This window comes from Bacillus salacetis, assembly GCF_049177075.1.
Taxonomy (GTDB): Bacteria; Bacillota; Bacilli; order Bacillales; family Bacillaceae_B; genus Rossellomorea; species Rossellomorea salacetis_A.
Genome location: NZ_CP185377.1, coordinates 2,108,460 through 2,222,387, shown reverse-complemented (window position 1 = coordinate 2,222,387; position 113,928 = coordinate 2,108,460). Strand labels below are relative to the sequence as shown.

The following is a 113,928-nucleotide window of genomic DNA, read 5'->3' as shown; positions in this document are numbered from 1 at the left end:
TTTATTTGCGGTTATTTGTTCTGTTGTTGGAATGATTGTTGCTTTGTTCGCTGATGGAGGAAGTTATAGAAAGTTCGCCTTGTTTGGGAATGGAGCGATTATATTACTTTCTCTTGTTATTCCATTTGTAGTAACTACATTTTTTTGGAATTCTCCTTAATAAATGTTGTAGCTTTCTTCAACAAACGGGGGCTTATCCAGAATAGGATAAGCTTCTTCTTTGTTTAAAATTTCCTTGAGTATGCTGCACTGTTTTGAAATAATTGGTATTAGGTTGAAGAAGCAGGTTATCGAAGAAACGAATTAATATCTAAGAGGTGTTCTAGGTGGGGAAGTTATTTTTTTACAGTGATCAAGTAGTTGAATCTCCGGGGAATAGAAGGTTGGATGAAAAACTTTTGGCAGGTATGAACACTGACAACGTTAAGGTTGGATACATTCCTTCCACGGAAGACAAAGAAAAAACTTTTTTCAGATCTAAAGCAGACTATTATCAAAAATATGGCATCCAAGACATTTTGTTTTTTGATCTTTACAGTGAATTTAATCCGTTAATAATAGAAGATCTACTTAATTGTGACATTATTCACCTTTCTGCTGGGAACCCAATTGAGTTTAGAAAGGCAATCAAACATCGTAATATGGAAAAGGTTCTAATTGATTATTTTAATAACGGTGGAACTATTGTAGGTGTGAGTGGTGGGGCAGTCCAACTTGGAAGGACAACAACATTATTTCAGATGTTCACAGGGGATATAGATGAAAATTCAGAAGCCTTACAACTTGTGGACTTTGAATTTTTACCTCATTACAATCGTTGGAATGAGGATTATAAAAGAGATGTTCTTGATTATGTTAAAACCACTGGAACTACTGTTTACGCGGGAAATGATGGAGATGGAATTATAGTGGATAATGACAAAATCGAGATGATAGGTGACATTGTTGTGATAAGTGAACAGGTATAGAGTGGTTTGGTTAATGAGGTTAGCAATAACGGAACTGTAAGCTAATTGTTCCGGCTATTGCTCTTGTTCAATTATTGTGGCAGGTTAATTGAATATCCAGGGAACCATCAGTAATGAGAATGGGAATAATGAAATCTAACAGGATTCAATCTCGCCTAATCTAGGAGGGTCTTACTATTAAAAAAATTACAATCGGGTTAGCTATAACAGCTTTATGTTGGGGTTTAATTGCTTGCTCACCTTTAACTGAAGAGAGTGCTGAATCAGGAGAAGAAGTCGGTGAAAATGATGAAGGAACTGAGAAATAGCAATCTGAAATTAGGGTTGCGTGGGAATTCGTTAAGAAAAAAGGGTGGGATGAACTTGCCAAAGGGGAATGGAGAGATGCCTCAGTAGAAGTTACAGATACCAGTGATGGAATTATGTTGGACGGCGAACCTGAGAGGGATGGGGTGTTAATGGTTTCTTTTAATTCTAAAGATAACCTTATGAGAAGTGTGCCTCCAATTTTTGTCGACCTTCAGGAAAAAGAAGTGGTAGGATATGCCCCAACAGAATAAGGATTCTTCAATTAAAGGGGGCTTTTGCTGAACGTTGGTATAGAGTTATCACACCTAATAAGGTGGATTTCCTATCCATTTGATACTTTGCCATAATAGTAAACCAAACCCAACGGCTAGGAAGATGATATTTGCAACCATTGACTTCTTATCACCTTGTCTTTTATCTTCAAATAAATCAAACATTCCCTTAAAAATCCAAAAGAATAACATCGCAAACCAACCAATATGGTCATTAAAGGGATTTTCATCAAATAAATACCTTATAGAAATTAAGATGATGGTAACAAGAGTGATGTTTCTGGAAATTTTCCATTTCTTTGGTGAAGCTTCATTCTTCAAATTAACCCTCCTAGACGTTCAAGGAACGCTTTTTTACATTCCCTAAAATTATCTTATCATAACTTCTCCATTTGCCTTGGTTTTCAGAATTCAATATTACAGGGGTGGAACTTGTGACGACTATTAATTGCCATATTGTTAACATACTTATCCTTATAGGGAGTTTAGTAGAAAAAGATACGATGAAAAATGATGGTTGTTCTAGAACAGGGAAGCAGTTTAACAGAATAATAAACTGTTAAGCATTATAGTGAAAATTGTATTTCGATCAGGTGGGGATTAGCTTGAAATATAAAATAATAATAGGAAGTACTGTCGTTGCCTTAATAGGCTGCTTTTTTCTAATAAAAGCAATGAATAAGGAAATATGGGAAGAAAATTACGATTTACTGAGGAAGGAAGTAATATCACTTGACCCATCGGTGGAAACAATAAATTTGATTGATATAACGCCGTTTGAATGGGAGGTGGTTCATTTCTTTGAACCATACACCCCGGTAGAGGTAATTTATGAAACAGTCGGTTATGAATGGGATAGTATTTCTGCAACAGTAAGCGAAGGAATGAATCAAATAGTTTTCTTGAATAATGGGGAAGTCGTTTGTTATGTATACGGTTATCCTTCGAATAATGGATTTGGGATATCATATACGGGTTCTTCGCTTAAATTAGGCAATGATTTGAATTTTCGTGTGACTAAAGATAAAGGTGTAATAACTTTGAACAAGTAGTAATTTTCTTATTCAACAAACTTGTGCATTAGGGTAAGGGGGGGCGTCATTAATGAAGAAACTACTTTTATTTGTATTACTAATTTTATTGATGGCTGCTTGTTCGAATAAACCAAACTCATCAAGTCGGGCAATTGAAGTTTCAAGAAGCAGTGGAGACTATAAAGTTTATGAATCACTTGAAGAGTTAGAGACGGATTCCGGCCTAATCATAAAAGGGCAATTGCACGGAGAACCTTCTATTCAAAAAGAGTATCAAAATGAAGTCCATATCTATTCTGTCAGAAGATCTGAAGTGATGATTGAAGAGGTATTTAAAGGGCAAGTAAGTGAAGGAGAAACCATTATTATGTATGAACCAGGATACGTTCAAAATGATATCTTAGAAACTATAGAAGGTTATGTTCCTATGAGCAAAAGCGGCAACTATATTCTCTTTTTACGAAAGAACCCTAATGGAGAATTCGTGGTGATGGGTGCTGACCAAGGGAAATACAACTTAAAAATCAAAGAAAAGGCCAAGAGAAATAATGAGGTTACAATAGAACAACTAGAGAAAGTTGATTACATAGGGGATAATCCGAAGCGATTCAACAAACTTAAAGATGAAGTGATTGAGAAATACAACTAGATAACATCATGGGGGAGAACTGAATGATAAAAGGAATATATGATTTTATAAGTGAAGCACAGTTGAAAAAGTATGCAGAACTTGCTGTTAGAGCTGGTGTAAATCTGCAAAAAAATCAATTATTGATTATACATAGTGATATTCAAAATGCTGCGTTTGCACGTCTAATCCAAACGGCAGCCTACGAGGCAGGAGCTTCCAATGTATTTATAGATTGGACAGATGAGCAGTCTACCAAAGAATTTTACTTAAATGCAGCAGACAGTGTCATCGATGACTACCCTGATTGGCAGGCTGCCCGTTACAAGGAGTGGGACGATGCAGGTGCTGCTTACATCCATATAATTTCTGAAAACGTAGATATCTTTAAGGGTGTTTCTAAAGAAAGGATAAGCCGTTTCCAAAAAGCTTCAAGGACCAAATTGAGGGATTATCATGCGAAAATTAGATCCCACGAAGTACGCTGGTGTCTTCTGGCAGTTCCATCCGTTGTATGGGCAACTAAGGTATTTCCAAATCTAAGTAAAGAAGAAGCTTTACAATCATTATGGAAGTTAATTTTAAAAGGGTCGCGGGCAGATGGGGAAAATCCTGTAAAGGAATGGGAGAGTCACAATAGAGCCTTTGAATCTCGAATAGAATTCCTGAACAAAAGCCAGTTTGAAGCCCTGCATTTTACCAATAGCCGTGGAACTGATTTATTAATTGGCTTACCTGACAATCATCTCTATATCGGTGGGGGTGTCATTGATAAAAACGGAATACACTTCTTCCCGAACATTCCTACGGAAGAAATATTTACTGCTCCCCATAAAAATAAGGTGAATGGCAAATTGACAGGAACCAAACCTCTTATCTATGAGGGAAGTGTCATCGATGAATTTTATCTGATTTTTAAAGATGGACGGATTACCAACTATTATGCCGCACAGGGACAGGAAGTTTTACAAAGTTTGATCGAAACAGATGAAGGATCGCATTATCTGGGTGAAATTGCCCTGGTCTCTAATACATCCCCTCTTGCTCAGGCAGACACTCTTTTTTACAATACATTGTTTGATGAAAATACGGCCTGTCATATTGGAATCGGAAATGCTTCTCCCTCCAATATTCATAATGGCATTGACCAATCTGAGGAAGAGTTGAAGGCAGCTGGTCTTAATACTTCCCTTTTGTTAGTCAATGTTACCTTTGGTACCGAAGATATGAAAGTGGTGGGCATTAAAAAAAGTGGAACTGAAGTCATGCTAATGAAGGATGGGGAATTCCAATTCTAAATCGTCTACAACAAAACAACAGAGAAAATAACTTTCTGCTGGATTATACTTAGTCCTCGTTATAGTAAGAGCAAACATATAATTAAAATTGATTGGAGTATTATATGGTAATCTTAATAAGTGCAGTAAGTAGTACCGGTAAAACCTTGATGGCTCAAAAGTTACTAGAAAAATACCATATTTCCTATCTCTCTATGGACCATTTAAAAATGGGATTGTACAGGGGAGTTGAGAATTGTGGATTCACACCACTCGATAGTACTGAAGTCATTGGGGATAAACTCTGGCCAATAGTAAAAGGGATTATGATGACAAGTATCGAGAACAAACAGGGAATCATTATTGAAGGATGCTATATACTGCCGCACTATTTACAGGATCTAGGCAGCAACTATTCAAAAAAAATCATTCCAGTATTCTTTGGTTTTTCACCGAACTATATCCAGGAAAACTTCGAAACAAGAATAGTGAAGCATAGGAATGCTATTGAAAGCCGAAATTGGCCTGAAGAAAGAACAATAAAAGAACTTATAAAGGAACATAAAGAATTTAAAGCACAGTGTTTACAAGCAGGTGTTAGGTATTTTGAAATCGAAAAAGACTATGATAAAGAAATCTTGAAAGTTTATGACTATATAGAGGCTGAGAAACAGAGAATCGATCTTATTTAAAAACGGACTCTCAATTATATATGTCATTGAAAACTTATTTGTTATATGATAACATTATTGGAAATTAGAGGTGAGTATTAATGCAATCATTTAAAAAGGCAATTATCTCGTTCTCACAACTACATCATCATATCAAGTAGCCTTGCTATCCGATTTATTAAAAATCGTTAATAGGAAGGCTATTTATCATTAAACCGTATTTGATTAAGTTCACCACTTAAATCAAGTGCGGTTTTTTATTTTATTAAAAAATTGGAGGCAATGAAAATGAAGAAAATGGATTATCAAAATGTAAAGGGTACTCAAGATTACTTACCGAATGCAGAGGTAATAAGAAGAGACATAAGAAGAACATTAGAAGATGTATTTATCCAATATGGATGTAAACCACTGGAAACACCTATATTAAATTACACCGAATTAATGGCTTCTAAGTATGTGTGACCGTCAAGTAGAATGACACAATTTTTGCTGATTAATTTGAAACACTTTGTTCACCAAAAATCGTTTTTCGATGTTTCATTCTCCAACTATCTTTATTTAAATGAACTATTTCCACTCGATGTAAGATCCGGTCAAGAATAGCTGTAGTAATGGCTTGGTCGCCCAAAAGTTCACCCCATTCTTTGGGTCCTTTATTGGACGTAAGTATAATCGAGGATTGATTATAGAGGTTATTAATGAGATGGAAGAACATATTGGCTTCCTGTTTATCCATAGCCATAAACATCAAATCATCTATGATGACCAGATCTGCTTCTCTAATTCGCTTCATTCTTGTTTTGGATTTCCTTGTTATTTCCTCTGTCTTTAATGCCTGAATTAGATCTCCCATAGTGGTAAAGATCACTTTATATCCCTGGTTTAACGCTTCGATCCCTAGACCTATCGAAAGATGGGTTTTACCTACACCTGGCGGTCCAAGAAATATGATATTATACAGCTGTTCAATCCAGGTTAAGTCCTTTAACTGGTTTAGCTTCTTGCTACTTAAGGATTTTTGCTCATTTACGTCATATTCATCAACGGTACTATGGAACGGAAACGTTGCCCACTTAAAACGCTTTTCCAATTGTTTTTCGTCTCTCCGTTTTTGTTCATATGCTGCTACATCTAGTAGAAACTGAGTGAAGGACAAGTCCTTTTTCTCAGCTTCTCTAATCAATTCAGGTAATCGATCAGCTGTCTCAGCTAACCGAAGGGACCTCAATAAGTTTTGGACCTCCTGAAGCTGATTCAACTTTGATCACCATCTTCCAAAATGACAGTATAGGCATCTACATTTCTTTTTTGTGCTTCTGTGTCCATAATCCAGCCAGATATGCTGTTTAAAGGCGAAACTGAAACAGTCTCAGCGCTATCATTTGTTGTCTCATAATCCTGTCGTTGTCGCTTGAGGTATAGAATGATATCGCTGAAATCTGTCGCACTGTATAAGTTTCTCTTGATACATTCCATGAGCGCTGCTGATAGAAGCTGGCCGTTATGTTGCTTAGTTTCCTTTAATATCATTTGTAACTGATCACGAATGTACCGTGGGTACTTCTCGCGAAGTTTATCCAGATAACCATAAGCAGTTTCTGTTTCTTCAAACCGTTTCGCTACGGTATCAATGAATGCATCAATGCCTTTTGTACGATCTCTGGTATGTTTTCTGTCTTTTATTAATTGCCCTATACCGTCTGGAATCTGATGTTTGGCCAGTAGTTCTCCTGTCTGAGAATTATAGATTAATAGTTCTCTGTCTTTTGTTTCTTTTATTGAGACAGTTTCATGCTTATGAAAAGTTCCAAGTGGAAGGGAGTACCTATTAGATAAATACCGTATGGTATTGTCCTTGTGGACGCTTCTTGTTATACTGTTTTCATAGTTGTTTAGGAAATTAATGTTTCCTGTGACTGGTCTTAAGTGTTGCTTTTCCAAGGAGAACACTTCGACCGGTCTTTTTTTTGTTGTATTATGAACTTTTCTATTACCTGTACGATTCAACCATTCCCAACCTTGTTCGTTCCATGAGTCAATATTATCGAACACTCTATACTTGGCGAAATTGTACTTAATAAAGCCTACGACATTCTCAATTTTTCCTTTGCTTTCAGGATCAGCTTTCCGACAAACTCGGAGGTTTAATTTCCTCGTTTGTTTATATTGCTGGAACTCTTTAGTCAAAATGAGATCACCACCATTTTCACTCACCACAATTAAGCTATCCTGGTCATACACGAGTTCACTTGGAATCCCACTAAACCATTGAAAGGCATTTTCATGAGCCTGAATGACATCTTGAGTTGTAAATGGACGATCTAACCATTCTTTATATTTGTATCTGGAGTTAGATAACACAAAGGCAATAAAATTCAGCTTTACCTCTTTGTTATTAGATGTTTTTTGCTTTGTGTGTCCAAAGTCAACTTGGATCTGTTCTCCCATTGGAGAATCAGGTATTGCTTCGTAGTCCCTTGGTGAAGATTCCTTAGCTATTTTATATTCAGCTCTTAACTCTCTAACGTAAGCACGGACAGTGCTCTCACCAACCTCAAGCTCCTTATATCTTTCCATCAACCAATCTTCCACTTGTGCTGCTGAAAGATCAGGATGTTCCCTTAACCAGGACAAGATTAGCTCTTTATAAGGATCCAACTTTTTCGTTCTTGTTTGTAAGGACTCTACCCATTCTGCCATCTCCGAAGGAGATTTCTTAAGGTGACGATATACAGTCGCCCTAGACACCCTCAGCTTATCTGCTACTTTCGTTTTACTGAATCCTTTCTTGATTAACTGCTGAATTTCCATATACATTTCCCACTTATCCACCTTTACTCAGCCCTCCAATGATTTATAAATCAAACCATCATCATATAACGGAAGGACCCTATATTTTACTGGTATATTCGGGTAAATAAGTGTTTCATCTTATCTAGCAAAAACTGTCTACTTTAGTTTAGCAGTCACAGTATGGCGGCGGAGCAGAAATATTAGAAGAAATGTATACATTATCCGATAGAGGAGAAAGAGAATTAGCACTTCGCTATGACCTCACTATACCTTTTGCTAAGGTTGTTGCGATGAACCCAACATTGAAGATGCCTTTTAAACGATATGAAATTGGTAAGGTATTCAGGGATGGACCAATTAAAACGGGAAGGTTTCGTGAATTCACACAATGTGATGTCGATATAGTAGGTGTGGATTCGCAAATCGCTGAAGCTGAATTAATGGTTATGGCATTGTATGCTTTCAAGAAACTTGATTTGAAGGTAACGATTCAATATAACAACCGAAAATTATTAACCGGAATGCTCAATGTATTTGGTACACCGTATGAAAAAATCAATAAAGTAGTCTTAATTCTAGATAAGCTTGAAAAGGTTGGAATAGAATCTGTGGTTTCTGAGCTTAATGAACAAGGGTTATCAAGTTCAACGATTGCTCTAATTAAACAGTTTTTAACTGATGATGGAAATTCAAGCTTTGGTTATTTTAAGCCATTTGCCGAACAAAACGAAGAGGTAAGACAAGGCTTAAATGAAATAAAAGAGTTAGAATCCTATCTTGAATTTCTGGGAGTAAAAGAACAGTGCGTATTTAATCCATTTTTAGCAAGAGGTTTAGAGATATATACTGGTACTATTTATGAAATGTTCTTGGATGACCAATCAATAAAATCAAGTATTGGGAGTGGCGGAAGATACGATAATGCAATCGGTGGGTTGATAGGTACAAATCAAGATTTTTCAACAGTAGGAATTTCATTCGGTTTAGATGTGATCTATACTGCAATGAGCTCGACAGTTAAGGAATTAAAAGAAAATCCAAATGTGGATTATTATATAGTCCCCTTAGGTACACAAAAGGAATCTTTATTGGTAGCGAATTATTTAAGGAGCAAAGGCTATAAAGTAGAATATGAAATGAGTAACAAAAAGGTAGGAAAAGCTCTTGATAAAGCTAATAAAGAGAAGATTCGCAACGTTATTATTATCGGAGAGGATGAAGTTAGAAATAACCAGTTCAAAGTAAAAGATATGTTTTCAGGTGATGAACGGACTGAATCTTATCAATTTAGGGTTTGAGGCTCTCTCTTCTTGTATCTGTCCATTAAATTGAATGTCGACCCTGTGTTTAAGTTTCACAGGGTCGATAGATAGATGGAGGTTCTCTTGTTTGTCATCATTCATGGTTATTCTTTATCCCCAATAATGGCAATTGTGTGGTACCCTCTGGAAACAGGGCCTCTCAATAATCTAACATTGGTAAAGTTTAATTGCTTCATAATTGGGAGTGCCTGAATGTTAACCAAGCTGTTAATTGTATCCCAAATTTCCTCGTTTTTTCCATTACATAATGTTAAATGGACTGTGCCTCCAGGTTTTAGAACTCTATGTATCTCCCGTAAAGCTTTAGATAGGTTTTCCCAAAAATAAATTGAATGAATACTAAACACAGTTGAAAATTGCTCATCATTAAATGGTAGTCTTTCAACGCTGCCATATACTATCTTCATTCGCTTTTGTCTTAATGATCTATTGTTACGTATTCTTGCAGAATGCAGAAGGGTCTTTGATAAATCCAATCCAGTGATTTTGATGTCACGATATTCATTGGAAATAATTTTTAAGGCATAGCCGGCTCCACAACCTATCTCAAGAATACGCTCATCCTTCTGTAGATTTAGGTTTTCTAATGTCCAGAGCGTCTCAGATTTATGCTGTCTGATCATCTTTTCCCCTATAAGCCATCCTAGTACTCCTTTTGGTTTACTATATTGGTGATCAACTAGGCTATTGAATTTATTTAGAAAACTCATTACAACACTCCTAACGTGTGATAAATTGCTCTAATCAAACTATAATTTGTTAACAACCATTAAACAATATAATATTAATTATAGTTATTATTAAAATTTTTTATGGGTAGGAGAAGGATATGGAAATTAACCAGCTTAAAGCATTTGAACTTGTTGCCCGCCTGGGATCATTCAGCAAAGCTGCGGGTACTTAGATGTATCACAGCCTACTATTACTTTGCGAATTAAAGAATTAGAAAAAGGTATTGGAGGATATCTATTTATTAGAGTAGGAAAACAAATGGAGTTAACAGATATAGGCAAAGGGTTTCTTCCTTATGCAAGACAAGCATTAGAAATTCTAAATAAAGGTAAAGAAAGAGCTCAATCTATTAAAGAGGGTATAAGAGGAGAAATAACGATAGGTACATTGCCCACTTTTACAACCGGTCTCTTTTCAACAGTAATTATCGATATGCACAAACGCTTTCCGGAAATTGACTTAACGATACATACCGGACATAATCAACAGATTATTGAAATGCTTTATGATGGGTTTGTTAAGCTGGGTTGTATTACTTCCCCCTTCTTTAATAGGGATTTAAAGAAACTTGATCTAATAAAAGAGCCTTTAATATTAGTCGCTCATCGTAATCATCTTTTAAGTAAGAAAAAAGGTGGAACTTATACTGTAGAAGAGGTTTTTGCTAATAGCAGCCCCTATATCTTAACGGATTGGAGTGAAGAGGCCAAACACTGGCAAAGATCTAATATGAACTTCGGTTTAGATACTCTTGAATTGCCGCCAGCAACGGCTCTAGAATATGTTCTAAATGGACAAGGCATAACACTGCTCACCGAGTCAATGGTGTCTAAACACATTGAGGATGGAACCTTGGTGAAAATTAATCCAAAAAACCTACCAGCTTTATATAGAGAAATAGCATTAGTTAGTTTAGAACATAAAAATTCCTTACCCTCTGCAGCACAAAACTTCTTAAGAACTTTGAGGACAAATCATAGTAACTTTATTAACTATCACCCTGAAGAGAGTTGTTAATTAAGTTACTGTTTTTGCAGCTCTGCAATCTGGAAGCATCTGGAGTGCAAAAAGGAAATCATCAAATTAATCAGTCAATTTCCCTTATGCTATTAAAGGGAAGTTAAATGAATATTTGATTAATTAGAATGAGAACGAGTAGCGTGAAATATATATTTGGAAAACCCTTTTGTGGGGAGGTAGGTATATTGCTATTCTCAAGACCCTTAACACCAGAAGCACCTTCCATTTGTGTCAAAATAATGGGTTGTGCTAATGTGGAAAATTTGGTTGTAACTTTTATAACTATATTGATTATATATTTTGGTTATCGATTCATTTATAAAATGAAATGACTTTGTGCTATCAATTAATGGAGTTTGATATTTAGATAGGATTAGTTTAATTCCATATTGACCAAGCAGACAGGTTAGTTGATAGAGCAATATGAAGCGTGATTTGTTGTGTACTCGTCTAATTTGTGAAGGGGTGTTTCTTCGTGAAAAAATATATATTAGTTTTATCACTTCTGCTAACAATAGGTTCCTTAGTTGCTTGTACTTTTGACCAAAACGCTATGAAAACAAAAGAAGTGAACAATCAACAGGAAGGAACTTGGGAAGAAAGTGCAATTTTCAAATCAGGCCGATATAAAATGATTGGGGTTGAAGAGGAATTAGGTTTTATCTACGACGATTCAGAAGTTACTCGCTTCTACCCCCACAAAGAACAGAAATATATGTGGCATCTTTGGGGGGAACCAGAAAAGTTAAAGGGGAATTTAAAGGTCACTGCTACTCATAATTTCTCTAATGAAAAGGTTACAGTTATTGAGAGTTTACCACTGGGAGGAGCCCATAACGGGGCTGATGCCCATACCCCTTCATTGATGTCCCTGCCCGAAAGTGGTATGTGGAAATTGGATGCGTATGTTGATGACAGGCTGCACGGATCTATATTTGTTAAAGTTTATGAGTGAAAATAGTCCCAGTGGATGCAATAGTAAAGAAGGGAGTTGCTGTGGCAACTTCTTTTTTTATTGAAGTAACGAGGCAGGTTAACGGAAAAAGCGAAACACTGATGAACTATAAATCGTCTAACTCAAGAGGAGGGGTATTTCTTTGAATGGTATACTACCTGTATTTTTGTCAGGCTTTGTACCTTGGTAGTACTGGTTGTAATGTATTTCAAAAATATAATTCCCAGATATTCAATGATGGGGGCAAGAACCGAAGATCAGCAAATGGATTCAGCCATTACTCTTCTTTTGTATTAGACAGAGATTAATGGAAGATGAAAAAAATGAAACTTTTTCCTTTCCGTTTTCGTAAAAATAAGTAATTGAGAGGAGTGTATTTATGAAAAAATTATCTATTATATCCGTATTGTTATTAGCCATTTTTGCTTTGTTCGGTTGTGGAAATAATGAGGCAGAAGAAATAACTAAGGAACAAGCTGAAGAAATTGCTATGGATGAGTTTGAGAAAGACTTAGCTCAATTCAATGAAAAGGGCAATGAAGATATAAAAGTGGATACCGTAGAATTATTATCAAATGAAACACACCTCAGCAGTTCTTCAAAGGCCTGGGAAGTAACTTTTAACTTGAAGGACGGGTTAACGAAAGATGGAGAAGCAACAAATTCTATCGCGCAGTACAGTATTAGTCCTGAAGGAGATATTAAAAGTAAATCAACCTCTTTTGAGTAAAAGTAATGCCTTCCTTCAATGAGCGGTGGGGTTTGCTGAATAAGCAGCTGCCAATTGTACACGAAGAAAAAGGTGGTGTAATTAGCAATGGCCGATATTGAAAGATGTCCTGAATGTGGTCTCGAGTTGAAACAAGGATATATTTTCTCTCCTCGAAGAATTTGCTGGTCAGACTCTCCTGATTCAATCTTTGCTGATTTTGGAAGTGAAGTATTAATTGGCGATGCATTGTTAAAAGTCAAAAAAACTCCAGCATTAAGGTGTGAAGAGTGTAATCTAGTCATTTTTAGACACAAGGAAAATAAGGATATGAAATAGCAGTAGCTTTGAATATCCTGCTTCTTTTTTTATTACCCCTAGCGGGAAAGTAAACAGGATATATCAAGGTTACTTGTATGACGAAGACTACTGGCTGTTAATAGAACCTGCAAGGGTGGGGGTATTTCTAATGGAAAATGTAAGAGACCTAATTCCTACAAGGAAAGGTGGGGTAGACGAATCAGCTATAAAAGCAGCAGAGGATAAGTTAGGTGCTGTTTTTCCAGAACAATATAAAGAACTTTTCAAGTTAGTTAACAATGCAGAAATAGGAGAATGGATACTTTATCCTATCAAAGACAATAGAAATCCTAGAAAGACCTGGGATGATATTGTTAGACAAAATAATGAAGTCAGAGATGAATTTATGTCCGAAAATTTAATTGCAATAGGTGATGATGGTTCAGGAGACAAGTTATGTCTAAAAGTAAATGAAGGAATCATGGGGGAAGAGATTTATATTTGGTATCACGAAGATGGAGAAATTGAAGAATATGCTCCTGATCTAAGAGAATTTATAATTTCTTTATCAGAAGAAGAAAATGAGGATGCTGAAGGCGAATAGGCTGCATTAACTGAATACTTTAAAGGAGTGGATAGTGGTGTCGGGTCAATTTATAGTGACTCTTTTGTATTTAACAGTTTCAGTTGTTTGGTTAGCTACAAAAGGAAGATCATTGATAAAAAGGAATAACGGCTATTATCTTCCTATCATTGCCTTTGGCATAGGCTCAGCAATGTTGGTCCTTGGAACAAATTATACAAGTGGCTGGGAAGCAATGGGATTGATGCTCTGGGGATTCATTTTTACAGCAGCAAGCCTCATTATATTTCTTGTTGTCTTCATTTATGAAGAAAAAAATGCCCGCAAAGGCTAGTATAGAGTACTTTTTCTAATAAGGGCGTTTACTGAACAAGCATTTGCCTACTTCTTATTTAAATTAGCATTTATAGCAGATAGAGAGGTTTTACAGTGAAAGGATTCATCTCTGTGTTTATTTTAACGGTGATACTGCTGTGCGGTTGTACCAAAGAATTTTCTTTTAGCTTTCCTCAAAAGCTGGATGTTCCGGATAAAGGCAAATATACGGTTTTTTATATTGATGACAGTAAAGATTTGACTGACATCAAGTTACCTGAATTTCTTGAACCTGAAACACCTCATAATATGCAAACCCTGTATCCTTATGAGATAGAACAATTTAACAAACTATATGGCAATATTGAAATTAATGATTCACCTTACTATATCTTTGTGGACTCTGAAGAAAAAATATTTAAGACTGGTAATTTAGATAAGGCTGCAGATTTTTTTGAGAAGAATATTTTAAAGTGACTATTAAACTGCAGGTATTAACCAAAACTACATTGCTGTTAAAATTGAACCCACGTTCTTTTTATACAATTTAGCTTAGGAGAGAAAAATGAATAATAGTAATAAAATAGATTTATACATAATATTGATGCTGACTATCGGTGTACCATCGAGTACTATCATTCCACTATTAGATCTACCACCTTTCATTAGTTATCTCGTTCAAGCTATTGGAATACTTCTTATTATATTGGGCTTATCTGCATCTTTTAAGAAGTTAAAGACTTCTAAAGGTAAACAATCTAGTCCTCAAGAATAGTAAAAAAGAGATACTAGAAGCTAAGGAAACAACAGAAAATTCATTTCCGGGGAGAGACCTAATTCATGCACAATCAGTTTGTTACTATAAGGAAGGCAGTTTTATCTGATAAAAAAGGAATAGCAAAGGTGCACGTTGATAGCTGGAAGACTACATATGCCAATATTGTTACCGACGAATATTTGAATAATTTAAGTTATGAGCAGCGGGAGAAGCTCTGGATCAATATCATCCCCAAAGGCGGTGTGTATGTAGCTGAAAACAGCGAAGGGGAAATTGTTGGTTTTTCTTCTGGAGGAAAAGAAAGAAGTGGAGAATATAGTGGGTTTGATGGGGAGTTATATGCCATTTATATCTTAAAAGAGTATCAAGGTCAAGGAATCGGTAAATTACTTATCAACCCAATAATAGATGAAATAAAAGCAATGGGATTTAACTCAATGCTTGTTTTTGTTATAGAAGATAATAGCTCCAGGCATTTTTATGAAGCACTAGGCGGCGAAAAAATAGATACCGTCGAGGTTGAAATTGGCGGAAAGAAATTGTCAGAACTTGTGTATGGTTGGAAAGATATTAATCAATGTTATTCGATCTTTTAGGAGGGTGATTTAAGTGAACAGTTCCCCGAATGAAATGAGGATTATCGTTCCAAAAGGGTGTGACAATGCACCAAGGAAACGAATTGTAATTAATTTTACAATAGCTTTATTGAAGCGGCAAAATGAAGTCATTATGGAATACGCAGATGAATCTATTATATGGTATCAATTGAAAGATAAAATCAAATTAGACGGTCAAAGTTCATTGTTTGAATCCTTGCAGGAGGAAAATAAAAATATCATTGATTACCTGGAAATTTACCAAGTGATAACTCACGGGAAATACGCTTCAATAAATGGTGTGATTTCATTAGCAAAGGGTTCAAAAATTGATTTCTGCGATGTATATACTTTTAGTAGTAACGCTAAGACCGGAAAGGTAAAGGAAATAAAGTCGTATAGACTATAGTTTTTAAACTAACGATCTCATGCTTGAAAGTGATTTATTTGTACAATCAATGGTTTTTTACATATTATTACGGGGGTACTTATGAAAACTCACTATTACTTAGGTTGGTTTAACAATTTCTTTCCAGATAAATTGACCAGTCTTTTACAGGAAGATATAACAGATAGGAAATCGCTTGTTATGATTAGCTCGAATCCTTCTATATATGAAGATGAAGGTGTCACTGAACGCTCGTGGTTTGATCAGGCTGGCATTATGTTTGATGAATATCATGTAGTTAACTACCGCATACATAAGGAAGATGCCCAAACGAAAATTCAAAATGCTTCAGTGATTTTCCTGCTGGGTGGAAATGTTCTTGAACAAAATGGTTTCTTGAAGGAATATGATCTTTCGGATTCAATTAAAAAAAGCAGCGCCGTTGTGATGGGAGCAAGTGCTGGTGCCATCAACATGTCCGCCAAATGGTTATGCTCCAAAAACCTTGGATTTAAAGTTGGAATGAGCTCTGTATACGAAGGAATCGGTCTAGATAATTTTTCGGTCCTCTCACATTTTGATCTTGAAAATAATTTTGCTATGGTCCAAAGCGAACTTTCTCTATTATCGGAAGAAATAGATATTTATGCGTCAAACAAAGATTGCGCTGTACGTGTAAAGGGAGAAAAAATCGACGTTCTTGGCAATGTTTTTTTAATCTCCCATTCAAAAATTCAAAAGTTGGATGAGACTCTCTAAAAGTAATGAATGTGAAAGAGGTACTACTTATGGAAAATAAAACTTCAAGGAATGGTCAGAACACCAAGCCCATATAAAGGGTGTTGCAGTTGTGGGTTCCTTTGCAAGAGGAGATTTTCATGCTGATTCTGATGTGGATTTAACGATTATTACCACTAATAAATCTCTTACTTTAGAGATGATTAAAAATGAGTTTAGGTACAGTCGTATTGAGCGTTTTACCCTTGAAGAATGGGGGATTTTGACTTCCCTAAGGATATTCTATGAAAATGGATTAGAGGTAGAATTTGGTGTGGTGACAGACCAATGGGTAAGTGAACCATTAGATGAAGGAACAAAGAATGTCGTTCGAAACGGGTTTCTGGTCATTACTGAAAAAGAAAATCTATTCTCCAGTGTAAGAATGTTTGTTAATGGATTATGATCCGCTTTGGAACAAGGCGTCTGTTGAATAAGCACCTGGATTGCGTAAGATACTAGATTTAAAACGCCTTGAAAGGATCTCTCATGAAAACCAATAAGCCAATCAAAGTGGGTTCGTATAAAACAAGTCCGGATGAAAAATTAACCTCTGCTGAAATGGGGAAGCTGTGGGCTACCTATATGGGGAACAGTATGTCAAAACAAATCTTGAGGTATTTTCTTCAACATGTAGACGACGCTGATATTCAAATACTGGTGGAAAATGCGCTATCCCTGTGTGAAGAATTTTTAATCAAAACAACTAAAATTTTAGAAAAAGAAAACTTTCCTCTTCCAAAGGGTTTTAGTGATGAGGATGTAAATCTCGGTGCACCGCGTCTATTCCAGGATGAATATTACGTCCATTATTTGAAATATACTGCAAAAGCAGGGATGAGTATCTATCAAGTCGGCATTCCCCTTGTTTATCGGGAGGACGTTAAAGAATTTTTCATGTATGCCATGAATTCAGTTATGGAATTGATCGGCGAGATAAACAAGATTTTGATGGGGAAGGGGCTCATCATTAAACCGCCTTTAATCCCTGTTCCGGAAAAGCCATATTTCGCTGATAAAGATTATTTGAATGGTTTCTTCGGGGATATCCGGCCGCTGCATGCACTCGAAATAGGCCATTTTTATGATAACATTGAAAACAATGTAACAAGCAAGGCGTTAATCATGGCCTTCGCACAAGTTGTAAAAGACGAAAAAATTCGGGCGGTTTTTGAGTCGGGAAGAGACATGACCACTAAGAATATTGAACAATATATGAAGATGCTTCACCGGGATAACTTACCGGCACCTTCTTTTCTTGATGATCTCGTTACAGATTCAACGTTCTCGCCTTTTTCAGATAAGCTGATGCTGTTCCATAAAATGGACATGTTTTCGATGAAAATCAGAGCTTTTGGGAATTCAGTGGCTGTGAACGGAAGGCATGATGTAGCGCTCCTTTACTCTAAGTCGTTTATGAAAATCACAAAGTTTGTAGATTCAGCTGCGAAAATCATGATTGAGAAGGGCTGGATGGAGATGCCGCCTGGCGCGGCTGATCGGAATAAATTATCTTCTGGGGAGTAGGAGTATCTATACGGGCCAAAGAGAAGCTTGGATCCGAGGTATATTGGCCCGTTAACTGGCTAAACGACCCAATGAGATACGGAAGTTCGAGAGATATTGGGTCGTAAACTGGCTAAACGGGCCAATGAGATACGAAAATTTGAGAGATGCTGGCCCGTAAATCAAGTAATCGGGCCAATGAGAGACAAAAATTCAGAAGATGTTGGACCGTAAATCAAATAGACGCCCAATGAGATAAGAAAATCAGAGCCATGCTGGCCCATAAAAAATTATCAAAATAAAAAACAGCAATCTGCTGTCTTTGAATTAAAAATATTTCTCCGCCAGCTTGCTAATCGCATCTGCCAATTCATCTGTATTCCCTTCAAAAAGATGAAAATTCAGTGAGGATCGTAGTTTGTCTGTTTGAAACTGAAGATCTTCCTTTTGATTGAATTCAGCCGACCAATGAATGGTGGGAATGGAGACGATAAATCGTTTATCGGGAGTAAGGTGAAGAAAAACTTCCGCTGTTTTATTCCCGGATATCGTGATCTTTTCATAAGAGGTTATCATTTTCATCACTCTTTTCCTACTATATATTGTTAATTATAGCACATTAACACTAAAAATCTTCTTATTAAGGTTCAACCCATTTCTGTTTAAACCTATATTTGTGTACTTGCTGCTTATATCGAACATTTCTCCTTATAGGAAATGTTCTTTTTTATAGTTGCACAATTAAAATTTGATAATTATTTATTGAATTTCAATAAATAATATGCTAAATTCAATATGACAATAAATCAGTGAGGTGCTTTTGGATGAATCGTGGAACACTCTTTTTAAAGACTGCTGTTATTCTTTTAGGGATTCCAGTACTTGCCTTGTGTATATTTCTATTGCCTAAGATAGCCATTGAAGCTCTCGGACATGCAAAAGAGGGAGCGGAGCTTGGTTATATGGTACTTGGCATACTGGGTGTCATGTATGTTTCGGCAATCCCTTTTTACTACGTCCTGTATCAGGCGTTCAAACTTCTTCATTATATCGACAAGAACGAGGCTTTTTCGGAACTATCAGTGAGATCTTTGAGGTCTATTAAAATTTCTGCAATCATAATCAGCGGCCTGTATTTGGTCATCCTGCCATTTGTTTTTATGATTGCCGAATGGGATGATGCGCCGGGTCTGGTCCTGATTGGAATGGTCATCGTCGGTGCATCGATGGTGGTTGCCGTATTCGCAGCGGTGCTCAAGAGACTTTTAGAACAAGCTATCCAAATCAAATCAGAAAATGATTTAACGGTCTGAGGTGAAGAATATTGGCGATTATCATAAATATCGATGTGATGTTGGCAAAAAGAAAAATGAGTGTAACTGAACTTTCAGAAAGGGTCGGAATTACCATGGCGAACCTCTCCATATTGAAAAATGGGAAGGCCAAAGCAGTCCGGCTATCGACTTTGGAAGCCATTTGCAAGGCCCTGGATTGCCAGCCGGGCGACCTATTGGAATACAGAAGTGACGAGGATAATGGATAAAAGAAAGACTATATGCATGGAGGCGAATCGTGTATGAACATTCCTTTTCTAAAGAACAAACAACCGGAAGAAGCCTTGCAATATCCAGTAGATCATACCCTGGATCATGTGGCGATCATTATGGATGGAAACGGCCGGTGGGCACAAAAGCGTGGCCTGCCGAGAGCAGCCGGGCACAAAGAAGGGCTTTCCACTGTGTTCAAGATTGTGAAGGCAGCAGTCAAATGCAAGGTGAACGTCCTGACACTTTATACTTTTTCCACGGAGAACTGGAAACGTCCAAAGTCCGAAGTAGATGTGATATTAAGGCTTCCTAAAGAGTTCTTATCGGTTTACCTGCCGGATCTTATTTCAAATAATGTGCGGATTGAGTCAATCGGTGATTTAGAAAAGCTTCCCGCTCATACTAGAGAAGCCATCGAGTATGCGATAGCAAGAACCAGAGATAACGATGGCCTTCAGCTGAATCTGGCACTCAATTATGGAAGCAGACATGAAATTCTGCACTCCATGAAAGAATTGATTACGGATATCAATGCTGGAAAATTGTCATTGGATGAACTGAATGAAGAACAGTTCTCTACATACCTATATACAAAGGATGTAAAAGATCCCGACCTGCTCATCCGGACCGGCGGTGAAAAACGGCTGAGCAATTTCCTGCTCTGGCAGCTCGCTTACACAGAATTTTGGTTTTCAGACGTGCTGTGGCCGGACTTCACCGAGGTGGAATTTCTGCGTGCGTTGGAACAGTTCCGTCAGCGGAATAGAAGGTATGGCGGGGTTTAATTTTAATATCACTACTGTTTCAAGGACTTCTGTCAAACCCCTGGCAGAGGTTCTTTTTATTTTCCTGAAGAATTGCGACAGCTTTATGAGAGGAGCGGTCCAACGAGTCGCAATTAAAGCGTAATCGCGACAGGAGAGGGCCGAATTCAATGGAAGCTGTCGCAAAAAGAGAGGAATCGCGACAGGAGAGGACCACAATCAATGGAAGCTGTCGCGATAAGAAAGGAATCGCGACAAGAAGTGGAGAAAGGGGGCTCCCTTAGTCGCGATTGTAAAGATAGTATTTTTCTTACCAGCCAAACAAATAGCAAAATAAAGGGTATCATCTGCATAAAGCGAATAATAGTAAAAAGCATCCACCGAGTGTAAATGCTAAGAGCGTTAAAAAAATAAATTGAAGCTGGACGAAAATTCGCCGTCAATTCGAGAATGAGGCAGGGGAAGAGATATGAAGCAGGCAACCATTTATAAAAGCAAAAAAGGAAAGAAAGTGATTTTACAGCACTATGAAGAGTATATAAATTCTCTTGAGTTCGAGGTGGAAAGGGTTCATGTAGATACTAGTTACGGCAAGACCCATGTACTTGTAGCGGGTCCAAAAGACGGAAATCCTGTTTTCATCTTTCAGGGTGGAAATTGCATCAATCCAATGACCCTGTCATGGTTTTCTTCATTGGCCGATACTTATAGAATTTATGCACCTGATACCAACGGTCATCCGGGATACAGCGATGAAAACAGAATTTCTGCCAAGGATCATAGTTTTGCTCACTGGATTAAAGAACTCATGCATCATTTTGAAATTAAGCGGAGTGCATTCATTGGTCCCTCATATGGCGGGGGAATCATTTTACGGCTGGCTGCTTTCATGCCGGACAAAATTGAATGTGCCGTATTAGTATCGCCGGCGGGAATCAAGCTTGGCTCAAAGGTGAAAATGATTCAAGAAATCTTGGTACCCATGGTTATTTACAATCGTACCTCTTCAGAGAAATACCTCAAGAAAATCGCTGATGCCATGTCTGATCAGTCCATGAAAGAGAAGGACCAAGAAATAATTGGCGATATATTTAAGTACGTTAAACTCGAACAGGATATGCCCAAGTTGACTACGAAGAAAGAGCTGGAAAACTATCAAGCTCCCACTCTCGTCATAGCGGGGAAGAAGGACGTTTTCTTTCCTGAAAAGAATTTGAATCAAGCGGCAAAAGAAATCCTCCCTAATTTACCGGCTTTTAAATCATATGATATGGGTCATTTCCCTTCAGATGAGTGGCTTCAGAAAATCAATAAGGAGATAAGAGAATTTTTATCAGGACATTATCAACCCAATCTTGATTAACCATTTATGGGAATATCCTAACAAGGATGTTCCCTTTAAACATTCAAAAGATGAAACAATATTCAAGCGGGAATCGTCATTATTAAAGGGAACATTTTTAGAAGGTTGTGGTATTTTGCAGGCATTGTTTTTAATCATTTTAGGAATATGGAATTTAGGTGTATTTAACTTTATTGCGTTTAAGGTTTCCAGTAATAATAGAAAGAAAATGATCTGGTCAGGCTGCGGATTTATCCTGCTATCTCCTGTCATTTTCTATGTGGCCGCAGTTACGGTAAGCTACTTTGTAAAACATGAGAATTCTGCTGGTATTATTTCTATGATATATGCCTCTTTGTACTTACTAAACGGGATTATCTTGATTCTCATTGGTCTACTTTCTCATAAATTTCACAAAGTCGGTTAGAATAAACCCCCATAAAGTAGTAGACTAAATGAATAGGAACCTACTAGAAAAGGATGAGTATTATGAATGGAAAGAGGAAGGAAATTAGAATTGGTGCACTCATTTTGTTCCTGACTTTTTCAGCTGTTTTTATCGGTTTATTTTCACGGTTTACTTATATAGCAGTGTCTGGGGAAGTTGAAGGAGTCAATTTAGCAGCACAGGCATCGGAAAAATATTTAAAGAGTAAAATCTTAGAGGCAGACAGGGGGACTATTTTTGATAAAAATGGAGAAATTCTGGCGGAGGATTCATCGACGTTTAAGTTGATTGCAGTTCTCTCGGATACAGTGACTACAGATCCGGATTCTCCCAATCATGTGGTGGACAAAGAGAAAACTGCTTCGGTCCTATCTCAATACATAGAAATGGATGAGTCGGAAATCCTTAGCCGGTTAAACAAGAAGGACCAGTTTCAGGTGGAGTTCGGTACAGCAGGCCGGAATATCTCGCCTGTCACGAAAGAAAGCATTGAAAAAGAGAAATTGCCGGGAATTCTTTTTGAAACGGTAGCCAAGCGGACCTATCCTAACGGGAATTTTGCCACCCATCTCGTCGGTATTTCCCAGCAGAAAGTGGCAGATGATGGAGACGTAAAAAGCAAGGGGATATTGGGCATAGAAAAAAGCTTCAATGAAATGTTGGAAGGCCAAGACGGGGAAGTTGATTTTGAAAGTGATAAGTGGGGTTATCTTCTTCCTGATTCTGATACACATGTAAAAGAACCGAAGGACGGCAAAGATATCTATTTGACCATTGATGAAAAAATCCAGTCATTTGTGGAAGAAGCTTTGAATCATGTCACGGACGTGTACCACCCAGTAAAGGCTTTTGCGATCGTTTCAGATCCCACTACCGGAGAAATCCTGGCAGTGGCACAAAGGCCTTCCTTCAACCGGAATGTAACAGAAGGAGTGGAGAGCAGCTGGACGAACTTTACCATGCAGACTGCCTACGAACCAGGTTCGACGATGAAGACTTTTTCTCTGGCATCGGCAGTGGATGCGGGAGTTTTCAATCCCAATGCCACTTATAAATCCGGTGAATTTTATGTAGAAGGAAATCCTCTTCCGATCAAAGACTGGAATGCAGGTGCCGGGTGGGGCAGCATCACTTATCTGCAGGGGGTGCAGCGCTCATCCAACGTCGCTTTCGCCGAACTGCTTGATCAAATCGGGCAGGATAAGTATCGCGATTATTTGAATGCTTTTGGATTCGGCAAAAAAGTCGGGCTGGAATTAGAGAATGAATCAAGCGGCAGGATTCTATATGACTACCCGATTGAACGATATACGACGATATTCGGGCAGGGAACGACGGTCACCGCCATGCAGATGATCCAGGCAGCATCCGCGGTTGCAAATGACGGCAAGATGATGAAACCCTATATGGTCGATAAAATTGTGGACGGGAATAGTGGAAAAGTGGTTAAGCAGTTCAGCCCGACTTCCAGCGGAAATCCGATAAGCAAGGAAGCTGCACAGAAGACAAGGGAGTATCTGGCGACCACAGTGACATCTGATATCGGTACCGGAAAGCCATTTGCCATTCCGGGCTATTCGGTCGCAGGGAAATCCGGAACCGCCCAAATTCCGAACCATAATGGGGCCGGATATATGATCGGCCATGACAATTATCTCTTTTCATTTTTGGGAATGGCGCCGGCAGAGGACCCCAAGCTCGTGGTATATGTAGGAATTCAACAACCTGATTTGGGAGGCAAACTGGGCTCGATTCCTGTAGCGGAAGTCTTTAACCCAGTCATGCAAAACAGTTTGAAGTACTTGAATATCGAGACGACAACAACCTCTCAAAAGCTGCAATCAGTAAAGGTTCCTGACGTAGAAGGAGTACCGGCTTCCAAAGCAGCGGAAACCCTCAAAGAATCCGGCCTGAATCCTGTTGTCATCGGCAACGGAGGAAAAATCATTGCTCAATCCTCAAACGACGTTCTGTTGGAAAAAGAAAAGATCCTTCTGCTAACAGATGGACCTGTAACAGTTCCCGACATGAATGGCTGGTCACTGAGGGATGTTCAGAAGTTTGTTTCCTTGAGTGACATTTCCATCGAAATGAAGGGCGCTGGCTATTTGATAAAACAAAACCTCAAACCAGGCTCGGTCCTCGAAGGAGAGCAAACCCTTATTGTTGAATTCGCTCCGTTTGGTTCAGACTGAGTAACTCGTGATAGAAAAATAAGGGAAGAATTTACTGTTAAATGCAGATTAGTAGTGGTTTTGAACAAAATAAGAGAAGATTTTTCCTCTATACTAAGCAAAGCTATCTATCTTCACGTTTTTTGAGTCAAATAAGAGGAATTTTTTCCTCTATTTAAGCTGTTTTCAGTACGATTTGCTAATTAAGGGAAGATTTTTCCTCTATTTTTTAAGGCGTTGATTGAATAAAGAATAATAGAAAAGAGGAGCTGCAATATCGTTTTGCAACTCCTCTTTTTTGTAATTTTTCATTCATCTTTCACTTTTTCAAAAACACCAGCAAGTATAATTTTCTCACTCTTAAAAGATGTCTAGAGTTCAGGATAATCGAAACTTAATCAATTGTATATCCGTCTAATTAATAGTAAGAATGCTTTATGTGGCAGAGGGGGAGTTGAATTGAAAACCAAGTTAAGAAAATCGCGAACAGATAAGTCCATAAGCGGTGTCTGTGGAGGTATAGCGGAATATTTAGGTATTTCCTCTTTAGGTGTGAGACTGATATTTCTTTTATTACCTGCTAATTTACTAATTTATTTAATTCTTGTTAATACCATGCCTGATAGTCCCCGGTCATTATAAAAGCTTTATAAAAAGGAGGGATCTAATGAACAAAAAATTGAATTTTTATTCGTTATTCATTTGTCTGTTTTGTTGGCTGTTTTTTCTACTTTTAGCGTTTAGTAATATTGGAACTAATATAATTCATAAATTGTCACCTTCAGTAACATGGTACACCTTGCTCGGATTAACAGTAGCTTCATTAATAGTAAGCGTTATAGGTTTTAAAGGAATTAGGAATAAAATTTCCATGATTAGAAGTTTTGTGAGTGTTTCCATGACTGTGGTTCTAATTTTAATTGAACTGTTCATTATCATTATGGGAACGATGCTTGGTTGAAGTATTCTCGTTTTTAAGTGCATGTCTTTTTCACCCAAACTGGCATCAAATCCCTTGTGATTTCTTATACATAATAAAAAGGAATCAAGAGGTGAACTCAATTTGAACTTCAATATGGAAAGAGCCAAACTCCTGACAATGAATTTGCAGGGATTCATCGATTTGGTAAATAGGACGTATGAACAGCATTCCTATATTGTCTTGAATCAGGATCTCTTGTATCGGCTGAAGCTGCTGGTGGAGGAGTACAGATTCCAACTCTTGGCGGATGAGTTGAAAAGATTGACCAGATACGAGGGGGAAGAGAAACAGACCTTGATGAACATTGAGAAAGTAAAAGAAAAAATCAGCATTATCGATGATTTCATTCAGGTCAACTATGATGATTTGTTTATCTTTTCCGGAAGGGTACATAGCATTCGCTCGATTATTGACATGTTTGAGGAGAAGGAGGACGTAAAAGTCTAGGCGTGCAGGTATGGGGGACGAAGAATGTCCCCCTTTAAATTATTTTAACGGTGAGAAATCAAGTTTGAAAAAGTCAGCGTAGTCCTGCAGCTGATAATCAGCGATTTCACATTCAGCCTGAAAAATACAGGTCGCTATCCCCAATTTTTTGGCCGGAAGTAAGTCCAGTTCCCTGTCCCCAATGGCCAGGTCGATATGATGTTTGTTATGTAGGTAAACATAGGATTCCGGATCAGGTTTCCGTGCATAGCCATCATCAATGGTTACTATGTCAGAAAAATAATCCCGCCAGCCATAGTGATCCAAGATGGCCAAGACTCCGTCCCTCGATTTGTGTGTCATGATCACATTTTTATCAGCCCATTTAAGAATCTCTTCCACATGTTCAAACGGTTTCATATCCTCAGGAGAAAGTTTCTCCCTTAACTGCATCATCTCTTCCTGTTTGTCCTCAGGAACCTTGTAATAATCGATGGCATGTGAATAGGAAACTTTCAGCTTGCCATAGATCTCCTTTTCATCCACAGTCTCACCCAGCACAGTAGAGAGCACTTTCGTGTATGCGGGGTAGGTGTCAAATAAAGTTCCGTCGAAATCCCATAGAATATTCATTAACATCACTCCTTTCCATCTATTATAGTCGTATAAGTTCGTTCAACCAATCAAAGCTTCTTTATGAGGTGATATAACGGTGTCATCACTAAGTTGTTATAGAACTAACATTGATTAAATTCTAACTATTTGAAATAATTGATTAGGTTAATACAGATTTGCGGCAAAAGATCCTGCATTTATCTATAATCACCTGTGCCGCTCAATGAAAATCCATAAATTAAAGGGGAATCACTATGGCTACTTGGGTAACTCATTTTCGAATCACTGAAGAATTACTGAAAACGGATCTTCCTGTTTCAAAAACGGAATTCTTGGTAGGCAATATCGGACCGGATTGCGGGCTTATTGGAGAAGACGGAAAGCCGGTACCACCAAAGGAAACCACTCATTTCTACACTGACGGGAAGATTAGCTCCGATTCATTTTACAATGAATATCTTGGTGAAATAACTGAGAGTTTATCTGGCGAAATATCCTATAAGTTGGGCTACTACATTCATTTGGTGACGGATGAGGAATGGCTTAAAGTCCTTGCTAAAAAGAAGCAGGAAACAGTTTATCAGGAAATCCTGAATCACCCGGATTATGCCCGCCTTGTTAAGAAAGATTGGTATGGACAGGATTTCTTATATCTTAAATATCATAATGACAATATCTTCTGGACAGACTTCCAACACATAACCGAATTTCCTGAGTATCTAGATTTCTTTCCAGAGGGTCAGACTCTGACACAAATCAGAAATATAACGGAATTTTACCGGACAAGTACGATAGCCGATGACCATAAATTCATTTATCTAACAGAGGTTGAAATGGATGAGTTTGTAGAAAGCACTGTCGAAAAAGTTAAAGGCATATTGGAAAAGATGAAGCTGCAGCAGGCTTAACTTTTATCTCAGTAATATGAGGAATTAAGGAGGACTCACTTTTGGATTTCATTTTTATTAGACACGGACAAGGTGAACATACCCTCAACTTACCAGATAGTTTGCAAATTCAAGACCCCGCTTTAACCAAAAAGGGGATTAAACAGGCCGAATCTCTGCAATCTCAAATTACTATAACTGACAAAGACATAGTAGTTATCAGCCCTATTAGAAGGACTTTGGAGACAGCTAACATTTTAACAAGAAACATAGGCTGTAGAAAAGTTGTGAGCCCACTGGTATCACCAAGAATGTTTCCTCAAAATCCAGAATGGGAAACACTTCCTTGCGATAGGATGTTAGATAAGAAATTGATTAGAGAAGAATTTCCAAGCTTTACGATTTACGAGGGCCTTCCCGAGGAGTTTTGGATTTCCGGAATCAATACAATGCCAGAACAAGAATTTAGTGCAGTAGCAGCTCGTTTTCTTGAATGGTGCAGAGAGCAAAATGCTGAACGGATCTATGTGGTGTCACACGATGGCACGATCAATTCCTACAGACAATTCATCAGAGGGGAAAACCTGACAAGAGAAGACTTTCTAAAAGACGCTGGATGGATTACACAGAGTTGTTAATTCTTTTGGTTTGCCAAGTCAGAAGACTCATTATTTGATGAGTCTTTTTTGCTTTGAATTATTTTACTACCTTCGCTTATTCCAAGTATGTACGTTGAAGTCCGTATAAAGTCTATATTTTATAGGCAAATTAGTCTTAGCATTTAAACAAACAATCAATGTTACCTCTTTGCTAAGGCTTGGTGATTTGAATGGATATTAAAATGAAGAATGCCTTTCATTCCAGAGAGTTACAGGATATTTATACCCAAACTGATTTTCAATATTGGCTTGAGTATGAACTGTTCTCTTGGAATTGGTGGATCCTTGTGGCTTTCGTGATAGTGCCGTGGGCTCTATGGGTTAAAGTGTTGGACAGGAAACGCGTGATGGAAATAATATTATTCGGTTCGTTAGTGGTTATCCCCACAACATATCTCGATGCTATTGGGAGCGATTTGCGTTTCTGGATGTATCCAACCGAATTGATTCCTGTAACTCCAAGAGCAATTGCCTTTGACATGTCTATGGTAGTAGTAGCTTATATGTTGATTTACCAATACTTTAGTTCTTGGAAGTCGTTTATTATCGCTTTAGTTTGTATGGCTCTGTTATTTGCATTTATCGGTGAACCATTAAGTCATGTATTACACTTGGTCTATTATTTCAAATGGAAGTATATTTATTCTTTTGTTTATTACATATTGCTCGGCTTATTAAATAAGGCAATATTAGAAAAAGTAAAAAGGTTGTATCAATAACTAAATGGAAGCTTATCCAAAAGAGGGTAAGTTTTTTTTTGAAAATCTTCATGGGATTATCACCTTGAATTTGGCAAAACTGGTACTAACATAGGATCATAATGTGGACACTACAGAAAAGAGAAGTTGTGAAAATGAGGACACTTATTAGGTACTCACAGAACAAAATTTGACAATATTCATGAAAATTTTCCTCAAGATAGGGATCCTTGATATTTTTAGTGTGAATCAGGGCTTGTTAAGCATTTTGAGGATTCTGACAATTGCTTTCTCCTGTGATTTTTCTTTGCTAGAATACTGAGCAAGGAGGGAGAAACATATGAAAACTAATAAAAAGTTTACTAGAGTACTGGCTTCCGCAGCCATCACAACAGCATTATTGACTTCAGCAGGTGCAGCTTCTGCCCAAGGGATTGACCCATTATGGAAAATGAAACCCAACGTAGAAATGAACTGGAAGGAAAATGTACATAAGGGTGCTCCATCCTTTATCACAGGGAAATTGACGGAGAAGAAGGTCAAAACAGAAAAGGATGTTCAATCATTCTTTAAGGCGAACAGCAGCGTATTTAACATCAATCCTGAGAAAGACCTGAAGTTAATCGATACCAAGGAAGATGAATTAGGGATGACACATTTTATTTACCAGCCGGTCATTCAAAATGTACCGATTGCGAAGGCAAAAGTCATGGTGCATACCGATCGTGAAGGGAATATTGAGGCAGTCAATGGGGAGTTTCACTCTGATGCGCCATCTACCATCCGACAAACCAAAAAGCTGAACAAGCAGCAAGCGATTGATGCTGCCTGGAAGCATATTGATACTGATCGCTCGGCCGCTGACGAGACCATTGAAACAATCAAAGGAAATAAAAGTATGTTGTCCGAAAAATCGGATTTGGTCGTTTACAATGAAGATAAGGAATATACGTTAGCCTATCATGTTCAGTTACAATTTGCCTCTCCATACCCAGCAAACTGGCAGCTTTACATCAATGCTGAAAACGGTGAAGTTCTAAAAGCAGTGAATGAGGTCCACGAAGCAACTGGTTCAGGATATGGTGTCCTGGGCGACTACAAGACGGTTAATACGTACTATTATAATAGTACTTACTATTTGTTCGATACGACTAAACCGATGAATGGTGTCATCCAGACATTTGATAACTATAATGGAGGCGACAGCAGTCTTCCAGGTTATTATGTGACGGACACAGGCAATACGTTCTATAGTGAAAGACAAAAAGCCGCTGTCGATGCACATTATTATGCCGGTGAAGTGTATGATTATTACTACAATAAATTTGGCCGGAACAGCTATGACAATCAAGGTTCTGATGTAACTTCCACCGTCCACTATGGAAGCAATTACAACAATGCAGCATGGATCGGAAATCAAATGATTTACGGTGACGGAGATGGTTCAACATTCGCTCCACTCTCAGGCGCAGATGATATCGTGGCCCATGAGTTGACGCATGCCGTAACGGATACTTCGGCGGATTTGGTTTATGAATCCCAGTCTGGCGCGTTGAACGAGTCATTTTCTGACGTGTTTGGTTTCTTTGTGGATTCTGAGGATTGGTTGATGGGAGAAGATGTGTACACTCCTGGAGTCAGCGGGGATGCTCTTCGCAGTATGTCCAATCCGGAGCAGTATAACCAGCCAGCCCATATGAATGATTACCAGAACCTTCCTGTCACGCGAGAGGGAGACTGGGGAGGAGTTCATACTAACAGCGGTATCCCGAACAAAGCTGCTTATTACACAATCAACAGCATAGGGAAAACCAAAGCGGAAAATATTTATTACCGTGCTCTGACTGTTTATTTGACTCCTTACAGTGATTTCTCTGATGCTAGGCAGGCACTTGTTCAGTCAGCTAATGACTTATATGGTTCTTCAACGGCATCTTCTGTTGCAAGTGCATGGAGTAATGTCGGCGTCTATTAATCTTTCTTTTTAAATCCTTGAGCGAGTTTTGCTCAAGGGTTTTTTGTGTACGAAAGGGAAGAGGATTATAAACTCTCCCTTTCTAACATCCATTTGATTAATTTCTTTGCTTGAATTAGTGTTAATTCTTCCTTATCCAATCCTTTTAATATGGATCTCCAAGAAGAGATAATTAGTATTTCAAAGGGAATGTCGGCTTCCTTTCTAAAACCTCTAATAAAGTCTTCAACCTTGTCTATATCCCTCGACTGTGGTTCTTCACTGAATATCTTATAGGCCTTTTGCTTCTCAACAAAGTCTAATCCAGTGAGAAGGGCGGCTTTTAAAGATTCTTCTGGAACCTCAAATAATGAAGCAGCTCCCTCCATTCTATCTACAATTCTCTGTTCCATTTCCTTTCTGATTACTTGGTAAAGCTTTAATTTTGAGCCAAAGTGGTGATAAACTGCACCGGTTGTCATGTCAGCCTTGGCTGCAAGTGTTGAAATTTTTACATCTTTGAAGTTGTTTTGACTAAAGGCTTCTAGGGCTGCTTGAATTAACTTATCTTTATTACTTCCTGGTATCGGTATCCATTCTTTCATAAAGTAAGATTATCATATTGACAGGATTTAGTAAAATGGTTACGATATACATAACCTAATTATGTAAAACATAACTTAATTATGTGATAAAGAGAGGAGATGGCTAAAATGAAATTAGTGTTTTTGTATCATCCCGTAGCAAATTTAAAAGAATCACTTAAGTATTACAGGGAGACCCTTGGGTTTGAGGAAGCCTGGAGAGAGGGGGAACATACTGTTGCATTAAGTTTGCCTGACTCGGATGTTCGTCTTTTGATTGAAGAAGATGAAAAGGACCTCGCAGCAGGAGGAGTTTTTTTAGTAGACAGTGTAGATCAGTTTTTTAAGGAAAATAAGGAAGTTCTAACTTTTGTCACAGAACCAGTTGATATTCCTCCTGGCCGCTACGCTATTTTCAAAGATCCTGCAGGTAACTACATAAGGATCCTCGATTTCACAAAAGAAAAGTAATTTATGATTACAGGCAAATTCTTTGGGATCTGTCTGTTTTTTTAAATACCAAATAATTGTTGGTTTAAAATGCTCATGATGGAATATTTAGTAAATAAGTTATTGACATATAGTTTGAGAAAATATAGAATATTTAAAAATAAATAACCTAAACGCTAAGATTAGGAGTAGTAAGGATAGATTAATTGTTCAGAGAGCTGTCGGATGGTGCAAGACAGTCAATTGGTTCCCGAAGTCGCCTGTGAGTGGATAGATTGATATGTAAATCTATACGGTTAACTTCCGTAAAAGAGTCCTGAGATGTTTCGCTTTAACAGAAGTGAAACAAGAAGAGTGGTACCACGATAAAATCCTATCGTCTCTTTAAGAGATGATAGGATTTTTTATATTTCTTTAAGGGGGATTTTGAATGGGGGAAAGTTGTTTTATCTGTCATAAGCACGCTGGAAAAATTGAAACTTCAGGAGTCATGATCTATGAAGATGATCATGTGTATGTTGGCCATATCGATCGAAAGGGGAAGGCAAACTACTTAGGTCATATCATGATTGATTTAAAAAGACATACTCCTTCACTTGCCGATTTAACGGAAGAAGAAGCCGCAGCATTTGGAGTAATGATGGCAAGAGTCAGTAAGGCCCTGAAGGAATCTGAAAATGCCGAACATATCTATTCATTAGTTTCAGGAAACTCTGTTCCGCATCTTCATATGCACATCGTTGCCCGTTATCCAAATACTCCAAAAGAACACTGGGGTCCTATGGAAGTATATGATTGGCAGGATGCTCCGATGGGAGACAACGATCAAGTTGTGCAGCTATGCAATCGGATTAAGAACCATTTGGAGAATTCTCATGAACAATGAATTTGATAATAAAACGAAAGAATATGCATTAGGAAGGCCGTCGTATCCAGTGGATATATTAAGGATTCTTAGAGAGTTAGGGGTTAATAACCAATCTGTCATTGCCGATATTGGAGCTGGCACGGGAATTCTTACACACATGCTAGGCAGTTTGGAGTGCAGCGTCCTGGCAATTGAGCCAAACCAACACATGCTTGATGAGTGTAGAACTTATTGTAAAGGATATAAAAATATACAATTTATTGATGCACCAGCGGAAGAGACAACTTTAAAAGAAAATAGTGTAGATATCATCACGATTGCACAAGCTTTTCATTGGTTTGACAAGCAATTATGTAAGAGAGAATTCAAAAAAATCCTAAAAGAAGATGGATATGTCCTTATTTTATGGAATGAGATGCAGACAGACAGCCAATTGGCCCAAGAATATACATCTCTTTTACGTAAATATAGAGTCAAGTCAACTGCTGGAATATCCAATATTGATCCCGATAAAGAGAAACTTGATTTCTTCGGACAAGATTACACCAAGGTGTATTTTGACAACTGGCAAACAGTGACAGAGGAAGGTTTTATAGGTGGGGCCATGTCATTATCCTACACGCCATCAAAGAAAGATGAAATTTACGCAGACTTTGCTTCAGAACTTCGATTTCTTTTTTCAACATATCAACAAAACGATAAGGTTACATTCCAATATAAAACAGAGGTTTGTATCTGTAGGTTTTCCAGGTAATTGTATTAATGTTACCCAGCCAGCAAATCTGAGAAATGAGGTAAGATCCAATGAAAAATCACGAAGAAATCTATGCCAATATACCAACTTTAGAGACTGAGAGATTAATTTTAAGAAAGCTCTCAATGAATGATAAAGAAGATCTATTTGAATATGCTTCAGAACCAATGGTTTCACGTTTTGTTCCTTGGGAAGTACATAAAACACTATCAGACAGCGAGGAATTCCTTGCAACAATCACAAATGCCTATGAAGAGAAAAGAAAATTAACTTGGGCTATTGAACTAAAAGAAGAGAAAAAAATGATAGGCACTATTGATTTCGTAAACTGGGTTCCTAAACATTACAGGGCTGAACTCGCATATGTATTGTCCCATAAGCATTGGGGGCGAGGTTACATGATGGAGGCGGCAAGAGAATTAATTAAATACGGTTTTCAAAATATGAACCTGAATAGAGTGGAAGCTTCCATTATTATTGAAAATAAACAATCCCAGAGAGTGTTAGAGAAATTAGGATTGAAGTATGAAGGAGTTGCAAGAGAAGTATTTTTAATGAAGGGTGAGTTTACAGACTTGGCGATGTATTCAATACTTAGAAAAGAGTTCTTGCAATAAATTGCTGCTTAATAAAAAAGGGGTGGGTTGGTTTGTTGATGTTCACACATGGTAAATTAACCGTTCGAAAATTAGAAAGAAAAGATGCTGCATTGTTAGCAAAGTGGCTGTCAGATCCGAGAGTACTTGAGTTTTATGAAGGCAGGGATAATCCATTCGATATAAACAAAGTGAATGAAAAATTTTTCGCTCCAGAAGATGATGAAATGAGATGCATTATAGAGTTTGGCGGTATAGAAATTGGCTATATCCAATTTTACCAACTAGATGATGAAACGAAAAAGGTATATGGATACACCAAGGAATTTGTTTATGGAATAGACCAGTTCATCGGAGAAAAAGCGTATTGGAACAAAGGAATTGGAACGCTGCTTGTCTCATCCATGGTTGAATTCTTAATCGAAAACAAAAAAGCAGAAAGGGTTGTTTTGGACCCTCAAGCTAGAAATACAAGAGCTATAAAGTGTTATGAGAAATGTGGATTTACAAAAGTGAAAATACTTCCGCAGCGAGAACTTCACGAAGGCATATATCAAGACTGCTGGTTGATGGAGTATCGTAAATGAAATAATTCTCAAACGAAAAATGGGGTGCAGGAATTGGAGTTACTTTTATTCCAACTCGGCTTCGGGCAAAGTTATTGAGAAAATAGGCATGAAAAGAGAAGGTATATTAAGAGATCACGTTTTTAAAGAGAACGAATATATCGATCTTGTTCATTATGGAATTATCAACACTGATGCGATTAGAGCTTAGATTAATGTGAAACTATTAACCATTTATGTTAGTAATTATGGAGGCAACATATTATGAAAAAAACAGCTGTTCTATTATATCCTCTGTATAGCGAATATGAATTAAGTGTGGCACTGTCCATCTTAATGCAGGGAGGAAAACCAATAATCACTGTTGGCGCAACTGGGAAGCCCATTCGTGGAGAGTCAGGTTTAACTTGCTTACCAGATACAACAGTTGAGGAGATAAACTTTAATGAGATAGACAGTCTTTTAATGACGGGTTGCATGGATGTATTTTCGTTAGAAAATGATAAAGCGTTAATAGACTTTATAAGAAAAAGTGAAAGACAAGCTATAACAATTGGAAGTATTTCAAGCTCGCCTTATTTACTTGCAAAAGCTGGAGTTTTAAAAGGAAAGAGATATACAATCGGAATGACAGAAGAGGACAGGGACAAGACAGGTCTATTTGATAAAGAAAATTTTTCTGAGGAACTGGTTGTTCATGATGGAAAGCTGATCACAGCAAGGGGAAGAGGGTTTATAAGATTTGGGATCTGCTTCGGAAGAGCACTAAATCTTGAGTTTGATGAAAATTGGTATAAAGAATAAATAATTTTGTTAATACATATGTGAAAAAGCAGCCTAGAAACTATAGATAACAGTAGTGATAACCTGAACTTCTAAATACATTGGTCTTATCTCTATCTATAAAAGGAGGGAAAATAATATCAATAGAAAATTTCTTGCATCCCTATTTCTAATGATTTTTCTTTTATATGGATGCCAAAACACAAGTGGAAATCAAGAAATTAACGTTGAACAATTCGGTGGAGAAGGTGGAACGAAAGAGATTTATCAAATTAAGAATCCTGAAGATTTAGAGCTGCTCAAAACGATTATCGATAATGAAACATGGAAAAAACAAACCCTTTACACTGGAACTGACTACGTAGGTACAGATTATACATTCACATTAAATGAAAATAATTATGATGTTCTTATAGATGAGAGTGAAAAATCAATTATGGTCTATAGGCATACAATTGATGGAGAGGTTGAAAGGGCGTATATTCCACTCTACGAACAAGCCGAGGCATTTTTTGAGCTTATTACTGGAAGAAGTTTTACTCAAGACTAGTTTCCAGCTAATGAGGGCGTAGGCAGAGTAAACAGCTGCTCGCCAACAGAGCAGCACTATTTTTTGAGGTTTGAAGTTAAAAGGTTCTCTTTCAAATAAATGGCTTGGGTCTGCTATCCCAAGCCATTTTGTATTGTTTTTATTCATGAATCCCTTGCTGCACCTGCTGGATTTTCTGCTGTGCTTTTTCCAGTTCCTGAATGGCGAACCTGCATGATTCCGCCTCGCTGCTGGTTGAATTGACTTGTTTTAAGTGATGATGTGCTTTATGGATAATGTCCTGTGCTTCTTGTAGTTCACTTTTATAGTTCATACCTGTCATCCCTTCGTTATTGGTCAAATATATCATGCTCAACATCCAGCTGAATTACACGTAGTCGATCAACTCGATACAGTAAATTGCATTTATGGTAATAATGGCGAAACATATACCGGCTGGTTTCCGTCTAATTATTGAGAAGCAATAAGGGGGAAACGAAAAAATGAAAGGCATAATCCCATCAATCATCTTCGGGACTTTTATTCTGCTCATCATATTAATGGTGAGTTTGGCTATATTTCATAGGGATGGATTACAGGAATTTATTAAAGATGGACTGACTGATCATGAACCAATCTCAGCAAATGAAAACTGATCAGATCATTCCTTAAGGTGTTAATCGGGAAGAAAGGAAGTGTAATTTGAATAAGAAAAAACAACTTGTAATCGTTGGCCTGGTGGCACTAATGGTGCTAATACTATTTCCGCCATGGTTAGCTCCGTTGGTGCACGATAATGATTCACCAAGGTCCGCCCTGAGGGAAGGCATTTACAAAGACGGGCATCCATATCAAAGTTTTTTCGCACTGATACTTAAGGATCATTACAAAGATAAAGATTACGGGCAGAGGTACAATGTCTATTGGTATAACCATGACAGTCCTACTGGAGACACAGCAACGATGTGTTATACCAAAGAGACTGAAAGTGGAAAGTATGTCTTCTCATGCGGAACTGGTCCATAAGGGGAGTGACACATTGAAAAAAATAGTTTTATAATAACAGGCTTTTTCATTCTGATCGTCCTATTAGCAAATATCCACAATATAGCAGCATATGCTAAGTGGTATTCTTTCGACAAAAACAAAGAAGTTACAACCGAAACAAGAGTCATAACGTTTGAGGAAATATTGGATACTTTGCATCAGCAGAGAGGATTGGCACAGGAATTACGCTACTCAAGAAAATATTCATTAATAGGTGACGAAGTACAAAAAGGTCTTGATGATGCTGATGACTACGAAATGTTTCTAAATCGCCATCCTCAAATCAGTTCACTTAAGGTTAAACTGCCCATAACTACATATAAGGATGAAGATAAGTCCATTGAATTTATATCCGGCAAAGGCAAAGTTTTAGAAATACTTGAGAATGGTCAGTGGAAAGAATTTAATGGAACTTGGGATGATCTGTGGAATGACTTAATCAAGAAGAAAAATCAAAAAATTGATTAAATCATGCCATCTTTGGCCAATTTCCTGAGAAAAGGGGATTATAGTGAGATTAAAATTGCTTTTTTTCATTTTATTAGTGTTAGTGACTGCTTGTTCAAAAGAACAGACCTTTGAAGAATTTTTTCAAGAAAAAATGAAAGAAAATGAAAAGGAATATAGCGAGGATGTTGACTATTCCTATTCACTTGTTCATCAAGATCAAAACATAGTTACAGAAGATGATGCCATTGCCATTTTCACTGAAAACAATCTTCAGGGAAAACAAATATTTATTGCATATATCAAAAAGGAAAATGGACACTGGGCCTGGCAGCGTACAAGAGGAGCAGAATGGGATGCACCTCAAAAGTGGTCTGCTATGGATAAGGTACCTTATATCTATTCAGGTGCCATGAGGGATAACAGTATTACTGAAGTTTATGCTGGGAGAGAAAAAGCGACGATTGTAGATGTGGAGGGAGATAAGCGGTTTTGGTATGTTGTCAGTCCTGCCAAAGAAGTAAAGGTGAGGTACGTAAGAAAAGACGGAACGGAAGAAATCGTGGATCAGCTCGATGAGGAGATGTTAGAGGAGCAGGCAAGAAAGAAGAAATAAGTTAAGTCGAAAAAGTGGCGCCCTAATATAGAGGAAATGCGCTTTTATAATGGGGTGATTTGGCTGTTTAATAAGAGCCAGTCCAGCTCGAACAATGTATTTCCGTCTTTTAAGATAGGAGGTAAATATTTGTTTAAAAAGCTATCATTGTTTCTATTATTAATAACCTTACTGGGAGCTTGCAGCCAGCAGAATGATAAAGAAAGCCAAATTGAAACAACCAATCTCAATTTAGAAGTTGTAGAAAATGTACTCAAGGGTCAAGGATTCGAATTAGGTGAAGCACCAGAGCTGCCAAGTGAGAATGTGTTTATCCAAAAATTAAATGGTGTTGCACCTGATCTTTATAGTGTGGAAGGGAACTTGTTATCTGTGTATGAGTTTCCCTCAGCTAGTGCCCGAGGAAAAGGCATTGAAAAGTTTGAAGAGAAAACAGCTACTGCTGACTTAGTGGAACATCAGGTATACGGAGTAAATAACATATTGGTTTTTTATGTGAGCGCAGATGAAAAGGTCCAGAGTGAACTGCATGAAGCTTTACAGAAACTAGATACACCTGATTGAAGAGATCAATAACCAGAGGTCACCCAACTGACCTCTGGTTATTGATTTTTGTTATTGGCATATTTTTACTGGAAATTTGAAACTTTTTAATACATTGTCCGTATTAAAAACTATACCCAAAGCTTAACGACGTTCGCAGTAAAATCATCTCATTGGAAAAAGGATATGTTCAGGTACTTCTACAAAAAAGGAGGATTTTTATGTTAAACAGCCTACAAGCTGAAGGAACAAAGACAGTGGCGGAAGGGGATTCCAGAATAAATTTCAAAGTTCTATTTCTCTATCTTGCCATTTTAGCTGTGCCTGGTTATTTTATCAGTCAACTTCCCATTCCCTATGGTGGATTGAAAGGACTAATTTGGTTTTCCTATTTTACAATAGTTACATTCAACTTCCGGAACATAAGGGCACTCATCATTCCGATGGTAAATTTCAATGTATTGAAAAAGCCTAAAAGCTATCTGTTTATTCTTCTCACATTTGCTATTCCTTATCTTCTTTTACATATTTGCATTCATTATGAAGTGCTGCTGGACAGATATTTTATTTTCTATTTCAAGAATCATATGATCGAAGCTAGTAGTTGGGGAAGTACCATCAATGCTGCAATTCTTACCCCAATATCCGAAGAGATTTTATTTAGAGGAATTTTGTTGGCGGTTTTGTTGAAACTCGTAAAGCCGTTTTGGGCGATCAGCATAATATCTATCCTGTTTGGTTTGATGCACCCTTCCGAAACCTGGATATTTACGATTCTCGCTGGAGTTCTCTTGACAATAACTACTTACAAAACAAAATCGTTAATTCCTGCTATGATTGCACATTCACTTTGGAATTTATATATGACACAGCTTATTCTTTATTTTTAGGAAACACATATGTAAATAGAGGAGGAAACTGGTGAATCGGAGGAACATATTTATATTGAGTTTGCTGCCCGACTTTGAAATAATTGGTATTAAAGGAAAGTTTCTTAGGGGTTGGATAAATGAAAGCAGATCATCTAATAGAAATTGTTAATAAAACGCATCCAGATATCACCATAAGCGATGTAAAATTTAAAACAAATGGGTGGGATAATGACATAATCATCCTAAATAATGAAGTTGTCTTTAGGTTTCCCAAGTCGGAAGGAGTAGCATCAAAAGTAAAAGATGAAATGAATTTGACTCGTCAACTGGCACTGAAGAATCCGTTGCTGCAAATCCCCCGTTATGAACCTGTTTTTCTTCATGGAGAGTTTAAAGGCGTTAAGTATGAATATTTAAATGGTGAAACTGTTAGTGACTCAGATCACAATTATCTATTGAATCAACAGAATGCAAATTTATTAGGTGACTTCCTCACAAAGCTGCATAGCATAGACTTATCAATGCTAAGAGGAACAAATATCGTTACTGTCCATACCCAAGAATATTGGGAGGATTTATATCATTCTGTTGTAAAATACATTTTTCCAAATTTAAAAATTCCACAAAGAGTCGATATTCAAAACCTGTTTGAAAATTTTTTAAATAGTTCTACGTTTTCAACCTATAACAAGGTATTGATTCATGGAGATTTGACGACTTCAAATATGTTATTTCAAAAAGAAAAACAACTTGTCAGTGGAATCATCGATTTTACAGATGCCCAGGTTGGAGATCCGGCATTTGACTTTGCAGGTTTTTACTGGTCTTTTGGGCCAGACTTTACAAGAGAAGTAGTATCTCATTACCAGACAGAAGACTCGGAATCTATTTTTAAAAGAGTTCAATGTTTCTATGGATTGCAGCCGATTTTTCATAATCTGCTCTATGCTGTGAGAGAAAATCAATTGGTGAACTGGGATACTGCTCTAGATAGGTTCGCTTACCTTTATGCTTTAAAAGATAAAAAATAGAAAGAGGGGGAGGAACTTGAATAAACCGCTTTTGTACTGGAGGATCATTGTCTTAGTTTCTTTAGTCGTTCTTTTCTTGGCAAAGGTCATAAGTACATTCATCTTCCTGTCCGTTCTATCAGGAATTATTATCTTTACGGGAATTCCGTGGTTATTTGCTAAGGTTTTTAAAATATAGAGAGTTAGTTTGGAATCGCAGGACAGTATCTATGATTTTATGATGTATCGAGAACTGTCGTTGGTAGATTGAACTGTTCCGGATATAGGGGTGATTATTATAAAAAGAAGATTAATTCTCATAACACTAATAAGTCTCCTGGCCATTCCGTTATTTTGGATGAGCAATGCCATGAACCCTGAGCCCGGCCAAACGTCAGGGAATGGGAACCCAGCCATTTTGTTTCTATTTATTCTCGTTATTATGTTTTTCAGTTTTGTGTATTTGTTAACCAAAGTCCTTTTTGCACTGAATGTGAAACTCCTTGTGTTAAGAGTTGGAATGGCTCTAGCTTTATTACACTTAGTGATCTCATTCTTATATCAAAGGAGTGCCTTTGCTAAATATAAAAAGACCCTGGCAGAAAGGTACAAAGAAGATTTTGGGTTCGTAGACTGGCAGTATATCGATAGCATCACTTCTTTCATGTCCATTCACGTTAACAAGCAATTCTTCAATGTTAATACCTATATGATGTTTTTGACTGCTTCCTTATTTTTTTCTCTTTTGTTAGTGGGTTTCTTTAATAAAAAATGGCAGGTTGCAGAGAGGGAAGAATAAAAGTCAGGGGATGACTGCCGGGGTATCCTCTCTAATCCAACTTTTCAAGAAAATCATATGTCCGAACCAAAGCAGGTTTTACCCCTTTAAAGCACGAAAAGGGACAGTCCCTCTTCACGCTTTAAAGGGGTAAAGTGTTTTAAAACAATTCGAAACTTAGACATTGGGGTTTTCGTCTAATTACTAAAGTATAGATAAGTAATTAGGCGGAGGGGTATTGATGAAAGGTAAAGATTTAATTGATGCAATTGATTTTAAAAAGCTTACAGTGGTAGAACTGCATTTAAAATTTGAAGAACTTAAAAACAAATATCCAGAAAAGAAGAAGATTGTTTTTGTTACACAGTCTGCGATGATTGAAGCAGAATTAAAAATGGTAATGGATGAACGTCCGGGTGAGGAACCTATTTTAGAAAATTCGTTAACTCAGTACGAAGTCAATCCAGCCATTGATATTAAAGACAAGGAAATCCTAAATTCGACTGCTTGTATTTATTTGCATAATGTAAAGTTGACTCCTTTTTCCCTGCCTGGGTCACCAATACATCTTGATGAATTCATTTTATTTTCGGACCATTTATTAGGGATAACCACTTCATAAACATGTTACATAGATCGAAACAGAAACTATAAATCAACGTAAATTCGGAGAGGGAAGAAATTCAATCATGAATACGGTTGTTTATATGGTGAGGCACGGGGAGTCACCAAAGGAAGGAAATGAAAGAACAAGAGGCCTGACTTCTAAAGGGCATTTAGATGTTCAACGAGTAACGGAGATTTTAAAAAGTGAGAAAGTTGATGCAGTAGTTTCAAGCCCATATACACGGTCAATATTGACTGTTGAAAGGCTAGCACAGCAGATAGGTCAAGAGGTGCAAATATTCGAAGGTTTAAAAGAGAGAGTATTTACTTCGGTAAACCATCGGATTTCTGATAAGGAATTGCTTCCACTGTTAGAGGATTCCTTTAGGGATCCCTACTTCTCTTTAATTGGTGGGGAATCGAATGCTGAATGCCAGAAAAGGGCTGTAAATGTACTGGCTAACCTATTGGATACTTTTAAAAATAAAAAAGTAGTTATTGGTACACACGGCGTTGTTATGACTTTGATGATGAGCTATTTCGATAACATATATCACTTGCATTTTTTACATAGTACTTCAAAACCTGATATTTATAAAATGGAATTTAAAGAAGCGAAATTAGTAGATGTTCAAAGGCTTTGGGAAGAAATTCAGGAATAGCATTATTAAATGAATTCATATAAGCAAGGGATTAGCTTATTCAGTAAAACTTCATAGATTCCCTTAAAGTTCGAACTTTTTTAATACCAATTTCAAAACAGGGGAGCGGCTGACTATTGGTTAAAGAATTTTTCTATCCACTTGGAGACGACATGGAAAGAGAATCCTTGATGGGTAATTTACCAGAAGGATATACGTTTGCAGCGAAGATTTTTTTCCCTTTTATCAAAATGCCAGACGACTGGGAATCTGACAAAAGTGACAGTCCTCACCAATACTTCCCCATCAAAGAACATATCCTTAAATACGGCACACCAATTTCTTGGGAATCATTAAAAAATAAATGCGGTTTTAAAAGTTTGGGAGAAACGTCAAAAGCTGTTATTGCTTCTGTATTTGGCGGCTATGTCAGGGAGACTTATCGAAGGCAGGACCTGGCGAAGCGGTTAGAAAGAGTTCTGGAGAATCAGACCTATTATCCGATGGAAGATCAAATTTCAATTTTTTTAATTGATGACATCGTGACCATTCTTTCCTCGAACGGGGCTGAATATCTTCACTTCTTGACCATTCATGGTGACAAAGAAATCTACCCATTGGATGAGATTTCAACAGACATCAAAGTAAGACTGTGTTCACATGACGGACCAACAGCCATCACAGATGAGAATGGTGATTTTGTATTTACCTGTTACTTTGATGAAGTTTCTGCAATCTTCTTTGCAAAACAAGATGCTGCCGATCTTCTGTCTCAAACTCAGTTGGAAGGGATTATCTTTGATGATTCCACTCCGATTATTTGGGAGGATCATTCATACCGGCCTATCAGGTAAAAGATTTGCTGCATTAGGAAAGGAGGGGAAACATGAGCGACAATTTACAGTCGGTTATATACATTCTTACCATCATCGTGTTGCTGTTACTTTTTCGAAAAGCGAAAGAGGGAGAGCCATACTTATTAATAAAACTATTCGGATACACCTTTCTAGGTGCCTTTATGCTGGAATTGGGCGAGTTAAAACTGCCTTTGGGTTTTGTCATTTTTCTATTGTTCTTTCAAAAGTCCCAGGTGAATGTTGAAGTTAAGCATACTGCAGCCAGCATTGGATTGGTCCTCTTCCTGCTTGGTGTTTTCGTTCCACATGTAGAACGTATGATCTTTGAACGGACTCATCATATTGATTTGCTGGAGAACAATTTTTATGATGGAAGTTTGGTGGAAGAATATGAGCATCTGAAAGCTGAATTTGACATGAACCGGGCTTATACTGAATTACGCGGTTTTGATATGACGATTGATCAGGATGGAAACTATGAAAACCTTAGTTTTGGGCTTACAGAGGATACACATGAAGGAACGATCAACTATACCATCGACCTTGCTGACGACCGAAAGACGCTCGAGGTATCAAGGTATAAGTTAAATGAACAAGAGGACTACATGGATGATTATATGTTTACAGATACAGAACTGGTCTTTGCCAATTTAGACCTCATCACCGATTCCATGCTTGACTTTGAAGGCGACCGGTTTTATCAACTTACAACAGATGGTCAGCGCGTCAACTATGGTGTTAATGAAAACAAGACCTTTCAAATCAATACAGCTGGGAAATTCAAAGTTGAAGACAGCCAGCTTCCAGTCAATGCAATAGTTGTTGATGCCTGTGGAAGTAGAGAGTTAGATGAACATCGTTATCCGTTTAAGTGCCGGCATGATGAGCAGTTCTTGCTCGATATGTTGAAGGCTGAGAAAGTGGAATGATGAAGAAGGTTCAAAATATAAGGGGGCTTAATTGTGATTTTGCATGCGGAAATGTTTGGAGAGGGAGAACGTATAGTTTTTTTACATAGCGGATTACAAACCGGTTTAACAGATTTTGAATATCAAAGAGACTATTTTCAAAAAGGTTTTCAAGTCATTGTCCCGGATTTAAGAGGTCATGGGAAATCAAAAAACAATGATTTTTCAAATTACTTTAATGATTGTGCTGCTGATTTAGCTGAGACACTGGATTACCACCAACTGGATAGTATCCATTTAATAGGCTGTTCATTAGGGGCATTGGTGGCTCTTCATTTTGCGAAAAAGTTTCCTGAAAAAATTGCTAGTTTGACACTGTCAGGAATATTTGCGGAAAAGCCAAGCAACTGGAGTGAGATGAATCATGCTCAAGCCAAACAACAAAAGGAGTTTTTAAGGAATGAACAGGCAGTAGAGTACTATGATCAGTTGCATGAATCTGATTGGAAACAGTTCATTTATATGGGCGAAGACGAGAAGTGGTATCCATTTGATGAAACAAGTGATTTAAGCCATTTATCATCACCGACACTGATATTGGTTGGCGAAGGAAATGAATTAGAAACAGCCGGCACACTAATTTATCCTAAAATGAACGATAAGGTGCATGTTTCCATCATTCCTTTTGCTTCACACTTAGTCCATTTAGAGCAGCCTGAATTATACACTCAGGTCCTTGAGGTTTTTATCAAGAGAGTCATCTGCGAAAAGAAAGAGAAAGAAACAGATTCCGGCAATATTATTTCAAAACAGTAATTACCAGGGAGGAGATTAGTTTTGCACGAATTTACGGGACACGAATTAAGTAATTTAATAGATATGAAGAAATTGGACATCGTCGTCATTCAAGCGGAACTAGATGAATTACAAAAAGAGAGCAAGAATAAAAGAAAGATTAAAATTGCTACTTCGAACGCTTTTATTATCGCTGATAGAATCAACACCGAGGAACCTGACATAAATAATATTCCTCTATTGAACAAAGCTATATTAAAATCCGAAGACACTACTTTGAAAATGATGCAGGAAGGAAATGTAGTCAATCAACACGCAATGATTGTGTTGAATAAAGTTAAAATCATTCCTTTTTCAAATCCTGAAGTTCAGATGGAAAGTGAAAGTTTTTCCATTTATACCGATCATATTATGGGGATATCTTTATCTGATTAATAAATAGAAATGAGGCTTTAATAATCGGGGGAGATAAATATCAAGCATATTAAACTATTATTGGCTTTATTGATCCTTTTAACAGGCTGCAGCCATTCAATGATAAATTATTCGTCTATAGACGGTAAATTGAAAAAAAGTGAATTTAGTTTTAAGGTTCCATCAGATCTCCCTTTTTCGGTAAGTGGTGTTGAGATGAATAGCTTTAACTACGGAAAGGATCACAAGGGCTATTCACTCTCTTTTACTGGGGATGCTGGAGAAATGGCCGAGCTAACCGTTGGAAATGTAGAGAATTCGATATATAAAATTAGCGATCATAACTTCCCAATCGAAGAAGAGTTGATTAAAGTAAGTGGGAATGAAGGCATTTATGAGGAAGATGGAGTCATTCGCTGGAGTGAAGATGAAGTGAATTATGATCTTCAAATATATCCTCATGAAAATATTACTCTTTCTAAAGAAAAGCTAATAAAAATTGCAGAAGGATTTACATCCAACTAATATGGGATTCTACTTGTTTCTCAATGAAGTGTTTTTAACAGAATACAATCTTGGCGGAGGCTATCTGTAAGTCTGCTGTTGTAAAGATTCGAATACATAAGTAGGGAGAGGTAAGATTTGTTTGTTGGTCGAGCTTTATATTTATTAGGATTAGCTTTTGTTTTTTTCAGCATCATCGCTATTATCATGATGCTTTTCACTGGCGGGGAATATATAATTCCAATATTCTCTTTGCTTAATGGACTTATTGCAATGGGTGTCGGTGATATTGTTATAGACGTAAATCACAGACAGAGAATTGAAAAGGCACAAAAAGATAATGTGGCGCCATAACAAGTGGATTCTGCAGGGATGTTGGCCTGGAAATAGAGTTACCGGACCAATAAGATTGGGATTTTGCCAGAATGTTGGCCTGTAAAAGGAGTTACCGGGCCAGTGAGATAGGGATTCTGCCGGGATGTTGACCTGCAAAAGGAGTTACCGGGCCAATGAGATAGGGATTTTGGCAGGATGTTGGCCCGTAAAAGGAGTTACCGGGCCAATGAGATTGGGATTTTGCCAGAATGTTGGCCTGTAAAAGGAGTTACCGGGCCAGTGAGATAGGGATTCTGCCGGGATGTTGGCCTGCAAAAGGAGTTACCGGGCCAGTGAGATAGGGATTTTGTTAGGATGTTGGCCTAGAAATAGAGTTACCGGGCTAATGAGATTGGGATTCTGCTGGGATGTTGGTCCGCAAAAGGAGTTACCGGACCAATGAGATAGGGATTTTGGCAGGATGTTGGCCCGTAAAATGAGTTATCGGGCCAATGAGGTTAGGATTCTGCCGGGATGTTGGCCTAGAAATAGAGTTACCGGGCTAATGAGATTGGGATTCTGCTGGGATGTTGGTCCGCAAAAGGAGTTACCGGACCAATGAGATAGGGATTTTGGCAGGATGTTGGCCCGTAAAATGAGTTATCGGGCCAATGAGGTTAGGATTCTGCCGGGATGTTGGCCTGCAAAAGGAGTTACCGGGCCAATGAGATTGGGATTTTGGCAGGATGTTGGCCCGTAAAAGGAGTTATCGGGCCAATGAGGTTAGGATTCTGCCGGGATGTTGGCCCGCAATAGGAGTTATAAAGGATTTGGTAGTAATGGAGAAACTGTATAAAGTAATATTGATTCTTGTCCTGCTGATGAATGTAATCATGGGGATAGTCGTATTTCAATTGAGTGCTAAATTGACTATCTATGAACACATCATTTCCCATGTAGCGGCACAGGTTGAAGATGTGGATGATGCAATGGAGGAGGATGTGGTTCCTCGATTGGAAAAGATTTTAAAAGAAGAATAGATTTTAAAAAAATGAAGGAGGGATAGATTCAATCGAGTATTGAATCTTTCCCTCCGTTTCTTCTGCAAGATCGATGACAGATTTAGTTCTTTTGAGTAGGCACTGCCACTGTGCCATCTCTTACAATACTTGTCCTTGTTAGAGAAAAGACTGCACATAGTAACGAGATGATCACAATACCGGCTCCGAACCATGCTGTATGGGAAACCGTTCCGGATTGAGTAAGCACAACGCCGCCAAAAGCTGACCCAAGTGAAATCCCCACTTGTATGGCTGAATTGTTGAAGCTTTGCTGAATATCTGAAGTAGAAGGGTCTGTATGGATCAGATAGCTTTGCTGCGGCGGCGCCAGACTCCAACTAAGAGCTGCCCATATCATCATGACCGGTATGAATACAATCATTGAAAAAGTCGATAATGGCAACAAGAATAGAACAAATGCAAATGCGCTGATGACAAGGATGATGCTTTTTTGAGCACCGATTGAATCAGATAGGATTCCTCCAAATGCTCCTCCTCCTACAGCTGCAATCCCAAATAATAAGTAGCAGATACTAATCCAACTGGAATTAAGATTCATTTCCGCTTCTAAGAACGGAGTGAAATACGCATAAAGAGTATAGTGTCCTGCCAGCATGAATACAGTCGCAAGATGTGCACTGCCTATTTTGGCACTGGCAACGGCCTTTAGCTGCTGTGAAAGAGGGATTGAGTTTTCCCCTGGTACCCGCTCCAAGAAGATGGAAATAAGTACAATTGATCCAATTGACAAGACTGCGATTCCAAGGAAGATCACTCTCCAGCCGAATGTATCGGTAATAAGGATCCCAAGCGGAACGCCCATTACAAGTGACGAACTGATCCCCATATAAATCATTCCCAAAGCTTTCGCCCGATGTGCAGGAGCAACTACCTTAGCGGCAATGGTCAAAGACAGGACAACGATGAGTGCTGTACTCATTGCAGTCAAGACCCTTGCGATCATCATAAAGGAAAAACTTGTGCTGAAATAAGTCATGATATTACCGATAAAAAACACAAATAAAGATATCAGGTACAATTTTTTTCTTTCAAACTTGCTTGTCAACACTAGTAAAACCGGTCCGGCAACTGCATAAATCAATGCGAAAACGGTGATCAGTTGACCCGCACTGCTCAATGTAATATTAAAATCTTCTGCGATAGTAGGAAGGATCCCACCTACGATTAACTCGACCAATCCTACTGCAACAGTGGATAAGGCAAGTATTAAAACTTTTAGATTCATAATTGATTCATCGTCCTTTCACAATATACTCTAGTTTTCAGAAAATAAAAAAACTCCTGATTACAGAAAAAGAATAGACATTCATTTTCTGTAATCAGGAGTTTAAGGTTCCTGGTAGAAACCCTCAAGCCATATTCTTGAGGTTATACAGGTAAACTATTAAATTAGTTAGACACCTTGAAGAGTTTAACAGGTCTTTTGGGATATATCAAGATTTTTCTTGTGAAAGGCCGCTTGGTTTGAAATAATTGGTTATAAAGAAAAAAACTGGGCAGACAGGAGGCCATGTAGTGATCATTAGAGAAATTGAGATTCAGGATGCTGAGCGTTTTATCAATCTAGTAAAAGAAGTAGAAAATCATTCGGAATTTATGCTCATGGGACCGGGGGAAAGAAAGACAACACCTGAACAACAAAAGAGGCAATTGGAAAGAATTAAACAACAACCTAACTCAACCATTTTTGTTGTTGAAGAAAACGAACGATTGATCGGCTATTTGATGGCGATAGGCGGAACCGTTAAGCGGACCAGGCATTCTGCTTATCTTGTCATTGGAATCATGCAGGAACAGCGAGGGAAAGGGGTAGGCACGAAACTCTTCGAGAATGTGACTGATTGGGCAATCAGAAATAATATATCTAGACTTGAACTGACAGCCGTAACAGAAAATGAGGCTGGTGTCGCTTTATACAAGAAAAGCGGTTTTGAAATAGAAGGCACCAAAAGAAATTCACTGAGGATAAATGGGAAATTGTTTAATGAGTTTTATATGGCAAAGCTTTTCTGAAAGTAAGAGTACTGGAATTTCTGTGGGCAAAAGTAGAATGGAGGAAAAGGTTTGGATATTGTTTTTAAGACTGAAAAAGCTGTATTTAACTATCGGGTTGCAGGGTTATGGATTGAAAATGGACATGTCCTTCTGCATAGGTCTGTGAATGAAGAAAATTGGTCAGTACCCGGCGGCAGAGCAGCTATTAATGAGGACTCCAAGTCGAGTATTAAAAGGGAATTTCTCGAAGAACTGAATGTGGAAATGAAAGTAGATAGGCTTGTTTGGATGGCTGAGAACTTTTTTAATTATCGGGGGCAGGACTTCCATGAGATAGGCTTTTATTACATTGTTCAACCCATAGATAGGGCTATCGGCTATAGAAAAGAGCCATTCTATGGTGTCGAAGGAGAAAGATTGATATATCAGTGGATTCCCATTCCTGAACTTGAAAACATTAATTTATATCCCGAATTTCTAAGGACGGCATTAAAGAGCTTGCCACATCATACAGAACACTTGGTGGTGAGCCAAAATCAATTAGCAAATTAAAGAGGGTACCTCAAAGGGTAAGAGAGGTGCCTGCTTTGATATGTTGAAGAAAGGAGGTTGCCTTTAATGTATAAAGTTCTTAACAAGTTAAAAGAAATTAATGAAGGTAAAGCCGGGTTATTGGTCTACTCAACACAAGAGTCAATTATTTTGGAATCAATGAATAAAGATTTGACTGTTCCTCTTGCCTCAGCTGCCAAAGTAGCAATAGGATATTGTATTACAAACTGGGTAGAAATAGGGAAGTTCAACTGGAACAGCTTTATTGAAAATATTTCATTTAATCCATCTGAGGACAGTTATCAATTGTACCCGCATCTTCAAGGAAGAAATTCATTATCCCTAAGGGAAGCTGTAGAAGTAATGATCGCCTGTCATGACAGTTATATCGCAAGCAGTGTAGTGAGACATTGTGGGGGATGGGAACTGTTAAATCAATCGATTCAGGAAAAATTTCCAACAATAAAGGTTACTGAAAATCCAAGAGATGGTGAAAACCTAGGACAGCTGGATGATCTGCTTCAGTTAATGCTGTATATATTCGAACATTATAAAAAGAATCCTAATAATTGGTCGCCGGTTATAAATGGACTCGTTCGGCAAAAAGGGGAAGTGGAAGGCATTCCAGCTTATCATCTCAACCATATGACTGGTGGCTTGGATAATGTAGTCGTGGACATAGGAATTTTGGGAGAGTTTAAACTCAACCCCTTTATCTTTGCAATTGGTGCGATTGATTTACCTGATCGAGCAAATAATAATTTGGCGGATCTACGAATTATTGAAGCTATGAAATTACTGTATGAGAACCAGAAGCACTATTAATTTTATCAACTTATAAGGACTGAAATTAATGATACAACAATCACTAGTGCTAACAGGAAAACAAAAACTAGCATGGCTAGAAAATGAAGTAAGAGATTTAAAAGATGATGAGCTCTTGATTTGTACGATTGCGGGGGCAATTAGCATTGGGGCTGAATTGCCGCAATACAATGAAACCGACGTGACCGATTGCAATCCAGTTTACCCACGAGAGACGGGTTATGAAAGTTATGGACAGATCATTAGGATGGGGAAAGAGGTTACAGGTTTTGCAGAAGGAGATCGTGTGCTTGCTTTCTATGGCCATAAGAATCTGGGAGTCGTAAAGGCAAATAAAACAGTGAAGGTACCGGATGATGTGGAGTATAGGTACGCTCTGCTGAACACGCTATCTTGTGATGCTGCGAAAGGAGTATTGAAGCTCCAGCCTCAAAGAGATGACAAAGTACTTGTAACTGGTGCAGGTACGATCGGATTATTGACAGTTCACTTTTTAAAAAATTATATGAATGTTAAACATATCGATGTATTGGAACCGAATGATAAAAGAAGAGAATTGGCGCATGAATTAGGTGCTTCCCATACATACTCTAAAAAAGAACAAATTTCATCCACCTATTATGACTACGGTTTGGAATGCTCTGCAAGCAAAGATGCATTCCATTCTGTATTGAATTCTATGAAACATCATGGAGAAGTTTGCATTCTATCTGATGGAAATAAGGACCTTTTTTACTTAACTGAAGATTTTTATGAGAAAGAATTAAAGATTGTTGCATCAAGTGACGGCTGGGACTATCAAAAACATTCTCAATGGTTTTTTAAAGAGACGGTGAAAGTTCCGCAGCTTTCAAAGATCTTCGAAGCTGAAATCACTTCAGACCAGTTAATTCATTGCTTTGAAGAACTTAGTGAAAGCCACAACAAACCATTAAAGGTTTTGGTGAGATATCTCTAATCGGAAAAAGGAAAGAAAGGAGTTTGTTTCATGACCAAGCATAAAATTTATACAATGAGTTTCGCCAAAGTTTATCCTCATTATATTACGAAGGCTGAAAAAAAGGGACGCACCAAAGAAGAGGTCGATACAATTATCCGATGGTTAACAGGGTACAGCCAGGAAGAGTTGGAGACGCTGCTGGAAAAACAAACAGACTTTGAAACATTCTTCGCTGAAGCACCCCAAATGAATGTTTCACGAACATTAATCAAAGGGGTGATTTGCGGAGTCAGGGTAGAGGACATAGAAGAACCTACCATGAGAGAAATCCGATACCTGGATAAGATGATCGATGAGTTGGCCAAAGGTAAAGCCATGGACAAGATTTTACGGACTAACTAAAGCGAAAAAGGAAGGAACACTGCTTGTAAATTATAGCCGGTGTTTCTTTCTCTCTAACAGCCAGAAAGTTAAAGGTTCTTATACAGATAAACCAATACCCTTGTATAAAGTGGAAATTTGTTTTACCCTTAACAGAGGGAGGGATTTGATGAGTCGAAGTATAGAAGATATTGATTATCAGGAAGTAATTGAATATTCATTGGATCCGTTAATCGTACATACCCAGCTTAAGATTCTTTATATTAATGAAGCAGCGGAAAAATTCTTTAGAGCTTCCCGGGATGAGGTTATTGGCGCAAGTCCGTTGGACATCTTTAAAGAATCATCCAAGCCTGCCATCACCAAAAGGATTTCTGGTGCTTATAATAAACCCGCCGAAGTAATTGAAGAAACGATTTATAGAATGGACGGATCTACTGTTGAGGTTGAACTCTACTGTCATCCAATCAAAATTGGAGATACAGCCGCCATCCAAACATACGTAAAAGATATCACTCATAGGAAACAGCAAGAAAGACTCCAAAACGAAATGATCACCCAAATAAATCAACTGACTGCCAAAGTTGTACCTCTTCTGGAAGGTGTGGCAGTACTTCCTCTGTCAGGAGATATCGATTCAGACAGAGCAAGGCAATTTGTAGAATTAGTACCCATCAATGTTCAGCAACAAGGAGTATCTTCTTTGATTGTTGACTGTTCTGGAGTCTACAAAATTGATGACCTGGTTATTGACTCTCTGCTTCAATTGAACAATGTACTAAAATTGATTGGCGTGAATTGCATTTTAACGGGAATAAGGCCGCGTCTAGCTGTAGATGCAGTCAAACTCGGCATACATTTTCATAATATCAAGACGTTTTCTAATGTGAAGGATGCCTTGAGTGATATTGGCTTTCATCATACCAACTAAATCTTTGTGTTTTTCGATAAAAGGGTTGTTCATCCTAGTGGGATGAACAACCCTTTTTAACACTTCCTATCTAGAAAGGTGAGTATATTACTAGAAAACTATTTTTAAAAATAAGCACTTGAGTTAGCATCATTTCGCACTCTAACAAAGTCTTCTTCCGTTACAGAATAAGCGGGACCAGATACTGATTTGGTAGTGCGCTTCTTCCAAAACCAGCGCCTTCCGCTGTAAGCTTTTGCAGGAGTCAATCCCTTTTCAATTCCAGCAGCCATACTGTTGATGGCCAGTATCGAAATGGTAAAGCAGGCCAACGGACCGACGGCGAGCCACCAATGGTAATTGATCTGTTTAATATACATCCCAAGCAATCCTGACCATTCATTGGCGATCGGCATAGGTGGATCGCAAAAAACATCGTAGCAAACAGAAGTACCGCCGAAGTAGATCTGAAAAATCCCCAGGTGGGCAATGATAAGAAGAACTTGCACAACCAGCCTTGGGAAAATAATGAACAGTCTAGGACGCAGGTGGGGAATCACATGTTTCCTGAAAATATGGAAGGGAGTTGCTCCTAACGTGATGGCAGTCTCTATGAACTCTTCCTTCAATATATCCCGGACCTCCTCCGCAATCAATAATGCAGTAGTAGGCGCCAGGATGAGGGCCATCATAACAATTTGATAGACGACTCTTTCTGTTAGGGAATACGCAAATCCCTGCGGCGACTCCCAGAGTATAGGGTGCAAAATATTATAAGCAATAATGGATTGAGGGACAAAGTAAAAAGAGGAAGATAGCCCCTTTATAACATTTTTCGAGCCCTCTTTCTTCCAAAATGCAAGAAGAACACCAAACAAAAATGATAGGGAGAAACCGAGAAGTGATGTCAGAAAAGCAGCTCCAAAGGTATATTTGGCCCCCTGTACAAGTTTCTCTAGCATGTGATAGCCAAATTCATCTGTCCCTAAGGGATAATCTTTAGTAGGTTCAAGCGGTGGTCCTGCAATCATGTTTCCTTCACTATCCCTAAGCCACTCTGTTTGGGGTATGGCGGAATCAAAATGGGTGGCATGTATGATGCTCGCCAAAGTCATGAGGAATATGGTCATAAACCCCAGAATGAATAACGGCTGTCTAATTACCTTCAGCATTATAATTCCACCTCGTTACCTGTCATGGAATTGGCAGCCCTTTGAACCAATTTCATGAAAATATAAATAGGGATGAACAGCAAAACGGATGTCACAGCAAAAAGAGTGGGCGTATTATAAGAGAACAAGAAGGTGGTGACACCCAGCATATTGAATAAGTATTCGAGAATCAGAAGATTGGACAGCATGAGCCACATCACATTCTTCCCATGATAAGCTAAACTGATGATGGTATTTCGAAAGACATGAACAAATAAAATCCGAAAATAGGAAACTCCTTTACTCTTTGCCAATTCTACATATTGTTTTTCAAATTCTTCCTTCATCAGAACGGTCAATGTCTTGATGAAGTACATTGTTGGAAGGATGGAAAGACAAAGGATAGGGAGAAGATAGGCCCTGTCTTCGCCTAAAGCAACAAAATCGAACAAAAATACACCTGTTTTCTTGAACAGCCATACAACGAGCAGCTGGCTGCCGACAATAATAAAAATATCAGGAAGCGAATTGAATATGAATGAAATCAGGTCAACCACGAGCTGAAAAGGCCTGCCAAGCAAGAAATAGAAAAACAAAACGATGATGGCTGTCAATAAAGAAAAAAACAGAGCTGCAAAAAATACACCTAATGAATACTCATAGGCATTCCAAAAGAAAGGGAAAAGTTCTCTTTCCACTTCTGAGATCGGATTGACATACACTAAATTAGCCAGGGAAAAGAAGCCGGAAAGAATCTGCCACACTTCATTGATGATTGTAGGCAAAATACTGATGGCCATTATCCCTGTTAGGATTAATATGATTTGTCTAATAGATGATTTTAATTTGATCATATTTGGATTCTCCTTCAGCAGAGGGCTGGACCATCACCACTATATTCTTAGCGGTCGACGGCTTCAGCGATCTTTATCAAATGTTCCTTTGTAACAGTATTCAAAGAGTAATTCATGATTTCGTACATCATTTTTTCTCCTTCGTAATCCTTGATCCACAGAATGGACTGATAGGGAAAATCGCCAGTTTGCTGCTTCAAATAAAAGGCTTCATGCTCGTTGACACCTGCTTTTGAAATAAGCAGCTCGTCATCAATCAAGGGCATTTCCTCATATAATTCCACCTTCGAGGAACTGCGGACATAGACTTCCCATTCATCATTTGTATAATGAGAGACAGCCACAATTTGATCGTTCTTTTCTTCAATATCCATTATTTTAGCCAGAACTTCCTGGTCACTGGTTTTCGCCTTGAGGTATAGTTCCTTTTGAACACCTTCGAATTGACTTTGTTCAGCATCGACGGTTATCTTCCCACTGGAAAAGTGCAGTCCGAATGGGAGCTCTTCATCAGGTACATATGAATGGTGAATGGATTCTTTGAAGCTTTGTAAATCCGTGAATTTCCTTGGCTGCCGGTAAACAGTGAAATTTTTCTCAGGGAAGTCGCTAACTATGTAATATATTAGGGCTTGACCGGGGTTTACTTGTTCTTTGTAGGCTTCAACTTGCTCCAAATCCCATTCTTTTATTTCCTCTTCTGATTCAGTAAGGCTCATAATGACTTCACCTTTGGAATCCACTAATTGAAACCCTTGTGAAGCAATGACGCCAACTGCTGTCAGTCCAATCAGTCCTGTGCCGAAAAGTGATGCACGAACACCATTGTTGATAGAAAAAAATGGCTTCTTTTTTTCTTGTTCGATTGTCTTATAAGCTTCATCCATTCTTTCTTTTATCATTGAAGGGATGAAATCATCGTAAAGCAGCTCTTTAATCTGGGAATCAAATCCTTCTTCTTTCATTTCTTGTCACTCCTTTTAAAAAGGGGTTTATCTTCTTCTAATAAACTCATCAATTGTTTCCTCGCTGTGGATAAACGGGACTTGACCGTTCCTTCAGGAATCTGCATGATTTCTCCTATTTCCTTAATCGTCAAATCTTCAAAGTAATAAAGCGTTGTAACGGTCCTTAGGCCTTCATTTAAGGAAGAAATGGCTTCCTGGACTGAGAGCTTTAAATCCATTTCTGTTTTCCCGCTTTGATTCCAGGATTCGATAGGGACTACATTCTTTCTTTTTTCCAGCAAAGCGTAACACTCATGAATCAATATCCGGATCATCCATGTCTTGAAGTATTTCTCCTGCTTAAGAGTGGAAATTTTTCTGTAGCAGATGAGGATGGTTTCTTGAATAGCGTCCGCGCAATCATGGTCTTTCTTCAAAATGCCCTTGGCCACTCTATACATGGAAGTTTCATATTCTTTCATTAATTTTATGAATGAAGGGTGATGCCCTTTTTTCGCTTTCTTGATTAATTTGTTTTCATGCAAAGACTTGCACCTCCTTACAACCGACTTGTGTCTATCATTAGAGTCTTAAAATCTTTGAGAGGTTCAATTAAATTTAGAAAATTTTCATACTATCATTCAGTTTAACTGATTTTGCCAATTAATAGAGAATGGATTTGAGTTATGATGAATATTTTTTCAAAAGAGTGAAGACTATGAAACTTCTATCGTTTGACGTTCGTCAATAGTAAGAAAGGGATTAAACAAAAGGAGTGGAAGATTATGAGAAGTCCTATTGTTAACCAAATCAATACAATCTTTGTACATGTGAGTGATTTGAAAAGGTCCGTTCAGTGGTATTCAGAATTGCTTGGTCATGAATATGATTTAGAAACCGTATCTGATCCCGTCTACAACATTGAGATAATTCACTTCACGGGGTTAACCTTGGATGCAGGCCCGGAGCGAGTAACAAAGAGAAAAGTGGCAAGTGGGTATCCGCTTTTCAATTTTCATACTGAGGACATTACCGCTGCATTTTCTTTTTGTGAGAAAATGGGGTATGAAATTGATTCGGAAATTGCAAATTTTGAAGATTTTTCATTCTTTACTATTAAGGACCCTGATGGGAATGTCATAATGATTTGTACTGGATGATTGAGGGACTTGCGGTGCTAGATTCAGGTTACATATCATATCTAATGACAAATTAAAGCCTCCTAATTGACAGAATGACTGTCAACTATGAGGCTTTTTGCCATTTTAAAGTCTGCCTATACTTGAAAAAGAAAATACTCGTGAAATTTATCGGTGCTTTCAGTGTGATAGGACTCCTGAGGGATATACTAAATATATTCTGGATTCGAAGACAAAAACAGAAGTTGAGTATCTGGTAGAAAACAGGGAAAAGAATCATTGTAACTTCATAGAAAGAAGGCGTTAACATATGCGGAATGAACATATTGTTAAACAGACCGTTCAGGAGCAGCAAAAGGCAAAAGGCGAAGAAAGGACAAGGACACAAGCTTCATTGGTGGCAGCTGTCGCTGATAGGAATTGGTTCGGTAATAGGTGCGGGATTCTTCCTTGGCACCGGACTGTCGATTGAAAGGGCAGGGCCGTCGATTCTACTGGATTATCTAGTCGCTGGGATCATTGCCTTTTTGGTTTTCAGTGCCTTGGCAGAAATGTCTGTCCATGACAAAGGTACTGGTTCTTTTAAAAAATACGCTCAGGAAGCCTTTGGCAGGTCTATGGGATTCATGAGCGGGTGGATGTATTGGGTCTCCGGTATATTAATCATGGCAAGTGAAATTACAGCACTGTCCTTATTCACTCAATACTGGTTCCCAAGCGCACCTCTTTGGTTGTTGATGATTATATATGCAGCAGCAGGCTTCAGCATTATCCTTCTGGGAGTGAAAAATTTCGGCACTCTTGAATCCCTGTTTGCTGTTGTCAAGATTGCTACACTGATAGGATTTATCGTTTTTGGAGCCCTTTTTTTATTTGGTGCAGTGTCCCCGGCCGATTCTGCCCAATCAATGGAGAATGGGATGACATGGTTTCCCAATGGCTTCATGGGAACATGGACTGCCATGATCTTTGTATTGTTTTCTTTCGGTGGAATCGCAGTGGTCGGGTTGATGTCCAGTGAGCTGGAAAGAAAGGCAGAGACCCCAAAAGCGGGATTGTCGATGGTGATGGTGTTAATGGCCATCTATGTATTGTCTCTCTTCTTTGTGGTTTCCATGGTATCTTGGACAGCCATCAGTGAGGAAGAAAGCCCATTTGTGACCGCACTTACGGCCTTTCATATCCCTTATATAGGAACCATTTTCAATTTGATCCTGATTACCGCTGCATTTTCAACAATGGTTGGCGCTCTCTTTTCCATAACAAAAATTGTTGTATCTCTGGGAAGGGACGGGGATGCACCTAAACAGTTTTCCCATTTCAATAAAAGGGGCGTAGCTACCCGGGCACTCGGATTGAATGCGGCAGCTCTTGCGGCTACCATTGTGATCTCCTTCCTGCTGCCAAGCAAAGTGTATGAATACCTTACAACAGCTGCCGGAATCATTTTGATAATGAATTGGGTAATCATATTAGCATCACAAATCAAAAATAGAGATAGTTACGAAGAAAATCCTTCAAAGAAAACCTACTTTAAAATGCCGGGTTCCCCTTACACTTCCTACTTGGGAATCGTGCTGATCGGCATTGCAATTGCCGGAGCCGGTTTTGAAGACGGTGAAAGGATTGGGCTGTTCATCAGCGTTGGCATTATGGCCGTTATCTTTGCCGGGTACTTTATAGTGAGGAAACTGGTTGGTCAGGAACTTAAGGAAGGGGAAGAACATACTTAAGCATTAAGAGCTTTTTCCATAAAATATCTACAACAAAGCTCAGAGATCTCATTTTATCTCTGAGCTTTTTTAGTAGGAAGTATGAAATAAGGGGAGAAATTCCCCTTATTTCAGCTATGGCACTAAAATTGCTGAAATAGAGGGAGAAATTCCGCTTATTTGACCCAAAAACCGTGAAAGCAGACAGCTTTCCTTTGAATAGAGGGAAAAATTACCCTTATTTTCCTAAAAAACCATTTCTATTCTGCATTAACGGTAAAATTTCCCCTTATTTTTCTATCACTGGTTACTCACTCTTCATCTTCCAGTCAAGTCCACTTTATTGTGTAAACTCATATACTATGTCTTCAACCAATATTGGTTTTGTTTTCCTGGGGGTCCTCCAGCTAGCTGGAGGACCCCCAAAAATCGGAAATTTAATAGAGATATTTTCTGTTCCCTGGATCCAGGTCTTTTTCCTGCTCCATTAAGACTGCTCCAATTAGTCGAAAAGCTGATTGGGTATTCGGAAAAATCCTGATAACACGTTCACGTCTCCGGATTTCAGAATTTAATCTTTCCAAATTATTTGTTGTTCTTAGTTTTTGATGGTATTCCTGAGGCTCGTTCATGAACTGGATCGCGTCTTCAAATCCATCATCTAAAGTTCTTATAACCTTTTGATAAGAACTTCGTTCCTCGAATAGAGTTATGAATTCATCTTTGATTTCTCTAGCTTCTTGTGGAGTAGGGGCATCAAAGATTCTTTTGAGAATCTGTTTGGCTTCACGGGAATCTTTTTTAGGCATCACATCAATAATATTTTTCTTGAAGTGAAAGGTGCAGCGCTGCCAACTTGCCCCTATAAAAGACTCTCTTATAGCGTTTTTCAAACCCTCGTGAGCATCAGAAATAATCATTTGAGGTGATTGGAAGCCTCGGGATTTTAAATGGTCAAAGAATTGAATCCAACCAGATTTAGACTCTGCATGATTTACGCTGAGGCCAATAATTTCTCTTTTATTCTTCTCATTGACTCCAATCGCAATATAGACCGCTTTGGATACCACTCGTTGATGTTCTCTCACTTTAATATACATAGCGTCAACGTAAACATATTTGTAGTACATGACATTAAGAGGGCGGGTTGCCCACTCGTTTACAATCGGATCTAATTTTTTTGTAATGTTAGAAACCAGTGATTTAGATACACTTTCACCACAGAGCTGTTCCATTACCTTAGTCACTTTCCGAGTAGAAACACCATTGACCACCATTTCCATCATTGAAAGCACAAGTGCCTGATCTACACGCTTGTATTTTTCAAATAATGAAGTGGAGAATACCCCATTCCTCGTACGAGGAACGGTTAAAGTAAGCTTGCCAATTGAAATGACAAAATCACGCTTGTAGTAGCCATTTCGGTAGTCTAATCGTTCATCTGTTCTCTCATAAGCCTTAGCGTTTAAGTAGTCACTACGTTCTTTTTCCATAAACTCATTAAGCACTAAGACGAGGGAAGATTTAACAAGAGTATCAAGATCAGAGTTAGCTACTTGGTCTTTTAAATCTTCAATATTTAAAGTAAGATTAAGTTGGGTCATTTTTAATTCCTCCATATACAGATTTTCTTGGTCGAAAACATTGTATCATGGGAATTAAAATGGCCCTTTTTTATTTACACAATTATATAGACTTAATCCATCTTCCCACTGTAATATCCGCTACTATGCTTTATGGACGAAGAAGTGGAGATTTTCCTGCCGATCCATACCTAAGTTGTCGGCACCAAACAATGGAGAAAAGGCAGCCAGATAACTCAACTCACAGGCTGCCTTTTCTAGTTTTCAGTACAACCAAAAACACTTTACCACTTTAAAGCACTAAGAGGGACTGTCCCTTTTAGTTCTCTAACGTATTAACGCGCTGGGGGACTGTCCCCAGCGCGTTGTTTTCTTGGTTATTAATTTTGTTGCGGTTCTTCTTTTTCAGCGTCTTTCTGCTTATCCTTTTCATTCTCATCATCGTCTTCGTCTTGTTCAACCTCTATTACTTTTCCTGTCATGCCATCTACTGAGACTTCGCTTTCTCCTGATTCCGTTTTGATCTCAAATTCATAGACGATTGTACCGTTTTCTTCCTCAACTTCTGTCTCGGTTACTTCACCGGTAATTTCCGCAAGGGCGATTTCCTTTGCTTCTTCTTCTTTAATTTCTGCTTTTTCAATGAGCTTACTTTGATCAGCTGCAAACGCTTCTTCTATTGTGTCTGATTCGGCTGCGAAAAGTCCTCCTCCAAGAAGGCCTAAAGTGACTCCGCCGATAATCAAATAATTTTTATTTATATTCATTTAATTCACTCCTATTTGTGGTAATCAATCTAACAATACCTATCTTACTCAGAATTGATTAAAAGAAAAGGATAGAGAAATGAGAAAACGGTAAAGATTTTCTCATGAAATTCTCATTATCAATATTAATGATTTTGGTAAATAGGGAAGATAGAATAATAATGATGTCTTTAATGGAGGAATTTTGTATGGACAAAAATTCGATCTTGCTGGTAGAAGATGAAATAAATGTTGCCCAGTTCATTCAGCTGGAGCTTGAACATGAAGGGTACACTGTTACAATGGCCCGTGATGGTTCAGAAGCGATGGACTGTTTTGCGGAACAGCAATTCAATGTGATCCTGCTGGACTGGATGCTGCCCAAGCTTGACGGGCTTGAAGTCTGCCGTCGCATCCGGAAGACAAGTGATGTTCCCATCATTATGTTAACCGCACGTGATTATGTAGGAGATAAAATAGCCGGGCTTGACCGGGGAGCGGATGATTATATCACCAAGCCGTTTGAAATTGAGGAACTGTTGGCAAGGATCCGGGCCGTGATGCGCCGCCATCAGCCTCAAGAAGATACACAGACTCTGCTTCAATTTGAAAGTCTTAGTGTCGATCTTAAAAGCAGGCGGGTGAAACGTGATAGGGAAGATATCGAATTGACTGTTCGTGAATTCGATTTATTAGTATTCCTCATGAAGCACCAGGGAGAAGTGCTTAGCCGGGACTGGCTGCTATCAGCGGTATGGGGATATGATTTTGCAGGAGAAACGAATGTTGTGGATGTTTACATCCGTTATCTACGTAATAAGGTGGATAAAGGGTATGATCCTAAGTTAATTCATACTGTCAGAGGAATCGGATATATCTTCCGTTCATCATAAAAGGCAGGGCTGGAGTGAATATAGTTGAAAAATAAAATGAACTGGATGAGAAATAGAAAGTCACTCGTTAATCAGTTTACTTCCTGGTACGTTTGGTATTTCGTCATCGTGCTATTGGTAATAGGTCTTGTTGTCCTGGGGTCAGTAAGTTATTTTCTTTTTCAAGACACAAAGAATGAGCTTTACGCGGTCGAAAAGCAATTGAAAACTGTATTGATGGAAGATGAAGATAATATGGAACAGGCTTTGGACAACCTGCTTTATCCGGAAAATGCCGACTATTCGGTGGAAATCCGTCGCAGCGAAGAGGTGCTGGCACGTTCAAGTGGATGGGAAGAGATGGTTGATGACGAAGACTTTGTAAGTATTCTATGGTCGGAGGAGCTTGTGTTCAGTGACGATGAAGGGATGTTCTATACCAGGACTCTTCCTTGGGAAGCTGAAGGACAGAAGGGACAAATGACGATCTATGTACATCTGGAAGAACAAACGGAATTTCTTAGTCTTCTCTTGCAGATTCTTTTGATTACCGGCCTCATCAGTCTTATAGCAGGTTCCATCGTTATCAATCTTCTGGCGAAGCGCAGTCTGAGGCCTTTATTATTAATCACGGATAAAGTGGATAGGATGAGAGGTCTTGGTGACCTGAAAACAAGGCTCCCCGTTCCGGAAAAACCGAAGGAATTAGCAGATCTTTCTTCAACCTTTAATGAGATGCTTCATCAGCTGGAGGAACAGTTCGAACGGGAAAAAAGCTTTGTGTCAAATGCTTCTCATGAGCTGCGAACACCGCTGACTGCCTTCCGAGGGCATCTGAAATTACTGAAGCGCTGGGGCAAGGACAGGCCGGAAGTATTGGAAAATTCCATCGAGGCCATGGACCAGGAGAGTGCAAGGATGGAGCGAATCATGGTCCAGATGCTGACGCTTGCCAGAAACGAACATGGTGTAAGTAAAAGCGAAAAGGTGGATGTAACGGCTCTTATTGAAAAGGTTGTAAACCAATTTCAGGAAGACGGTCCTGTAAAACTATCAGCCGAATTGACGGATAATCTCATGGTGACAGGTGATGAAGAACAACTAAGGCAAATCGCCGTCATCCTCATCGATAATGCACTGCGATACACCTATGAAGGGACGGTTATGGTTCAACTCAATAAGCAAGATTCACACGTCATTCTTCGTGTATCGGATACAGGGGTCGGCATACCAAAAGAGGATCAGAGCAAAATTTTCGATCGTTTTTACCGTGTCGATAAAAATCGTTCCCGACATACAGGCGGAACCGGCCTCGGATTATCGATTGCAAAGGAACTTATTGAAAACCATCATGGTACCATTTCTGTTGAAAGTAAAGCCGGAGTGGGGACTACATTTACGGTGAGTTTTCCAGCAAACATGTAACGGGGAGATTAAATAAGATGCAGAAAGGTCTGCCCTTAAGGGAATACAATCCTTGAGAGCAGACCTTTATTTTTAAAAGAATAGATTCAAAACGAAATAGAATACGGCAGCCAGGAATGCGGAGATTGGAAGGGTAATCACCCACGTGATCAGCATTCTTTGAGCCGTTCCCCATTTCACTCCTTTCACTCTATGGGCCGAACCGACACCCAGGATGGAGGAGGAAATGACATGTGTTGTACTGACAGGTAAATGAATGGCCGTAGCTCCGAAGATAACCGCAGCTCCCGTTAAATCGGCAGCCACACCATTCACCGGACGGATTTTCATGATTTTTCCTCCGACGGTTTTGATTATTTTCCATCCGCCAATGGAAGTTCCAAGACCCATGGCAAGCGCACAGGAGAATTGGACCCATGTCTGGATATCATCGGACGTTTGGTAATTATTCACGATCAACGCCATCGTGATGATCCCCATCGCCTTTTGAGCATCATTCGTTCCATGAGTAAACGATTGAAGAGCCGCCGTCCCGATCTGGATAAATCGGAAATTCCGGTTTGTCTTCGAGAGGTTGCTGTTCTTGAATACCACTTTGAAAATGCTGTAGACGATAAAACCGATTACGAACGCCAGGATCGGTGAAAAAATCAATGCCTGGATGATCTTAAGGAAGCCGCTGTAATTCAAAGCCGTAAACCCTGCAGCAGCAATTGCCGCCCCTGCAATGGAACCGATCAGTGCGTGTGAGGAGCTGCTTGGGATTCCGTAATACCATGTGATAAGATTCCATGTGATTGCCGCTAGAAGCGCTGCAAGGATTACGGTTGTCCCGTTTTCTAGAGTGAACGGATCGATGATGTCTTTTGTGATCGTCTTAGCCACTCCTGTGAACGTCATCGCCCCTACAAAATTCATTACGGCAGCCAGAATGATGGCATGCCTCGGTTTAAGGGCCTTGGTTGAAACTGATGTGGCAATGGCATTAGCGGTGTCATGAAATCCATTGATGAAATCAAATGCCAGGGCAGCGACCACGATCAGAATGGTTAAAATTAATATTGTATCCATACCTGATTAATCTCCTTACGCATTCTTCATAATAATGGTTTCGAATGTATTCGCTACATGCTGGCAATAATCCGCTACCTGCTCAAGCTCTTCATAAATCTCCTTATATTGAATGATGCGGATAGGGTCTTTTTCAGTGCTGAACAAATGCTTGATTGATTGTCTCAGAATTCCATCGCAAGTAGATTCCAATTCTTTAATCTTGACCGCATGCTCATGAATTTGCGTCCATTTTTTAGTGGAAAGCATTTGGACCGCCGCTTCAATTTCATCACTGCTTTGGCGGATGGCTTCTACAAACTTCAGCATATACTCATCAGCCTGTGTGATGTTGTACATTTCAAACATAGCAGAAGTATGTTCCAATCCATCCAGGACATCATCCATACTCATTGCCAAAGCAAGGATGTCCTCACGTTCGATAGGCGTGATAAAGACTTTATTCAAATCCTTGATCACTTCGTGGACATAACTGTCACCCTTCGTTTCAAGTTCCTTCATATGGCCGGAAAATGTCTTCAAATCACTAACATTCTTGATTTTGTAATCAGCAAAATAATGTGCACTTTCCTTTAAATTAACTGCAATATTGCTCAGTAAAATGGCAAAATTGTCTTTTTTCTTGAAAACCATTTCGTTTTCCAACCTCCACTTAAATCTCATAATGATTGCAAGCTATATAATAGCGTAAATTGTCGAAAAAAGGTAGCAAAAAATTAATAATTTTTCCTTAAAATTACATAAAATGGATTTTTAGATTGGCAATTGCTAAAACGGGGAATCGTTTTCCTTTTTAAAGTCATGTGCAGTGTTTGTATTCCCTATTTAACAGAGTAAGAACCTGCAAATTTAGAAGGGGGCATCCAATCGCAGCTGCCGCTGATTTTATATAGGACACAAACAACTTAAAATCAAAGTGAATGTGCCTATAGAAAAGCTATCTTTTAATAATAAGTTTTTATACTTTTGTAAAAGGGAAGAATGAAATGTAAAATCTCTTGGTGAAAGATTATAAAAGAGATGATCTTTCAAAGATTGGAGGGAAATGATATGGAACTAAATATTGGTGACAAAGCTCCCGATTTTAAACTTTCATCCACGCGGAAAGAGAAGATTTCTTTATCGGATTACGAAGGAAAGAAGAATGTCCTTCTCGCTTTTTATCCGCTGAACTTTACTCCTGGCTGAATTACCGAACTGACCTCTTGGAAAGAGGACTACGAGAAAATCAAAAATACGGATACAGAAGTTCTGGCAATTGGGGTTGACCATATTTACTCGCATAATGTTTTCGAAGCGAGCCTCGGAACGCTCCCATACCCATTATTGTCAGACTGGCATAAAGAGACAGTGAAAAAGTATCAAGTGTTCAATGAAAAAGATGAAGTGGCGATTCGTTCATGCTTTTTAATAGATAAAAATGGTGAAATCGTCTACAAAGAAATTGACTTTAACCCGGGTGACAAGCAGGTATACGAAGGCTTGCTGAATGAATGCGGAAAGTTAGCTGAGAAACTGTAGTGACATGCCTGGTTGTTATACTAATGCAATAACTTGAGAGCCTCTGATAGGTTTTTGAGTTATTGCATTTTTTTGATTAGATGTATGGAAACGAAACTTTAAATATTGGGTTTCCGTCTAATTGTTAGAGAGGTGGTAATCCAGTTGAAAAAATTAAGAAAAATTATATCGGCAGCTGCATTAGTACTTGCTGTTTATGGGTTTATTACATCGGATTTTACATTTAACTTTATAATGATATTTCTCTTAGGTCTATCGATTTTAATTATGGGAATAGAAGAATTCAGGAAAGAACGTAAAGGAATGGGGATATTACTTTTTGTAACCTTTTTATTTTTAGTTTATTCTTCTATACAAGGGTTTTTAGTTAGTTGAACTCGAATTTTGGGCAAAAATAAAAGCCCTTCTTAATTTGAATGGGCAACTCATGGTGTTAGCAGGATGTGTTTTATTTTTTAATTTATTTTTCTAATACACCCAGTTGAAGGGGTTACTTTAAATCGATTCAGAACCGCATCTGTTAGGTCATGTTTGTTATTAGCAATGATTCTCTGGATGGATACTGATTTATTTTTATGTTTCTCTTCCAATGAACGAATCACAAGTCTTACCTTATAAGGCAGTTCTTCCTCTGAACAAATGAAACGCTTGAAAGCAGCTCCCTTTAAATGTTCACCTATGGAGTAATGTATTTCGACCCTAAAATATCTCCTAGCCATAATCATTCAATCTCCCTTAACAAAAAAAGTAAATTTATCTAATAAACTTTTACCCTATTATTACAAATGTTACACATCTTTTTTTCAGATTTCCAATATTTCTTAGTAATCCTATTTTTACGGATGTAAATTGCAAGATACGAAAATACAATTTATACTTTGCCTAGAGAATAAATCGTACATGCACTATTAGAGATTCAAATTAAAATGGAGAGATTCTAATGACAGCCAGCAGAAAAAATCGTAAAGTCGATGGATTTTTAAAAAAAGCTAAACAGTGGAAAGAAGAATTCGAGAAGTTAAGAAGCATCATTCTTGAATGCGAGGATCTTAATGAAGATTTTAAATGGATGCATCCTTGTTACACATATGAAGACAAGAACGTCGTCTTGATTCATGGGTTTAAAGAATACTGTGCACTTTTGTTTCATAAAGGTGCTCTGCTGAAGGACCCCCATGGGATTCTCATTCAGCAAACGGAAAATGTTCAGGCTGCACGCCAGATACGGTTTACCTCTCTGGCAGAAATCATTGAATTGCAAAGCGTCCTGAAGGAATATGTCCTTCAAGCCATTGAAGTGGAAAAGGCCGGCTTGGAAGTGGAGTTAAAAAAGACCGACGAATACACGATTCCAGAAGAACTCCAAGCCAAGTTCAACGAGATTCCTGAATTGAAATCAGCTTTTGAAGAATTGACGCCTGGTCGGCAGAGAGCTTATCTGCTTTATTTTTCAAAGGCCAAACAATCCAAAACGCGTGTATCAAGAATAGAAAAATATACGCAGCAGATCCTTGATGGAAAAGGGCTGAACGACTAAGATGTCGACCATTGCATCAATTTCTCCATAAATTTCTTAAAAGTGTATCCTCGGTAAAAGGTACACTTTTTTTCCTGAACAGAACTAGTCGCTAATCCCGGAGCCCAATGTCTTTGGGGACATGAAATCAGAGGGAACTACGTAATGATGTCTTCTAAGAGGCGCTTTGGGGACATGAAAACCACCGGAAGCCTGAAATGATGTACCCAAAGAGGCGCTATGGGGACATGAAAACCACCGCAAGCCTGAAATGATGTACCCAAAGAGGCGCTATGGGGACATGAAAACCACCGCAAGCCTGAAAAGATGTACCCAAAGAGGGGTTATGGGGACATGAAAACCACTGCAAGCCTGAAATGATGTATCCAAAGAGGCGCAATGGGGACATGAAAACCAGCTGGAGCCTGAAATGATGTATCCAAAGAGGCGCTTTGGGGACATGAAAACCACGGTAAGCCTGAAATGATGTATCCAAAGAAGCGCTATGGGGACATGAAAACCCCCGCAAGCCTGAAATGATGTACCCAAATAGGTGCTATGGGGACATGAACACCACCGCAAGCCTGAAATGATGTACACAAAGAGGCGCTATGGGGACATGAAAACCACGGTAAGCCTTAAATGATGTACCCAAAGAGGCGCAATGGGGACATGAAAACCACCACAAGCCTGAAATGATGTACCCAAAGAAGCGCTATGGGGACATGAAAACCACCACAAGCCTGAAATGATGTACCCAAAGAGGCACCATCGTGGAAAAGAAAACCGAGTACCCCACCTTCGTACCGGCCAGCACCCTTCCCTTATTGGAAAGATGCTCTTACACATATAAATCATCTGAAACCTTTATTACCAACGAACGTAAATAGAATTAAGAAGTAACTCATCTGTTCAAAGAAGGAGGGGAGACCTTGTATAGTTCTTGGAAAAGACCGAAGCTCAGAATTCCAAAGTCCAAAAGTGAGTGGGTCTGGGATATCATCGGATATTCTTGTTATATTGCCTCAGTAATCTTGTTAATCTTCAATTGGCAAACGCTCCCGGATCAAGTTCCGGCACATTACAATGCTCTGGGTGAAGTAGATCGATGGGGTTCAAAAATGGAACTTCTTATTTTGCCAATTGTAGGGGCATCTACAATTGCTTTAATGCAAGTGTTTGAAAAATTCCCCGAAACTCACAATTTTCCGAGCAGGCTTAATGAATCCAATGCCAAAGAGTTTTATCTTGTGAGCAGAAAATTGCTCAATCAATTAAAAAATATTTGTTCAATCATTTTTGCTTTACTTTTATACGAGTCCGTTTCAACTGCTTTGGGCTGGGGGGACGGTTTGGGAATATGGTTTTTACCCCTGGCCATTGTCGGTACAGGTTTCCCGATCATCAGAGGTATTCTTAAACAAAAGAAAATTAAATAGTAATTGGGCAGCCTTTATAGAACTTCACCGCTGAATCGACTGCCCTTCCACTGTTCTCACCGGCAGACGCCATCCATATTTATGCGATATTACACGCAAGGTAAGGATGGTGCCAAAAAGTAAATAAAAGTGATAGGATTTTATTGCCCAGTCCATACCAATGATAAAGCCGGCGATAACCGCCCATAGGAGATAGATTTCTTCACGGAAAACAATGGGCTTTCGTTGAGCCAAAATATCACGGATGATACCACCGCCAGCCCCAGTGATGGCAGCCGAAAACATTACGGCGAGGAGCGGCATGTCAACCGCGTGGGCAAGTATAGCTCCCTGAACGGCGAAGGCGGATAGACCTATCGAATCAAATAGGCTCCATTTCTGCAGGCGTTCTATAGTGTGCTCCGGCAGAATGATAATAATGGTGATCGTCATAATTGCTACAGTAAAGAGAGCGGTTTGCTGCCATAACTCAGTGATTGGTGTGCCAATGAATAAATTCCTGATCGCACCGCCGCCAAAGGATGTAGTCAATCCTAAAAAATATGTCCCCATAATATCGTACTTTGCCTCCATCGCAATGACCGCTCCACTTAATGCAAAAGCAATGGTACCGATGATGTTAAATATATCCCACGCCATGAAAGTTCCTCCCTAAAGGTCGTATTTAAAACAAAAAAGGACAGAGAAAAGGCCATAAATATAAGCCTTTTCCCTGTCCTTTGTACCTGAGAGTTATATACTCCTTCGGTGGCTTTTCGCGCTCTCCAGAGAAACATCCTGCTGCAGTCTTTTTACCTGAGAGATTCATCTCATTGATTTGCCCCTTCGGTGACGTTTTGAACAAACGTTCTCTCCCGCAACAGTTTTTTCATACCTATTAAGATTTTATATATACAGATTAGTGGGTGTAAACATGTCCTGTCAATTTAAAAATACAAGTAATGTTAAAAGATTTATCAGGCAATCTAAAAAGGGTTTCAAGCCAGTCTTTCTTATTGAATAAACCGAAACCATTTTCTTTTGAAAGTCGTCAAAAACATAAATAATAATAAATGGAGATAGTGAAGAAAGGAAGGGTTACCGTGAATAAATACTTATATTAAGTATTTACGGCATTCTAATTGTTGGATTACTGTCCATGTCATTTCTTTTAGATGCATCAGGGCTTTAGTCTTTGAGGTGCGGAACTGGAAAAAGAATTAAGAGGAGATGATCAAATGGGTTTTTATTATTTTATCATTTTGTTTATAGGAATTTACTTTATATTTGCAGCCTGCATTCAGGCATTCAAACATAATTCTTTTCTCAACAAAAAGGGGATCCTTTCTTTGACTATCGGTGTTTTGTTCATTGGTTTATCAATTTTTCTATTTTCACCCGGCAGCTCTGAAATCATAGCCGATCTTTTGAATTTAAGGTGAAAGCAATGCTGTTTATGTTTTCGGATATTCGATAAAGAGGAGCGGATTCGTGCACAATGATAATAGGATTACTGATTTGCGGAATCGCAGGAGTATTAATCATTTATTTCGGTTATTTAATCTGGAAGAAGAAAAAACTCCATTTTATCGCAGGATATAGTGAGGATGATTATAAGGGGAATAAGGGTAAACTTGCTAAAGTGTTCGGCATTTACTTTTCTTTAATCGGCATTATCACGGTTTTCCTTCCATTTTCTATTCATTATATTGGTCTGGTTACTGGAACAGTATATTTGTTCTCACTAATCATTTCAGGTATACCTCTTGCTTTTTTTGTAATGTGGAAGCAAATGAAATCTTAATTGCTGTATAGATAGTGTATGACGGATAGTATCACTTATAAAAATGACTACCCAGAAAAGAAGTTCTGAATAGAATGGTAATAAATATGGCAAACGTCAGCAGGGGGAAAAGCATGCTATTCAAACTGATTAAAGGATTGTTCGCCAAATGGGAGTTGATTTATTCTACACATGATGTGGAGGAGTACTCAACCATGAAAGGCAGGCTCGAGAATAAAAATATTCCTTACAAGACGAAAACGGTGAGTTCCGGCGGAGGGCAGGGAGGCGGGTACGGTTTTGCTGCTAATTATCAGTTATTTGTCCCTAAGGAACTCATCCATAAAGCAAATGAAGCGATTCATCACACAAAATCTTAGTTTGGTCAGAGGCAGATGCCGCTGGCCAATTTTTATATTCACATAGCTCATTGACCCAGGCAAAATGAGTCTGTCCTCTTTTCTGAAGTGGGACAGGTGCCCAAGCCAACCCAGTTCCAGGGCATATACATAGTATAGATACCCATAGAGAAGAGAATGGAGGTAGGAATACATGTATTACAGAAGCTCTTATCAGCCGCAAGATTAACGATTTTTCGCCTTGGGGTGGCCATTTCTAGGAGGATTAGCAGGAGGATTATTAGGGTCTGCTTTGCTGTACCCCAAGACCATTTTATGGATACCCGCCGCCACCACCTCCGCGTCCATATTACCCATGCTGCGGACCAGGATACGGATACCCATATTGATCAGAGGAAAGCAGCGATTGCAGCTGCTTTCTTTTTTTATTTGGCCCTTTATAATTCAACAAGCTGATTAGTATAATTTTGCCGCCTTCTGGGCACGAATGGGATACGATGATTTCTTTGTAAAGGGTGTATTACGTGAAGAAGGAAAACAAAAACTTATTCATCTCCGGGGTGATTCTTGGTCTGGGGTTACTGGGGGCAATTGATGGAATTGTCTTTCATCAGCAGCTTCAATGGCACCATATGGTTCTCAGTCCGAATATAAAGCTGGAAATTTTCACTGATGGTTTGTTTACTGCCTTGTTTTCAGCCAAACTGATTTGGGGTGGAGTGAAAATCTTTCAGGATGCCAGGCAGAATGAACTCGGGACCAGCTGGAAGATTTTTGTTGGCGGCATATTGGTCGGGGGCGGTTCTTTCAATCTTGTGGAAGGAATCATTGACCATCATATATTACAAGTCCACCGGGTCAAACCGCTGGCAGAAAATCCATTGATATATGATCTGGCTTTCTTGGCCATCGGTCTGCTGCTCGTGTTGCTCGGCTTGATGATTAAACGCCTTGAAACTAATGCCTAAAGGGGATAGCTATGAGAAAGTTTAAGAGCTTTTTAATTTTTTTCATTCCGTTTCTACTGTTCTTTTTTTATTTTACAAATCAAAATGAACATAACAGCCATATGACAGCCAATTCATCCCATTCAGCACACGGGTTTGTGGAAATACCAGCAGGATATGAGCCCCCATCTGTAAAAATAGTTGTCACACAAGATCAATCAAAATCATGGCTATTAGAAGTCCGGACAGAGAATTTTACATTCACTCCAAAAAAAGCGGGAACTGCTACCCCAAGTTATAACGAAGGCCATGCCCATTTATACATAAACGGGAAAAAGATCAATCGGCTGTATGGAAGGTATTATAATTTAGGAATGCTGAAACAAGGCGAAAATAAGATCAAAGTCACGTTAAATTCCAATAATCACGGAACTTTAAAGGTTAAAGGAAAAATAATTGAAAATAGTGCGGTTGCTGAAGTGGCTTCTAAATGAAGGAGAATCTTCCTCGTACAACCTTAGAAATAACCATCAATCTCTTCTGAACTGAAGCTGCCATTCCCGGCGGCTTCTTTTATTTAAAAATATTTACTATCTTCTAAAATCTAAAAATGGTAATATATTCTAGTGGAAATCAGATTAACGTATGAAAGCGTTAGGAAGGAAGTCAAGGATGACTGCAAACTTTAATAAAATTCATCAAATTATAGAAAACTCAATGAAACAAAATAACATTCCTGGTGCGGCTTTAGCAATTATTAATGATCACCAAATCATCCTTTCTAAAGGATACGGGAAGACAAATGTGGAGGAATGGGGTTCGGCGGTTCTTCCTTCGACACTCTTCAGAATCGCTTCTGTAAGTAAACTGTTTACAGGAACCGTTATGATGATGCTGGTGGAAAAGGGATTAATTGAACTCGATAAACGAGTACAACATTATATTCCTTGGTTTACTACCGCCAATCAAGAGTTTGCAAGCATGATGACGGTTCGAATGTTATTGACTCATACCTCAGGATTACCAACGGGGGATGATGAGATTTACCATTACGAAAAGGATGGCCTTTTCCGATACATGAAGGAAGTTGTACCGACATTGCCAGTGCTCTTCTACCCGGGTACTGCGTATTCCTATGGGAATCATGCTTTAAATATTGCGGGTTTCATCGCTGAACAAGTAACGGGAAAGCCTTTTTCAGCCATCATGCAGGAGTTGCTGTTTTCACCATTGCAAATGAATTCAACTACTTATGATCCTTTAAAAGCCATGACATTTCCGTTGGCTCTGCCACATGAATCAGCAGAAGCGGGAGACAAGAAAATTTCTCATCAATTTTTCGACCAGACAGCCAGTTATCCATCCTACTATTCTTTCTCTTCCGTTGAGGATCTTTGTAAGTTTGCTATGTTTCACCTGCAAGGCGGCCAGGTGAACGGCCATTCTCTTTTACTGAAATCGTCTATCGAGGAAATGAGAAAGAAGCAGTCGGACTGGTTTACCTTAACGGATGGAGGGTGCGGGATTACCTTTTTCCAGGAGAAGAAAGATGGTATTCAGCGCTTTTGGCATTATGGTCAATATAGCAGCCAATATTCCAGTCAGTTCATCCTTGTTCCTGAGAAAGGGATCGCCGTCATCGCTTTAGCGAATGGAGAAAATATATTTCAAGCTGGATATGAAATTGTAGATGAACTTTTAAAAGAAGAGAAAATCAATTCTCAACATGCAGTGCCATCTATCCAGTTGGAGGATGTTCCTGAATGGGAGGCGTATAGGGGAAGCTATTTGCATAAAAATCTAGGGATCATATCTATTGATCTGGTAGATGAAAAACCCCTTATCACTATTAAAAATGAACCTTACGAGCTGGTTCAGTATAGTAATGAAATTTTCACAGCCAATGATGTATCCGGGACACCTATACACACCGTAGGATTTCCTTCCCGGCCGGCAGAAGTTCCAGACCCGTTTCTCGTGGTGAACACTCAGATGTGTCCTGCCTTCATCGATAACTATGAACGAAATCCATTAGATTGGAAGGAATGGGAAGGTGTTTACAGTAATGGCCAGGAATTTTTTCACGTGATCATTGGAGATGACTCACTTGTGATCACGGAAAAACCTTCAAACCATGCGTTTGCTGCAAAAGCCATACGAAAAAATCAATTTTTATTCGAAAACGGGTTCGTGAGATTTATTAATATAAACGGAACTATAGTCTTAGAGTTTGATAATGCCTGGCGTTATAAGAAAATAGATTGAAATTTCCATAGTAAAAACCGATAACATCTCCTCAAATGAATGGGAAGCTTCTTCTTTGAGGAGAAGATTATCAACAAGGTTTCAATTGCAAATTAATTTAAATTCCACTGATAAGACAGGACTTGACAATCTCCTTCAATCTTTCTTCATTCTCATTAGAAACATGTTCAGATAATCGCGCACCAGCAATGATGGGAGCCCATTTGAACACTTCTGCCCTGGACAGCCCGCTCTCATCACAATAGAGAGTTAAATATTCTTCGGCGAGTTCAGTTGAAACTGTTGAGTACAGAAGGTAAGTCCGGTAGACATCTGCACGGAAATCACCAGCGCTGGAATCCACCCAATCAATAATGGTCACTTTGTCATCCGCCATGATCAGATTATATAGGTGAAAATCTCCATGACAGAGTGAGTTCTCATATTCCATGGAGTTCAAAAGGTTTTCCAAACAGCCTTTTTGGTTTTGATCCAATCGGGGAGCTGACTGGATTTGCCTTTGTAATTTATCAGACATCGGTTCAAATTCAACTGGTTTAATGGAGTGGATCTGCTGCTGAATATCGATGGAGATTTTCATATATTCTTCTGCTTGTTCACGATTGCCTTCGAAGTACAGTTCTCCAAGAGTTTTGCCCTGCACATACTCCATGATGATGGCCTGTTTTCCATCGATTTTCTTAACATCCCTAATTTCAGGTACAGGAAGTCCGCATGAACGGGCAAAGTCTTGCTTCCAGGCTTCCTTTAGTGCTTCATTTTCGGGTAAATGTTCTTTGAAAACCTTCACAACTTTATTTTCAACCAGGTAAATGTTAGCTGTGTTACCCTTTGCAATTGGATTTCCAAGTTCCATACAGTTCTCTCCTTCGAATGTTCAATTTTTGTCTATGTAAGTTCTTGATATCCTCCTTCATTATAGTCCATACTTTCTTTAGGGAGTTATGAAATTACAAAATTTTCTAGCGGAGTATTATCTTTTTTAGAAGGGGAGTCAGGAGAATGAGTATATTAGTTACCGGGTTTACAGGAAAAGTCGGATTTCAGGTTGCCCAGGCATTAAATGACCATCAGGCAAAGTTCGTTTGTGGTGTGCGTAATGTAGAGAAGGCCTCATCGGAATACGGAAGCCGCTATGACTTCACAGGCCTGGATTTCTCGGATCCCAGCACATTTACTGAAGCTTTGAAGGGTGTTGAGAAGATTTTTCTGATGTATCCGCCAGGAGACCAAATGGAATTTGATCAATTTATTCATCGTGCTAAGGCAGCGGGTGTTAACCATATTGTGTATTTATCCGTAAAAGATGTACAGTTCATGCCGTTCATTCACCATTTTAAATGGAAAAGTTGATCAAGAAGAGCGGAATTCCTTTTACTTTTATTCGGGCAGGTTACTTCATGCAGAACCTCAACGACTTTCTTTGCAAGGAAATCAGGGAAAGGCAGCAGATTTTTGTTCCTGCAGGGAAAGGGAAGATGAGCTTCGTTGATACGAGAGATATAGCCGAAGTGGCTGCAATCTCATTACTTCATCCAGAGACCCATCGTAACACCTCCTATGTCATTACAGGGAATGAAGCTCTTGATTTCTATGAAGTTGCCGATATCATGACGAACGTATTGGGTGTTAGCATTCAATACAGTAATCCGTCGGTTAAGGAATTTAAGGAGCATATGAGTGAACAAGGGGAGGATGAAGGAATGACGAATGTCGTCGTTGGCGTCCATTTCCCGACCAAGCTTGGGCTTGCGAAAGGAATCAGGCATGATTTTGAAAAAGTAACAGGAAAGCAGCCGCGGAACATTCGGGCTTATATCGAAGACTTTAAAGAGAATTGGCTATAACGAATTTCCGATAAAGCTGAAGACATGAAAAAGATCAAAGGAACATCCACATGCCCCTTTGATCTTTTATTCTTTATACCTCATGTACTCAAAATTTGAAGTGGGAACTTCCTTGATGACATTCCCAGCGGCATCTTTGTAAATCTCAAATTCCCGATAAATTTCAACTATATACCCGTCTTCTTTAAATTTCGCATCAAAGACATATTCCAATTCAGCAGGCAGAACCGCAGCTTCATTTACGGATGGTACTTCCTGGGCTAAAACTTCTTCCAGATCAGCAGGCGCGAGAACAGGTTTCACCGAAGATTCGGAAGTGGCTTCAGAGTAGGAAGGAGCTCCACTCGAAGTAAGGGAATTCACTTCTTGAACATTTTCAACCAACCCATTGCTTATAAGGACTCCGGCTACAGAAAGGATAATAGCAAGTGAAATGATAAGTTGTTTCAACAGATCCATCTCCCATATTCGTTCTGTTTTAAAAATATGTTTGTCCTGTTAAAACTATTCGTCCTTTCAAAGCCAGGAGGGTGCCCAGCAGCTGTGATCCACAAAAAAAAGAACGAGCCATCCAAAAAAGGACAGCTCGTTTGTTTAAAAAACATTGAAAAACGGATATGTATGTGGTAACTTAGTACAGTAAGACTCTAAAATATTAAACTAAATTATTATTACCCAATTATCATTTTACAGCAAAATGTTTGTAGAGTCAACTCTTTTTAATTATTTTTTTGAGGAGTGGTTTGTTTGGTCAAAGAAATTCAGCTGGAGCAGGATCGATTGAATGCTGTAACAGAGATCATTTCAGAACAGATTGATAAGATGGAAAACGAAACCGTAAGGCGCCGGGATGAAGTCGTGAGTATCCGCAGAAACTTCTGGGATGAAGTAAAGGTCAATACGGATACCTTTGATGATTATCTCGAAACCATCCTTACTCTGCGGCAGCAGGCCCAGGAATTATCTGTCAGTCAAAGCACACACAGACAGGCCTCCAAAAAATTATCGACATTGCGGCGGATGAAGGGTTCTCCATACTTCGGAAGGATTTCTTTTACAGAAGAAGGAGACTCCTCTGCTGAGCAGATCTACATCGGCATTGGGACATTGACGGATCAAACCGGGGAAGAGTTCCTTGTCTATGATTGGCGGGCACCGGTCTCGAGTGTCTATTATGATTATGGTCCAGGACCGGCCGAATACACCACCCCCGGAGGAATCATCAAAGGGCGGATGGAGAAAAAATGGCAGTATATCATCCGTAACAGTGAAATAGAATCCATGTTTGATACCAGTTTGACCATCGGGGATGAAATCCTGCAGCAAGTCCTCGGGAAAAGCACTGACAATCAAATGCATAATATCGTTGCTACCATTCAAAAGGAACAGAACCAGATCATCCGGCATGATAAGGGCAGATTGCTCATTGTCCAGGGGTCTGCGGGAAGCGGCAAAACCTCTGCTGCGATGCAGAGGATCGCGTATCTTCTTTACAAATACAGGGAGAAGCTGAACGCCGATCAAATCATTTTGTTCTCTCCCAACTCGATGTTTAACAGCTATGTATCGAATGTACTGCCGGAACTGGGCGAGGAAAACATGCAGCAGGTGACGTTCCAGGAGTATTTGGACCACCGATTAAGCAAAGAGTTTCAACTCGAAGGTCCTTATGACCAATTGGAATATGTTCTGACTGCTTTTGATGACCCCTCTTATCATACAAGAATCGCTGCCATTCACTACAAGGCCTCAATAGATTTTTTTGAGACCATCAAGGCCTACAGAGGAACATTGGAATCTAAAGGAATGCTGTTTAAAGGAATCAAGTTCAGAGGGGAAACCATTATTCCGGCTGAAGAAATAAAGGAAAGATTTTATAACCATGATACCTCACTCCGCTTTCCGAACCGTTTGGAAAACTTGACTGAATGGCTGAAAAATAAGCTGGTTGAAGCCGAGAAACACGAACGGAAAAAACCATGGGTAGAGCAAGAAATTGAGTTGCTCAGCAATGAAGAGTACCACAAGGCAGTAAAGTATTTGCGAAAAAAGAGCGGACAATCTGAAGAGGATTTTGTCGTCAGCCATGAGGCACTCGGCCGTTTGATCGTCCGGCAGAAAATGAAATCGCTGCTCAAACGAATCGAGAACCTTCAGTTCATTAATATAAAAGGGATATATAAACAGCTGTTCACAGGGATGGCAGGGGAGCAGGATAAACCTCAGGAATGGGATGACATTTGCCGATTTACAGTGGATACGCTGGAAGAAGGAAAATTGTTATATGAGGACGCCACACCTTATTTATATTTGATGGAGCTGATTCAAGGTTTCCAAACGAACACTTCGATCAAACATATAATCATTGACGAGGCACAGGATTATTCACCTTTTCAATTCGAATTTCTAAAAAGGCTATTCCCTTTTGCCAGGATGACGGTGCTCGGAGACTTTAATCAGGCTATTTTTGCACATGCCAGCGAGAATAATGATTTCAATATTCTGATGGATCTCTATGGACCCGATCAGGCTGACGTTATCAACCTGACACGCAGCTACAGATCCACCAAACCGATCATTGAATTCACCAGCCATCTTGTTCCAGGCCATGACATCACTCCGTTTGAGCGGCAAGGGGAAAAGCCTGTCCTGAAGGAAGTGTCGAATAGAAATGAACTGCATTCTTCCATTATTTCAGAACTAGCTGATCTGAAGAAGCAAAACTATAATACCATCGCCATCATTTGCAAGTCTGCAGAAGAAAGTGCCCTTGCCTATGAGGCTATAAGCAGCAAGGTGGAAGAAGTAAAGCTTGTGAAAAGCGACTCGATTGAGTATGAGCAAGGCATTGTGATCATACCAGCTTACTTAGCGAAAGGAATTGAGTTCGATGCTGTAATTATTTACGATGCCTCTGCTGAAAATTACGGTCAAGAGACATTGCGGAGACTGTTTTATACCGCCTGCACCAGGGCCATGCATCAGCTTAAGCTGTATAGTATCGGTGAACCTAGTCCGTTTTTGCGAGGGGTGCCGGCGGGGTTTTTGCTGATGGAGGATTCAGCTAACGATTAATTTTGTATCTCGATTGATTGAGAATGACAATGTATCATCATTCAAACTAGAAGACAGGAATGATGTATGAGAACGGGGCTTTTGCATGCATCTTTTGGGCTGGAAGGAGGAAATGATGTATGAGATCGGGCCTTTTGCAGACATCATTTGGGCCGGAAGGAGGAAATGATGTATGAGAACGGGGCCTTTGCGTGCATCATTTTGGCCGGAAGACGAAAATGATGTATGAGAAACGGGCTTATGCCGACATCATTTGGGCTGCAAGGCAGGAATGATGTATAAAAACCGAGGGCTTATAAAAAGCCCTCTCATTTTTACGTACCTATTCACTATAAGAGCTAAAAACCAGACAAAGCAAATATAAAAAGAATAACAATTGTTATGTATCCGACAGGAATGATTACTTAAATAGTGGCAGAGGCTTTCCTCCAAAAACCGCTATCGCTGTACCACGAGAAAAAAACAGCAAGAGCATAACCAAAACCCATCACCCAATATGTCAGGCTGCCAACGACTTTGCCAGTAAAGGAATCGACAATTAAATAGGTTGCCACTTATACAGCAAAAGAAAGGAGCGATGTACTTGGGATTAAATTTAACTGTCAATATTCCAACTTATACTAATGCTGACTCATCATTTCCGCAGCCAGTTAATAATAGCTATGAATATTGGATTGCAGTTATAGAACATTTCCTAACAGAATCGGACACAATAGAGATTCAATGTTGGAACGAAGAAGCGGAGACGATCAATGAAATCACTTCTTTATTAAAAGGGAAATATAAATGGGTTAAAGAAGATCAAATTACAATTTTTAAATTGTCTAATTCTCTATCATTAAAAAATTATCTATTGAAAGATTGTTTAAGTTCTAACGGTGAATTAAAATGGTTCACACTCAATCTAGAAAAAATGGGGTTGCCTGTATTGCATTCAGGACACTGGGGAACAGAATTAGTTATCTATAATATAAGTAAAGAGGATATTGATTTTGTTAAAAGTGTAATACCGAATGAAGCAATTTTATTTGAATATTAAATAAACTCATTTTTCATGATTACCGGCTTATCCAAAAAGGGATAAGCTTTTTTTATGAAATATTTATCTTGAGTACGCTGTTCAGATTTGAAATAATTGGTACCAAGAATAAAATTTGGGAATTGAGAAAGATGATATCAATAAGTTTGTAGATGTGTTTGAAAGCAGGGGCTGCACTGCCACATAATAATAACTTTATTCTGGAGTTGATTAACATTAATTTACACAGTTCCATTTATGAGGTTCTTAATGAGTATATAAATCTCTGGACAGAGAGATTGCCGAATCAACTAGAGGGATTATACTTACACGGCTCCATCGTGCTTGATACTTATATTTATGGTTCAAGTGATATAGATTTTGCTGTGATAACAAATTCTCGCTTAACAGAAAAAGAGATACCAAAACTAATAGATATTCATGAAATAATTGCCGGCAAATTTGGCAAACCAGAGATGGACGGTTTTTTTACTACTTGGGAGGATTTATGCAAAGAGCGTGATGATAATGATGTTTCTTTTCCTTACTACAATGGAGGTAAAATAGGATTCAGCACTCAAATTAATCCGGTTACTAAGTGGCTCCTTTAAAAGAAAGGAATAAGTATGCTTGGTCCTGATATTACCGAAAGACCCATGAATATAAGCTCCCAACATCTAACCTCTTATGTATTAGAAAATATGAATTCTTACTGGGCAGGCAGGATTAATACACTTGAAAACTCAATAGAAAATATTAAAAAACTGCCAACCAACGAAATCGAAGAAGAAATTGAATGGACCGTTCTAGGGTTGTTGCGTCAATTCTACACATTAAAAGAATTAAGTATAACTTCAAAGGCTGGAGCTGGTGAATATGGACTGTTAAATCTTCCGGAAGAATGGCATGACATAATTAATGAAGCTTTAAATATTAGAAAGAAAACAATGGATAGAGTTTTCAATTCTGATGAGCATCGAGTGCACGAAGCATTGAATTTTTCCAAGTATCTGATTCAATATTGTAACCGCATTCAACATAATGATTAATTGGAGGTTTCGGTTTCATAGATAGGGGTGAATGTGAGTGAGTGAAAAAATCGATTTTTCCGTTCCGATTAAATGCACTGGTGTTGCTGCTGTGTTACTGAAAAAGGTAAATAATGAATATAGAGTATTACTCTTAAAAAGAGCCACACCTGCTCTAAAAGATGTTTGGTGTTATGTTGGAGGAAGCATAGAAGAAGGGGAAAAGGCATGGGAATCTGCTTTAAGGGAAGTGAAGGAAGAAACAGGAATCTCCAACATATCATTATATACATCTAATAAATTCGACCAAATATATTCACCTGAAGGAAATTACATTTATATTGCCCCTGTATTTGTAGGGTTTGTTGAAGAGAATCAGGAAGTGAAACTAAATGATGAACATAGCGACTTAAAGTGGCTTTCTTTTAGTGAAGCAATAGATACGGTTACATTGCCAGGGAATGATGAAGTCCTGAAGTCTATTGAAAAACACTTCGTACACAGGAACCCACCTGAGTTTTTGAAAATACATAACACATAATTTGTATTAAGCATGGGATAGTGAAAGGATTGAGCTGTATTAATCAACTAATAGAAATAAATGATAATAAAATTGAAGTTCTTTTTAAGGGGAAAAAGGGTCCTCTGGTTATTATTCTAACAGGGATGGGCTGCTCTTTCGAGGAGTGGTATGAAGTGATACAGACTTTAAGTGAAACCTGCAAAGTGCTTACGTTTCATCGGCAGGGGCTTGGGCAAAGTGAGATTGGGAATGGTATTCAAAATACAGCATCCACCGTTAATGATTTAGCTGAAATATTCCATGACTTTCAGATAGAGGAGCCTTTTTATTTAGTTGGACATTCTTACGGGGGTCTGTGTGCTCAGCACTTCGCTGCGGTCTATCCAGAAAAAGTTGCAGGAGTGGTATTAGTAGACTCGACCTCTATTGAATTAAAAGAATTAGAAAAGCTAGATTTACCGGTAATGAATCAAGAATCAGATGATTTCTGGATAGAAAAATGCCTTGAATATTCGGCAAAGGATAAGCATGAGTTATCTGAATTGATCCAACCCTCTCTGAACGAAAAACAACTTCAACTCCCAGAGGATATTCAACAAAAACTGCTGGAATTTCAGGTTAACCCTTTACTGTATAAAGCAATGGCGTCTGAAATTAAGGAATGGACTGGCGACGCAGAAATAATAAAGAGTTTAAGGGGTTTTCCCCAAGTGCCATTAGTCGTAATTGGTCGGGATAAAGAATATTCAATCCAAGCACAATTGGAAAATGGGATACCTGAGTGGGAGATAAGAGAATTCGAAGAGAAATGGGCCGAGCTAATCACCAACCAGAGTAAATTATCTTCAAAGAGTGATTTGGTCTTTGCTAGTAATGCAGGGCATTCTGTGTTCCTCGACCGGCCGGACTTGGTTATTGATTGTATACATAAAATGATCAACGGAAGATAATATCCCCTTAACGGGTGTTACCCAATATTATTTAAACTTTAAGGAAATACATTGATACTAAGCGCCATTGGGTATCTTTTGGTGTAATGACCTTTTGGGTCTCATATGGAGGAATGTTAATGAAAACTTTGCAAGGCAAGATTGCTGTTGTTACAGGTGCATCTCGTGGAGCAGGCAGGGGAATCGCTTACGAACTAGGCAGCACTGGCGCAACAGTTTATGTAACGGGTCGAAGTGTTAATGGGTCAACTACCGATAATCGACCTGAAACCATCGAGGAAACTGCAGCTGGTGTCACTTCACGCGGTGGCAAAGGCATTGCAATACGTTGCGATCATACAAGCGAAAATGATGTGAGGCAGCTCTTTTCTCAAATAGAAAGAGAAAACGGACGGATAGATATTCTCGTCAATAGTGTATTTGGAGGTTCCGAAAGTACTCTTCCATCAGGGGAAGGACGGCTTTTTTGGCAGCGTCCCTTGGAGCACTGGGATGCCATGATGGTTGCGGGACCGCAGGCTTACTTGCTGACTGCTCGATATGCTGCCCCGCTTATGAAAAAGCACCGTCAAGGTTTAATTGTGAATATAACATTTTTTATGAAGGACAGGGTGGCAGGTAATCTATATTACGATTTGGCCATGAATGCCATCAACCGGATGACACTCGTTATGGCAAAGGAATTAAAGGAGTTTAACGTTTCAGCTGTTGCTGTTTGCCCAGGTTGGATGAGAACAGAAAGAGTTATAGATTCAGGATATGGACCAGAGGATGGAACAACGGAAACAACAGCGTATGTAGGCCGTGCTGTTACAGCATTGGCGTTGGATCCCCTGGTAACTGAGATCTCAGGTGAAGCAATCATGGTGGCCGAATTGGCAAGGAAATATGGATTTACGGATGTAGACGGAACTCAACCTTTGCCATTTGAAGGATAAATGAAATTAGAGGTGAGATTAAGTGATTATCAGACTTGCTGAAGCTAAAGACATAAATCAATTAATAAAGATGAGATGGGATACTACCATTGAATTCGATGAGAGCAAAAAAGACGAGTCGTATAAAGAATTTGAAGGGGAATGCCGAACATTCTTGGAAAATGCACTAAATGGTCATCAGTGGTTTATTTGGGTGGCTGAGGATAATGGAAAAATTGTTTCTCATATATACATAGAATTAATTCAAAAAGTTCCAAGACCGGGCAGGGTTACCCATCCATTTGCATATATGACCAACGTATACACTATTCCAGAATACAGAAATGAAGGCGTTGGAAGTAAAGTATTAAGTACAATAAACAAGTGGATAAAAGAAAATAAGTATGAATTTGTCATTGTATGGCCGAGTGATGAATCTATTAATTATTACAAGAAAAATGGTTATGTACATTGTACAGAACCAATGGAATACACTCCTTCTTAAAAAGAATGGCAGTTTAGAGAAATCAGGGGGGACTTTTCAAAGTATTTATAACTTTCACTTAAAGCTTTTTCTCAAATAGTTATGAAAGGAGAGAGAAAAATGGGCTGGTTAATCATTGCTGCTGTGGCGTATCTCCCCATCATATATCGTATTCATAGACGCCTAGATTTTTTAGAAAAAGAAGTGAAAAGGCTGAAAGGAGAAACGGGTTATTGAAAAAGCGGCTCTCTGTCTTTTTCAAGCAGGAAAGGAATCCAATGAAAAACAAAAGTATATTTTTAGTCATGAACATACTAGTAATTATTTCTCCAATATTTACGTATTCGACCGTCAATAACAAAAATGACCTGGAGAGCGTTAAGTTTGGTTTTCCATTTCCTTTTATAATACAGGACCAAACGCGATATGACCCTCCCTATCCGTATAAAATGCACTTATCTTCACCAATTGAAAATCCAACCTCTATTAATTGGGCATCCCTTATAGCTTCCCTTTTGATAATTAACATTATTTTGTATATCTTTTTTCAAGTGAAAAATAGAAAATGATATCTCCATAAATCTTGGGAATCTGCATGCTGCCATCAACAGGGTGTTCAAGTATATGAGAGTTTATTTTTATAGGAAGTGATGAAATGCAAGGGTAAAAAGATAAATTAAGGTCACTATGTTGAAAATGATCTATCTAAAAAAGTTACAGGGGGAATGGGATATGTTCATAGTTAATGTAGAGGGAGCTATTCATCGCAATGGTAAATGGCTATTAATCTTTAGAAATGAAAAAGAAGAACACGCTGGAGGTTCTCTTTCATTGGTCGGTGGAAAGTGTGAACTTGAAGGTACATCTTCAAATATTCTAGAAAGAACTTTAAAAAGAGAAATTTTTGAAGAGGTGGGCAGTGAAGTTAGGGATCTTAAATATGTAAATAGCTCTACTTTTGTTACTGAGTCAGGGTTAAACGTCATTGATATTGTATTTCTTTGTCATTACAAATCAGGTGAACCTTATGCTAGGAGCGCGGATGAAGTAGACGAAGTAATTTGGTTGACTACTTCTGAGATTATCGCCCATAAGGAACTACCTGCATACTTAAAGGAAAACATAAGGCAAGCAGACAAAATGCTGCAATAAATATTTTAAGGAACCAGCTTTAAAACCCTATATTTATTACGGTATACCTAAGGAGGAATCCTACCTTCAGGAATGAAGATAGAGGGATTTACAGACTGTGTTCACAAAGCTTAATAGTCAAGAAACGCTTATTAAAGTACGAAGTACATAAGGAAAGACCAGCAATAATATGTAAACTATGGGACGGAGAGTAATAATGAATATTACTTACAGAAGATATAAAGATATAACTGATTACCAAAAGATATGTACTTTCTTGGAGGAAAGTTATCAATCTTATGGGACAAGGTTTGACAATAATTTAAGCTTATTCGAATTTCAATGTGCATTGTCAGCAGGAATGGAAGAACCAATTAAGTATATCGATGAGGTCTTAGAAAATGTTTTTCTATGGTTTGATAATGATACATTAGTTGGAGTTCTTGAAGAAGGTTCCTTTTGTATAACAGCTAAGTACAGGTTTATCTTTGATGAAATTGTTAGAGTTGGAGAAAAGTTTTATTCTGCAGTCGATAACAATATGGAATGGGAAGTTTACGATAACGACACGGATTATGAGAAAGTATTATTGGAAAATGGTTATAACAAGTCGGATGAGTACTGGGTGAGACGGGATTTTGATCTTGGAAATTCAGTAAATCAACTGGAATTGCCCGAAGGTTTTTATATAGAATCAGTACCGAATCTTAAAGAATATGATGAGGTGTACACAGCCTATAAACTTTGTTATGGAATATTATTCAATAAGGGTATCTTTCATAAATTCTATGAAACGTCTACTTATAGAAAACAGTTAGACTTAGTAGTTTTGGGTCCCGATAACAATGTAGTAGCTTTAAATAGTGGAAGGTATGATGAAAAGAACAAGTTAGTTACTATTGAGGCAGTATCTTGCTACCATGATTATAGAGGGAAAGGTATCAGTAAAGCCTTATTATTAAATGTGTTAAATGCTGCTAAGGAACTTGGTGCTGAAAAAGCAACAGTATATACGGCTATGCCGGAAAAATACCCGGCTCCCAATAAACTTTACGAGTCAGTTGGGTTTAATTTAGTTGGTAAAAGATATGTTTGGAAAAAGACTTAATATATAGGAAATATAGAATAGAAGTTTATTGCACTAAACAAATGTCTAGTTAGGGGGGTGAGCAATAATGATAAAACCGATTGTGATTTTAAGTGAGTATAAATCAGAATGGGAGTATCGTTTCAACCAGGAGAGGAAGAAAATCATTGAGGTTATCGGTGATAAAATAGAAGGTATTGAACATATTGGAAGCACTTCAATAAAGGGACTTAAAGCTAAGCCCATCACTGATATTCTGGTGGGGATAGAGGATTTAAGCACGGTATCCAGCATTGTTCCTCCGTTGAATTCAATTGAATATGAATATGTTCCCAAACCAGAAGTAACTGATAGGATATTTTTTCGAAAAGGTTTGTGGGGGAAAGGTACTTGTCATTTGCATGTTTGTGAGATACATAGCACTGAGTGGGTTGAAAAGTTATTGTTTCGTGATTACCTTCGGAAATATCCTAAAGTGGCTGAAGAATATGCATTTCTCAAAAGTGAACTTGCCACTAAATACAAATATGATAGACCAACCTACACCTGTCAAAAAGAACCGTTTATTAAAGAGATTATTGAAAAAGCCAAGAGAGAATTATAAATGAATTCTTCTTTCATTAGTGTAAGTGTTAAGAAAAAGCCGGACAAGTATCCATAGAAAGGAAAGAAAAGGTATTGATTCTTAGTCACAAAGATAATTCGTCTTTCATACCGGTATTGGATCATGTGTACAATACTTACAATAAAGTCATCTGTTCAGGAGCATCGACTCTTATCATTCATAAAGATTCTATTGTGTTGGAAAAGTACATAGGCAGACAGTCAGATGAAGAAGCGGCGAGAGCAGTTCAGGCTGATACCCAGTTTCATGTAGCTTCGGTCAGGAAAAGTTATATAGGCTTTGCGGTTGCTCATGCCCTGTTTTATGAATGTATAAACAGCATAGATGATCTGGTTCTATCCTATTTGCCCGAACTTGAAGAGAGTACTTGGAAAGATACCACTATAAGACATTTACTTACCCATACACATGGATTGAAACAGGTGGGGAACAGAACCGTCCGTGAGTTTCCTCCCGGCTCAAACTGGTCTTATAAACAAATTGGGATCGACGCTCTAACTCGGATTGTCAAACGAACAACAAACAAATCAGTTGCAGATATCCTTCACGAAAATGTCTTCACCCCCTTAGGCTTCAACGAATCCAATTGGTATTCAAAGAAGCACAAGAAGCTGGTTGATGTTATGCTGCGTTATGAAGGGGATGAAGACTGGAGAACCAGTGAAAGCACTGAAGGCGACAAAATGAACATGTATGTATCGACCAGGGAGTTAGCGTACTGGGGATATCTCCATCTGAAAAAAGGAAAAATAAATGGAAAGCAAATTGTTCCCAGAGAAATCATAGACATGGCCACTTCTCTTCAGAGTCCATCCACTCTGCATAAAGACTTACCACAAAATGGCTTCTTATGGTTCGTTAAAGATTTACCCGCCAAAAAGACTGAGATAGGTCACCACGTCCCTAAAGGTTCTTATCAAATACTTGGGTTCACCAATGTAACCCTATTAGTCATTCCCGAAGAAGAAATTGTTGCAGTTCGTATGTTTAATAGTTTCGGCTCCCCGGATGGCTATGATTATTTATCAGACGTGAGATCATTTGGCGATACAATTATGAAGTGTGTAACCAACATGAAGACCTTTAATAGTAGGAGAGGTGAAAAGAAATGATTTCAGAACTTAAGAAGTCTGATTTTTACAAATGTAAAGAATTATTAAATGATGAAGGACTATTAGAAGCAAAAGCGGTAATTGAGGGAGGGCATCCAGGCCGCGTATTTGTAGATGATACAACTGCTCCTGAGTCTGGATTCATTTGGCTAGGCAGCAATAATGGCTATATCTTTATAGGCAACGAAAAGAATGAGGGATTTAATAGACAATTGAAGGGATTTTTTGAAAATGTAATCAAACCAGATGCCAATAAAGTTGGTCTTACAGCTTTTGAAGCAATCGGTAATCATTCGAAATGGAATAAGACGATCAAAAAAGTATTTGGCGAAAATGTGATTGGCTACAATCAAAGGGTCTATGAATTGAAAGAGAATGAATGTAGAAAGCAATATGAACCTGTTGTAGAGCAAGGATATGAAGTTATAAAAATCACAAAAAATATTATTGATTCCAAAGGATGCTCTACATTTAAAAACGTTGAATTCTTACATTCGAAAATCTTGGAGTTTTGGGCTTCTTTTGAAAAGTTTATTAAAGAGGGAATTGGATATATTGCAGTTTATGAAAACGAAATTGTAAGCGTTTGTTTTTCAGGTGTTGTTGCTGGAAATGTGCATGGCATTGACATTGAGACGTTAAAATACCATCAAGGAAAGAAACTAGCGCAAAAAGTAGCACATGCTTATGTGAACGACTGTATTCAGAATAACATCATTCCATATTGGGATTGTATGGAAATCAACAAACCTTCTGTTTCTGTTGCTGAAAAGGTAGGATTGCAAATTAAATTTAATTATATTTGGTATAGAATCCCTTTTGAATAACTAGCATTTACTTCAAAAATTAGGTTAAGAATCCAGGGTAGTTCGAAAAAGTAAGGAGATGGATTGATGGATGGTCAGCTCACGAAAATCAGAAAAGCAGTTCCACATGATGCAAAGGGCATAGCCAAAGTACATGTTGACAGTTGGAAATCAACCTATGCTGATATTTTGCCGGAAGATTACCTGAATAATTTGAGTTATGAAAAACGGGAACAGTTCTGGTTTAAAGCCATTCCAAATGGTGGAGTTTATATAGCAGAGAATAATAAAGGAGAGATTGTTGGATTTTCCTCTGGAGGTAAAGAAAGAAGCGGTGAGTATCAAGGATTTGATGGGGAGCTGTATGCCATCTATATCTTAAAAGAATATCAGGGGCTGGGTATTGGAAAAGACCTCGTATCCCCAATCATAAATGCACTTAAAGGAATGGGATTAAACTCAATGCTTGTTTTTGTCGTTGCAGACAATAGTTCACGTTACTTCTATGAAGCACTTGGCGGTATAAAGATAGACACTGTCCAGGTGGAAATTGCCGGAGAGAAACTATCAGAACTTGTTTATGGCTGGAAAGATATCAGTCAGCTCCTGATTTAAATATTGTTGAAGATCAGGCTGCTGTTCTATTAGGAGCCATAATTAGGAGAATTACTATAAAAAGGAGTATGGTATCGCTTATCGTTCTAATTTTATTGTTGAGTGCCTGTTCAGGAAATGAAAAGATAAGATTCGAAGATAAAAGTTTTGCTAGTACTCTCATGATTCAAAAAGTAGAAAATAGTACATCATCTGAAGAAATGACCACAATTGTCACAGACCAAGAGAAAATTAAAAATATATTAACTATGATAGAAGACTTAGAGGTGAAAAATATCAAGGTTAATACCTTTATGGAAACATTGACGTCAAAAACCTCTTATATGTTTGTTTTTTTTGAGGAGGGGCGTTCTGCTGAAAAAGCAGAGTTTGCTTTCTATATTTTGGAGGATGGCACGATTCTTTTCAATTCACAGGAGAGTCGGAATCCAGGCAAACCCCTAATTGGCAAAGAGAAACAATTGGATATATTGAATGAAATGAAACAAACTTTAGAGATTGATTTTTAGGTCTCAGTTGTGAAAAAAGGGAGAGAAATAAATGAGTGAGCAGCAACTGATGTTGGATAAGATAATCGAAATTGAAGAGGGATTGAAATTGATTTATCAAGAACCAAAAGAATTTACCCGATTTCATTCCATTTATCATGGTCAAAAATATGCAGACTACTATTTTAGAAGATCCCCAGAGACTATGTTGGAAGTCGCATCTATTTTTGACTGCGGCTATCTAATTATGAAAAATGAAAAGGTAATTGGAGGTGTATTCCTGAAACCGAATTTCTTTTCAGATCTATTCATTGTTCCTCCCTATAAAGATTATGAGGGATTACTTGAAAAGCTTTTAAACTATTTAAAAAAGGTATCAAAGGCTGAAGAAAAAATCTTCATAAGAGAGATTGTTGAAGAACAAGTAGCAACTTATGAGAAAAATGGATGCAAGGTCAACGAAATTAATTATTGGATGATCCGTCCAACAGAGCCACTTAAGGCCGTTCTGCCTGCAGGATACCTGTCAAGGCCGGTTTCCAGCGAAGATACAGATGAAATTGCCAGCCTGATCATGAAAGCCTATGAAGCAAATCCAGCTTATAAAGAAGTCGGAGAGAAAGAAGGCTATATTCTGCATGTTAAGGAATTCCTCGACACTCATAGTAATAATCAAATCATGGATGAGTGTTCAAGAGTTATAGTAGATCAGAGCTCGAATGACATCGTAGGTACCTGTCTGCATATGGAATTTGAAGAGTATCCATTAATCATGAGTCTAGCCGTGGACCCGGAACATCAGCAAAAAGGCCTCGGCCGATTTTTGCTGACCCATTCCATCAACATATCCAGTAAGGAGTACCCGGCAGCCAGATTATCCGTACTAAAAGACAACCCAGCGATTGAGCTATATGAAAAACTTGGATTCATTAGAAACAGGTCTTTAACTGATATGTATTTGGTTTGAATATAATAGAAAAGTTATTCTATCTAAAATTTAAAGAGAAGCCCTTTTAGTGATGGAAACCGGGGCAATTCCATCTGAAACTCAGAGTACATCACGTTTAGTGATGGAAAAACCGGGCAATTCCATCTAAAACTCCGTGAGAGTTCCGAGTTGTGATGGATACAAGATCTTTTCTAACTGAAGTAGCTAAGTATGATTATTCAGAGATGGAATAGGAACTTACAGCAGGATACTATCATTGTTCAAATCATTAACAAAAGCTTAATCCCACGGGGTTAGGCTCTTTTATTTAAAAAACATGAAAGTCTCATTGTGCTGAGTGAGAAAATTTGGAATAATTAGTTATGGTGACACTATCTGACCTAAATCAGAGAAGAATGAAAAAAGGGTGTGGTTGGTTGAAGTTGGTAAAGCTCATTTTAGCACTTATCATTCTTTCCTTAACTACACCCGGCTGCGGGGTTGCAGATGGAGGAAAAGTGACTGCCCGAAACATATTGAAACAAAATGAAGATGCAGACATAATCCAGTATGATGGCTTCATCTATAATAATGTTACAGATTTGGATTGGTTTAAGGATGATAACAATATCCCATTTTCTAAAGAACTTCTTCTGGGGGAAATCGAAAACCAGACTACGAACAGATGGTTTTTTGGAGATTTCAGTGCAACCAAATTGCCGGAAGGAACAAAAATTTATTCAAACGAAGAAGAAGGGAAGGGCATCCTATTCGTTGAATTTAATGGGGAAGAATTATATTACATGCAGCTTCTTGAGGGGTAAATCTTTGCTGTCTAAATAAAGCCGGAGACACGGAGTGCGCCTCCAGCCTTGATTGGAACTTTGTATGGTTAGCAGCAGCTATTCAGACTGTTTTTCAAGCAGTTCAATAATTCTGTCTAATTTCTTATTAATATCATTGGAAGCGCTCGTATTTGCAGAAGTATTAAAAAGAAGCCGCCTGATGAAAAGAGTGAACGATATCACACCTATAATAAGAATCGATAAAACTAGTAAAGTATAAAGCAAATCACCAATAAACATAACAATCTCCTTAACTGGTTTTGGATAATTATACCACAATCATTCTTTTCTTAGGTTACACATGTGAAAGCAAAGGGACTTTAAAACTTACTGGGGATTTTAAAGTTCTCAAAAAATTTAGGAGAAATCTGAATAGTCTGGGGGGAATTATGCAGAAATTAATCGTAGTTTTATTCTTTCTTTTATTAACAACAATGGCAGTGGGTTGCACTAATTCAAATGAACTAAAGGTAGAAGAACTATCAGATGATGAACTGCTTGTGAAACATTGGCAGGATTTGAGTGATGAAAGGAAATTTTCTCTCATTGAAGATATTCATAGAGAGGAGAGGTTCTTTACAGATTATGAAGGCCAAAAGGACACATGGATTATGCTTTTTGACGCAGGACTTCGGAATACTTCTTATCAGGAAAATAACCTCAAAAAAGCGATGAAAGAATTCAACAGAGATCGGGAAATCACTGAAAGTAGTCAATGAGTGAAAAGCACTAGTGGTTCAAGTGTTAACGGAAGTGGAATAAGGTTTAATTTACATACTTTATAGCAATTTGGTAAAGAAAAGGGAATGGATTTAAAAAAAAGGGAGACGATCGTCCTGGAATTAACATTCAATCAACACTTAAAAGAAGAGCTCAATGTTATGGAAGTGCAGGAAGCTCTAGAGGCAGGCTATTTTACTTCAAAAGAATTAGTAATGTACTATCTTGATCGAATTGCCAAATATGATAAGAGAGGTCCTGAAATCAACTCGATTCTTGAAATCAATCCGGATGCAATTTTTATTGCAGAGGGGTTGGATCATGAAAGGAAGCAGAAAGGATCTCGGGGCCCGCTTCATGGAATACCCGTTCTGCTAAAAGACAATATTGAAACGAACGATTCCATGCACACTAGTGCCGGTGCGCTTGCTTTACAAGATTATTTAAGCCCGCATGATGCATTTTTAGTCAAGCGGCTTAGGGAAGAAGGAGCCATCATTCTTGGCAAGACGAATATGACTGAACTGGCAAACGGGATGTCCTTAAGCATGTTCGCAGGATACAGTTCCAGAGGCGGACAGGTTTTAAATCCTTATGGGCCAGGTGAATTTTTCATTGGCGGATCCAGTTCAGGGTCAGCTGCCGCGGTTGCCTCTAATTTCAGCTTATTGTCGGTGGGTACAGAAACAGATGCTTCCATCCTTAGTCCCGCTACACAAAATTCTGTTGTTGGAATCAAGCCGACAGTCGGTCTGATCAGCCGGACAGGGATTATTCCCTTTACTTATACCCAGGATACTGCCGGTCCTTTTGCAAGAACGGTAACCGATGCCGCTATCCTTCTGGGTGCTTTAAGTGGAGTGGATGAGACTGATCCCGCTACTTATAAAAGTGAAGGAAGAGTCATACGGGAATATACATCATTCCTCGATGAAAACGGCTTGAAGGATGCAAAAATAGGAGTTTATAACAAGGGGCCTGAAAGTTATTACGAAGAATCAGGCGAATATGACGAAAAACTCTTTAATGATGTATTACAAACGCTTAAAGATCAAGGGGCAGAGGTGTTTGAAAACATTGAAATCCCCTCTTTTCACCGGGAATGGAGCTGGGGTGTGCCGATTTATGAAATGAAGAAAAGCTTAGGGAACTTCTTGCAAAAACTGCCTCCGAACATACCGGTCCATAGCGATACTGAATTAATCGAGTTCAATAAACAGCATAAAGAAAAGGCTTTGAAATATGGACAGAATATGCTGGAATATAGAGCGGACCTGCCCAATACATTAAGCAATACCGAATATCTAAATGCAAAGTTGGAGGACCTTTATTTCTCCCAGGACTACGGAATTGATTATGCTTTAAAGGAATATAATCTTGATGCCATCTTATTCCCTTCCTACATCGGGTCGACCATTGCCGCCAAGGCCGGATATCCTTCCATTGCGCTGCCGGCAGGATACATGGAAAGCGGAAGGCCATTTGGGATAACGTGCGCAAGTGGTGCTTTTAGCGAAGGTCTTCTGATCAAAATAGGATATGCTTTTGAACAGGCTGCAAAGCATAGGAAAAAGCCTGAATTAGACCGAAATCAAGTTTCTCTGTAACACTCTGCTAAGAATCCCTAAATTGAGAGGTGCAAAATGGGGCCACTGCTTACTTTTTTTATCATTTGGCTATGTAGTTTTCTGATTGCTCGTATTTTAAGTCGACTTGGAAGGAATCACTGGAAAAAAGATTTAGTCGTGACTGGAGCTCAATCAGTTATCATTACCACTTTGCTGATAATTTTTTCCCACTCAAATTAAATTTTTATTAAAAGCTGGAAGGAGCCGGTGGATATGAAGCCAAACTGGGATGCTTTGGTGGAGGAAGGCTGGGAAAACCAGTACGATGAACAAAAATTAATAAACTTTTTCACTGAACTTTTAAGAAGACATCCCGAGTCAGCAAGAGCCAATTTTGAACTGGGAAACGCCTATGATTTTTTGGGGCAGGAGCAAAGGGCGATCCCCCTGTATGAAGAAGCGATTAAGCTCGGGCTCGACAAAGAGTTCGAAGCATATGCCTTGCTGCAATTGGGGAGCTCGTTACGGAATGTCGGGCGGCTTGATGAGGCCATAGAAATCCTGTCTGTGGCTGAAGCCCGCTTTCCAGGCATTCCGACTGTATCGATGTTTCTCAGTATGGCGTTGTTTAATGGGAATAAACATAAAGAAGCCTTACAAACACTTCTATCTTCGATGATTTATAATAATGATACTCCTGACATCAAAAGATATGGTAAGGGATTGGAATACTACATAAAGAACTTGTGAAAGCTTTGAACTCAAAAAAATGGAGGGGACCAACATGGGAAATGAAACAATGAATAAGAGAGAGTTATCAACTAAACAAACAGATGAATTACTCGAAGTATTGAAAGCCCGTTTTGAAAAAAACATGGAGCGGCATAATAGCTTGGTATGGGAAAATGTTCAAACGAAATTGAAGGCAAACCCTGATAAACTGTGGTCGCTTAATGAGATGGAAAGAACAGGCGGCGAACCGGATGTAGTCGACTATGATGAGCAGAGTGATACATACAGTTTTTATGATTGTGCAGCGGAAAGCCCCAAAGGCCGCAGGAGTGTTTGTTATGACCGTGCTGCACTGGAAGCAAGAAAAAAACACAAACCCGAAAATAGCGCGATGGATATGGCAGCAGCCATGGGCATTGAACTTTTGACAGAAGAAGAATACCGTGAACTCCAGAAACTTGGGGATTTTGATAAAAAAACGTCAAGCTGGGTCAAGACTCCAAATGATATCCGGGAACTCGGCGGTGCACTTTTTTGCGATTACCGTTTCGGACATGTCTTCCTCTACCACAATGGAGCAGATTCCTATTATGCTGCAAGAGGATTCCGCGGCTCGTTGACCGTATAAAAAAACACAAGGCTTATCACAATTAGTGGTAAGTCTTTTCATATAGGAGAAATACATCTGCTCAATATTACGGTAAATGTAAAAGGATTAAATGAAGACAGTACAGAATTAGTTAACAAGCTGGCAAATAAACTAGGTTCGCACTAAAAGGGGGAAGGATAATGTATAAAAAGATATTTTTGGCGTCAGATGGTTCTGAACACTCAAAACGTGCGGCGGAAAATGCGATTCATATTGCAAAGTGTACTCAGGATTCCTCAGTTGAAGTGGTATACGTGGTTGACCACGACCGGGTAAAGTCTGATGTGTTGAGCAATTGGAATTCGAATGAATTGGGCGATACCAGGGTAGAGCGGATGAGATCGGTTGAAAACATCGCAAAAGAAGCAGGAGTAGCTTATAAGTTAACGATCTTGCACGGTGAGCCTGGTCCGGTAATCGTGGATTATATTAATAAGAATGAGTTTGATATAGCCATTATCGGGAGCAGAGGCTTGAACGGTTTGCAGGAATTTGTTCTCGGCAGTGTCAGCCATAAAGTAGCCAAGCGGGCCAATTGCCCTGTGCTGATAGTGAAATAGAGGATTTTTTATGTGAACAGATTAGTTACATGTCAGTACGCTGAATTAACGGCCCAATGAGATTGGAAAATTCGAAGGATGCTGGCCAGTAAACAGAGTAAACGAACTATATTGAATTAAACTCAGTTCGTGAAGGCTGAGTTTTTTTGCATGTGACCAATCGACCATAAAGCAGTCTCTTAAATATTTTTGACGGAAACCACACCGATAAAATATGATAAAAGAAAACGGATCAGGTTAGGGTGTTGGAAATGAAAGTATTACTTGTGGAAGATGATAAGACGATTGCAGCCGGCTTGGAATACTCCCTGCAGCAGGAGGACTACCGGACCATCCTTTGTCATGATACAGCTACGGCGAAAGAGATCATCGGCGAGCAATTGGATGAGATTGATTTATGTTTATTTGATTTGTCACTACCAGATGGCAGCGGCTATGAGTTATGCGAATTGGTCAAAAAGAACGGCGACAAACCTGTAATTTTTCTGACGGCATTTGATGATGAGGTGAACGTGGTGATGGGGCTGGATATGGGGGCAGACGATTATATCACTAAGCCATTTCGGATCCGTGAATTGCTATCAAGGATTAAATCGGTGATGAGACGCTATCATAAACAGGCCCCTCAGGCAAATACATACATAGATATCGAAAATATACGGGTGAATACACTGGAAGGAAAAGTATATAAGAATGGGGAAGAGGTGCTCTTGACGGCGCTCGAATATAGGCTGCTTCTGATTTTTGCCAATCATGTCGGACAAGTGTTGACGAGGGCGCAGCTGCTTGACCGGATCTGGGACGTTGCGGGCGATTTCGTAAACGACAACACGTTGACGGTGTATATTAAAAGACTTCGTGAAAAGCTGGAAGACCAACCGCAAAGTCCAACCATCATCAAAACTGTTCGAGGCCTGGGATACAAGGTGGGGAACTGATATGTGGCGGAACCGTGAGATTCAAGCAGTATTCCTTGTCCTGATTTTGATAACTGTTTCTGCAACTGTATTGGCTGCACTCCTCCTTTCAGGGCTTGCAGCTTTGCTTGTGTTAATTACATCCATTCTCCTCATCGGTTGCAGCTTCCTTTTCACCAGATGGCGCTATCGTGAAATCGAAAAGCTTTCAAGTTATTTGCGGAAGATCTCCAGCGGCGATTACAGTCTTGACGTCCGTGATAACCATGAGGGAGAGCTAAGCATTTTAAAAAGTGATATCTATAAAGTGACCTTGATGCTTTCGGAACATCGTTCATCTTTGGAACAGGACAAGTACAAATTAACAAACGCGATATCTGATATTTCTCATCAGCTCAAAACGCCGCTGACTTCGATGATGGTCATGTCAGACCTGCTGAGTGATAAGAAACTGGAAGAAGACAAGCGGATAGAGTTCACACAGAATATCCGTGTCCAATTAGAAAGGATCGAGTGGCTCGTTTCTTCTCTTTTAAAATTGTCAAAAATCGATGCGGGAACAATCGATTTTAAAAAGGATGAAGTTTTCGTTAAGGATCTCATTCACAGAGCGGTGCAACCAGTTTTAATCCCGATGGATATTAAGCAGCAGACACTTAACATAGACGGAGGTGCACAAGACTCATTCACAGGCGATTTCCACTGGACGGCCGAAGCGATTATCAATATTCTAAAGAATTGCGTCGAGCATACACCAGATAGCGGCCTTATTTCCATTACCTACTCTGAGAATCCACTATTTACGGAAATCCGCATCAAGGATAATGGCAAAGGTATCCCAAAAGAAGACCTTCCCTATATCTTCAGGCGTTTCTATAAAGGGAAAAATGCCGGGGAAGAAAGTGTCGGCATCGGCCTTGCGATGGCATACAGCATCATTACGAGCCAGCAGGGGGACCTTGAAGTCAGAAGCGAAAAAGGAAACGGGACTGAGTTTTTGATTAAGTTTTACAAGAAGCCGCGGGGATAAGTTTCAAGTGCATCAAGCTTAGAAAAGAGGAGAAAAAGTGACTTGACGGGACGCTTCAAGTACACGAAGTTTGAAATAGGCTGAGAAAGCTGTCTTGAAGAGGCATCTCAAATACATGAAGCCGGAAAAATATAGAGAAAGTGTCTTGAGGAAGCGTCTCAAATACATGAACCTTGAAAAATTGAAGAGACGATGCCCTTGAGAAGGCTTTCCAAGTACATGATCTTCAAAATTACGAGGTCAAGATGCCCTTGAATAAATCTCCCAGGTATATCACCCCCGTAAAATTTAAGAAAAATTGTCTTGAAGAGGTGCTCACAAGAACCATCCCTCCCTTAAGTGACTAAACTGTCACTTTCAAAGTCACTTTAAAGTCACCTTAGGCAGATATACTGTGGTTAACATCGAAAATTATGGAGGTTATTTTATGAGTATTTTACAAATAGAAAATCTGTCTAAGGTATATGGAAAAGGTGAAACTTCGGTAAAGGCACTGGACGATGTCTCCTTCTCAGTGAAAAAAGGCGAGTTTGTGGCAATCATCGGTCCGTCTGGATCTGGAAAGTCCACGCTGCTTCATCTGCTCGGTGGTGTTGACCGTCCGACAAGCGGCAAGGTCCTCATTGATAATACAGATGTTTATCAATTGAACGAAACCCAACTGGCCATTTTCAGGAGGAGGCAGATTGGGTTGATCTATCAGTTTTACAACCTGATCCCAATCCTGACGGTGGAAGAAAACATCACTTTACCGATGCTGTTGGATCAACATAAGGTGGATCAAAAGCAGTTCAAGGATATCGTGTCAGTATTGGGACTCGACCAGCGGCTGAACCATCTGCCGAATCAGCTTTCCGGCGGCCAGCAGCAGCGTGTGTCTATCGGGAGGGCTTTGATCAGCAATCCTGCAATCATTCTGGCGGATGAACCAACTGGGAACCTTGACAGCAAGAACAGCGGTGAGATTATTGAACTCCTCAAAATGTTTAATAAAACATACAATCAAACACTGATTGTCATTACTCATGATGAGCGGATTGCTTTGCAGGCAGACCGGGTGATTGAAATTGATGATGGGAAAATCGCCAGGGATGAGGTGATCCGTCCATGAACATCATCAACAAACTGACCTTGCGCCATATGAAGGAAAATAAGCGGAGAACGCTGGTGACCATTATCGGGGTCATCATCTCGGTCGCTATGGTCACTGCGGTTGCCACCTTAGGCGTATCTTTCCTGGATTTGATGATAAGGACATCCATTGCCACGGATGGTGAATGGCATGTTCAGTATGATGATGTGACGCCAAGCCAGATAGAATCCATCTCTAAGGACGAAAATACCCGAGAATTGACGCTTACCCAAAATCTTGGTTATGCACGGCTGGATGGACCAGAAGTGGAAGATAAGCCCTACTTATTCATCAAAGAATATAATGAACAGGGGTTCGAGCAGTTTCCGATTAAATTGAGTAAAGGCCGTCTTCCTGAGGTAAAAAATGAAGTTGTCATCCCGGAACATTTGACAGAAGATATGGAACACTCTTATCAGATAGGCGATGAACTATCGGTTGAGATTGGAAACCGTCTTATGGAGGGGGCACCTGATCCTCTAGGACAGAATGACCCGCTGCAAAGGGACGAGGACGGTGTGACGGAGGAACTTCGTGTTGAATCAGAAGAAACTTTTACTGTTGTTGGCGTGATTGAGCGTCCCACTTGGGAACCTTTGTGGTCACCTGGATATACCATTATCAGCTATATAGATCCAGACGCATTAACGGAGTCGGAAACAGTAAACGCCGTAGTAGCGGTGAAAGATGTGAAGAGGTCCATATTCAAAGATGCTGAAAAAATAGCAAAGGAAAATGGAATTGAGAAGGTTTCTTTTAATAACGAACTACTGAGATACTATGGTGTTACAGATCAAAGTAACCTTCGATTTACTCTGTATTCGCTGGCTGGTATTATCATGGCAGTTATCATCATCGGATCCGTTTCTCTGATTTATAATGCTTTTGCCATAAGTGTTTCAGAAAGGGCCAGGCATTTGGGGATGCTTTCAAGTGTAGGCGCAACGAAGAAACAAAAACGTAATTCCGTCTTTTTTGAAGGTGCTGTCATCGGATTGATCAGCATTCCGGTCGGAATCATTTCTGGGATTATCGGTATAGCGCTAACCTTCATGTTCATCAACTCGTTTATCGCAGATGCACTAGGCACGACAGAAAAACTGGAGGTAGTGGTCACTCCTGCATCCATCCTTATTGCGTGTCTCATTTCTATCGGGACGATTTTCATATCGACTTATGTACCTGCCAGGAAAGCGTCGAAAATTTCACCAATTGATGCGATCCGCCAATCACAGGACATTAAGTTATCCCGCAAAAAAGTGAAAACTTCGAAAATGGTACGCAAAACCTTTGGATTGGAAGCGGAAATCGGCTTAAAAAATGTGAAAAGAAATCGAAAGAGGTACTACGCAACACTGTTTTCACTTGTTATCAGCATCATCCTTTTCTTAGCGGTATCCTTTTTTACAGACAGCCTGGGAAGATCGATAGAAATGTCTCAAGACGGCATCAACTATGATATTAATGTCAGCGGAGACAATGACGATTTTGAACAGCTGGAATCGTTAACTAATCTGGATAATGTGACTGGATATAGCATACAAAAGCGGATGCAACTCACATCCCTGATTGAAGAAGCGAAACTTCCAGAGGAACTGAAAGATTTGATCGGCAGGGAAAATATCGAGCTGGAAAATGGCAAGTACCAATACTATGTCAATTTATATGGTATGGAACATGAGAGTTTTCAAGAGTATGCTGAAAAAGCCGGAGTGGATGCTGCAGAATTTTTGAACGCTGAGTCTCCAACAGCTCTTGTTATTGAAAAAATCTCCTATCAAGATTATGAGGCGTCAAAGTTTGTGGAAGCGAAATCAATAGATACAAAGCAGGGAGAAAAACTCCAATTGCTCTCCACCAACTATGCAACAAACGAAACAGTACCTTTACCCGAGGTTACCGTCGGCGCATTGACGGATGAGGTACCCATCGGTGTTCACACAGCAGGCATTGGAGGATTGGATCTCATTGTCCCGATGGAAATGTTCAACAGTATGGCTGCAGACAGTCCCGCTAAAAATGAAGTTCAGTCCAATCTATATTTGAATAGTTCGGATCCGATCAAAACCCAGGAAGCGCTTGAAGAAATCACGCCGTCTTCCATGTATATCTACAATGTCTTTCAAAATAGGCAGCGGGAAGAACAGCTTGTTTTATTCATGTCTGTTTTCACCTATGGATTCATCGCGTTGATTTCCTTGATTTCCATAGCAAATATTTTCAACACTATTTCAACCAGCATTTCTCTGCGGAAACGGGAATTCGCCATGCTGAAGTCAGTCGGGATGACACCTAAAGGATTTAACAAGATGATCAACTATGAAAGCATCTTCTACGGAGTCAATGCTTTGCTGTTTGGCCTGCCGATCAGCTTGATCATCATGTATTTGCTCTTCCTATCCATGAGGGAAACCTTTGAATATGGATTTACTATTCCATGGATGGATATTCTATTTGTTGTCGTTGCCATCTTTGTCATCGTCAGCTCAGCTATGATTTATTCCATTTCGAAAATCAGGAAAGAGAATATAATCGAAGGTTTGAAACAGGAGAATATTTAATGAAAAGTAAGGTGAGCTTCCAATATGGAGGCTCATTTTTTTCTCTATAGAAAGTAACGATATCCATATTTTGTGAATATTACGTTTTTTAAAAGAAAAAAATGATATAATTATAGTAGGTTATTAAGTCAGTCGGTTATATGCTACTGCTTGTTTTGAAAGAAAGAGGGGGTAAAGGCAATGGTCTTATCAAACATGATAAGGGACGAAAACTTCAGTTTGATATCCCTGTTTCAAAATATAGATGAATTGGTCTTTCTGATTCGAGCAGAAGAGAATCATCAGTTCAGATGTATTGAAGTAAACCAGGCCTACTTGGAACACACCGGGATGCGAGAAGAATTTATTGTCAACAAAACGGTGGATGAACTTGTCGACAGCGAAGAAGCTGAAAAAGTGAAAGAGAAATATAATGAAGTATTAACGACTAGAAAAACATTATTTTATGAAGAAACCATTACCTTTAACGGAGAGAAGAAAACGTACGAAACCACATTGATCCCTCTCCATAAAGAAAACTATAACAGTTATATTATTGGAATCTCCCGAAACGTTTCTGAGCGCAAGCATTATGAAGAGCAGCTATTGAAGGCGAAGGAACAATTTCAAAATGTAATCCATCATCAGGAAGGGTTAATCTTCAGCCTCATTAAAGAGGAAGGGGAGTTCATTTATACTCTTTTTGATGGACAAATCCTCAACCAGATGGAGTTGACTTCTGATCAAACAGTCGGGAGAAGACCTCAAGACATTCTGGAAGAAACCCTGGCTGATGATGTATGCAGTATATACGAGCAGTGCTGGACATCTCAGGAGAAGCTCATTTTCGAAAAAACAGATCCCAAGGGCCACGAATGGCTGACAGTACTTAATCCAGTGGTTGTGAATGGGGAAACGACCGCGGTCATCGGTTCCTCGATTGATATCACGAAGAGGAAAACAGCAGAAAAAGCACTCCAGAACAGCGAGAAACTTTCCTTGCTGGGTGAATTATCTGCAGGCATTGGCCATGAAATCAGCAACCCTTTAACAAGTGTAAAAGGGTTTGTGAAAATCATGAAAGAAAACAGCAGCTACATGACTCCCGAAATATTGAAGGTCATGGAAAATGAATTAGAAAATATTGAACACTTTTCAGAAGAATTGATTATGCTCGCCAGACCTCAGGAACACCAGAAAGCTGCCTTTGATGTAATTTCTCTATTAAATGAGATGACGGAGAAAATTCTCAGTAAGGCTGAATTTAGCAGGGCACAGATTGATATCCATTCGAATCTTCAAGAAATGATGGTTTATGGTGTCCGCAAGCAAATCAAACAGGCACTTTTTAACATCATTGAAAATGCAATGGAATCCATGGAACACATGGAGCAAGGGAATGTTTTGATAGAATGTGAACTAAATGAGAATAACATCTTTATTAAAATAAAAGATAATGGATGCGGAATTTCCGAAGACCGGTTGAAGACACTCGGCGAACCTTTTTACACAACCAAGGGAAAAGGGAACGGCCTGGGATTATTGATTACCAATAGGATTATTAAAAATCATTGGGGCCAAATCGAAATAGAAAGTGCTTTGGAGAAGGGGACGACGGTTACGGTAAGTCTGCCGCACTATAAAACCAGCTAAAACCATAAAAGAACAGCAGGCCGGGGCCAGCTGTTCTTTTTGTCCATCTTCTTTTTACTGAAATCTGCTGCAGTAGAGGTTATTCTTACTTACCTTGATAATCATTCATCATTTGGTCGTCTTGCTCAATATCCTCTTGGTCTACATCGGTATCTTCAGTATTCTCTTCATCAGAATTGTTTGCTTCGTCATTATTTTCAGTTGCATCATCATTGTTTTCTGTTGTGGCTGCATCGTCATTCATATTATCATCATTTTCATTTGCTGCATCTTCGTTCATATCATCATCATTTTCGTTTGCTGCTTCATCATTCATATCATTATTGTTTTCAGAAGTATTGTTTGCTTCATCATTCATATCTTCATTATTATTGGTTTGGTCGTTATTTTCTGAACCTGCATTGGTTGCTGCATTATTAGTGTCGTCCATATTGTTTTCGTCAGTGCTTGATTCGCTGTCGTTCGTCTCATCGTCATTAGTGGCTGTTGTGGTATCACTTACACTGTCACCAGTCGCTGCATTGTCCTGATTTTGAGTTCCTTCATTTTCATCTTCAAGGGCAATGACCGTTTCATCGTCACCATGCCCGATGACAATTCCGTCACCTGGTAACAGAACATATGGATCAATACCAGGATTTAATGTGAGCAGTTCATCTACCGTTGTATCATTGTCACTTGCAATGGAATCCAGTGTATCTCCATCTCCGACAACATGCACGTCATCGCTATTATCCACATCAAGAATTTCACCGATAGGAAGGGCCATAGGATCAAATTCACTATTTGCTTCCATAAGGTCGTTAAAATCTACACCATAGTCAGATGCGATTCCCCATAAAGTGTCTCCTTCTTTTATGACCACTTCATCCGCGCTGGCGGTAGCTGTCCCACCTAACATAAAACCCGTGGCAAGAGCAACCGCTGATAATTTCTTTGTGTTCTTCATCTTGTCTCCTCCTTAAGTAATGTTTGGTGTTCTATTATTGTATTAACCTAATATAAGAAGTGTAAAACATAGGCCGGATTAACCCCCTGGGTATCAAGGGGTTTAGTAGTATAGTTTTAAGTTTTGTTTCTCTGGTTTGATTTTTTAAAGCTGTTGTTGAGCAGGTTTTTTAATCGCGACTCCTTCTGCGTTTAAGAGGCGTTTGGTGTCGCAAAACCGCCGGAATTGAGACTCTAGCATCGCCTCGGAAGTGGGTCCTGTCGCAATAACCCAGGAATCGCGACTCTATCTCGAACTTGGGGCAGGGCCTGTCGCAATAACCCCACAATTGCGACTCCTTCGCCGTTACAAGACCACTTGCTGTCCGCAATTACCCATCCAGCCTCCAGCTCGAATCTTCAGCAGATTTAATTCCTAAAGGTATAAACCATTTCCAAACAACAAAAAGTAAGATCATTAAAAAAGCAGCAGGGAGGGATAGCGATGGATTTTAGCGCAGAAGAACATGCAATTATTGAAAAAGCATTAAAGGCAGCGACTGCCAATACAGGTGATCATCATGCGGTTTTTCAGTATCAGAAGGTGCTGCAGAAGTTACAAGGGCACAACAACTCGGATACCACCGCCCAGCAGGATGGTTTCCGTTATGACTATGATGACTCGAAGGATGTTTGAAGGTTCAGGTAAAGGCAAAACTGGCAAAAAAATTCCCCTTCCGGACGTTCAAGCCGGAAGGGGATCCATTATTATTTATCTTCTCTTGCTTCCTCTTTTAACCTTTCCATTTCCGCATGTGTTTGAGGAATTCCATTGGCCTGCCACTGTTCACGGTAGGTGTGGTCAAGTTCTGTCAGACCTTTTTCAGCATCCGATTTATCAGCATCGACACTTTCCATTTCATCATACTGCTCGTTGTTCCTGAAATCCACATCTTCATCTGTTTCAAATTTGTCATTTTTCTTCTTTTTGTAAACCGCCGTTGCCAACGCAGCGCCCCCAGCAGATACAGCAGATCCAATTAGAATGTTCTTCGTCATTTTTTTCATAAGTATTCCTCCTAAATAGAATCTATAGTATGTTCATACCCTTATCTTCATAGCAATCAAACTAATAACTTTCTGCATTACTGAGAAATATCTTCCTCTTTGGGATGTTAGGGAATGCCTGTATAAAGAACCTTCAGGAGGCAAAAAATGATAGAAACGGACTAAAAGGGGAAGAACATGGATAATTATACTAACGACAATACCGCGAGAAGGTATAGAGCCCATGTCAGTATTCTGGGAACCACGCAAATTCACCTTAGAAACCCCTATATCATTGGTTGGTGGAGTGCCGCTTTCCCTGGTTTCGGGCATCTTTTGTTATCGAAATATCTTAGAGGGTTTGTATTATTTATTTGGGAAGTGATTATTAATTTAAATGCCAAGGTGAACTTAGCAATGATCTATTCCTTTCAAGGAGAGATCGAAATGGCCAAGGAGGTTTTGGAAACAAGGTGGTTATTGATTTATATACCCGTTTACATTTTTGCCATCTGGGACAGCTATCGGACGACTGTTGACTTAAATAAAATCTCCCTTTTAGCCGAACGTGAAGATCATAGGATGAACACCTTCAGCATCGGGGCACTTGAAATCAACTATCTTGATATGAGAAACCCGGTTATGGCCGTCTTTTGGTCACTTTTGGTACCTGGGCTGGGCCAGCTTTATATTCATAGGATAATGACTGCTTTTTTTGCCATCCTGTGGACTGTTGTATTTTTTTATTTTTCACATGGCCTTGAGGCTATTTCACTCTTGTTCTTAGGAGAGATAGAAAAGGCAACAAGTGTTGTGAATCCTGAATGGCTATTATTTTTCCCTTCTATATATGGATTTGCCGTTTTTGACTCTTATATTAACACCATTGAGAACAATAAATTATACGAAAAAGTGCAGCGAAGCTATTTCAAAGAGAATTTTCAGTCGGCTTCATTTAAGGTGCTTAAGGGACAGAAGGTGGATTGAACAATGCAATTATTCTCAACTTTTATACATTCGAGTTTCATTGAAATGGCTGTCGCCACATTAGAGAAGAAAGGTATTTCGAAAGAGAAGATATTTATCGTCCCTCTTGATAACAGAACCGAAGAGCGTCAGGTCTTTGATACAATCCACCGTTCTGACGGCACCTCATTAATTGACGTAGGAGCCGCTCTTGCTACAGCATTTGCGGTCATCGGTGCAAGTATCGGCTTTAAATTGGCTTGGGGCCCAATCTACTGGGGGTTAATAGGGGCCGCAGCGGGATTCCTTCTCGGCTTTGGGATTCGCCTTTATACAGAAAAGGTTATTAAGAAGAAAAAAAGGCTGCTGAAAGGTAAGCATTCTGAGCTCATTCTGATAGTCGAATGTGAGGAATCAGAAGGAGAAATGGTGGAAAACATCTTGTTCAATCATTATGCCTTAGGTGTAGCGAAAGTAAAATAAACTGATTTTTACATACAACTGAATGTTTTTGGATATTTTGAAGAAGACTGTTTTGGAAAGGGGTGAGAATAATGCAGCAAAAGCAAAATGCTAACGAAAAATTGAATTCTGTTATGAAACCAGATTTGTCGGGCACAGATCCTCAAAAAGTAAAACAGGATATTCAAAAAGATCTGAACGCAGGTCAAGGTGATATTACCTCCCGTGAGGCAGGTGCATATCGAGATTAAGGAAGCAACAAACTAGAAAAAGCAGTCCAAAATGACTGCTTTTTCTAGTTTGAATTCATATAGAATCACATAGTAAACCCAATAATTGAGAAAGTGACCAAGAAAATAGATAGGGTATTCAAAATAAGGGGAAATTTTCCCGTTAAATTGCAGAATTTAGCTGGATAGAGGTAAATAAGGGAAGAATTTACCGTTAATCATGCTCAGCAACCCAATTTTTATGTTTTTTAAGTAAATAGCGGGAATTTCTCCCCCTATTTGACCTGTTTATCCAGATATTTATTAAATAAGGGGAATTTCTTCCCTTATGGTATTAGCTCAGGGTGCTTGTTCCATCTTGTTCCTAGCTTTTAAAATCCGACGACAACAGACTTGAAAGTAAAAGATATGCTATTTTTATGGTTGGTCCTTTTTATAGATTATTACTTTTAAGAAAGCAGCTCCTTCTCCAGTGCAGAGGCTGCCTTTTTAAGTTCATCCTCATCTTTCAAGAGCCTGAACATTCCTTTTATGACCAATTCATCCGGCTTCGATTTCCTGCATTCTTCGGAAATGCGGTCAGCAATGTGGAGATAGTCACCTGAACCTTCAGGCAGTGAATGGATTTTTCCGTACAGATTATTCCACGCTTCCTCCCGTTTTTCAAAAGAGATGAAAGCTCCTTCCCGATCAATGTTGACGGAAAACGGCTTCATGATTTCGTCATTCAAAAGGGGAGTGCTATTACCCTTGAAAAAATCGTCTGCAAGGTTGGAAATTTGTCTGACAATATGCTTTCCAAGGTCCTCCGGGGCAAGTCCGCTATCTGTCGAAATAAGCAGCATCATATAGGAAGAGTAAATAGACTGGGTCATCCACATCAAATCCCATTTATACGGCATAATCTTATCGCCATACAGTTGGAGAAGGTTATGTTCCAGCCAGCTGAATAATCGGCCCCTCATCCTATGTTCCATCGCAGCCAGTTTTTCGCTGTTTTTTGCGCTGTCGCCCCTCATATGCATTTTCATATAAGACTTATACTCAAGTATTCCTTCAAATTGAACTTGAAACTGCTTTGCGAGTCTTTCTTCACCAGGCATCTTCATGTCAAGCCCAACCACATATGCACGTTCAAAAACAAGCTGTTGATAGTGCTCATAAATCGAAATGATTAAATCTTCCTTGGAGTGAAAGAATGAATACAGCGAACCTTTTGAAATGCCGATGCTGTCTGCAATCTGCTGCATTGAAGTCTGTGTATATCCCTGTTCGGCAAAGAGTTCCACAGCGGCTTCAAGTATAGCTCTACGCTTATTCATCAATTTCACCTTCTTTCATAAATCTTTTTCCATCTAAAAATGGCAAATAGCCACATCGCTATAGCTGTTATCTAAATCATCTTATTATAGCATATAATTTACCTTCATAAGGATAGAGACCATGGATTCCCTGGCAGCCGCTTTTGTAAAAACCACCCTTTGTGTCATCTTTGTAAACTTAGCACATTATTTCTTGACTATATCCCATATCCATGTAGAATGACTAATGAGTCAATTGAATTTAACAGCGATTTAAAGGCAATAATTCAATTTAATATTACAACATTTGACCCGCGGGTCGAAAGTCGATAAGGAGGTTTTTTTCATGTTAAATGCAATATTAAAACGATCCAAGATCACCCTTATTTTCGTTTTGTTATTCGTGATCATTGGAATCTTCACTTTTTTCCAGCTCCCGCAAAGGGAAATTCCTGAGACAGAGATCAACATAGGGACCGTTTCAACGGTGTATCCCGGAGCTACGGTAGAAACCGTTGAAAGGGGAGTCACTAATCCGATTGAAGAATCGCTGCAGTCCATAGATGGGATCAGTGAGCTGAGTTCATCTTCAGCTGCCGGGTTCTCTACTGTCATTGTAGAGGTTGAAGACGGCGCAGACAAAAAAGAAGTATTCAGCAATGTGCGGCAGGCTGTTTCTGATGCTTCAGCCGGTTTCCCTGAAGAGGTATTCGATCCGGAAGTTAATGAATCAACGGTGAAAATGCCGATTGTATCGTATCAGTTGACGAGCGACAGCCGCGAAAACCTTGAAGAATCAAGGGGCGAGCTGGATCGCTGGAGTGATGAAGTGAAAGAATTGTCCGGTGTAGAAGGCGTTGCCGTAAAAGGGCTGCCTGAGGAAGAAATCCTCATCAAGCTTCAGCCGGATTCCCTGAAAGATGCCGGGTTGAATGTCGGCAGTGTCATTACAGCAATAAACGATGAATTTTATCCTACACCACTTGGTAAGCAAGAAATCGATAATCAAGTCGTGCAATTATCAGTCGACCATTTTTCAACGATTGATGAAATGAATGAGGTTTTCATAGGGAAAAATCCCCAAGGGGAATCCGTTTTCCTTGGCGATGTAGCCAATGTGGAAATTGCCCCTAAAGAGGTGAAGGACCTTATTACTTTTGAAGGCAAACCAGCGATTTCATTCACTGCCTTTGTCCAGGCAGGTGAAGACATCCCATCTGTTGATGAAAGAGTCAGTGAGAAAATAGAGGAGTTGGCAGAAGGGCTGCCTGAAGGAATTGAACTTGTTCCATATTATTCACAAGCCGGACTCGTCAACGATATTTTTGATGGTTTATTCCTCTCATTGGCGATTTCCGTTGTAGCCGTTGTCATCACCACTTCACTCGGTTTGACAGGTTCCGGAGCATTGGTGGTCGCGTTGGCTGTTCCGATTTCTGTATTGATGGGCTTGATTCCGCTGCCGTATGCAGAAGTGGACCTGAATCAGATTTCCGTTATCGGTGCCATCATTGCACTGGGAATCTTGGTTGATGACTCAATAGTCGTAAATGATAACATCCAGCGAAGATACAAGCTGGGAGATGGCGCGTTGGCAGGTGCCATTACGGGGGTAAAAGAGATTTGGGTGTCGATTGTGACTTCATCTTTTGCGATTGTGTTCACATTCCTGCCGCTTGTATTCTTGTCAGGCGGAAATGGAGCATTCATCCGCGCACTCCCGACTGTACTGATTACAACGATCATTGCTTCCACGCTGGTTGCGTTAATCTTTGTGCCAGTGATGCGTTATCTTTTATATAGTAAAACAAGCAAAAAGATCTCGGATTCTCCTGGATTTCTAGGAAAACCACTGGATAAATTGGCTGACTTTTATGCTGATACGATCCTGAAGAAATTTTCAAAGAGACCCTTTATTACGTCACTTGTCGGCTTGGTGTTCACAACAGCCATCTTTGGATTGGTAGTCCTGACACCATTTGAGTTCTTTCCATCGGCTGACCGTGAAGAGGTGACCATTGATGTGACCTTGCCAATCGGAACAACCTTGGAAGAAACAGCCGATACTCTTGCCGAAATGGAAGAGATGCTGAAAACCGATGAAGGTGTCTTTGAAACAAGTGTTTTTGCAGGAACGGGACTTCCGAACTTGTTCAACAGTTCTTTATCAAATTCCGGCACCAATACCGGACAGATTGTAGCCCGGGTGGACAGGGAAAACCAGACGGCCCAAGGGCTCATCGATGACTGGACAGAAAAGCTGCGCGGAGAATATCCTGAAGCTGAACTGTTCATGGAAACGATCCAGCAAGGCCCGCCAGCTGGTGCGCCTGTCACAGTAACCGTTTCAGGACCTGAACTAGAGAAGCTCCTTGAACTAAGGGATACAATAAAAGAAGACATCAATGAATTAGAAACAAATCTGGTTGTTGATAATGTAGGTGAATTTGCACCAACGATAGACTATGTACCAAATCGTGAAATGTTAGAAGAGAATGGAATCACCATTAAGCAGATCAGTGAGCAAATCCGACTGGCAACAGAAGGGATCCCGATGAAGTCCTTCGATAATGGAGTAACAGAGCGGGATATGAGTATTGTCCTTGAAGGAAATGAAGGGGACGTCGACCTTTCCGCGTTGGAACTTCCGGCTGCAAGTCCGAATCCTGCAGGTCCGCCGACGCTGATATCCGTGGATGAGCTTGTCGATGTAGAGGAAAAAGAAGAAATCCAGCAGATTCCGCATAAAGACGGAGAGCGTGCCATCACCATCCGGGCCTTCCCGGAAAATGAAGAGGGCTACGAAGAAGATGTACAGGAAATCGTTGATTCCGTCAAGGAAGGGCTGGATAAGGACTACAGTGTAACTCTTGGGGGAGAAAATGAAGCACAGGATGATTTCTTCTCTGAAATCACAATCTTGTTCACTATTGTAATCTTCCTTGTCTATCTGTTGATCGCATTGCAATTCAACTCTCTGTCACTGCCATTCCTTGTATTAGTGGCTGTTTACCTGGCGATTGCCGGTGCTATCCTTGGATTGTTCGTCACACAGACACCGATCAGTTTCCTTGGAGTAATGGGTATGGTATCGCTGACGGGTATCGTCGTCAGGAACTCCATCGTCCTGATAGAGTTCATCGAGCAGCGAAAAGACGACATGGATGTGAAAGAAGCCGTCGTCGAAGCGGGCCGCACAAGACTGCGTCCAATCCTGCTGACAGCACTGACATCCATCGTCGCACTGATTCCGGTTGCCGTAAGCGGAGATGCACTATTCACACCGCTAGCCGTCACAATCATTTCCGGAATCTTGTTCTCAGCGATCTTGACATTGCTGATCGTTCCGATGTTGTACCTTGTATTTGATCGTTTCAGAAGGAAGAAGAAAGATAAAGCATATTCGTAAGTGTGTTTGGAGAAGGCTGTGGCCTTCTCTTTTTTTAGGTTTGAGGGAAACGTGCCATTATAAATGGGAGTCCAGGCTGGAGGGGAACGATTGCTAGGGAAACGTGCCCTTATAAAAGAGATTCCAGGCTGGAGGGGAACGATTCCGAGAGAAATGTACCATTATAGATTGAATCTGAGGCTGAAGCGGTACAATTACGAGCGAAACGTACCATTATAAAATGGATTCCAGGCTGGAGGGTTACGTTTTCGAGGGAAACGTACCATTATAAAAGGGAGTCCAGATTGAAGGGGTATGATTACGAGAGAAACGTACCATTATAAATAGCTTTCCAGGCCGAAGGGGTACGATTAAGTGAGAAACATGCCCTTATAAAAATAAATCCAGGCTGAAGCGGTACGTTTACGAGAAAATTGGTTAATAGAACAAGAGAAAGCCCCTATAAACTGAGGCAGGAGTACCTGAGTTTGAACCCTTGATAACACTACGACCAAAAAACGGTTTGTTTCTTAAAATACGCAAGAGAGGATTATAATATTATTATGTAAACTGAAAACTAACTTAACAAAATACTGCTTACTAAAAAGAGGGGAAACGCTGGATCGCCCCTCTTTTTTCATTACATCCCCTAGACCTCCGGACGCACCCACAATTTAGAAAAGTCCACGTATCCAAAATGTTTGAATTCAATATTCATGATATCGGAGGAGAAGGGGATGAACCGCTTTTCATAGTAAAGTGGAATCATGATTGATTCTTGAATCAACTTTCTTTCCAACTTTAAATTAAGCGGTCTCCATTCCTCGAATGGAGTATGCATGAAATCATCTAACAATCGCTTCAACTCAACATTCTCCTTAATAATTTGATAAAGAGGGGAAAAACCATTATTCAAAAAATGGTAAAACGAGAAATCCTGATTGGATTCAAAGATTTCACCATGAACAAAGAGATCGACATCCAATGTGTGTGGTTGTTTCGTTAGTATGTCGGAAAAAGAAAACCACTTAATTTCATATGGAATATTTTCTTTTCCCAAAACATCTGCCAGCCATTTTGTGGTTTTGACTGTATGGCTGGCCCCGCGGATGATAATGGGCTTGTCGAAAGAAGGACGGTCTGGCTCTTGAATAGTTACATCATGCTTCGGTCCAATCATGACACTATTATCATTGGGAATCAGCCGCGGGCTGCAATCTTGGATATTTTGCCTGTAACTGGCGATTAACCAGTGCAAATAATCGCGGACTTCTTTTCGTTGAATGGCGGATAGACGGCAGATATTCATGACAACAATCCCGAATCCCGAATCACTTTCCACTTCGACTGGGGAAGCGTCATTACATTCAACATGAGAATGAAAGATTCCTTTGAAATCCGTGGGAACCTGGATGAATTCAACTGCATCGAGCAGCGGGCGCTCTTGAAAATGATCTGAAAAAGCCGCTAGTGTGGTTTTCTGTTCGCTGTTTTCTTCGAGTGAAAAGCATCCGGTGCCCATTAGTCGTTCTTTCGTTTCCCTGTAAATACTAGCACACATCATGGTGAGCATGGGCAAAGTATAACTGCAGCCACCTGGATGATGAATATCAATGATAAGGGGCGTTTGAACTTCAATTTTCTCCACCGGTGCCCATAGTTCTTTGTAATGCTTATGCTGCCGGAGCTTATCCAGACATTCTGCGACATCATTGGCTGTTAAAATGGAGCCGTCATGAAATTTAATATCTTTTTTCAGATAGAATCGCAGTTTAGCAGGGGAAACATCCCAGCTGTGGGCGATCTCAGGGATAATTTTTCCATCTTCGGTTATAGAGACCAAGCGATTGAACACATTGGCTACTAAGTGGGCACTGAACACATCGGCAGCTTCAAGAGGATGTATCGAGAAAAAGGGATATCTTTTCGGCACAATCAGTTTGTCCTGTGATGCCTGCACAAAGCCCAACTTGGTCTGAAACTTATTCATTAACCTCATTTTGCTGTCTGTTGACCAATTGTACATTAAATATTTACTGACCCGGTCGACAGGTTCCTCACCAATACTTTTTAAGGCTTCTTTTTCAAAAATTTCTTCCACATCTTTTTTCCATTTCAGTGTTGAGGCATTTCCTCGTCCCCGGCCTGGTGTAAAAGCAATCCAGCCTTGTTCATCCCATTTTTTCAAATAACGGGTTGTCTGCTTATGGCTTAATTGGAGGGTTTCTGCAATTTCCTCCACAAGGATGCTGCCTGAAGGATAATACCTCCAAAGTGTAAGTAACTTATTATCCATCTGTTTTCCTCCAAAAGGGGACACCTTTTTACAATCTGTCTATTTTTAAAAATATAAGTCTAGTTTAATATACAGTAAACAAGGGGAGGGAACAACATGAAGTGGAAGGACTTACCGAAAAATATTAAAGTAAGAATGATAACTTCATTCTTTAACAGAGCTGTTTCATCAGCTGTCATGCCGTTCATGGCGCTATTCTTTGCGCAGGAAATGAATAAGATCTGGGCAGGGGCATTCCTGATCATCACCGTAGTGATCGGTTTTTTCATCAACTTGGTTGGAGGCTATATTTCAGACCGCTTTCCCAGAAAGAAAGTCCTGTTAACCACATCCTGGTTGAATGCTTTGTTTTTCTTCATCATGACCATCAGTTTGTTTCCAGAAAATAAACTGATATGGCTCTTCGCAGGTGCTTACATAGG

At 39.1% G+C, this 113,928-nt stretch carries 136 protein-coding genes, 3 pseudogenes, 3 riboswitches and 1 other annotated feature (2 of these 143 running past the window's edge); of the genes and pseudogenes, 113 read left to right on the top strand and 26 right to left on the bottom strand.

Annotated features, from left to right (window positions below):
- Nucleotides 1–160, top strand: the 3' portion of a protein-coding gene (locus ACOJQI_RS11535) for a hypothetical protein (RefSeq protein ID WP_421377864.1). Its footprint begins 92 nt before the window's first position; the window shows 160 of its 252 coding nt (coding positions 93–252); the start codon falls outside the window, past its left edge; it ends in the stop codon at nt 158–160.
- Between the two features lie 166 nt (nt 161–326).
- Entirely contained in the window at nt 327–968 is a 642-nt protein-coding gene (locus tag ACOJQI_RS11530) for a Type 1 glutamine amidotransferase-like domain-containing protein (protein ID WP_421385356.1), read from the top strand.
- A gap of 614 nt (nt 969–1,582) precedes the next feature.
- Here ACOJQI_RS11530 and ACOJQI_RS11525 read toward each other — a convergent pair.
- Complete coding sequence (locus tag ACOJQI_RS11525) at nt 1,583–1,870, bottom strand: hypothetical protein (RefSeq protein ID WP_421385355.1); 288 nt, start codon at nt 1,868–1,870, stop codon at nt 1,583–1,585.
- Nucleotides 1,871–2,154: 284 nt separating this feature from the next.
- Here ACOJQI_RS11525 and ACOJQI_RS11520 point away from each other — a divergent pair, with 284 nt between their 5' ends.
- From ACOJQI_RS11520 to ACOJQI_RS11500, 5 genes and pseudogenes are all read left to right on the top strand, one after another.
- Nucleotides 2,155–2,601, top strand: a complete 447-nt coding sequence (locus tag ACOJQI_RS11520) for a hypothetical protein (protein WP_421385354.1) — start codon at nt 2,155–2,157, stop codon at nt 2,599–2,601.
- A gap of 52 nt (nt 2,602–2,653) precedes the next feature.
- Nucleotides 2,654–3,232 (top strand): hypothetical protein, encoded by a 579-nt coding sequence (locus ACOJQI_RS11515; protein WP_421385353.1) that lies wholly within the window; start codon nt 2,654–2,656, stop codon nt 3,230–3,232.
- Between the two features lie 23 nt (nt 3,233–3,255).
- Entirely contained in the window at nt 3,256–4,509 is a 1,254-nt protein-coding gene (locus tag ACOJQI_RS11510; RefSeq protein WP_421385352.1) for an aminopeptidase, read from the top strand.
- Nucleotides 4,510–4,613: 104 nt separating this feature from the next.
- Entirely contained in the window at nt 4,614–5,180 is a 567-nt protein-coding gene (locus ACOJQI_RS11505) for a 2-phosphoglycerate kinase (protein WP_421385351.1), read from the top strand.
- Between the two features lie 267 nt (nt 5,181–5,447).
- Nucleotides 5,448–5,618 (top strand): annotated as a pseudogene (locus tag ACOJQI_RS11500) (histidine--tRNA ligase); the annotation flags it as partial.
- A gap of 37 nt (nt 5,619–5,655) precedes the next feature.
- Here ACOJQI_RS11500 and istB read toward each other — a convergent pair.
- Complete coding sequence (gene istB, locus ACOJQI_RS11495) at nt 5,656–6,420, bottom strand: IS21-like element helper ATPase IstB (RefSeq protein ID WP_421379666.1); 765 nt, start codon at nt 6,418–6,420, stop codon at nt 5,656–5,658.
- Entirely contained in the window at nt 6,417–7,994 is a 1,578-nt protein-coding gene (gene istA / locus ACOJQI_RS11490; RefSeq protein WP_421379664.1) for an IS21 family transposase, read from the bottom strand. The genes istB and istA overlap by 4 nt, the downstream gene beginning before the upstream one ends.
- A gap of 149 nt (nt 7,995–8,143) precedes the next feature.
- On the opposite strand from istA, the pseudogene hisS reads away from it, so the two are divergent.
- Nucleotides 8,144–9,253: pseudogene (hisS, locus tag ACOJQI_RS11485) on the top strand (histidine--tRNA ligase); the annotation flags it as partial.
- Nucleotides 9,254–9,360: 107 nt separating this feature from the next.
- On the opposite strand, the gene ACOJQI_RS11480 reads toward hisS, so the two are convergent.
- A complete protein-coding gene (locus ACOJQI_RS11480) occupies nt 9,361–9,987 on the bottom strand; it encodes a class I SAM-dependent methyltransferase (protein WP_421385350.1) in 627 nt (208 codons plus the stop codon).
- Between the two features lie 166 nt (nt 9,988–10,153).
- Between ACOJQI_RS11480 and ACOJQI_RS11475 the strand changes: the two genes are divergently transcribed.
- The 12 genes and pseudogenes from ACOJQI_RS11475 (at nt 10,154) to ACOJQI_RS11420 (ending at nt 17,957) form a co-directional block, all read left to right on the top strand.
- The gene (locus ACOJQI_RS11475; RefSeq protein ID WP_421385462.1) at nt 10,154–11,026 is read left to right on the top strand and encodes a LysR family transcriptional regulator; all 873 of its coding nucleotides are present in this window, start codon (nt 10,154–10,156) and stop codon (nt 11,024–11,026) included.
- Between the two features lie 478 nt (nt 11,027–11,504).
- Nucleotides 11,505–11,984, top strand: coding sequence for a hypothetical protein (locus tag ACOJQI_RS11470; protein ID WP_421385349.1), 480 nt, complete (start codon nt 11,505–11,507; stop codon nt 11,982–11,984).
- 379 nt (nt 11,985–12,363) lie between these two features.
- Complete coding sequence (locus ACOJQI_RS11465; RefSeq protein ID WP_421385348.1) at nt 12,364–12,714, top strand: hypothetical protein; 351 nt, start codon at nt 12,364–12,366, stop codon at nt 12,712–12,714.
- 87 nt (nt 12,715–12,801) lie between these two features.
- Nucleotides 12,802–13,032, top strand: coding sequence for a PF20097 family protein (locus tag ACOJQI_RS11460; protein ID WP_421385347.1), 231 nt, complete (start codon nt 12,802–12,804; stop codon nt 13,030–13,032).
- Between the two features lie 130 nt (nt 13,033–13,162).
- Nucleotides 13,163–13,597, top strand: coding sequence for an SMI1/KNR4 family protein (locus ACOJQI_RS11455; RefSeq protein ID WP_421385346.1), 435 nt, complete (start codon nt 13,163–13,165; stop codon nt 13,595–13,597).
- A gap of 37 nt (nt 13,598–13,634) precedes the next feature.
- Nucleotides 13,635–13,910: a hypothetical protein gene (locus ACOJQI_RS11450; RefSeq protein WP_421385345.1), complete on the top strand. Its 276-nt coding sequence runs from the start codon at nt 13,635–13,637 to the stop codon at nt 13,908–13,910.
- Nucleotides 13,911–14,005: 95 nt separating this feature from the next.
- A complete protein-coding gene (locus ACOJQI_RS11445; RefSeq protein WP_421385344.1) occupies nt 14,006–14,368 on the top strand; it encodes a hypothetical protein in 363 nt (120 codons plus the stop codon).
- Between the two features lie 363 nt (nt 14,369–14,731).
- Complete coding sequence (locus ACOJQI_RS11440) at nt 14,732–15,265, top strand: GNAT family N-acetyltransferase (protein WP_421385343.1); 534 nt, start codon at nt 14,732–14,734, stop codon at nt 15,263–15,265.
- Between the two features lie 13 nt (nt 15,266–15,278).
- A complete protein-coding gene (locus ACOJQI_RS11435) occupies nt 15,279–15,674 on the top strand; it encodes a hypothetical protein (protein WP_421385342.1) in 396 nt (131 codons plus the stop codon).
- An 81-nt stretch (nt 15,675–15,755) separates the two neighbouring features.
- Nucleotides 15,756–16,412: a Type 1 glutamine amidotransferase-like domain-containing protein gene (locus tag ACOJQI_RS11430; RefSeq protein ID WP_421385341.1), complete on the top strand. Its 657-nt coding sequence runs from the start codon at nt 15,756–15,758 to the stop codon at nt 16,410–16,412.
- A gap of 61 nt (nt 16,413–16,473) precedes the next feature.
- Nucleotides 16,474–16,836 (top strand): annotated as a pseudogene (locus tag ACOJQI_RS11425) (nucleotidyltransferase domain-containing protein); the annotation flags it as partial.
- 83 nt (nt 16,837–16,919) lie between these two features.
- Nucleotides 16,920–17,957 carry a DUF3231 family protein gene (locus ACOJQI_RS11420; protein ID WP_421385340.1) on the top strand — a complete coding sequence of 346 codons (1,038 nt, stop codon included), beginning with the start codon at nt 16,920–16,922 and terminating at the stop codon, nt 17,955–17,957.
- A gap of 306 nt (nt 17,958–18,263) precedes the next feature.
- Here the strand turns inward: ACOJQI_RS11420 and ACOJQI_RS11415 are convergent, their stop codons facing one another.
- A complete protein-coding gene (locus ACOJQI_RS11415) occupies nt 18,264–18,518 on the bottom strand; it encodes a YueH family protein (RefSeq protein WP_421385461.1) in 255 nt (84 codons plus the stop codon).
- A gap of 242 nt (nt 18,519–18,760) precedes the next feature.
- Here ACOJQI_RS11415 and ACOJQI_RS11410 point away from each other — a divergent pair, with 242 nt between their 5' ends.
- From ACOJQI_RS11410 to ACOJQI_RS11375, 8 genes are all read left to right on the top strand, one after another.
- Nucleotides 18,761–19,249 carry a DUF2975 domain-containing protein gene (locus ACOJQI_RS11410; protein ID WP_421385339.1) on the top strand — a complete coding sequence of 163 codons (489 nt, stop codon included), beginning with the start codon at nt 18,761–18,763 and terminating at the stop codon, nt 19,247–19,249.
- An 11-nt stretch (nt 19,250–19,260) separates the two neighbouring features.
- Entirely contained in the window at nt 19,261–19,479 is a 219-nt protein-coding gene (locus ACOJQI_RS11405; RefSeq protein WP_421385338.1) for a helix-turn-helix domain-containing protein, read from the top strand.
- 33 nt (nt 19,480–19,512) lie between these two features.
- A complete protein-coding gene (locus ACOJQI_RS11400; RefSeq protein ID WP_421385337.1) occupies nt 19,513–20,268 on the top strand; it encodes an isoprenyl transferase in 756 nt (251 codons plus the stop codon).
- Nucleotides 20,269–20,716: 448 nt separating this feature from the next.
- Nucleotides 20,717–21,610, top strand: a complete 894-nt coding sequence (locus ACOJQI_RS11395) for an alpha/beta fold hydrolase (RefSeq protein WP_421385336.1) — start codon at nt 20,717–20,719, stop codon at nt 21,608–21,610.
- Entirely contained in the window at nt 21,603–22,016 is a 414-nt protein-coding gene (locus ACOJQI_RS11390; protein WP_421385335.1) for a hypothetical protein, read from the top strand. The genes ACOJQI_RS11395 and ACOJQI_RS11390 overlap by 8 nt, the downstream gene beginning before the upstream one ends.
- 62 nt (nt 22,017–22,078) lie before the next feature.
- On the top strand, nt 22,079–24,232 hold the full coding sequence (locus ACOJQI_RS11385) for a penicillin-binding protein (protein ID WP_421385334.1): 2,154 nt from the start codon (nt 22,079–22,081) through the stop codon (nt 24,230–24,232).
- Between the two features lie 381 nt (nt 24,233–24,613).
- Nucleotides 24,614–24,853 (top strand): PspC domain-containing protein, encoded by a 240-nt coding sequence (locus ACOJQI_RS11380; RefSeq protein WP_421385333.1) that lies wholly within the window; start codon nt 24,614–24,616, stop codon nt 24,851–24,853.
- A gap of 421 nt (nt 24,854–25,274) precedes the next feature.
- Nucleotides 25,275–25,640 carry a hypothetical protein gene (locus ACOJQI_RS11375; RefSeq protein ID WP_421385332.1) on the top strand — a complete coding sequence of 122 codons (366 nt, stop codon included), beginning with the start codon at nt 25,275–25,277 and terminating at the stop codon, nt 25,638–25,640.
- A 39-nt stretch (nt 25,641–25,679) separates the two neighbouring features.
- Here the strand turns inward: ACOJQI_RS11375 and ACOJQI_RS11370 are convergent, their stop codons facing one another.
- Nucleotides 25,680–26,252 (bottom strand): HAD-IA family hydrolase, encoded by a 573-nt coding sequence (locus ACOJQI_RS11370; RefSeq protein ID WP_421385331.1) that lies wholly within the window; start codon nt 26,250–26,252, stop codon nt 25,680–25,682.
- Between the two features lie 236 nt (nt 26,253–26,488).
- Here ACOJQI_RS11370 and ACOJQI_RS11365 point away from each other — a divergent pair, with 236 nt between their 5' ends.
- The 4 genes from ACOJQI_RS11365 to ACOJQI_RS11350 all read left to right on the top strand — a co-directional run bounded on the left by ACOJQI_RS11365 (nt 26,489) and on the right by ACOJQI_RS11350 (nt 30,453).
- Nucleotides 26,489–27,142, top strand: coding sequence for a zinc dependent phospholipase C family protein (locus ACOJQI_RS11365; RefSeq protein WP_421385330.1), 654 nt, complete (start codon nt 26,489–26,491; stop codon nt 27,140–27,142).
- A 41-nt stretch (nt 27,143–27,183) separates the two neighbouring features.
- Nucleotides 27,184–27,759 (top strand): histidine phosphatase family protein, encoded by a 576-nt coding sequence (locus tag ACOJQI_RS11360; protein ID WP_421385329.1) that lies wholly within the window; start codon nt 27,184–27,186, stop codon nt 27,757–27,759.
- A 191-nt stretch (nt 27,760–27,950) separates the two neighbouring features.
- Nucleotides 27,951–28,499: a CBO0543 family protein gene (locus ACOJQI_RS11355; RefSeq protein ID WP_421385328.1), complete on the top strand. Its 549-nt coding sequence runs from the start codon at nt 27,951–27,953 to the stop codon at nt 28,497–28,499.
- Nucleotides 28,500–28,818: 319 nt separating this feature from the next.
- A complete protein-coding gene (locus ACOJQI_RS11350) occupies nt 28,819–30,453 on the top strand; it encodes a M4 family metallopeptidase (protein WP_421385327.1) in 1,635 nt (544 codons plus the stop codon).
- Nucleotides 30,454–30,518: 65 nt separating this feature from the next.
- On the opposite strand, the gene ACOJQI_RS11345 is transcribed toward ACOJQI_RS11350, so the two are convergent.
- Nucleotides 30,519–31,037 (bottom strand): TetR/AcrR family transcriptional regulator, encoded by a 519-nt coding sequence (locus ACOJQI_RS11345; RefSeq protein WP_421385326.1) that lies wholly within the window; start codon nt 31,035–31,037, stop codon nt 30,519–30,521.
- Between the two features lie 99 nt (nt 31,038–31,136).
- Here ACOJQI_RS11345 and ACOJQI_RS11340 point away from each other — a divergent pair, with 99 nt between their 5' ends.
- From ACOJQI_RS11340 to ACOJQI_RS11310, 7 genes are all read left to right on the top strand, one after another.
- Entirely contained in the window at nt 31,137–31,487 is a 351-nt protein-coding gene (locus tag ACOJQI_RS11340; RefSeq protein WP_421385325.1) for a VOC family protein, read from the top strand.
- A 148-nt stretch (nt 31,488–31,635) separates the two neighbouring features.
- Nucleotides 31,636–31,853, top strand: a binding site (T-box leader).
- Between the two features lie 43 nt (nt 31,854–31,896).
- Entirely contained in the window at nt 31,897–32,352 is a 456-nt protein-coding gene (locus ACOJQI_RS11335) for an HIT family protein (RefSeq protein ID WP_421385324.1), read from the top strand.
- A complete protein-coding gene (locus tag ACOJQI_RS11330) occupies nt 32,342–33,088 on the top strand; it encodes a class I SAM-dependent methyltransferase (protein ID WP_421385323.1) in 747 nt (248 codons plus the stop codon). Before ACOJQI_RS11335 ends, ACOJQI_RS11330 begins: the two co-directional genes overlap by 11 nt.
- A gap of 50 nt (nt 33,089–33,138) precedes the next feature.
- Entirely contained in the window at nt 33,139–33,705 is a 567-nt protein-coding gene (locus tag ACOJQI_RS11325) for a GNAT family N-acetyltransferase (RefSeq protein ID WP_421385322.1), read from the top strand.
- Between the two features lie 38 nt (nt 33,706–33,743).
- Nucleotides 33,744–34,271: a GNAT family N-acetyltransferase gene (locus tag ACOJQI_RS11320; protein ID WP_421385460.1), complete on the top strand. Its 528-nt coding sequence runs from the start codon at nt 33,744–33,746 to the stop codon at nt 34,269–34,271.
- A gap of 243 nt (nt 34,272–34,514) precedes the next feature.
- A complete protein-coding gene (locus ACOJQI_RS11315) occupies nt 34,515–35,054 on the top strand; it encodes a DJ-1/PfpI family protein (protein ID WP_421385321.1) in 540 nt (179 codons plus the stop codon).
- A gap of 151 nt (nt 35,055–35,205) precedes the next feature.
- Nucleotides 35,206–35,583 (top strand): hypothetical protein, encoded by a 378-nt coding sequence (locus tag ACOJQI_RS11310; RefSeq protein WP_421385320.1) that lies wholly within the window; start codon nt 35,206–35,208, stop codon nt 35,581–35,583.
- Nucleotides 35,584–35,722: 139 nt separating this feature from the next.
- Here the strand turns inward: ACOJQI_RS11310 and ACOJQI_RS11305 are convergent, their stop codons facing one another.
- Nucleotides 35,723–35,896 (bottom strand): hypothetical protein, encoded by a 174-nt coding sequence (locus ACOJQI_RS11305; RefSeq protein ID WP_421385319.1) that lies wholly within the window; start codon nt 35,894–35,896, stop codon nt 35,723–35,725.
- A 169-nt stretch (nt 35,897–36,065) separates the two neighbouring features.
- On the opposite strand from ACOJQI_RS11305, the gene ACOJQI_RS11300 reads away from it, so the two are divergent.
- The 18 genes from ACOJQI_RS11300 to ACOJQI_RS11215 all read left to right on the top strand — a co-directional run bounded on the left by ACOJQI_RS11300 (nt 36,066) and on the right by ACOJQI_RS11215 (nt 46,955).
- On the top strand, nt 36,066–36,218 hold the full coding sequence (locus tag ACOJQI_RS11300) for a hypothetical protein (RefSeq protein WP_421385318.1): 153 nt from the start codon (nt 36,066–36,068) through the stop codon (nt 36,216–36,218).
- A 46-nt stretch (nt 36,219–36,264) separates the two neighbouring features.
- On the top strand, nt 36,265–36,588 hold the full coding sequence (locus ACOJQI_RS11295) for a hypothetical protein (RefSeq protein ID WP_421385317.1): 324 nt from the start codon (nt 36,265–36,267) through the stop codon (nt 36,586–36,588).
- 165 nt (nt 36,589–36,753) lie between these two features.
- Complete coding sequence (locus tag ACOJQI_RS11290; protein ID WP_421385316.1) at nt 36,754–37,077, top strand: hypothetical protein; 324 nt, start codon at nt 36,754–36,756, stop codon at nt 37,075–37,077.
- 43 nt (nt 37,078–37,120) lie between these two features.
- The gene (locus ACOJQI_RS11285; protein WP_421385315.1) at nt 37,121–37,672 is read left to right on the top strand and encodes a hypothetical protein; all 552 of its coding nucleotides are present in this window, start codon (nt 37,121–37,123) and stop codon (nt 37,670–37,672) included.
- A 129-nt stretch (nt 37,673–37,801) separates the two neighbouring features.
- The gene (locus ACOJQI_RS11280; protein WP_421385314.1) at nt 37,802–38,236 is read left to right on the top strand and encodes a hypothetical protein; all 435 of its coding nucleotides are present in this window, start codon (nt 37,802–37,804) and stop codon (nt 38,234–38,236) included.
- Between the two features lie 200 nt (nt 38,237–38,436).
- Nucleotides 38,437–39,105 carry a CPBP family intramembrane glutamic endopeptidase gene (locus ACOJQI_RS11275; RefSeq protein WP_421385313.1) on the top strand — a complete coding sequence of 223 codons (669 nt, stop codon included), beginning with the start codon at nt 38,437–38,439 and terminating at the stop codon, nt 39,103–39,105.
- Nucleotides 39,106–39,224: 119 nt separating this feature from the next.
- Nucleotides 39,225–40,118 carry an aminoglycoside phosphotransferase family protein gene (locus tag ACOJQI_RS11270; protein WP_421385312.1) on the top strand — a complete coding sequence of 298 codons (894 nt, stop codon included), beginning with the start codon at nt 39,225–39,227 and terminating at the stop codon, nt 40,116–40,118.
- A 16-nt stretch (nt 40,119–40,134) separates the two neighbouring features.
- Nucleotides 40,135–40,296, top strand: a complete 162-nt coding sequence (locus ACOJQI_RS11265; RefSeq protein WP_421385311.1) for a hypothetical protein — start codon at nt 40,135–40,137, stop codon at nt 40,294–40,296.
- 171 nt (nt 40,297–40,467) lie between these two features.
- Complete coding sequence (locus ACOJQI_RS11260) at nt 40,468–40,896, top strand: hypothetical protein (protein ID WP_421385310.1); 429 nt, start codon at nt 40,468–40,470, stop codon at nt 40,894–40,896.
- A 220-nt stretch (nt 40,897–41,116) separates the two neighbouring features.
- Entirely contained in the window at nt 41,117–41,497 is a 381-nt protein-coding gene (locus ACOJQI_RS11255; RefSeq protein ID WP_421385309.1) for a hypothetical protein, read from the top strand.
- 67 nt (nt 41,498–41,564) lie between these two features.
- Entirely contained in the window at nt 41,565–42,143 is a 579-nt protein-coding gene (locus ACOJQI_RS11250; protein ID WP_421385308.1) for a histidine phosphatase family protein, read from the top strand.
- Nucleotides 42,144–42,259: 116 nt separating this feature from the next.
- Nucleotides 42,260–42,976 carry a DUF2711 family protein gene (locus ACOJQI_RS11245; protein ID WP_421385307.1) on the top strand — a complete coding sequence of 239 codons (717 nt, stop codon included), beginning with the start codon at nt 42,260–42,262 and terminating at the stop codon, nt 42,974–42,976.
- 32 nt (nt 42,977–43,008) lie between these two features.
- Nucleotides 43,009–43,908 (top strand): hypothetical protein, encoded by a 900-nt coding sequence (locus tag ACOJQI_RS11240; protein ID WP_421385306.1) that lies wholly within the window; start codon nt 43,009–43,011, stop codon nt 43,906–43,908.
- A gap of 33 nt (nt 43,909–43,941) precedes the next feature.
- Entirely contained in the window at nt 43,942–44,703 is a 762-nt protein-coding gene (locus tag ACOJQI_RS11235; protein ID WP_421385305.1) for an alpha/beta fold hydrolase, read from the top strand.
- 21 nt (nt 44,704–44,724) lie between these two features.
- A complete protein-coding gene (locus tag ACOJQI_RS11230; RefSeq protein ID WP_421385304.1) occupies nt 44,725–45,117 on the top strand; it encodes a hypothetical protein in 393 nt (130 codons plus the stop codon).
- Between the two features lie 99 nt (nt 45,118–45,216).
- A complete protein-coding gene (locus ACOJQI_RS11225) occupies nt 45,217–45,621 on the top strand; it encodes a hypothetical protein (RefSeq protein WP_421385303.1) in 405 nt (134 codons plus the stop codon).
- Nucleotides 45,622–45,738: 117 nt separating this feature from the next.
- Nucleotides 45,739–45,954 (top strand): hypothetical protein, encoded by a 216-nt coding sequence (locus ACOJQI_RS11220; protein ID WP_421385302.1) that lies wholly within the window; start codon nt 45,739–45,741, stop codon nt 45,952–45,954.
- An 800-nt stretch (nt 45,955–46,754) separates the two neighbouring features.
- Nucleotides 46,755–46,955: a hypothetical protein gene (locus tag ACOJQI_RS11215; RefSeq protein ID WP_421385301.1), complete on the top strand. Its 201-nt coding sequence runs from the start codon at nt 46,755–46,757 to the stop codon at nt 46,953–46,955.
- Between the two features lie 82 nt (nt 46,956–47,037).
- Here the strand turns inward: ACOJQI_RS11215 and ACOJQI_RS11210 are convergent, their stop codons facing one another.
- On the bottom strand, nt 47,038–48,222 hold the full coding sequence (locus tag ACOJQI_RS11210; protein WP_421385300.1) for an MFS transporter: 1,185 nt from the start codon (nt 48,220–48,222) through the stop codon (nt 47,038–47,040).
- A 71-nt stretch (nt 48,223–48,293) separates the two neighbouring features.
- A riboswitch (purine riboswitch) is annotated at nt 48,294–48,393 on the bottom strand.
- Nucleotides 48,394–48,512: 119 nt separating this feature from the next.
- Between ACOJQI_RS11210 and ACOJQI_RS11205 the strand changes: the two genes are divergently transcribed.
- From ACOJQI_RS11205 to ACOJQI_RS11180, 6 genes are all read left to right on the top strand, one after another.
- Nucleotides 48,513–49,010: a GNAT family N-acetyltransferase gene (locus tag ACOJQI_RS11205; RefSeq protein WP_421385299.1), complete on the top strand. Its 498-nt coding sequence runs from the start codon at nt 48,513–48,515 to the stop codon at nt 49,008–49,010.
- Nucleotides 49,011–49,061: 51 nt separating this feature from the next.
- The gene (locus ACOJQI_RS11200) at nt 49,062–49,544 is read left to right on the top strand and encodes an NUDIX hydrolase (RefSeq protein ID WP_421385298.1); all 483 of its coding nucleotides are present in this window, start codon (nt 49,062–49,064) and stop codon (nt 49,542–49,544) included.
- 66 nt (nt 49,545–49,610) lie between these two features.
- Nucleotides 49,611–50,369 carry a serine hydrolase gene (locus ACOJQI_RS11195; protein WP_421385297.1) on the top strand — a complete coding sequence of 253 codons (759 nt, stop codon included), beginning with the start codon at nt 49,611–49,613 and terminating at the stop codon, nt 50,367–50,369.
- Nucleotides 50,370–50,397: 28 nt separating this feature from the next.
- On the top strand, nt 50,398–51,327 hold the full coding sequence (locus ACOJQI_RS11190; protein WP_421385296.1) for a zinc-dependent alcohol dehydrogenase: 930 nt from the start codon (nt 50,398–50,400) through the stop codon (nt 51,325–51,327).
- A gap of 30 nt (nt 51,328–51,357) precedes the next feature.
- Nucleotides 51,358–51,711: a DUF2200 domain-containing protein gene (locus ACOJQI_RS11185; RefSeq protein WP_421385295.1), complete on the top strand. Its 354-nt coding sequence runs from the start codon at nt 51,358–51,360 to the stop codon at nt 51,709–51,711.
- 148 nt (nt 51,712–51,859) lie between these two features.
- Entirely contained in the window at nt 51,860–52,621 is a 762-nt protein-coding gene (locus tag ACOJQI_RS11180) for a PAS domain S-box protein (RefSeq protein ID WP_421385294.1), read from the top strand.
- A 104-nt stretch (nt 52,622–52,725) separates the two neighbouring features.
- On the opposite strand, the gene ACOJQI_RS11175 is transcribed toward ACOJQI_RS11180, so the two are convergent.
- Genes ACOJQI_RS11175 through ACOJQI_RS11160 form a run of 4 tightly spaced genes read right to left on the bottom strand, consistent with a single transcriptional unit; the run spans nt 52,726 to nt 56,097 of the window.
- Nucleotides 52,726–53,772 carry an ABC transporter permease gene (locus tag ACOJQI_RS11175; RefSeq protein WP_421385293.1) on the bottom strand — a complete coding sequence of 349 codons (1,047 nt, stop codon included), beginning with the start codon at nt 53,770–53,772 and terminating at the stop codon, nt 52,726–52,728.
- Nucleotides 53,772–54,605: an ABC transporter permease subunit gene (locus ACOJQI_RS11170; RefSeq protein ID WP_421385292.1), complete on the bottom strand. Its 834-nt coding sequence runs from the start codon at nt 54,603–54,605 to the stop codon at nt 53,772–53,774. Before ACOJQI_RS11170 ends, ACOJQI_RS11175 begins: the two co-directional genes overlap by 1 nt.
- Before the next feature lie 47 nt (nt 54,606–54,652).
- Nucleotides 54,653–55,570 (bottom strand): hypothetical protein, encoded by a 918-nt coding sequence (locus ACOJQI_RS11165; protein WP_421385291.1) that lies wholly within the window; start codon nt 55,568–55,570, stop codon nt 54,653–54,655.
- On the bottom strand, nt 55,567–56,097 hold the full coding sequence (locus ACOJQI_RS11160; protein ID WP_421385290.1) for a sigma-70 family RNA polymerase sigma factor: 531 nt from the start codon (nt 56,095–56,097) through the stop codon (nt 55,567–55,569). Before ACOJQI_RS11160 ends, ACOJQI_RS11165 begins: the two co-directional genes overlap by 4 nt.
- A gap of 240 nt (nt 56,098–56,337) precedes the next feature.
- On the opposite strand from ACOJQI_RS11160, the gene ACOJQI_RS11155 reads away from it, so the two are divergent.
- The gene (locus tag ACOJQI_RS11155) at nt 56,338–56,712 is read left to right on the top strand and encodes a VOC family protein (RefSeq protein WP_421385289.1); all 375 of its coding nucleotides are present in this window, start codon (nt 56,338–56,340) and stop codon (nt 56,710–56,712) included.
- A gap of 296 nt (nt 56,713–57,008) precedes the next feature.
- The gene (locus ACOJQI_RS11150; RefSeq protein ID WP_421385288.1) at nt 57,009–58,424 is read left to right on the top strand and encodes an amino acid permease; all 1,416 of its coding nucleotides are present in this window, start codon (nt 57,009–57,011) and stop codon (nt 58,422–58,424) included.
- Between the two features lie 416 nt (nt 58,425–58,840).
- Here ACOJQI_RS11150 and ACOJQI_RS11145 read toward each other — a convergent pair whose 3' ends face one another.
- Together ACOJQI_RS11145 and ACOJQI_RS11140 are read right to left on the bottom strand one after the other, a co-directional pair.
- Entirely contained in the window at nt 58,841–60,007 is a 1,167-nt protein-coding gene (locus tag ACOJQI_RS11145; RefSeq protein ID WP_421385287.1) for an IS256 family transposase, read from the bottom strand.
- A 359-nt stretch (nt 60,008–60,366) separates the two neighbouring features.
- Nucleotides 60,367–60,753, bottom strand: coding sequence for a PepSY domain-containing protein (locus tag ACOJQI_RS11140; protein ID WP_421385286.1), 387 nt, complete (start codon nt 60,751–60,753; stop codon nt 60,367–60,369).
- Between the two features lie 188 nt (nt 60,754–60,941).
- Here ACOJQI_RS11140 and ACOJQI_RS11135 point away from each other — a divergent pair, with 188 nt between their 5' ends.
- Complete coding sequence (locus ACOJQI_RS11135; RefSeq protein WP_421385285.1) at nt 60,942–61,625, top strand: response regulator transcription factor; 684 nt, start codon at nt 60,942–60,944, stop codon at nt 61,623–61,625.
- A gap of 24 nt (nt 61,626–61,649) precedes the next feature.
- Complete coding sequence (locus ACOJQI_RS11130) at nt 61,650–63,029, top strand: sensor histidine kinase (RefSeq protein ID WP_421385284.1); 1,380 nt, start codon at nt 61,650–61,652, stop codon at nt 63,027–63,029.
- 72 nt (nt 63,030–63,101) lie between these two features.
- Here the strand turns inward: ACOJQI_RS11130 and ACOJQI_RS11125 are convergent, their stop codons facing one another.
- Complete coding sequence (locus tag ACOJQI_RS11125) at nt 63,102–64,100, bottom strand: inorganic phosphate transporter (RefSeq protein ID WP_421385283.1); 999 nt, start codon at nt 64,098–64,100, stop codon at nt 63,102–63,104.
- Nucleotides 64,101–64,115: 15 nt separating this feature from the next.
- A complete protein-coding gene (locus ACOJQI_RS11120; RefSeq protein WP_421385459.1) occupies nt 64,116–64,733 on the bottom strand; it encodes a DUF47 domain-containing protein in 618 nt (205 codons plus the stop codon).
- Between the two features lie 387 nt (nt 64,734–65,120).
- Between ACOJQI_RS11120 and ACOJQI_RS11115 the strand changes: the two genes are divergently transcribed.
- Together ACOJQI_RS11115 and ACOJQI_RS11110 are read left to right on the top strand one after the other, a co-directional pair.
- Nucleotides 65,121–65,621: a redoxin domain-containing protein gene (locus ACOJQI_RS11115; RefSeq protein WP_421385282.1), complete on the top strand. Its 501-nt coding sequence runs from the start codon at nt 65,121–65,123 to the stop codon at nt 65,619–65,621.
- Between the two features lie 144 nt (nt 65,622–65,765).
- Nucleotides 65,766–65,996, top strand: a complete 231-nt coding sequence (locus ACOJQI_RS11110) for a DUF3953 domain-containing protein (protein WP_421385281.1) — start codon at nt 65,766–65,768, stop codon at nt 65,994–65,996.
- Between the two features lie 80 nt (nt 65,997–66,076).
- Here ACOJQI_RS11110 and ACOJQI_RS11105 read toward each other — a convergent pair whose 3' ends face one another.
- Entirely contained in the window at nt 66,077–66,340 is a 264-nt protein-coding gene (locus ACOJQI_RS11105; RefSeq protein WP_421385280.1) for a hypothetical protein, read from the bottom strand.
- Between the two features lie 221 nt (nt 66,341–66,561).
- On the opposite strand from ACOJQI_RS11105, the gene ACOJQI_RS11100 reads away from it, so the two are divergent.
- Together ACOJQI_RS11100 and ACOJQI_RS11095 are read left to right on the top strand one after the other, a co-directional pair.
- Nucleotides 66,562–67,158, top strand: a complete 597-nt coding sequence (locus ACOJQI_RS11100) for a YdeI/OmpD-associated family protein (RefSeq protein ID WP_421385279.1) — start codon at nt 66,562–66,564, stop codon at nt 67,156–67,158.
- Nucleotides 67,159–68,069: 911 nt separating this feature from the next.
- On the top strand, nt 68,070–68,576 hold the full coding sequence (locus ACOJQI_RS11095) for a DUF1648 domain-containing protein (protein ID WP_421385278.1): 507 nt from the start codon (nt 68,070–68,072) through the stop codon (nt 68,574–68,576).
- A 24-nt stretch (nt 68,577–68,600) separates the two neighbouring features.
- Here ACOJQI_RS11095 and ACOJQI_RS11090 read toward each other — a convergent pair whose 3' ends face one another.
- A complete protein-coding gene (locus ACOJQI_RS11090; protein WP_421385277.1) occupies nt 68,601–69,215 on the bottom strand; it encodes a trimeric intracellular cation channel family protein in 615 nt (204 codons plus the stop codon).
- 66 nt (nt 69,216–69,281) lie between these two features.
- Nucleotides 69,282–69,349: riboswitch (glycine riboswitch) on the bottom strand.
- Nucleotides 69,350–69,443: riboswitch (glycine riboswitch) on the bottom strand.
- A 350-nt stretch (nt 69,444–69,793) separates the two neighbouring features.
- On the opposite strand from ACOJQI_RS11090, the gene ACOJQI_RS11085 reads away from it, so the two are divergent.
- The 6 genes from ACOJQI_RS11085 to ACOJQI_RS11060 all read left to right on the top strand — a co-directional run bounded on the left by ACOJQI_RS11085 (nt 69,794) and on the right by ACOJQI_RS11060 (nt 73,909).
- Nucleotides 69,794–69,997 (top strand): hypothetical protein, encoded by a 204-nt coding sequence (locus ACOJQI_RS11085; RefSeq protein WP_421385276.1) that lies wholly within the window; start codon nt 69,794–69,796, stop codon nt 69,995–69,997.
- A gap of 56 nt (nt 69,998–70,053) precedes the next feature.
- A complete protein-coding gene (locus ACOJQI_RS11080; RefSeq protein WP_421385275.1) occupies nt 70,054–70,359 on the top strand; it encodes a DUF3784 domain-containing protein in 306 nt (101 codons plus the stop codon).
- A gap of 113 nt (nt 70,360–70,472) precedes the next feature.
- Nucleotides 70,473–70,718 (top strand): hypothetical protein, encoded by a 246-nt coding sequence (locus ACOJQI_RS11075; protein WP_421385274.1) that lies wholly within the window; start codon nt 70,473–70,475, stop codon nt 70,716–70,718.
- 503 nt (nt 70,719–71,221) lie between these two features.
- On the top strand, nt 71,222–71,665 hold the full coding sequence (locus tag ACOJQI_RS11070) for a DUF2243 domain-containing protein (RefSeq protein WP_421385273.1): 444 nt from the start codon (nt 71,222–71,224) through the stop codon (nt 71,663–71,665).
- 11 nt (nt 71,666–71,676) lie between these two features.
- The gene (locus ACOJQI_RS11065; protein ID WP_421385272.1) at nt 71,677–72,138 is read left to right on the top strand and encodes a hypothetical protein; all 462 of its coding nucleotides are present in this window, start codon (nt 71,677–71,679) and stop codon (nt 72,136–72,138) included.
- Between the two features lie 178 nt (nt 72,139–72,316).
- Entirely contained in the window at nt 72,317–73,909 is a 1,593-nt protein-coding gene (locus ACOJQI_RS11060; RefSeq protein ID WP_421385271.1) for a serine hydrolase domain-containing protein, read from the top strand.
- A 97-nt stretch (nt 73,910–74,006) separates the two neighbouring features.
- On the opposite strand, the gene ACOJQI_RS11055 is transcribed toward ACOJQI_RS11060, so the two are convergent.
- Nucleotides 74,007–74,765 carry a phosphotransferase family protein gene (locus ACOJQI_RS11055; RefSeq protein WP_421385270.1) on the bottom strand — a complete coding sequence of 253 codons (759 nt, stop codon included), beginning with the start codon at nt 74,763–74,765 and terminating at the stop codon, nt 74,007–74,009.
- 146 nt (nt 74,766–74,911) lie between these two features.
- Between ACOJQI_RS11055 and ACOJQI_RS11050 the strand changes: the two genes are divergently transcribed.
- Both ACOJQI_RS11050 and ACOJQI_RS11045 read left to right on the top strand, forming a co-directional pair.
- A complete protein-coding gene (locus tag ACOJQI_RS11050; protein ID WP_421385269.1) occupies nt 74,912–75,262 on the top strand; it encodes an NAD(P)H-binding protein in 351 nt (116 codons plus the stop codon).
- 47 nt (nt 75,263–75,309) lie between these two features.
- Entirely contained in the window at nt 75,310–75,756 is a 447-nt protein-coding gene (locus tag ACOJQI_RS11045) for a hypothetical protein (RefSeq protein ID WP_421385268.1), read from the top strand.
- Nucleotides 75,757–75,822: 66 nt separating this feature from the next.
- Here ACOJQI_RS11045 and ACOJQI_RS11040 read toward each other — a convergent pair whose 3' ends face one another.
- Nucleotides 75,823–76,206 (bottom strand): hypothetical protein, encoded by a 384-nt coding sequence (locus ACOJQI_RS11040; protein ID WP_421385267.1) that lies wholly within the window; start codon nt 76,204–76,206, stop codon nt 75,823–75,825.
- A 297-nt stretch (nt 76,207–76,503) separates the two neighbouring features.
- On the opposite strand from ACOJQI_RS11040, the gene helD reads away from it, so the two are divergent.
- From helD to ACOJQI_RS10955, 17 genes are all read left to right on the top strand, one after another.
- Nucleotides 76,504–78,831 (top strand): RNA polymerase recycling motor HelD, encoded by a 2,328-nt coding sequence (gene helD, locus ACOJQI_RS11035; RefSeq protein ID WP_421385266.1) that lies wholly within the window; start codon nt 76,504–76,506, stop codon nt 78,829–78,831.
- A gap of 583 nt (nt 78,832–79,414) precedes the next feature.
- Nucleotides 79,415–79,870 carry a hypothetical protein gene (locus ACOJQI_RS11030; RefSeq protein ID WP_421385265.1) on the top strand — a complete coding sequence of 152 codons (456 nt, stop codon included), beginning with the start codon at nt 79,415–79,417 and terminating at the stop codon, nt 79,868–79,870.
- Nucleotides 79,871–80,148: 278 nt separating this feature from the next.
- Entirely contained in the window at nt 80,149–80,460 is a 312-nt protein-coding gene (locus tag ACOJQI_RS11025) for a nucleotidyltransferase domain-containing protein (protein WP_421385264.1), read from the top strand.
- 15 nt (nt 80,461–80,475) lie between these two features.
- Nucleotides 80,476–80,898, top strand: coding sequence for an aminoglycoside adenylyltransferase domain-containing protein (locus ACOJQI_RS11020; protein ID WP_421385263.1), 423 nt, complete (start codon nt 80,476–80,478; stop codon nt 80,896–80,898).
- Nucleotides 80,899–80,935: 37 nt separating this feature from the next.
- On the top strand, nt 80,936–81,418 hold the full coding sequence (locus tag ACOJQI_RS11015) for an NUDIX hydrolase (RefSeq protein ID WP_421385262.1): 483 nt from the start codon (nt 80,936–80,938) through the stop codon (nt 81,416–81,418).
- Nucleotides 81,419–81,438: 20 nt separating this feature from the next.
- Entirely contained in the window at nt 81,439–82,350 is a 912-nt protein-coding gene (locus tag ACOJQI_RS11010; protein WP_421385261.1) for an alpha/beta hydrolase, read from the top strand.
- Between the two features lie 119 nt (nt 82,351–82,469).
- Complete coding sequence (locus ACOJQI_RS11005; protein WP_421385260.1) at nt 82,470–83,288, top strand: SDR family NAD(P)-dependent oxidoreductase; 819 nt, start codon at nt 82,470–82,472, stop codon at nt 83,286–83,288.
- A gap of 22 nt (nt 83,289–83,310) precedes the next feature.
- The gene (locus ACOJQI_RS11000; RefSeq protein ID WP_421385259.1) at nt 83,311–83,772 is read left to right on the top strand and encodes a GNAT family N-acetyltransferase; all 462 of its coding nucleotides are present in this window, start codon (nt 83,311–83,313) and stop codon (nt 83,770–83,772) included.
- A gap of 711 nt (nt 83,773–84,483) precedes the next feature.
- Nucleotides 84,484–84,903: an NUDIX hydrolase gene (locus ACOJQI_RS10995; RefSeq protein ID WP_421385258.1), complete on the top strand. Its 420-nt coding sequence runs from the start codon at nt 84,484–84,486 to the stop codon at nt 84,901–84,903.
- A gap of 196 nt (nt 84,904–85,099) precedes the next feature.
- On the top strand, nt 85,100–85,990 hold the full coding sequence (locus ACOJQI_RS10990; RefSeq protein WP_421385257.1) for a GNAT family N-acetyltransferase: 891 nt from the start codon (nt 85,100–85,102) through the stop codon (nt 85,988–85,990).
- Nucleotides 85,991–86,057: 67 nt separating this feature from the next.
- Nucleotides 86,058–86,573 (top strand): GrpB family protein, encoded by a 516-nt coding sequence (locus ACOJQI_RS10985; protein WP_421385256.1) that lies wholly within the window; start codon nt 86,058–86,060, stop codon nt 86,571–86,573.
- A gap of 74 nt (nt 86,574–86,647) precedes the next feature.
- Nucleotides 86,648–87,706: a serine hydrolase domain-containing protein gene (locus tag ACOJQI_RS10980; RefSeq protein WP_421385255.1), complete on the top strand. Its 1,059-nt coding sequence runs from the start codon at nt 86,648–86,650 to the stop codon at nt 87,704–87,706.
- Nucleotides 87,703–88,533: a GNAT family N-acetyltransferase gene (locus ACOJQI_RS10975; protein ID WP_421385254.1), complete on the top strand. Its 831-nt coding sequence runs from the start codon at nt 87,703–87,705 to the stop codon at nt 88,531–88,533. Before ACOJQI_RS10980 ends, ACOJQI_RS10975 begins: the two co-directional genes overlap by 4 nt.
- A gap of 66 nt (nt 88,534–88,599) precedes the next feature.
- Nucleotides 88,600–89,127, top strand: a complete 528-nt coding sequence (locus tag ACOJQI_RS10970; RefSeq protein WP_421385253.1) for a GNAT family N-acetyltransferase — start codon at nt 88,600–88,602, stop codon at nt 89,125–89,127.
- Between the two features lie 68 nt (nt 89,128–89,195).
- Nucleotides 89,196–89,636, top strand: coding sequence for a hypothetical protein (locus tag ACOJQI_RS10965; RefSeq protein WP_421385252.1), 441 nt, complete (start codon nt 89,196–89,198; stop codon nt 89,634–89,636).
- A 31-nt stretch (nt 89,637–89,667) separates the two neighbouring features.
- Entirely contained in the window at nt 89,668–90,582 is a 915-nt protein-coding gene (locus ACOJQI_RS10960; protein WP_421385251.1) for a GNAT family N-acetyltransferase, read from the top strand.
- Nucleotides 90,583–90,980: 398 nt separating this feature from the next.
- Nucleotides 90,981–91,367: a hypothetical protein gene (locus ACOJQI_RS10955; protein ID WP_421385250.1), complete on the top strand. Its 387-nt coding sequence runs from the start codon at nt 90,981–90,983 to the stop codon at nt 91,365–91,367.
- Nucleotides 91,368–91,445: 78 nt separating this feature from the next.
- Here ACOJQI_RS10955 and ACOJQI_RS10950 read toward each other — a convergent pair whose 3' ends face one another.
- Nucleotides 91,446–91,628: a DUF4083 domain-containing protein gene (locus tag ACOJQI_RS10950; protein ID WP_421385249.1), complete on the bottom strand. Its 183-nt coding sequence runs from the start codon at nt 91,626–91,628 to the stop codon at nt 91,446–91,448.
- Nucleotides 91,629–91,777: 149 nt separating this feature from the next.
- Here ACOJQI_RS10950 and ACOJQI_RS10945 point away from each other — a divergent pair, with 149 nt between their 5' ends.
- The 10 genes from ACOJQI_RS10945 to ACOJQI_RS10900 all read left to right on the top strand — a co-directional run bounded on the left by ACOJQI_RS10945 (nt 91,778) and on the right by ACOJQI_RS10900 (nt 102,889).
- Nucleotides 91,778–92,107 carry a hypothetical protein gene (locus ACOJQI_RS10945; RefSeq protein ID WP_421385248.1) on the top strand — a complete coding sequence of 110 codons (330 nt, stop codon included), beginning with the start codon at nt 91,778–91,780 and terminating at the stop codon, nt 92,105–92,107.
- Between the two features lie 117 nt (nt 92,108–92,224).
- On the top strand, nt 92,225–93,715 hold the full coding sequence (locus tag ACOJQI_RS10940; protein WP_421385458.1) for an amidase family protein: 1,491 nt from the start codon (nt 92,225–92,227) through the stop codon (nt 93,713–93,715).
- Nucleotides 93,716–93,949: 234 nt separating this feature from the next.
- Nucleotides 93,950–94,426: a tetratricopeptide repeat protein gene (locus tag ACOJQI_RS10935; protein WP_421385247.1), complete on the top strand. Its 477-nt coding sequence runs from the start codon at nt 93,950–93,952 to the stop codon at nt 94,424–94,426.
- A 34-nt stretch (nt 94,427–94,460) separates the two neighbouring features.
- Nucleotides 94,461–95,036: a DUF4256 domain-containing protein gene (locus ACOJQI_RS10930; RefSeq protein WP_421385246.1), complete on the top strand. Its 576-nt coding sequence runs from the start codon at nt 94,461–94,463 to the stop codon at nt 95,034–95,036.
- 161 nt (nt 95,037–95,197) lie between these two features.
- Nucleotides 95,198–95,617, top strand: a complete 420-nt coding sequence (locus tag ACOJQI_RS10925) for a universal stress protein (RefSeq protein ID WP_421385245.1) — start codon at nt 95,198–95,200, stop codon at nt 95,615–95,617.
- 251 nt (nt 95,618–95,868) lie between these two features.
- Complete coding sequence (locus ACOJQI_RS10920) at nt 95,869–96,555, top strand: response regulator transcription factor (protein WP_421385244.1); 687 nt, start codon at nt 95,869–95,871, stop codon at nt 96,553–96,555.
- Between the two features lies 1 nt (nt 96,556).
- On the top strand, nt 96,557–97,564 hold the full coding sequence (locus ACOJQI_RS10915; RefSeq protein ID WP_421385243.1) for a sensor histidine kinase: 1,008 nt from the start codon (nt 96,557–96,559) through the stop codon (nt 97,562–97,564).
- A gap of 427 nt (nt 97,565–97,991) precedes the next feature.
- Nucleotides 97,992–98,675 carry an ABC transporter ATP-binding protein gene (locus tag ACOJQI_RS10910; RefSeq protein WP_421385242.1) on the top strand — a complete coding sequence of 228 codons (684 nt, stop codon included), beginning with the start codon at nt 97,992–97,994 and terminating at the stop codon, nt 98,673–98,675.
- Nucleotides 98,672–101,257: an ABC transporter permease gene (locus ACOJQI_RS10905; RefSeq protein ID WP_421385241.1), complete on the top strand. Its 2,586-nt coding sequence runs from the start codon at nt 98,672–98,674 to the stop codon at nt 101,255–101,257. Before ACOJQI_RS10910 ends, ACOJQI_RS10905 begins: the two co-directional genes overlap by 4 nt.
- Nucleotides 101,258–101,437: 180 nt before the next feature.
- Entirely contained in the window at nt 101,438–102,889 is a 1,452-nt protein-coding gene (locus tag ACOJQI_RS10900) for an ATP-binding protein (protein WP_421385240.1), read from the top strand.
- An 85-nt stretch (nt 102,890–102,974) separates the two neighbouring features.
- Here the strand turns inward: ACOJQI_RS10900 and ACOJQI_RS10895 are convergent, their stop codons facing one another.
- Entirely contained in the window at nt 102,975–103,838 is an 864-nt protein-coding gene (locus ACOJQI_RS10895) for a LysM peptidoglycan-binding domain-containing protein (RefSeq protein ID WP_421385239.1), read from the bottom strand.
- Between the two features lie 483 nt (nt 103,839–104,321).
- Here ACOJQI_RS10895 and ACOJQI_RS10890 point away from each other — a divergent pair, with 483 nt between their 5' ends.
- Nucleotides 104,322–104,513 (top strand): hypothetical protein, encoded by a 192-nt coding sequence (locus ACOJQI_RS10890; RefSeq protein ID WP_421385238.1) that lies wholly within the window; start codon nt 104,322–104,324, stop codon nt 104,511–104,513.
- Nucleotides 104,514–104,584: 71 nt separating this feature from the next.
- Here the strand turns inward: ACOJQI_RS10890 and ACOJQI_RS10885 are convergent, their stop codons facing one another.
- Nucleotides 104,585–104,884, bottom strand: coding sequence for a hypothetical protein (locus ACOJQI_RS10885; protein WP_421385237.1), 300 nt, complete (start codon nt 104,882–104,884; stop codon nt 104,585–104,587).
- A 177-nt stretch (nt 104,885–105,061) separates the two neighbouring features.
- Here ACOJQI_RS10885 and ACOJQI_RS10880 point away from each other — a divergent pair, with 177 nt between their 5' ends.
- The 3 genes from ACOJQI_RS10880 (at nt 105,062) to ACOJQI_RS10870 (ending at nt 106,542) form a co-directional block, all read left to right on the top strand.
- Nucleotides 105,062–105,850 (top strand): hypothetical protein, encoded by a 789-nt coding sequence (locus tag ACOJQI_RS10880; RefSeq protein ID WP_421385236.1) that lies wholly within the window; start codon nt 105,062–105,064, stop codon nt 105,848–105,850.
- 3 nt (nt 105,851–105,853) lie between these two features.
- The gene (locus ACOJQI_RS10875; RefSeq protein WP_421385235.1) at nt 105,854–106,312 is read left to right on the top strand and encodes a hypothetical protein; all 459 of its coding nucleotides are present in this window, start codon (nt 105,854–105,856) and stop codon (nt 106,310–106,312) included.
- A gap of 71 nt (nt 106,313–106,383) precedes the next feature.
- Nucleotides 106,384–106,542 (top strand): hypothetical protein, encoded by a 159-nt coding sequence (locus ACOJQI_RS10870; protein ID WP_421385234.1) that lies wholly within the window; start codon nt 106,384–106,386, stop codon nt 106,540–106,542.
- Nucleotides 106,543–106,970: 428 nt separating this feature from the next.
- Here ACOJQI_RS10870 and ACOJQI_RS10865 read toward each other — a convergent pair whose 3' ends face one another.
- Complete coding sequence (locus ACOJQI_RS10865) at nt 106,971–107,843, bottom strand: TetR/AcrR family transcriptional regulator (RefSeq protein WP_421385233.1); 873 nt, start codon at nt 107,841–107,843, stop codon at nt 106,971–106,973.
- A gap of 325 nt (nt 107,844–108,168) precedes the next feature.
- Between ACOJQI_RS10865 and ACOJQI_RS10860 the strand changes: the two genes are divergently transcribed.
- Together ACOJQI_RS10860 and ACOJQI_RS10855 are read left to right on the top strand one after the other, a co-directional pair.
- Nucleotides 108,169–111,231, top strand: a complete 3,063-nt coding sequence (locus tag ACOJQI_RS10860) for an efflux RND transporter permease subunit (RefSeq protein WP_421385232.1) — start codon at nt 108,169–108,171, stop codon at nt 111,229–111,231.
- 90 nt (nt 111,232–111,321) lie between these two features.
- Nucleotides 111,322–111,450 (top strand): hypothetical protein, encoded by a 129-nt coding sequence (locus ACOJQI_RS10855; protein ID WP_421385231.1) that lies wholly within the window; start codon nt 111,322–111,324, stop codon nt 111,448–111,450.
- A 409-nt stretch (nt 111,451–111,859) separates the two neighbouring features.
- On the opposite strand, the gene ACOJQI_RS10850 is transcribed toward ACOJQI_RS10855, so the two are convergent.
- Complete coding sequence (locus ACOJQI_RS10850) at nt 111,860–113,506, bottom strand: ABC transporter substrate-binding protein (RefSeq protein WP_421385230.1); 1,647 nt, start codon at nt 113,504–113,506, stop codon at nt 111,860–111,862.
- A 96-nt stretch (nt 113,507–113,602) separates the two neighbouring features.
- On the opposite strand from ACOJQI_RS10850, the gene ACOJQI_RS10845 reads away from it, so the two are divergent.
- Nucleotides 113,603–113,928, top strand: partial view of an MDR family MFS transporter gene (locus ACOJQI_RS10845; RefSeq protein WP_421385229.1) — the 5' end (the start) only. It continues 940 nt past the right edge of the window; the window shows 326 of its 1,266 coding nt (coding positions 1–326); its start codon is at nt 113,603–113,605; the stop codon falls past the right edge of the window.

Excerpts from the sequence above, each read along its gene's own strand:
- ACOJQI_RS11515 (WP_421385353.1), top strand. The coding sequence starts at position 2,654 with ATGAAGAAACTACTTTTATTTGTATTACTAATTTTATTGATGGCTGCT.
- ACOJQI_RS11510 (WP_421385352.1), top strand. The coding sequence starts at position 3,256 with ATGATAAAAGGAATATATGATTTTATAAGTGAAGCACAGTTGAAAAAG.
- ACOJQI_RS11505 (WP_421385351.1), top strand. The coding sequence starts at position 4,614 with ATGGTAATCTTAATAAGTGCAGTAAGTAGTACCGGTAAAACCTTGATG.
- ACOJQI_RS11480 (WP_421385350.1), bottom strand. The coding sequence starts at position 9,987 with ATGAGTTTTCTAAATAAATTCAATAGCCTAGTTGATCACCAATATAGT.
- ACOJQI_RS11465 (WP_421385348.1), top strand. The coding sequence starts at position 12,364 with ATGAAAAAATTATCTATTATATCCGTATTGTTATTAGCCATTTTTGCT.
- ACOJQI_RS11460 (WP_421385347.1), top strand. The coding sequence starts at position 12,802 with ATGGCCGATATTGAAAGATGTCCTGAATGTGGTCTCGAGTTGAAACAA.
- ACOJQI_RS11455 (WP_421385346.1), top strand. The coding sequence starts at position 13,163 with ATGGAAAATGTAAGAGACCTAATTCCTACAAGGAAAGGTGGGGTAGAC.
- ACOJQI_RS11440 (WP_421385343.1), top strand. The coding sequence starts at position 14,732 with ATGCACAATCAGTTTGTTACTATAAGGAAGGCAGTTTTATCTGATAAA.
- ACOJQI_RS11430 (WP_421385341.1), top strand. The coding sequence starts at position 15,756 with ATGAAAACTCACTATTACTTAGGTTGGTTTAACAATTTCTTTCCAGAT.
- ACOJQI_RS11420 (WP_421385340.1), top strand. The coding sequence starts at position 16,920 with ATGAAAACCAATAAGCCAATCAAAGTGGGTTCGTATAAAACAAGTCCG.
- ACOJQI_RS11415 (WP_421385461.1), bottom strand. The coding sequence starts at position 18,518 with ATGAAAATGATAACCTCTTATGAAAAGATCACGATATCCGGGAATAAA.
- ACOJQI_RS11410 (WP_421385339.1), top strand. The coding sequence starts at position 18,761 with ATGAATCGTGGAACACTCTTTTTAAAGACTGCTGTTATTCTTTTAGGG.
- ACOJQI_RS11400 (WP_421385337.1), top strand. The coding sequence starts at position 19,513 with ATGAACATTCCTTTTCTAAAGAACAAACAACCGGAAGAAGCCTTGCAA.
- ACOJQI_RS11395 (WP_421385336.1), top strand. The coding sequence starts at position 20,717 with ATGAAGCAGGCAACCATTTATAAAAGCAAAAAAGGAAAGAAAGTGATT.
- ACOJQI_RS11385 (WP_421385334.1), top strand. The coding sequence starts at position 22,079 with ATGAATGGAAAGAGGAAGGAAATTAGAATTGGTGCACTCATTTTGTTC.
- ACOJQI_RS11370 (WP_421385331.1), bottom strand. The coding sequence starts at position 26,252 with ATGAATATTCTATGGGATTTCGACGGAACTTTATTTGACACCTACCCC.
- ACOJQI_RS11365 (WP_421385330.1), top strand. The coding sequence starts at position 26,489 with ATGGCTACTTGGGTAACTCATTTTCGAATCACTGAAGAATTACTGAAA.
- ACOJQI_RS11355 (WP_421385328.1), top strand. The coding sequence starts at position 27,951 with ATGGATATTAAAATGAAGAATGCCTTTCATTCCAGAGAGTTACAGGAT.
- ACOJQI_RS11350 (WP_421385327.1), top strand. The coding sequence starts at position 28,819 with ATGAAAACTAATAAAAAGTTTACTAGAGTACTGGCTTCCGCAGCCATC.
- ACOJQI_RS11345 (WP_421385326.1), bottom strand. The coding sequence starts at position 31,037 with ATGAAAGAATGGATACCGATACCAGGAAGTAATAAAGATAAGTTAATT.
- ACOJQI_RS11340 (WP_421385325.1), top strand. The coding sequence starts at position 31,137 with ATGGCTAAAATGAAATTAGTGTTTTTGTATCATCCCGTAGCAAATTTA.
- ACOJQI_RS11335 (WP_421385324.1), top strand. The coding sequence starts at position 31,897 with ATGGGGGAAAGTTGTTTTATCTGTCATAAGCACGCTGGAAAAATTGAA.
- ACOJQI_RS11330 (WP_421385323.1), top strand. The coding sequence starts at position 32,342 with ATGAACAATGAATTTGATAATAAAACGAAAGAATATGCATTAGGAAGG.
- ACOJQI_RS11325 (WP_421385322.1), top strand. The coding sequence starts at position 33,139 with ATGAAAAATCACGAAGAAATCTATGCCAATATACCAACTTTAGAGACT.
- ACOJQI_RS11320 (WP_421385460.1), top strand. The coding sequence starts at position 33,744 with ATGTTCACACATGGTAAATTAACCGTTCGAAAATTAGAAAGAAAAGAT.
- ACOJQI_RS11315 (WP_421385321.1), top strand. The coding sequence starts at position 34,515 with ATGAAAAAAACAGCTGTTCTATTATATCCTCTGTATAGCGAATATGAA.
- ACOJQI_RS11310 (WP_421385320.1), top strand. The coding sequence starts at position 35,206 with ATGATTTTTCTTTTATATGGATGCCAAAACACAAGTGGAAATCAAGAA.
- ACOJQI_RS11305 (WP_421385319.1), bottom strand. The coding sequence starts at position 35,896 with ATGAACTATAAAAGTGAACTACAAGAAGCACAGGACATTATCCATAAA.
- ACOJQI_RS11300 (WP_421385318.1), top strand. The coding sequence starts at position 36,066 with ATGAAAGGCATAATCCCATCAATCATCTTCGGGACTTTTATTCTGCTC.
- ACOJQI_RS11275 (WP_421385313.1), top strand. The coding sequence starts at position 38,437 with ATGTTAAACAGCCTACAAGCTGAAGGAACAAAGACAGTGGCGGAAGGG.
- ACOJQI_RS11270 (WP_421385312.1), top strand. The coding sequence starts at position 39,225 with ATGAAAGCAGATCATCTAATAGAAATTGTTAATAAAACGCATCCAGAT.
- ACOJQI_RS11260 (WP_421385310.1), top strand. The coding sequence starts at position 40,468 with ATGAACCCTGAGCCCGGCCAAACGTCAGGGAATGGGAACCCAGCCATT.
- ACOJQI_RS11255 (WP_421385309.1), top strand. The coding sequence starts at position 41,117 with ATGAAAGGTAAAGATTTAATTGATGCAATTGATTTTAAAAAGCTTACA.
- ACOJQI_RS11250 (WP_421385308.1), top strand. The coding sequence starts at position 41,565 with ATGAATACGGTTGTTTATATGGTGAGGCACGGGGAGTCACCAAAGGAA.
- ACOJQI_RS11240 (WP_421385306.1), top strand. The coding sequence starts at position 43,009 with ATGAGCGACAATTTACAGTCGGTTATATACATTCTTACCATCATCGTG.
- ACOJQI_RS11225 (WP_421385303.1), top strand. The coding sequence starts at position 45,217 with ATGATAAATTATTCGTCTATAGACGGTAAATTGAAAAAAAGTGAATTT.
- ACOJQI_RS11215 (WP_421385301.1), top strand. The coding sequence starts at position 46,755 with ATGGAGAAACTGTATAAAGTAATATTGATTCTTGTCCTGCTGATGAAT.
- ACOJQI_RS11210 (WP_421385300.1), bottom strand. The coding sequence starts at position 48,222 with ATGAATCTAAAAGTTTTAATACTTGCCTTATCCACTGTTGCAGTAGGA.
- ACOJQI_RS11195 (WP_421385297.1), top strand. The coding sequence starts at position 49,611 with ATGTATAAAGTTCTTAACAAGTTAAAAGAAATTAATGAAGGTAAAGCC.
- ACOJQI_RS11190 (WP_421385296.1), top strand. The coding sequence starts at position 50,398 with ATGATACAACAATCACTAGTGCTAACAGGAAAACAAAAACTAGCATGG.
- ACOJQI_RS11185 (WP_421385295.1), top strand. The coding sequence starts at position 51,358 with ATGACCAAGCATAAAATTTATACAATGAGTTTCGCCAAAGTTTATCCT.
- ACOJQI_RS11180 (WP_421385294.1), top strand. The coding sequence starts at position 51,860 with ATGAGTCGAAGTATAGAAGATATTGATTATCAGGAAGTAATTGAATAT.
- ACOJQI_RS11175 (WP_421385293.1), bottom strand. The coding sequence starts at position 53,772 with ATGCTGAAGGTAATTAGACAGCCGTTATTCATTCTGGGGTTTATGACC.
- ACOJQI_RS11170 (WP_421385292.1), bottom strand. The coding sequence starts at position 54,605 with ATGATCAAATTAAAATCATCTATTAGACAAATCATATTAATCCTAACA.
- ACOJQI_RS11165 (WP_421385291.1), bottom strand. The coding sequence starts at position 55,570 with ATGAAAGAAGAAGGATTTGATTCCCAGATTAAAGAGCTGCTTTACGAT.
- ACOJQI_RS11155 (WP_421385289.1), top strand. The coding sequence starts at position 56,338 with ATGAGAAGTCCTATTGTTAACCAAATCAATACAATCTTTGTACATGTG.
- ACOJQI_RS11150 (WP_421385288.1), top strand. The coding sequence starts at position 57,009 with ATGAACATATTGTTAAACAGACCGTTCAGGAGCAGCAAAAGGCAAAAG.
- ACOJQI_RS11145 (WP_421385287.1), bottom strand. The coding sequence starts at position 60,007 with ATGACCCAACTTAATCTTACTTTAAATATTGAAGATTTAAAAGACCAA.
- ACOJQI_RS11140 (WP_421385286.1), bottom strand. The coding sequence starts at position 60,753 with ATGAATATAAATAAAAATTATTTGATTATCGGCGGAGTCACTTTAGGC.
- ACOJQI_RS11135 (WP_421385285.1), top strand. The coding sequence starts at position 60,942 with ATGGACAAAAATTCGATCTTGCTGGTAGAAGATGAAATAAATGTTGCC.
- ACOJQI_RS11125 (WP_421385283.1), bottom strand. The coding sequence starts at position 64,100 with ATGGATACAATATTAATTTTAACCATTCTGATCGTGGTCGCTGCCCTG.
- ACOJQI_RS11120 (WP_421385459.1), bottom strand. The coding sequence starts at position 64,733 with ATGGTTTTCAAGAAAAAAGACAATTTTGCCATTTTACTGAGCAATATT.
- ACOJQI_RS11105 (WP_421385280.1), bottom strand. The coding sequence starts at position 66,340 with ATGGCTAGGAGATATTTTAGGGTCGAAATACATTACTCCATAGGTGAA.
- ACOJQI_RS11100 (WP_421385279.1), top strand. The coding sequence starts at position 66,562 with ATGACAGCCAGCAGAAAAAATCGTAAAGTCGATGGATTTTTAAAAAAA.
- ACOJQI_RS11090 (WP_421385277.1), bottom strand. The coding sequence starts at position 69,215 with ATGGCGTGGGATATATTTAACATCATCGGTACCATTGCTTTTGCATTA.
- ACOJQI_RS11085 (WP_421385276.1), top strand. The coding sequence starts at position 69,794 with ATGGGTTTTTATTATTTTATCATTTTGTTTATAGGAATTTACTTTATA.
- ACOJQI_RS11080 (WP_421385275.1), top strand. The coding sequence starts at position 70,054 with ATGATAATAGGATTACTGATTTGCGGAATCGCAGGAGTATTAATCATT.
- ACOJQI_RS11075 (WP_421385274.1), top strand. The coding sequence starts at position 70,473 with ATGCTATTCAAACTGATTAAAGGATTGTTCGCCAAATGGGAGTTGATT.
- ACOJQI_RS11065 (WP_421385272.1), top strand. The coding sequence starts at position 71,677 with ATGAGAAAGTTTAAGAGCTTTTTAATTTTTTTCATTCCGTTTCTACTG.
- ACOJQI_RS11060 (WP_421385271.1), top strand. The coding sequence starts at position 72,317 with ATGACTGCAAACTTTAATAAAATTCATCAAATTATAGAAAACTCAATG.
- ACOJQI_RS11055 (WP_421385270.1), bottom strand. The coding sequence starts at position 74,765 with ATGGAACTTGGAAATCCAATTGCAAAGGGTAACACAGCTAACATTTAC.
- ACOJQI_RS11050 (WP_421385269.1), top strand. The coding sequence starts at position 74,912 with ATGAGTATATTAGTTACCGGGTTTACAGGAAAAGTCGGATTTCAGGTT.
- ACOJQI_RS11045 (WP_421385268.1), top strand. The coding sequence starts at position 75,310 with ATGCAGAACCTCAACGACTTTCTTTGCAAGGAAATCAGGGAAAGGCAG.
- ACOJQI_RS11020 (WP_421385263.1), top strand. The coding sequence starts at position 80,476 with ATGCTTGGTCCTGATATTACCGAAAGACCCATGAATATAAGCTCCCAA.
- ACOJQI_RS11005 (WP_421385260.1), top strand. The coding sequence starts at position 82,470 with ATGAAAACTTTGCAAGGCAAGATTGCTGTTGTTACAGGTGCATCTCGT.
- ACOJQI_RS10995 (WP_421385258.1), top strand. The coding sequence starts at position 84,484 with ATGTTCATAGTTAATGTAGAGGGAGCTATTCATCGCAATGGTAAATGG.
- ACOJQI_RS10990 (WP_421385257.1), top strand. The coding sequence starts at position 85,100 with ATGAATATTACTTACAGAAGATATAAAGATATAACTGATTACCAAAAG.
- ACOJQI_RS10985 (WP_421385256.1), top strand. The coding sequence starts at position 86,058 with ATGATAAAACCGATTGTGATTTTAAGTGAGTATAAATCAGAATGGGAG.
- ACOJQI_RS10975 (WP_421385254.1), top strand. The coding sequence starts at position 87,703 with ATGATTTCAGAACTTAAGAAGTCTGATTTTTACAAATGTAAAGAATTA.
- ACOJQI_RS10970 (WP_421385253.1), top strand. The coding sequence starts at position 88,600 with ATGGATGGTCAGCTCACGAAAATCAGAAAAGCAGTTCCACATGATGCA.
- ACOJQI_RS10965 (WP_421385252.1), top strand. The coding sequence starts at position 89,196 with ATGGTATCGCTTATCGTTCTAATTTTATTGTTGAGTGCCTGTTCAGGA.
- ACOJQI_RS10960 (WP_421385251.1), top strand. The coding sequence starts at position 89,668 with ATGAGTGAGCAGCAACTGATGTTGGATAAGATAATCGAAATTGAAGAG.
- ACOJQI_RS10950 (WP_421385249.1), bottom strand. The coding sequence starts at position 91,628 with ATGTTTATTGGTGATTTGCTTTATACTTTACTAGTTTTATCGATTCTT.
- ACOJQI_RS10945 (WP_421385248.1), top strand. The coding sequence starts at position 91,778 with ATGCAGAAATTAATCGTAGTTTTATTCTTTCTTTTATTAACAACAATG.
- ACOJQI_RS10935 (WP_421385247.1), top strand. The coding sequence starts at position 93,950 with ATGAAGCCAAACTGGGATGCTTTGGTGGAGGAAGGCTGGGAAAACCAG.
- ACOJQI_RS10930 (WP_421385246.1), top strand. The coding sequence starts at position 94,461 with ATGGGAAATGAAACAATGAATAAGAGAGAGTTATCAACTAAACAAACA.
- ACOJQI_RS10925 (WP_421385245.1), top strand. The coding sequence starts at position 95,198 with ATGTATAAAAAGATATTTTTGGCGTCAGATGGTTCTGAACACTCAAAA.
- ACOJQI_RS10920 (WP_421385244.1), top strand. The coding sequence starts at position 95,869 with ATGAAAGTATTACTTGTGGAAGATGATAAGACGATTGCAGCCGGCTTG.
- ACOJQI_RS10915 (WP_421385243.1), top strand. The coding sequence starts at position 96,557 with ATGTGGCGGAACCGTGAGATTCAAGCAGTATTCCTTGTCCTGATTTTG.
- ACOJQI_RS10910 (WP_421385242.1), top strand. The coding sequence starts at position 97,992 with ATGAGTATTTTACAAATAGAAAATCTGTCTAAGGTATATGGAAAAGGT.
- ACOJQI_RS10905 (WP_421385241.1), top strand. The coding sequence starts at position 98,672 with ATGAACATCATCAACAAACTGACCTTGCGCCATATGAAGGAAAATAAG.
- ACOJQI_RS10900 (WP_421385240.1), top strand. The coding sequence starts at position 101,438 with ATGGTCTTATCAAACATGATAAGGGACGAAAACTTCAGTTTGATATCC.
- ACOJQI_RS10895 (WP_421385239.1), bottom strand. The coding sequence starts at position 103,838 with ATGAAGAACACAAAGAAATTATCAGCGGTTGCTCTTGCCACGGGTTTT.
- ACOJQI_RS10890 (WP_421385238.1), top strand. The coding sequence starts at position 104,322 with ATGGATTTTAGCGCAGAAGAACATGCAATTATTGAAAAAGCATTAAAG.
- ACOJQI_RS10885 (WP_421385237.1), bottom strand. The coding sequence starts at position 104,884 with ATGAAAAAAATGACGAAGAACATTCTAATTGGATCTGCTGTATCTGCT.
- ACOJQI_RS10880 (WP_421385236.1), top strand. The coding sequence starts at position 105,062 with ATGGATAATTATACTAACGACAATACCGCGAGAAGGTATAGAGCCCAT.
- ACOJQI_RS10875 (WP_421385235.1), top strand. The coding sequence starts at position 105,854 with ATGCAATTATTCTCAACTTTTATACATTCGAGTTTCATTGAAATGGCT.
- ACOJQI_RS10870 (WP_421385234.1), top strand. The coding sequence starts at position 106,384 with ATGCAGCAAAAGCAAAATGCTAACGAAAAATTGAATTCTGTTATGAAA.
- ACOJQI_RS10865 (WP_421385233.1), bottom strand. The coding sequence starts at position 107,843 with ATGAATAAGCGTAGAGCTATACTTGAAGCCGCTGTGGAACTCTTTGCC.
- ACOJQI_RS10860 (WP_421385232.1), top strand. The coding sequence starts at position 108,169 with ATGTTAAATGCAATATTAAAACGATCCAAGATCACCCTTATTTTCGTT.
- ACOJQI_RS10850 (WP_421385230.1), bottom strand. The coding sequence starts at position 113,506 with ATGGATAATAAGTTACTTACACTTTGGAGGTATTATCCTTCAGGCAGC.